Raw genomic sequence first — 95,886 nt, 5'->3', positions numbered from 1 at the left:
CGCTTCTTCAGCATTTGCCCCAGTTGCCTCGACTTCGTCGGTCGCTTCTTCAGCATTTGCCTCAGCCGCCTCGACTTCGTCGGCCGCTTCTTCAGCAGTTGCCTCGATTGCGTCAACTTTGCCGACTGTCGTCTTGTCGGCATCGGTTTCGTTGGTTTCCTCCGCCTCAGGCTCGCCGCGTATATCGGCAGAAGCTGCAAGACGTTCTTTCTTCAGCAGGCGAGCGTTGTAAAAGGTGACGCCCAAGGATGCTGCAAGTACGAAGATGAGGATGATTGCATAATGCGTTGCCGTCAAGAAGGATGAGATGTTGAGCGTCGCAAAATTCACGAGGAAGGCCATGACTGCGCAGAGAATCAAGGGTTTGTACTTGATGGGGCAGTCAAAGAAAATGGCGATTCGGTGAAGAAAGAGGATACTCGCCGCCATGATGGCGACAGCAAGCAGGAAAAACGTCAATACCTATCACCACGCTTCGTTTCGATAAGTTTTTCCGCAGACGCCTTTGCGTCCGCAGGGGCTGGGGGCTGCTTGCAGAACCCCTGACATTAGCTATTTCGACGCCTATCCTTGAATTCCTGCCGCAGTTTTTGAAAAACTGCTTCGTTAAAGTCTTTTGATAAAATTTTTCTCTGCAAAAAGGGAATGTCGGACGGACGGCGAATATTATACATTAAATAGGATTCACGGGACAGTGCATCTTGTTTGGAAGCTGCGCTGTTTTGGTGATGTGAGGTTTTGCTTTGTTCTTTTTTGGTAAGGAGAGATTCAGATGACAGAGGCAACATTGACGATTGAGAACAAGACGGGAATCCATGCGCGTCCGGCTTCCGTTTTTGTACAGACGGCTGCAAAATTCAAGTCCAAGGTGCAGGTCAAAGCGAAGGGCAAGACGGCGGATGCCAAGAGCATCCTCATGCTCATGAGCCTGGGACTTGCCAAGGGAACGGAAATCACGATTGAGGCGGACGGCCCCGATGAGGCAGATGCTGTGGCGGCTCTCAAAGAACTTATCGTAACGAAGTTCGGCGAGGAGTAATCAGGGAAGCTCCGGGGAGATGTTCGTTTATGCCCCGGAGCTTTTTTATAAGAATTCATCAAAATCGTTGTGCGACATCTGAACGATCCATGAATGGGGGAGAAGCATATGGCAGAAAGTTTGCGCGGCAAGGGCGTCATCGCCGGCATTGCGATCGGCACGATCATGATGGCAGGACAGAACATTGACGGCCACCTTAAAGGATATACGCCCGGCAACAAGGACATTGAGAACCAGAAAATCAAGGATGCCATTAAGGCTGTTGTCGCCGTATTGCAGGAGAATATCAAGACGCTGCAGGCGAAGGGGATGGCGGAGCAGGCGGCTATTCTTGAAGCGCACCGCATGCTCGCTCAGGATCCGATGATGGAAGAAACGATGCACACGAAGATCGAAACGCTCGCGAATGCTCCTCTGGCGGTGCTCGACACGGCGAAGGAACAAGCGGCAATTTTCGAGCAGATGGACGATCCGTATTTCCGCGAGCGCGCTACCGATATCCGCGACGTCGGCAAGCGCATCGCAAAGTACATTCTTGGCGTCAAGGAGCCGGAGATCGGCGACGATCCCGTGATCCTCTGCGGGCACGAGATCGAACCGTCCGTCATCGCCAACATCCCAACGGACAAGATCGCCGGCGTGATCTTGGGACAGGGAAGCACGACATGCCATGCCGTCATCATCGCCAAGGCGCGCGCGATTCCGACGGTCGTCGGCATTGGCGAGCGACTGGCGGAGATCCCTGATGGCGCATGCGTCGTCATCGACGGCGAGCGCGGCGACATCCTCGTGCGCCCCGACGAGGTGACACTGGCGGACTATCGCGAGAAGATCAAGCAGCAGGAGGAGCGCAAGGCGTACTATGCCGAGCTCGCGCCTCTGCCTGCTGTCACGACGGATGGTGTGCGCGTCGAACTGTGCGCCAATATCGGCAATCACATGGACGTTGACGCGGCGCTCACTTATGGTGCAGAGGGCGTTGGGCTGTTCCGCTCGGAATTCGTATTCATGGGCAGGCAGGACATCCCGACGGAAGACGATCAGTTCAAGGCGTATAAAGAAGCCGTCGAGAAGTGCGGCGGCAAGATCTGCGTGATCCGCACGATGGACATCGGCGGCGACAAGCCTCTGCCGTACCTCAATATTCCTCCCGAGGACAACCCGTTCCTCGGTTACCGTGCGCTTCGTATCAGCCTGCAGCGGAAGGATCTCTTCTTGCCGCAGCTCAAGGCGATTCTTAGAGCCGGCGTCTACGGCAAGGCGGCAATCATGGCGCCGATGGTCATCAACGTCGCGGAGTTCAAGAAGGTTCTGGAGTTCGTCGACGAGGCGAAGCTGGAGCTTTCGCACGAGGGAAAGGCATTCTCCGAAAACGTGCAGGTCGGCATCATGGTCGAGACGCCGGCGGCTGCCATCATGACGCCCGAGCTTGCCAAGTACGTCGACTTCTTCAGCATTGGCACGAACGATCTCGTGCAGTACACGCTCGCCGTTGACCGCGGCAATTCAAGCATCTCGTACCTTTATAACCACTTCAATCCTGCCGTCCTGCGCCTCGTCGAGCGCACGGCGCGCGCCGCGAAGGACAATGGGATATGGTGCGGCATGTGCGGCGAGATGGCGAGCGATCCCTACGCTGCCGTCCTCTTGATGGCGATGGGGCTGACCGAGCTCAGTATGAGTGCGCCGTCGATTCCGCGCGTCAAGGAAAAGCTGCGCGCCGTTTCCGCTGTGCAGGCCAAAGAGATCCTCGCCGACGTCATGAAGATGGAAGACGGGGATGAGATCAAGGCGTACCTGCAGAAGGTTCTCGCCTGATGCTGCGCTTTACAGCAAGCAGGAAAAAGATAATTCGAGGTCTGATCGCGGCGATGTTTCTCGCCGCGATTCTCGTTTTTGCCGACCTTTTCGTGTTGAGCCGCAGCGCCGCGCTGATCTTCAACCATGCGATGGCCGAGCAGACGATGCTGCGCGGCACGGTGACGGTAGAGAAGCTGCATGCGAACGTCTTCGGGGAGGTGCGCTTTGAAAATCTCGACTGGAAGGATCCGGAGGGCAATACGATCCTTTTTGTGCCGCGCGGCAGTTTTCGTGCGCGTCCCTACGATGTCCTCACGGGAAATTTGAAGTCGACGACGATTCAGGAGCTGACCTTGGACGGCGCCGTGCTCTCGATGGCCTTGGACGACGACATGCAGTTCGATTTCCTGCGCCATTCGCCGGAACTTGACGCGTTGGAGGAGGCAAGACTCAAGGAGAAGGAGCGCGAGGAAAAGGAACGCGCCGAAGAACGTAGAGCGAGGCGCGAAGACATGACGGAGGCGGAGCTCAAGGCGCTCGGCGAGGCAGCGCGAGCCAAGAGGAAGGAGGCGATGAAGGAGCGCCTGAAAAACTTCAACCGCGAGGGCAAGAAGCTGCGTCTGAAGCTCGATCTCACGAACTGCCGCGGTGAGCTTTTCTATCGTCGCCGCCATTACCTGCTGCAGGGCATGGAAGTACATGCCGACATCAACACGTCAGAGGAAGTCGCCGTCAAGGGATCGGTCGTGGGACTCGGCGGCACGATGAGGGGAATCGGAATGACGCTCAATGGCGCGGTCGATATGCGCGAGGCAGATCGCCCTGTCGCCGACCTTTCCGTGCTCGTCAGCGAGGTCGATCCGAGTTCGTTGGGATTCGGCATGGACATTCGCGACAAGATGACGCTCTCCGTGCGTTTCACCGGGCCTTTGGAAGCGATGGAGGGCAAAGGCTTCGTGCGCATGAAGAAGCTCCGTATCCCGGGCATTGAGTTCAGAAACGTTGAGGGAACGGTGCGCTGGCATGATGCGCGGCTCGACTTCACCGACGTCACGGCGGACGTCTTCGGCGGCAAGCTGTACGCCTACGGCGACTACGACCTCGACACGCGCTATTGGAATCTTTACGGGAAAGGCGAGGGATTGGAAGCGGCGGAAGGCTTCCCGAGCGCATGGCTCGACTGCAAAGTGGAGCTTGACCTCACGATTCACTCGTCGGGCAGTTCGCGGCGCACCCAGTACAGCGGGAGCTTTCGCTCAGGCGCGGGGACGTACCGTTGGGTTGTGCCGTTTGCGAGCCTTTCGGGTACTTTCGACAGTGCGTGGCACGACCTTCGGCTCGGCAACCTTGAGATCGATCTCGGCGATGGTTACCGCGCACGCGCCGAGATGTTCCGCAAGAAGGACGGCAAGACGACGCTCTCGCCGATCGAAATCTACGACGCCGACGGCAAACGCGCCTCTTTTGGCTGGAAGGAAAAGTGGTAGAGGACAGGCGGGGCTGCTGTATGGAGATCACCGTGCAGCAGCCCCGCTTTTTATGCGAGGACAGAATTATATTAGATTTATATCTCGATAAAAGGAAATTATTTTCCGAAGAAGGATTTTCGTCGCGCATAGCGAATACAATAGGCGCAAGGCGGAAAAGCCCTATTTTTTTGCGCCGTGGTCAAGAGGAAACGCGTGAAAAGCAGAATTTTTCCGAAAAAAACCAGAAAAATCTTATTGCCTATTGCGCGGGTTTATAGTATCATAAACGATGTAGGGCTTTTAGCGATGTTATCATAAACGGAGGGGTAATTGTGGAAATTCTCGTATGTATCAAACAAGTCCCGGGCTCGAACAAGGTTGAAGTCGATCCGGTGACGGGCGTCTTGAAGCGCGACGGCGCTGATTCCAAGATGAACCCGTACGACCTGTTTGCTCTCGAGTGCGGCTTGCTTCTCAAGGAGAAGTACGGCGGGCGCGTGAGTGTCATCACGATGGGACCGCCGCAGGCGAAGGCCGTCATTTACGAAGCGTTCGCCATGGGTGCGGATGAAGGCGTCATCATTTCCGACCGCTCGTTCGGCGGTGCGGATGTTCTGGCGACGAGCTACACGCTTTCGCAGGGCATCAAGAAGTTCGGCAAGTTCGACCTGATCATCTGCGGCCTGCAGACGACGGACGGCGATACGGCTCAGGTCGGGCCTGAGGTCTCCGAGGCGCTCGATCTGCCCTGTGTCTGCAATGTCAAGAAGATCAAGGGCGTCGAGGACGGCGGCATCTTGGTTGACATGGAGATGGCGCAGGACGTCGAGCACTTGAAGGTTCAGTTCCCGTGCCTCATCACGGTGCAGAAGGACATCGTGCAGCCGCGTCTGCCGTCGTACCTCAAGAAGAAGGCGACGGAGACGAAAGAGATTCCGATGTTCACGCTTCAGGACATGGCGGACAAAGACAAGAACCATTACGGTCTGAACGGCTCGCCGACGCAGGTGCAGCGCATCTTCCCGCCGACATCCGACAAGGAGCAGGTTTCGTGGACGGGCACAGCGGAAGAAGTCACGGACAAGATTATGGGCATGCTGAAAAAGAAGAAGTTCATCGCCTGATCGTTTGAACCAAGTCGAAGAAACTGCCCGCATGGCGCGAAAGACGCGCCTTGGAGGGAGTCGAACAAGAACTGGAGGAAATGCACATGGGGAAACTCATTGTTCATCAAGACAAAATCACCAGCGCGGAGATTATGGAGGCAGTCATCGCCGTCTGCCCGTTCAATGCACTGGAAAACAAAGACGGCAAACTGGACATCAACGCGGGCTGCAAGCTCTGTAAGCTGTGCGTGAAGAAAGGTCCTGCGGGCGTCATGGAGTTCGTCGAGGATGAAGTGAAGCCCTCGGTCAACAAGGACGATTGGAAGGGCATCGCCGTTTACGTCGAGCATGAGGAAGGCGTGATTCACCCCGTCACGTTCGAACTCATCGGCAAGGCGAAGGAACTCGCGGCAAAAATCAACCATCCTGTGTATGCAGTATTCATTGGCAGCGACATCAAGGGACGCGTCGATGAACTCAGGCACTATGGTGTGGACAAGGTGTTCTGTTGCGACAACCCCGAGCTTAAGTATTTCAAGATCGAGACGTACACGTCGGCATTTGAAGCGTTCATCAACAAGGTGAAGCCGACGGCGATCCTCGTCGGTGCGACCTCGGTCGGTCGTCAGCTTGCGCCACGCATCGCAGCCCGCTTCAAGACGGGACTTACGGCGGACTGCACGATTCTCGACATGAAGGAAAACACGGATCTCGTCCAGATTCGCCCGGCGTTCGGCGGCAACATCATGGCGGAGATTCATACGCCGAACCATCGTCCGCAGATGTGCACGGTGCGTTACAAGATTATGAACGCGCCCGAGAGGAGCGCAGAACTTTCCGGCGAGGTTGAGGAGTTCACGGTGGCGCCCGAGAAGCTCAAGAACCGCGTCGAAGTGCACGGCACGACGAAGAAGCCGAAGGAGCAGAGCATCGAGAACGCCGAGATTCTCGTCGTCGCAGGCCGCGGCGTCAAGAAGAAGGAAGACCTCGCGATGATCGAGGAGCTGGCAGAGCTCTTGGGCGCACAGGTTGCCTGCACGCGTCCGATGATGGAAAGCGGCTGGTTCGATGCGAAGCATCAGATCGGTCTTTCGGGTCGCACGGTTCGCCCGAAGCTCATCATCACCTGCGGCGTATCGGGCGCGATTCAGTTCGTCGCTGGCATGAACAACTCGGAAAACATCATCGCCATCAATTCGGATCCGAAGGCTACGATCTTCGATGTGGCAAACTACGCCATCGTCGGAGACATCTATGAGATCGTTCCGCAGCTGATCGAAAAGATCAAGAAAGGGGAGGCCGTTGTAGCATGAGTAACTACAAGACTTTCGACGAAAAAGACTTCGAGGCTCTTGCCCAGATCGTTGACCGCGAGCGCCTTCTTTGGAAGGATGAGATCAAGGAAGAGTACAGCCATGACGAGCTGAGTGCCGAGGCGCATTATCCGGACGTCGTCGTGCGCGTGCTCTCGACGGAAGAAGTTTCCAAGGTCATGAAGTACTGCTATGACAACAACCTGCCTGTGACGCCGCGCGGCGCCGGCACGGGTCTTGTCGGTGCAGCCGTCGCCGTGCACAAGGGCGTCATGATTGACACGACGCTCATGAACCACTTCCTTGAGCTTGATGAAAAGAACCTCACGCTGACGGTCGAGCCGGGCGTGCTCATCATGGAAATCTATGCTTACGTCGAGCCGCATGGTCTTTTCTACCCACCTGATCCGGGCGAGAAGTCCGCGACGATCGGCGGCAACATCTCGACGAACGCCGGTGGCATGCGCGCCGTCAAGTACGGCGTCACGCGCGACTATGTGCGCGCCTTGGAAGTCGTCATGGCGGACGGCACGGTCATGAACCTCGGCGGCAAGGTCGTCAAGAACTCGACGGGATACGACATCAAGGACATGATCATCGGCTCAGAGGGAACGCTTGGCATCGTCACGAAGGCGACGCTGAAGCTCATCCCGCTGCCGAAGAAGACGGTCACGCTGCTCGTGCCGTTCCCGACCTTGAAGCATGCGATCGATACGGTACCCATTATCATGAAGTCGAAGGTCATCCCGACGGCCGTCGAGTTCATGGAGCGCGAAGTCATCATGGACGCGGAAGAGTTCCTCGGCATGAAGTTCCCCGACAAGACGGCGGACGCTTATCTGCTGCTGAAGTTCGACGGCAACTCGACGGAGGAGATTTCGGGCACTTACGACGATATCGCGAAGATCTGCCTCGATCAGGGCGCGATCGATCTCTTTATCGCCGATACGGAAGAGCGCGAGACGCCGATCTGGAAGACGCGCGGTGCGTTCCTTGAGGCGATCAAGGGTTCGACGACGGAGATGGACGAGGTCGACTGCGTTGTGCCGCGTGACTGCGTCAACACGTTCGTCGAATACGTGCATCAGGTGCGCGAGGACATGGGCATCCGCATCAAGAGCTTCGGACATGCGGGCGACGGCAACCTCCACATCTACATCCTGCGTGACGACATGAACGACGAGCAGTGGAAGAAGAACCTCGGAGATGCTATGGACCGCATGTATAAGAAGGCACGTGAGCTCAAGGGTCTCGTTTCCGGTGAGCACGGTATCGGCTTCGCGAAGATGTCCTACATGGGCGAGAACTATACGCCTGAGAAGATCGAGCTCATGCGCGGTATCAAGAAGGCCTTCGACCCGAAGGGCATCCTGAACCCGACGAAGCTTTTCTAAGGAGCTGCAGTCAAGGTGCATTTACATCTTTGGCGACTAAATGATGAAGTTTTGTGGAAGCTGCAGCTGAAAGCAGCGCTTCCCGACAGACAATCCAGCTTATGAAAGCCCCTTTTCCCGCCTTGCTGCGAAAAGCGCCGTGCGGGCCGCCTCCTGCACGATCTTGAGCGGCAAGCCCGGGAGAAGGGGATTTCTTAAGAAATAATATATACTATTTATTTTTAAAACAATTTAATCAAGGAGGATGGACCATGCTGAAAATCTGTCAGGATTGGCCCAAGGAAGCATTCGATGACAAACTCATCGATGCGAAATATTGGGACGATTTTGAGAAAAACGCCACTCTGGCTGCTGCGGAAGTCTTTCGCGTGAAGGATCTGGCAGCGGCGAAGGCGAAGACGGCGGAACTCATCAAGGAGTTCGAGTGTAAGAAGGTCATCGCGACGTGCGGCGACAATAATGCGGGCATCAAGAAGATCTACGAGGAGCTTTCTACGCCCGAGGTGCCGATCTATACGGACAAGTTCGAGATTGCGGAGAATGCACCGACAGCCGACCTCGGCCTTTCTGTCGCGGAATTCGGCGTCGGCGAGACGGGCGGCGTCTGTGTCGATACTTACTCCTATGAGGCGCGCGTCACGGGCATGCTGCCGCCGGTACATGCCGTATACATCAATGCAAACTATATGACGGAAAACCTCACGACGGCTTTGAAGATCATCTCGCGCGTCTACAAGCGCGGCTACGTCGGATTCATCACGGGACCGTCGCGCACGGCGGACATCGAGCGCGTGCTGACGCTCGGCGTTCATGGCCCGAGCCGCTTCTTCGTCATTGCGATCGAAAATATGGAAGGGAGTGAGGGCTGATGGCACGCGATCTGCGCAAGGAAATCAACGAAAAGCTTGAGGACCCGATTCTTCGCGGCGCTCTCGGCAAATTCGCCGAGCAGTATCCGGGCGCTCGCTTGAAGTCGTACGAAGGGTATGACATCGAGGCTCTGCGCGAGGATCTGCGCGCGATGAAGCACGATGCCGTGCAGCACATCGACCAGCTCGCCGACCAGTTCGAGGCTGCCGTCCGTGAGCGCGGTGGCGAAGTCTTCCGCGCGAAGGACGGGCAGGCGGTCAAGGACTACCTCCTCAAGATCTGCAAGGAAAATAACGTCAAGCGCATCGTCAAGTCGAAGTCCATGGCGAGTGAGGAAATCCGCCTCAACGAAGACATCGAGGCGCACGGCATTCACATCCGTGAGACGGACTTGGGCGAATGGATGCTCTCTGTCGCGGGACAGCACCCGTCGCACATGGTCATGCCGGCGATTCATTTGAATCGCGAGCAGTGCGCGGGCTTCTTCTCCAAGGAACTGAAGAAGGACATCCCAAGCGACATCCCCTTCATGGTTCAGACGGCGCGCCAGGTGCTGCGCGAAGAGTTCCTGCAGGCGGATCTCGGCTTCACGGGCGCGAACTTCGGTGTCGCCGAGAACGGTGCGACCGGTCTCGTGACGAACGAAGGAAATGCGCGCATCACGACGACTTTGCCGCGCATCAACGTCGTCCTCATTGGCTATGAGAAGCTCATCCCGAAGGTTGAAGATATTTCCAAGATTCTGCGCCTTCTGCCGCGAAATGGCACGTGTCAGAAGGCGACGAGCTACGAGACGTTCATCTCGGGGCCGACGCCCGTCATCTACAAGAAGGACGGCAAGTGGGTAGAGGAAAACCGCAAGCTCTATGTCATTCTCTTGGACAACGGCCGTTTGGACGCTGCGCGTGACCCCAAGCTCAACGAGGTCTATCAGTGCGTGCGCTGCGCCTCGTGCCTCAACGTATGTCCGATCTGGACACTCGTCGGCGGCAACGTCTACGGGCATATCTACTCGGGCGGTATCGGGGCGATTCTCACGGGTCTTTTGGACAACGGTCTCAAGGATTTCTCGAAGTTCAGCGATCTCTGCATAGGCTGCCGCAAGTGCGTGCAGATTTGCCCGGGCAAGATCCCCATCCCGGACATCATCGATGAGCTGCGCTCGAGGAACGTGAAGGAAAACGGCATGCCGTTTGCAGAAAAGACGGTGTTCCAGAACATCCTCACGAACCGCAAGGTATTCCATACGCTTCTGAGGATCGGCGCGAAGGCGCAGAAGCCGATGACGAGCGGCAAGTTCATTCGCCATCTGCCTCTGTTCTTTGCGAAGATGACGGACAACCGCAGTCTGCCCGCCATCGCCGATACGCCGTTCCGCGACCGCGCCAAGGCGCTCGAAAAGGACAACCCGCAAAATCCGAAGATGCGCGTCGTCTTCTTCACGGGCTGCAATATGGACTTCGTCTTCCCTGATTCGGCAGTCAACGCCGTGCGCGTGCTGCAGGATGCCGGCGTCGCCGTGACCTTCCCGCAGGAGCAGAGCTGCTGCGGCAAGCCTGCGATGGGCATGGGCGACCGTGATACGGGAAGGAAGCTCGCGAAGAAGAACATCGAGGCGCTTCTCGCGTCGAACCCCGATGCCATCTTCTCGGCTTGCCCGACCTGCACGGAAACCTTGGAGAAGACGTACGTCGAGATCTTCGAGGACGATCCTTCCATGCTCTCCAAGGTCAAGACGTTCGCAAGCAAGGTTCGCGAGTTCACGAGCCTCGTTGCGGAGATCTACGAGAAGGAAGGCCGCCTGATGCCGACGTCTGCCGGTGGACAGAAGGTCACGTACCACGATTCGTGCCACATCCGCCGCGGTCTCGGCATCTACAAGGAGCCGCGCGCGCTTCTGGAGGCAACGCCGGGCATCGACTTCGTCGAGATGAAGGACGCCGACCACTGCTGCGGCATGGCGGGCGCCTTCGGCGTCAAGTACGTCGAGATCTCGATGCCGCTGCTTGAGAAGAAAGTCAACAACATCAAGAACACGGGTGCCGAGGTTTGCGCGGTCGCGTGCCCGGCCTGCATGATGCAGATCGGTGGCGGTCTCGACAAGCAGGCACCGAACATCAAGGTCAAGCACGTCGCCGATATCCTTGCGGAAAATATCGCGACGCGGGGAAGATGAGCTTGATGTAGACCGCAGTTTGGCAGCGTTCGATGCTTCCTGCAGGCAGTCTGCGGGTAGCATCGAAACGACTGCGATGCCTAGGGACGCAAGTCGTCCCGAATCTTTGAAAACTGGATAGGAGTTGAAATTCATGTTAGCTTTGCTCGCAGCAGTACCTATTCTGCTGACCATCGTGCTGACCGTTGTGTTCAACATGTCAGCGAAGAAGGTTCTGCCGATCGCTTGGGCAGTCATTGTCGTCATCGGTTATTTTGCCTGGGAAATGAAGGTTTTGGATATCGCCGCGTATTCTGTGGCGGGTTTCCTCGGCTCTATTGATACGCTCCTCATCATCTTCGGCGCGATCCTGCTGATGAACATGCTGGACAAGGCGGGTGCCATGCACCGCATCCAGGGCATGTTCAACGGCATCACGGAGGATGCGCGCATCCAGCTCGTCATCGTTGGCTTTGCGTTCAGCGCCTTCATCGAGGGTGCGGCGGGCTTCGGCACGCCGGCGGCGATTGCGGCCCCTCTGCTGATCGGCTTGGGCTTTCCTCCGATGGCAGCTGCGATTTCCTGCCTCATCCTGAACTCGACGCCGGTTCCCTTCGGTGCAGCTGGCACGCCGACGAATGCGGCAGCTGACATCGTCAAGGAGATGCTGCCCACGATCGGCATCACCGACTTCGAGGCGTGGAAGCTCGGACTTTCCTTCATCTCGGCGCTCGGCATGGCCGTCGGCGCGCTCCTCATCATCTTCGTTGTCGTCGGCATCATCACGCGCATGTTCGGCAAGAACAAGTCTTTCATGGATGCCATGCCTGTGCTGCCGTTCTGCCTCTTTGCCGCTGTCGTCTTCGACATCTTCTTCCTCCTCCTTGCCAAGTTCATCGGCTCGGAGATCACGTCGCTGACGGCTGCAGCCATCACGATCTTCGTGCTCATCGGCGCAGCGAAAGCCGGCTTCCTCATGCCGAAGACGGTCTGGCGCTTTGAGAGCGATGAGAAGAAGGATAAGAAGACGGAAGATATTCCGCACATGTCGCTCTTCAAGGCTTGGATTCCGTACCTCTTCGTTTCTCTGTGGCTGATCCTCACGCGCATCCCGCAGCTCGGTCTCAAGGGACCCATCAAGAGCGTCGTCATCTCTGTCAAGGGCATCCTCGGCGTTCCGGAAGCCGCATGGAACTTCGCGATCCTCAACAACCCGGGCGTCGCGCCGTTCATCCTCATCGTTCTTCTCTCGATTCCTCTCTATGGCCTTTCTGGCACGCAGGTCAAGGAAATCTTCTCGAAGTCCGCAAACCAGGTCTATGGTGCGACCATCGCCCTGATCTTCGGCTTCGGTCTCGTCTACATGTACCGCTATTCGAGCATCAACGGCCTCGGCCTTGACTCCATGCTGCTGACGATGGCGAAGGGCGTTGCAGAGCTTGCGGGCGGCAACTACTTCTACTTCGCAACCTTCATCGGTTCGGTCGGCGCGTTCATGTTCGGTTCGAACACGGTGTCGAACATCATGTTCTCTCCGCTGCAGTTCCAGACGGCGCAGCTCCTCAACATCCCGCCGACCGTCATCCTCGCCTTGCAGAATCAGGGCGGCGCGATCGGCAACATGATCTGCATCAACAACATCGTTGCTGCTGCCGCCACGACGGGCGTCATCACGATCAAGGGTATCGAGGGCAAGCTGATCCGAACGGACATCGTGCCATGGGCGATCTACTACGTCATCTGCATCATCACGATGCTTATCGCCATGCAGCTCGGTATTGCACCGACGGTTTGACGCATCATCAGTCGCACACCATACGAAATAGAAAAGAATCCTCAAGTCTCTGGCTTGGGGATTCTTTTTGCTTCAAGCATTCAAAGGGGGAGAGAACGTCAAACGGGAGAGAGACTTCAATTTTTGAGATGGAAGAAATTCTTGATGAGGTTCTTCTTTTCCGTGGAGGCGGCCTCGTGCGCCGCGCTGCTGTTTGCACTGTTGTAGAAAGCGTGCGACCCCATCTTGCTGCTCGTCAGCCATTCCTCGGAAAAGATGGGTTTGTTCATGACAAGCGTGGCAATCTGGTTGCGGATGGATTCAAGATCTGCATCAGGCAGTTTCTTTTCCAAGGCGGTACTGAGGAGAGCGCCGATATCGGCAATCTCTTTTTCCTTCAAGGAGCGTATGGTTGGCGTCAGACTCGAAAGGCGCAGAGCGGGAAGGAAGATGTCCTTCGCCATGGTCGGTACGCGGTCTGCCTTGACCTGGAAACCGGCCTTTCCCAGATACTCCGTTATATCGATTTCCTGCAGTTCGGCAGGGAGCAGCGGCAGGACGAGATGCGTGTCCGTGCCGTCACAGAGGAGGGGGATTTCGCTCCTTTCCAAAGCATGTTCGAGCTCCTTGCTGTTGGCGAGAACTTGTTTGCCGTATTGACGAAAGGTTTCTGTTCCAGCTTCCAAGAGGGCCGCGGCCAATGCCGCCATATGATTGATATGGAGCGAGGTATGCCCCGTATTGATGACGGTTTCATCGAGCTTTTGACTGATTTCCTTCGTGGAAAGCACGATGGCGCCGTCCGGACCGTGCAGCGAATCATTCGTGGGGAACGTGACGACATCGGCAAACGGCACGGGGGAAGGAAGGAGTCCGGCCGCGACGAGTCCGACGCTCTGCCCGATGTCCACCCACAGGTATGCGCCGACTTTTCGTGCAATCTCAGAGAGGCGGCGATAATTCGCGTTGCGCGGGTAGCTGACGGGAGAGAAGATGATCAGATGAGGTTTTGTCTCATCCGCCGTCTGCTCGACCTCATCCCAGTCGAGAACTTGTTTTTTTGCGTCTATACCGAAGTTTTTGAATGTGAAGCTGAGGCCGCTGCAATGTTCTGCTTTGCGCAGATTGAAAGAAAGTACGCGGCTGTTTGGCTGCAGCAATGCGAGGCAGACGACGCGCGAAGCGGCACCGATATTGCCGAGGCGGACGATGGCATGCTCGCTGCCGAAGAGTTTTTTCGCCCGCTTGATGGCAATCTCTTCGAGATTTGTGCTGTTTGCATTCGGATTTTGTGCATCGAAGGCGCTGTTGGCGAGCAGACTGCCTTCCAGATAGTGGGCGAAGGGCGACATGGCATTGTTGTTTGGCACGAGGGAGAGCATGTAGCGCTGACGCTGGATTTCATCCTGCAGCAGGGCGAAGATTTCGGGATCGAAGGCTTGCAGTTTGCTCAATAACAGCTCTTTTTTCATATAGAAAGCTCCTTTCAGCTAAAACGGCCATACCACGGGGATGATAACAGCGCATACGATGAGAGAAAGTACAGCGAGCGGCACGCCGATCTTCACATAATCCATGAAGCGGAATTTGCCGGGGCCCAGGACCAAGGTGTTGGGCGGCGTGGCGACGGGCGTCGTGAAGGCGCAGGAGGCGGCGATGCCGATCGCCATGAGCACGGGGTGCGGCGACACGCCGATCGATTGAGCGATGGAAATGCCAATGGGGGCGAGGAGCGCCGAAGACGCCGTATTGGACATGAACTGCGTGAGTCCGCAGGAGAGCAGGAACATGGAGACGACGATCAGCATGGGCGCAGGATGCGTGCCGATGAGGTCGAGGACGCTGTGCGCGATGAGCTTTCCCGCGCCGCTCGTATCCATGGCCTTTGCCAGGGGAAGCATGCCGGAGAAAAGGAAGATCGTCGTCCAGTCAATGCCCTGATATGCCTGCTTTTCCGACACGCATCCCGTGAGCACGCAGGCGAGGGCACCGACGATCGCCGAGGTCTGCATGGGGACGTGGATCTGCTTTTCGAGCACCATCGCGATGACCGTGGCGATGAGGATCGCCGCGCAGATGATCATCTTCCGCGCATCTTTGGGTGCTTCGGAAGATTTGTCGTCCATCTCGCTTTCTGACATAGTGTGCGGGCAGAGGCGACTGCCGATGAATACCATGTAGAGCACGCCGATGATGGATAAGGGGATGCCAATCCAAGCGAACTCGAAGAAGCCGAAGGGCGTCAGGCCGTTCGCGTCCAAGGTTGCGCTCATCAAGATGTTCGGCGGTGTGCCGATCATCGTGATCGTGCCGCCAACGTTCGCAGCGATGGCGAGTGCCATGAGCTGAGGGGCGACGGGAAGCCGCGCGGCGGCGCAGATCTGCATGACGACGGGAATCAGGCAGGCGACGGTCGCCGTGTTTGACGAAACCGAGGACAGGGCGATCGTTATGACCATCAAGGCGATCATCAGCTTCTTTTCGTCCGTACCCGATTTTTTTACAACCTCTACGCCGATTTTCTGTGCAAGCCCCGTCTGGAACATTGCCGCGCCGATGACGAACATGCCCGCGAACAATACGACGGTGGAATTCGACAGGCCGGAAAATACTTCGGCGGGAGTCAGCACGCCGAGAAAGCCCAGTGCGATTGCCGCTCCCATCGCCGTCACCGCCAGCGGGATGATTTCCGTGGCGAAGAAGAAGGCGGCAATGCCGAGTACCGCCAAGGTCAATGTTGCTGCATCCATTTTCTTATCATCTCCTCTTCTGAAAGGTACATCTTTATGGACGCTTTTCTGAGTAGTTATATCCTTCTGTTTTTTCTGAACATATCCTGCCTGATTTGGGAATCATATCCTATGAAATATCTTTATAAGATAATAACTAAAAAGAATTATTTTGTATAAGAACATCTTTCTTCCTATAAAATAGAAATAAGACTGCATTTCATCAACAAGGTGAGAGAATGCAGTCTTTGAGATTGTTTGCTCAGCCCTGCCAGCCCATGGCGTGGGAGACGGCGTTCTGCCAGCCGTCGTAGAGGTGTTCGCGCTCTTCTTTGCTGAAGTGGGGCAGGAAGCAGGCGTCCTCTCGCCAGAGGGAGGCGAGCTCGTCGGTGCTCTGCCATATCCCTGCCGCGAGGCCTGCCATGTAGGCGGCGCCGAGCGCCGTCGTCTCGCTTTCGACGGGGCGGCGCACGGGAAGGCCGAGGATGCCCGCCTGCATCTGCATGAGCAGATTGTTGCGGCTCGCGCCGCCCGATACGCGAAGCTCCTCGATGGGAAGAGCCGCATCCGAGCGGATCGCTTCGTAGACGTCGCGCACCTGGTATGCCATGGCGGCGAGCGCCGCGCGAACGAGATGAGCGCGGCGCGTGTCCTCAGAAAGCCCGATGAGCATGCCGCGCGTCTCGCTGTCCCAATAGGGTGCGGAAAGGCCGCGGAAGGCAGGTACGAAGTAGACGCCCGCCGTGTCCGTGACGCGCTTGGCGATCCATTCGGATTCTTCGAGCGAGTCGAGGATCTTGAGTCCGCGCCGCAGCCATTCGAGTGCGACGCCTGCCACGAAGATGCTGCCTTCGAGCGCGTAAGTGACATGATCGCCGAGCTTCCAGGCGACGGTGGCGTTGAGTCCGTTGTGCGACTGCACGTAGCGATCGCCCGTGTTGAGGAGGAAGAAAGAGCCTTCTCCGTAAGTGTTCTTCGCCGTGCTAGGAGTGAAGCAGCACTGTCCGAAGAGGTCGGCCTGCTGGTTGCCGAGGATGCCGCTGATGGGAATCTCCGTGCCGAATACAGCGGGCGAGGTCATGCCGTATTCGTGTGAGGATGGATGAATCTCCGGCATGAGGGCGTGCGGGATGCGCGTATGCTGCAGGAGCGTCTCGTCCCATGTGCCATGTGCGAGGTGGTAGAGCATTGTGCGCGAGGCATTCGAGTCGTCCGTCGCGTGCACCTTGCCGCCCGTGAGCTTCCACAGAAGCCAGCTGTCGATCGTGCCGAAGGCGAGGTCGCCTTTTTCCGCCAGCTCGCGTGCGCCGGGTACGTTGTCGAGAAGCCAGCAGATTTTGCTGACGGAGAAATACGGCGAGAGCACCATCGCCGTGTTCTGACGGAACTCTTCCAGGAGATCGGCGTTCTTGCGGAAGCGCTCGACAATCTCCTTCGACTGCATCGACTGCCAGCTGATGGCGTGGTGAATCGGCCGCCCCGTATGGCGATTCCAGATCACCGTCGTCTCGCGCTGATTCGTGATGCCGATCGCCGCGATTTCCGACTTTTTGATGCCCGCCTCGCGAATCGCCTGCTCCGCCGTCTGAATTTGCACCGCCCAGATCTCATCTGCATCCTGCTCGACCCAGCCGGGCTGCGGGTGATAGACGCTTAATTCCTTCTTCACGAGGGCGACGAGATTCGCCCGTTCATCAAAAATCGCCGTGCGGTTCTTCACCGTGCCCGAATCGAGTGCAAGGATGTATCTCCTGCGCATAGGAAAAGCCCCCTTCCGTATGATGCCGTCACAGACATTATATCATAGGAAGGGGGCTTTGTGGTTTTTATGTGCAACGAGACGATATTATATACGCATAGAGGATTTGACGTATATCGTATCCCATTGTATAATAAGTGTAGAAGAAGGTGCTACTGGTAAACGGTCAGCCCCTCGTGAAGATTGAGTAAGAAACCCCGCCTACAGTTGTGAGCCGAAGGCGGGGTTTCTTATTTTGCCTTTAACGCAACGATGGAAATCGTTACGAGGAAAACGAACGACAAAAAATCGTACAGTTCCATAAGCAGCGCCCCCTTTCAGGGGCTAAGAATCGACCGCCTACCGTTCTAGCAGCACCAACTATATTATAACATATAGTTGGTCTTAGGTCTGTTCTTTTTTCTGCAAGGGAGAAATTTGGCTATACCTCTTACAGCATGCCGATGCCGTGCGCTACGAAGTAGGCGGCGGCGGCGCCGGCGAGGGGGGCGACGACGGGAATCCAGCCGTAGGCGAAGTCGCTGCCGCCCTTGCCCGCGATGGGCAGGAGGAAGTGGGCGAGGCGAGGACCGAGGTCGCGCGCAGGATTCATCGCGTAGCCCGTGGGGCCGCCGAGGCTCAAACCGAGGCCGACGATGAGGATGCCGACGATGTACGGACCGTAGCCGGGTACGAACGGGCCGTTGACTTTGGCAAAGATTGCCCAGATCATGAAGAGCAGAAAGAAGGTTGCGATAAACTCGCAGAGGAAGTTCTTCCAAGCGCAGCGAATCGCGGGCGCCGTGCAGAAGAGGCCGAGCTTCGTCGCCTTGTCCTGCGTCTTTTCAAAATGGGGCAGATAGGCGAGCCAGACGATGGCGGCGCCTGCGATACCGCCGAGAATCTGGATGACGGAAGTCGCGAGGAACTGCTGGAAGTTGTAGACGCCGGCAAGCATTTTGCCGATGGTGACGGCAGGATTGAGGTCAGCCTGCGGCGCACCGAGCGAGATGGCGGTGAATACGCCGAAGGTCACGGCAAAGCCCCAGCCAAAGACGATGCAGATCCAGCCGCCTCCCTTGCCCTTGGAGCTTTCGAGGGAGCATGTGGCGCAAACGCCGCAGCCGAAGACGATAAGGACCAGCGTGCCGAAAAATTCGCCGAGAAGATTATCGTACATCGTACATCCTCCTATTCTTCATCCGCGAGCCAGTTCGCGGCGTGCTTGACAGCCTTCCTCCAGCCCTTGTAGAGCTTGTCCGCATCTTTCTTGTCAAGGGCGGGCGTAAACCGCGTGTCGAGCTGCCAGCTCTTCTTCAGCTCTTCCTTCGACGCCCAGACGCCTGTGGCAAGACCTGCGAGGTAGGCGGCGCCCAAGGCAGTCGTCTCCGTGATCTGCGGGCGGTCGACGGGAACGCCGAGGAGGTCGGCCTGGAACTGCATGAGGAGGTTGTTGGCTACAGCGCCGCCGTCTACCTTGAGCGTGGCGAGACGGTTGCCCGAGTCGGCTTCCATCGCGCCGAGCACGTCGCGTGTCTGATAGGCGAGGGAGTCGAGCGTGGCGCGAACGATGTGCGCCTTCGTCGTGCCGCGCGTGAGGCCGATGATCATGCCGCGTGCATTCATATCCCAATACGGTGCGCCGAGTCCGACGAAGGCAGGCACCATGTAGACGCCGCCGGCATCGGGAACTTTTTTCGCAACCCATTCGGAGTCGGGGGCGGAGTCAACGAGACGCAGACCGTCGCGCAGCCATTGGATGGCGGAACCGCCGACGAAGATCGAGCCTTCAAGTGCATATTCGACCTTGCCGTCAAGTCCCCAGGCAATGGTCGTCACGAGGCCGTTCTTCGACATGCAAAGATCTTCGCCCGTGTTCATGAGCAGGAAGCAGCCCGTGCCGTAGGTGTTCTTCGCCTCGCCGGGGGAGAAGCAGTTCTGACCGAAGAGTGCCGACTGCTGGTCGCCCGCCATGCCTGCGACGGGAACGGAAGCGCCGATGATAGAAGGAATGGTGTGCCCATAGACCTCGCTCGAAGGGCGAACCTCGGGCAGGAGGCTCTTCGGCACGGTCAGGTGCTTCAGGAGTGCCTCGTCCCATTCGAGCGTCTTGATGTTGAACATCAAGGTGCGCGAAGCGTTCGAGTAGTCCGTCTTGTGCTCCTTGCCGCCCGTGAGCTTCCAAAGAAGCCATGTGTCGATCGTGCCGAAGGCAAGCTCACCCTTTTCCGCGCGTGCGCGTGCGCCTTCCACATGGTCGAGGATCCACTTGACCTTCGTGCCCGAGAAGTAGGCGTCGATGACGAGTCCCGTCTTCTCCTTGAACTCATCGACGAGACCTTGACGCTTGAGATCTTCGCAGATGTCCGCCGTCTGGCGCGACTGCCAGACGATGGCATTGTAGATCGGCCGTCCCGTCGTCCTGTCCCAGATGACCGCCGTCTCGCGCTGGTTCGTGATGCCGATGGCGGCGATGTCACTCGCGACGAGTCCCGACTGCTCGAGAGCTTCTCGCATGACTTCGTGCATGGAGCTCCAGATCTCTTCCGCGTCGTGCTCGACCCAGCCGGGCTGCGGGAAATGCTGCGTGAACTCCTTCTGCGCGACGCCGACGATCTTGGAATCCACATCGAAGATGATGGCGCGGTTGCTCGTCGTGCCGGCGTCAAGCGCCATGACGTATTCCTGTCCCATATTGCCACTCCTTTTCGTTCGTTTCTCGACTCTGTTCCCCTTGCCCAGCGCCGTATTGCTGCATCGCCGGGCAGACCTCGTTGGATGAAACTGTGTGGTGATGCCTTCTTCGCGTTTCTTGATGACCGCCTCCCTTCCGGGTGAGATTTCTTCCCTGACGGCTCGTCATGTCGGGCTGCGGGGGACTTGAGGAAGCGAGGATTGCTTCCTTATTTATATCCATACGCTTGCGCGAGGATTTCGATGGGGTGGCACGTCGCCTTGCCCGAGCCGTGGCGGATCTGCAGGCGGCAGGTGCCGCAGTCGGAGACGACGGTGTCAGCGCCGACCTCGGCGATGCGCTCGAAGACCTTCTCGCCGACCTTCATGGAGATCTCGTACTTGTCGCCCTTGAAGCCGAAGCTTCCCGACATGCCGCAGCAGCCGGCAGCGAGGTTTTCGATGGAAAGGCCGGGGATGCGCTGCAGGAAGTTGAAGGACGGCAGCCCGATGCCCTGGGCGCGCAGATGGCACGGCGCATGATAGGAAAAACGCCGCTCGATGGGGGCGAAGTCCTCGCTGAGTTCGCCGCGCTCCTCCATGATGTCGAGGAACTCGAAGGCGTCGTAAATGCCCGAGGAAATCTCGCGCATTTCGGGGTCTTCGAAAAGCTCGTGGTACTCGCTCTTGAGCATCAAAGAGCAGCTCGTGCAGCAGGCGACGACGGGAATGCCCTTCGCCTTCCAAGCGAGGATGCGCTCGGCGTTCTTCTTCGCGTTCTCGTGCGCCTCGTCGAGGTAGCCCGAGGCGACCATGGGAGCGCCGCAGCAGATGAAGGATTTGTCCGTGATGACCTCATAGCCGTTCTTCTGCATGACGTTGATGAAGGCGCGGCCGATCTCCGGCTCGTAGTCGTTGATGTAGCAGCCCGGATAGAAGACGACCTTCTTCTCCGACGGCTTCTGCTCCATCTTGGCGAAGATGCTGTAGAAAGAATCAGGCGCGAAGGCGGGCATATCGCGCTCGCCTGCGATGCCGACGGCGGCGAAGACGCCGAGCGCCTTGCCGATCTTCATGCCGATGTTGGCGCATGTTGCGCCAAAGGGCAGGGAGCGCACGAGCTTTGCCATGCGCTCGCCGTGCGCGAGCATGTCGTCCCTCTGCGAGTGCTTGTGCGTGCGGTAGTATTCGCCGCGCTGCAGCATGTTGAGCGTTGCGACGCGCACGCCTGAGGGACAGGTGATCTCGCAGTTTTTGCAGTTCGAGCAGTACTCGAGACTGCGCTCAATATCGTCCTCGGCGAACTTCATGCGGCTGTGTGCGGGACCCGTGAGCTTCGGGCCGGCAAAGGCGCGCGTGGCCTCCGTCACGGGGCAGTTCGCGATGCAGCAGGTGCAGGCGATGCAGTGGTCGGCGGTGTCCGGCGTGTTTTCATGCAGTTCAAAAGTTTTTTCCATCAAATTCCGCTCCTTTCACGCCTGTGCCGCTTTGTAGGCCGACGCCAGCGCCACGCCGTTGCCTGAATGCTCGCGACAGAAGTCGCATCCCGCAAGCTCGCGCCCGATGACGTGGACATTTTCGAAGACGAGTGCGCCTCTTTCATCGACGGGGCGAAGCATCTCGTCCGTGCGGACGCCCGCCTTCATGAAGGGCTGCGCATCAAAGATGTCGGCAGCCGTCCACTTCTCGGGGTCTTTTTCGCACGCGACGGGCAGGTTGAAGATCGGCTCATAGGCTTCCCCGGGATTCTCGGAGATGAGTCCGGCGCTGTAAAAGCCGCCCGTCGCGAGGATGAACTTCTCGGCGCGGTAGTCCTTCTCGTGGACGCCTGTTACGCGGATGGAAAGGCAGCGCTTGCCGTCCGCCGAAAAGCCCGTGACGCGGGCGTTTTCGAAGAATTCGACGCCCATGCGGCGCGCCGCCTTCATGAGCACATCACGCAGGCGCATGCCGTTCGCCGAGGGCGGCATGGCGGTCGTCTCAAGGATCTTTCCTTTCATCGCCGCCTGTAGCTTCTTGCAGACCCTTTGTCCACGCACGCCGATGATCTGCGGGAAGATGAAGACGCGGTTTGCGCCGTCCTCGGCGGCGAGTTGGCGGCTGACCGTCGTTGCACCGTCGCCCTCAAGCCAGCGTGCGGCGTCGAGGATCGAGAGATCGCGCTCGGCGACGGCTTCAGGCATGACCTCGAACGTGCGGATGCTCGAAGCTTCCTTGAGCGCATCGGCGAGGTTCGCCGCGATCATCTCGGGGTAGCAGTCCTTGAGCCCCTTGACGCCGACGACGATGACGTCCTTGCCGGTGAAGTCCGGCGCCTGCATGGATGAAGGCACAAGACACGAGGGCTTCAAGGTGCCGACGGGCGTCACAGCGGATTGTTGCTCATGCAGGCTGCCGCAGTAGGGGAAGCCCTCCTCTTCCATGAGCTTGAGGAAGAAGCCGGCGGCCTCCTCGATGGAAGCGTTGCCGATTCTATGGTAAGGATGCTCGGCGGGCAGCTGCTCGATCGCCGTCAGGGGATCCTTCACCCATGTGCGTGCTTCGTCGTAGCCGAGGAGGTCGATGAGTCCGCTGTTCAAGGGGAAAGAACCCGAGCCGTAGAGGAATACGCTCGCTTTTTTGCCGTTCTTGGCGCAGACGATGGCGGCCATGAGACCGGCAAAGCCGCCGCCGATGATTGCTACGTCCCGTTGTTTCATGCTTTCTTGCCTCCATTGACATTAAAGGAAAGCTCGTAGAGAGCTCGCGTCATCTCCGTCTCGCGGATGTTGCGCCCCATGAGGACGGGACGCACGCCCTTCCAGCGACCCTGCAAAAAGCCCTTGAGCTGGCCGAGCGAATCTTTCGCGCCCGCTGTGCTGCCGACGCGTCCGAAGATGCCGGCGGCGCGAAGGCTGCAGAAATTGCCCTGGCACGTGCCCATGCCAAGGCGCGTGCGGCGTCGGATGTCGTTGATGATGTGGCTGTCCGCGCTCTTGGCGATCTCTTCGATCTCTGCGAGCGTGATGTTCTCGCATTCGCATACGAGCGCGCGCGACTCCGGCTCCTCTTCGAGGCGCTTGGCGACGCGCTCGAAGGCGTCGGGGCCGAGGCGCGTCGCCGCGAGGTTCGTGCCGAAGGACGGGAAGTACTTCGCCGCCTTCTTCTTCGCCTCCTCGCTGACCTCGGGCACGAGCGGCTCGTCGGCCGTGCGGCACGGCGTCTTGACGCCAAGCTTCTCGGCGATCTGGTCGCTGATGCGCTCCGCCATCAGACGGTACGTCGTGAACTTGCCGCCGACGATCGTCATCATGCCCTTGAGCCCGTCTTTTTCGTGGTCGAGAATCACGAAGCCGCGCGACGCGCCGCGCCCCGATGCGCCCGGCTGCTTGTAGAGCGGGCGCGAGCCAGCGAAAGCGCGCAGAATGCGGTAGTGGCGCAGATCCTCGAAGGTCTGTTCGCCGATCTTCATCAATGCCTCGATCTCCTCGTAGGACGAGCTCGTGTCCTCGGGATCGTCGATGCTCATCGACGTCGTGCCGAGGATCGTGATCGAGCCGTGCGGCACGAAGATGTCGCCGTCCGACGGCTTGTGCAGGCGATTGACGACGTGGTTCGCGAGGCGCTGGTTGAAAGCGATGAGCGTGCCCTTGTCGGGCTGCACGGGGACGTTGAGTCCCGCAAGCTCGGCGACCTTCTCGCACCAGCCGCCCGCCGCATTGACGAGGATGTCGCAGGCGATCGAGTATTCCTCGCCCGAGAAGCGATTGCGCACGCGCACGCCTTCGAGTTCGCCGTTCTTCTGCAAGATGCCGACGACTTCGGCGTACGTCTTGTAGCGCCCGCCGTAGCGTACGGCGGAAGCGACGTTCTGGCACGACATGCGGAAACCGTCGATTGCCGCGTCGGGCACGGCGTAGGCCGAGACGATATGACGCGACAGGCGCGGCTCCATGCGGAACGCTTCGTCGAGCGTCAAGGGGCGCGCCTCGATGCCGCTCGCCCGACAGCCCTCGACCCAGCTCGCCTCGAAGTCCGCATCGTCCGAGTCGAGACGCACGAACATGCCGCCGATCGGCTCGACGCACGACGTGCCGATCTTTCGGAGGATCGTGTTCTCCTCGATGCACTCCTTTGCAGCCTCCTGATCCTTGACGGCGTAGCGTCCGCCGCTGTGCAGAAGACCGTGGTAGCGCGAACTCGCGCCGTTGACGAGATCTTCCTTTTCGAGGAGCAGCACGTCGATGCCGCGCATGGCGAGATCGCGCAGGATGCCGACGCCCGTGGCTCCTCCTCCGATGACGACGACCGTTGCCTTCTCCATATCGTTCTCCTTTCTTCAAAAGCACGGATAAGATGAAGCCTCTCCGTGTCTGCCGATCTGCCCGAGCGCTGCCGCACATCGCTGTGCTCTGGATTTGCACCGCGCAGGAAATATTCTTGGATATGAAACGAAATTTTACCACGAATTGACAAACAATACGATTTTTCGTTTCCAAGAGACGCAAAAGTCTCTTTTTCTTGACAAGTTCATGGTATCATAAATTTTCAGATTTATCAATATAAAATCGAGGGATTTCCAACGAAAAAAGAAAATTATTGCAGTGACATTTTCTTTTTTCTTTTTTGCCTGTATAATGGCTATGGAATCAAAGGATGCAAAAAGGAGGCGAAAGCGTGACGCGTGAGGACTATGTCAAGTCGCTGATCAAATCGAACGGCTGCAATCTCAAGGAATTCGCGGCGAAGATCCACATGCCGTACACGACGCTTCTTTCCATATTGAATGGCTCCATCGGCGGCGCGGCGATGGACAACGTGCTGAAGATCTGCCGTGCGCTCGATCTGACCGTCGAAGAGCTCAACAATATCGTCGCGAAGTCCGCACCTGCGCGTGGGCAGGAAGCGGACGGCATCGACCCGCATTTATTGGAGTTGATCCGCCAGCTGCCGATGGAAAAGCAGCTGGCGCTGAAGCTGCTCTTGGCAGATATGTGAAGGTGCAGCAGGAAGGAAAATCCTTCGTGAAGAATCTGCGCTCTTGAAAGCTGCTGTGCTCCCTGAAAGAGCGGGCAGCTTCTTTTTGCGTCGTTTTCGGGCACAAAAAAACGCCGCAGATGCGGCGTGATTTGCATGGCTGGGGTAGCTGGACTCGAACCAACGCATGCGGGATTCAGAATCCCGTGCCTTACCAACTTGGCGATACCCCATTGACGAGCGTTGCTGTCAACGTTGACTATTATAGGAGAAAATACGTATACTGTCAATCCCTTTTTTATAAAAATTTATGATTCAAAGATTCTTTGGCTGACAGGAATATAAAAACAAGCTATAATATAACTGGAGGGAATGGCACAGAAAAGGGGAGGATTCTTCATGCAGACAATCGAGGATTTCTACCGTGAAGCGCTGAAAAAGGCCACAGGGCGAGAGGAGTTCGAGTACGATCCCGAGCAGCTCAACTGTCTTTTCCATCCGACAGTGCATGAGCCGGTCTGGGGCGAGGAAAAGCTTTCGGACGAAGGGCAGAAGAAAGCGCTCACGAAGGATGCGCATGCCGTCTTGGAAGATGTCCTCGCGGGCAAGCGGGTGGGGCGCAAGGCGTACATCCTGCTCGCGCCGGCGTTCCTCGGACAGTATCACGATGTCAAGACGGGACAGATCCGCAACGCCTTCCGCAAGATGGGGTTCGACGGCCTCGTTGAGGTCGCGCTCTTCGCCGACATCCTGACGCTCAAGGAAGCCTTGGAGTTCGACCGCAACATTCAGTCGGAGTCGGATTACATGCTCACGAGCTGCTGTTGTCCCATGTGGGTGGCGATGATCAAGAAGAGTTTTAGGCATCTCATGCCGCATGTGCCGCCGTCCGTCTCGCCGATGATCGCTGCAGGACGCACGGTGAAGAAGCTCTATCCTGACGCCTTGACCGTGTTTTTAGGGCCGTGCATGGCAAAGAAGACGGAGGCGAAGGATCCTGACCTCGTTGGCGCCATCGACCATGTGCTGACGTTCCAGGAGTGCAAGGACATCTTTGACCGCCTCGGCATTCATCCGCAGGATCAGTCGGACAAGAAGCGCGTTTACTCGTCGGAAGCGGGACGCATCTACGCCTACGCGGGCGGCGTATCCCAGGCGGTGCAGATGACGCTCGACCGGCTGAGTCCCGAGCGTGCGATCAAGGTGCGCTCGCGCCACGCGAACGGCGTCGCCGAGTGCAAGCAGATGCTCAACGATCTCATGGAAGGAGAGGTCAAAGCGAACTTCTTCGAGGGTATGGGCTGTGCGGGCGGCTGCGTCGGCGGCCCGAAGAAGCTCATTCCGCAGGAAGAGGCGAAGGAGCATGTCAAGGCGTACGGCAAGCGCTCGCCGTACCGCACGCCGCTCGACAATCCCTACGTCTTGGAGCTTCTGACGCGCCTCGGCTTCTACACGCTCGAAGGGCTGTTGTACGACGAGACCTTCTTTTCAAGGAAGCGCTTTGCCTGACGAAGGAAGCAGTCGAAAACTGAGGATGGGACGGTGTATATGCCGCATTCGGCATATACACCGTCTTTTTGTGCCGCGATATCCTCCGAATCTGTCTTGCCGCCGTTTGTAGCGGGCGGCAGCTGCAGGAAATATTTCAAGAGGAGCGCTGCATGAGAACACTTGCCAAACGTATGTTCTATATGCTATACTGATTTAGCGAACAGATGTTTGGATAAGATGGGAGGAAGAAGGAATGAAGCATTGGGATTTGCCTGAGGATTGGGAGATCGAGGCGGCGCTGCCCGAATATGTCGATGGGGAGGGCGACGCCACGCGCCTTTTCTTGGCGGACGGTACGGATCGTCTCGTGCGGGCGCGTCTGCGCACTGTGCTGGAGCGTTTGGCAAGGCGTCATTGCCGTTCTCTGCCGCTATTGCGTGCGTGGGCGAAGGAGCGCACGGCGCTTGCGCAGACGGCGCCCTTGGCGATTGCATCGGAACTCGTGCTCGTGCCCTTTCGCGCACGGCGGCCGCGCATTCGAGGCGATGCGGCGATGGGCGTCGTGAATGCCATGCACGCGCAGCTCGTTCGCGCTGAAGAGTCGGCTGAGATCGAGCTTTCCTGTGGTAGGCGCATCCGTGCGCTTTGGGGCGCGGCAACCCTCGCCGCCCATCTTCGCGCGGCGGAAATCCTGCGTCAAGACCTCGATGCAAAGACCGAAGCTGCCGTACTGCGCCGTCTCTTCTGGCAGAAGGCATGGAATCGTGCCGCTTTAGGGAAGCACTGATAAATTCAGCCACCCATCTTCACGCATCTGCACTGTCCTCTCGTCGTCGACAAATCCTCGACGTAGCACCGCTACGCCTGCGGTTTGTCTCCTCGATAGATACAGCGCATCTGCGCAAATCTGGGCGACTTCATTTTATCAGCGTTTCCCTAGGAAGGAAATAGAAGAAAATGAAAGAACGTGCGTAGAGCGCCGCAGCGAAATGGGCTGCGGCGCTCTTTGCTGTATGGCGTGAAGAATAGAAAAGCCCCCCAAGCTAGCACCTTGGGGGGCTTTTCGCGTACCGAATTTGATCACAACGTTTGCCACCCACAGTATAACATATTCCGTAATCGCATGCAAGGCACACGCGTCGTCTTCTCCTGTCGCCGTTCGTGTACGCGTCGTTCCTCCCAAACTTCCCAGCGAGTCAACCATCACTCGGCTTTTGCGCCCGCCGCATCCTCTTCGCTACAATAGCGGCAAGCGCTAATACATAGAGGAACCGGTTCCTCGCCCAAGGGTGAGGAAAATGACGATCAACGAAATGGTTTTGCAGTCGCAGAGGGGAAATGGCGAAGTTCTGGCAGAGCTTTGCGAGAAGTTTCAGAGGATGTTCTTTCGCGCGGCGCGACAGCGCCATCTGCGCACCGTATTTGAGGACGCTTTGCAGGCGGCACGCGAGAGCTTCCTGCGCGCCGTGCGCGATTTCGACGCGGCGCTCGGCGTGCCGTTCGAGGGCTTTGCCAAGCGCCGCGTCTACGGCGATCTGCATACGTTCTTCCGCCGCGAGCGCGCCTATTGGCAGCGCGAGGTGCATCCGGGAAATGACGAGGAGGGCAAGAGCTTCTGGGAGTCTGTCGTAGATGAAGCCGCAGGCGGCACAGCTGCAGACTTCGCGCTCAAGGATGCGCTCTTCGCTGCGATGAGGACGCTGTCGGAGCGCGAGAAGGAGCTTCTGTCGCTCGTCTATCTTGCGGATTGGAGTCTCAAGGAAGCCGCAGCGAAGCTCGGCCTCAGCGCCGCTTATGCCGCCGTGGTCAAGCGGCGTGCGCTGCAGAAGATGAAGAAGCTGCTCGTGTGATCGGAGAATATGGGAAAACGGCGAAAGGTCAGCGCCTTCGGCTTGACCTCTTGGGGCTTCATGGCAAAAAAAATCATCGCTTTGCTTAAGGAAAATGGAGGAAGCTACGATATAATTGCTGTAAAGTGATAGGGAGGTCGGCGGAGACCTCTGGGCATATCAGGGAAGACAGTCGCAGCGTAAGGAAGCGCGTTTCTTTGGCTGTGGCGTCAATGATCAGGGAGGTTTTTGCTGTGCCACTAGTAGTAAAGAACAATATGCAGGCAGCGAACACGCTGAACACGCTGAACAAGAACGAGAAAGACCGTGCGAAGAGCCTTGCGCAGGTTTCCTCAGGCATGAAGATCACGAGCGCCGGCGACGATCCCTCGGGCCTGTCGATCTCTGAGCGCATGCGCGTGCAGATTCGTGCGCTCGATCAGGACAACCAGAACACGCAGAACGGCAACAGCATGATGAAGGTCGCCGAGGGCGCTGTCGCCTCGACCGTCGAGATTTTGCGCACGCTCAAGGAAAAGTGCATCAATGCGGCGAACGACACGAACACGGACGATGACCGCGCGACGATTCAGAAGGAAATGGACGCGATGGTCGATCAGATCAACGACAACGCGAACATCCAGTACAACGGCAAGATTCTGATGAGCGGCACGTACAATAACCAGGTGCTCCCAGATGGTGGCGGCACGAAATCCTCTTGGGCGAATCAGTCGTTTGCCGAGGGGACGAATCCGTCGGGTACGGCATTGACCAATTACAAGGATCGTAATGGGAATAGTTTGGGGATTTTGCCAACGGACTGGATGACTGTTTCCTATGTCAAAGATGGCAAGACATACGAGAAGACGTTCCGCGTCGGAAGCTTTAACTTGACGGCTTGTTTTACTAATACTGCAAGTGGAACTGGAAAGTTTGTTCCAGATCCGGGCAATACGGATTTGGAGGCTTATCAAGGCCCGGCACCTAATGGATTGTCCAAGGTTGGTATTGATCAATATGGACATGATGTTGTTACAGCGGACGGCAAGGATGCTCTGACGATTCGCGCGAAGAATGGCGGCACGACGGGTCAGATTGGCGGCGTGACCTTCTGCCTGACCGATTCACAGGGCAATATCAAGAAAGCGCAGAACAATATGTTCGACAAATTCCAGATGACAGTGCGCGCCCAAGATCCGACGCCCGACAACGCCATGGTCTTCCAGATCGGCACGCGTTCGAACCAGGCGGTCAAGGTCGGCTTCACCGACATGCACGCGAAGGCACTCGGCATGATGGGGTCTGACTCGAAGGCGATCCAGGTCACGACGCGTGCACGCGCCAATGCGGCGGTCAACGTCATTGAGAATGCCATCGGCATGTGCCTCGACCAGCAGACAGTGCTTGGCGCAGCGCAGGCTCGCCTGCAGTTCACGTCGTCGAACATCATCACGGCGAGCGAGAACACGCAGAATGCCGAGTCGACGATCCGCGACGCTGATATGGCGAAGGCGATGACGGACTACACGAAGAGCAATATCCTCACGCAGACGGCGCAGGCAATGCTCGCACAGGCGAACCAGTCGTCGAGCGGCGTGCTGAGCTTGCTGCAGTAAGATACAGGTGGCTTTTGCCGCCTCAATGCCCTGCCGAGGCAGGAGTCGAGAAGGAAAGAAAGCCACCACATCTTGTGGTGGCTTCTCTTGCGATAGAAAGGAAGATAAGAAATGAGAGGAATGAGCAAGAAGGACGCCTTGGCGTGTCAGGTCAGCCTCGGTCTCTTTGCCGGCCTCCTCGGCATTGCCTCGACGGCGCACGGTGCGCCGATTGCTGACGGCGGCGGCCCAGCGAATAATGGCGTGCGTGCAGGCAGTGCCGCGATCAGTCAGTCAGGAACGACGACGAACATCACGAGCACCACGACGAACAATGTCATCGGCTGGAAGGATTTTTCCGTCAAGAGCGGTGAGACTGTGAAGTTTGATGGCGGCGCAAAGACGAACAATTACCTCAATATTGTCACGGGCAATGTGACGTCACATATCGACGGCGAGATGAAGGGCGGCAACAATGTCTATATCGCCAATACGCATGGCGTGATCTTCGGCAAGGATGCGAGCGTCGACGTCGGCAACCTCTATGTGACGACGCAGGATTTGACGGGGGTCGACTATTCGCAGGCGGCGAACAGCAGCAAGATCGGCAATGGTACTGTTATTGACACGCCGGCAAACGGGAAGGCGGCTTCGTCGGCAAAAGCCGATGTCGTCAGTCTCGTCGATAATGTCTCTGGGAAGAACTTGAAAGCAGCTAAGATTGTCCTCGAGGGCAGGAGCGTTCGCATCATGAACGATGCGAATATCGAGTCGAGCGAGGTATATACGCTTGCCAATATAGATCCACTGAAGGTGGAGGCTAATGGCACAAAGACGGTGCGCCCGTATACGGGCTATGTGCATGTCGGTCATACGAATATCGGCATACCGACAGACCCTCTGCCGACCGTAGGCGCGGCGGGAAAGTACAAAAACTTGACGGGGGACAATCTGTACAAGTTGATCGGTTCGGAATCTGATCTGGACCTCATGGAAAAGAACAAGAACTATATGCTGCGCAGCGATATCACCCTGACCGGCACGCATACGCCGTATGGCACGAGCACGGATCCGTTCAAGGGCAAATTCGATGGCATGTTCCATGAAATCTCGGGTTTGACGCTTGGCGCGGGCACGAGTGCGGAATATGTGGGACTGTTCGGCACGACAAAAGGCGCGACCATTATGAACGTCGGGCTGAAGAATGCAAATCTTTCCTCTGTTCAATATGGCGGCGGTCTTGTCGGTCATGCCAAAGAAAACACGGTTATTAGTGCCGTCTATAATGAATCGACGACAAGTATTGGTGCGGGAAGCTATGCAGGCGGCATCGTTGGAATGTTGGATGGTTCATCATTAGATCATGCCTATAATGCTGCGACTGTGACGCAAGGGGGAGGACTGGCTGGAGCTATAACTGGCAATGTTAAGATATATGCTGTTTATAATACTGGGACAACTACAGGTGGAGTTTCTGCTGGTGTTTATCAGGTTTTGGACAATTATGTTGCAGGCAGTTTTATTAAAGACGCATATACTACGACTGCCGATTTGACTGCACCAACGACCCAAAATTTTATTTTTAACTCCTATACCAAGAATTCTAATGGTAAAGCAACCCTTGTTGTACCTAGCGGTACACCAGTGGAAAAGGATGCCAAACAGGCAGCAACCTACGCTGGTTGGGACATCTCCGACGAGGGTGGTGCGAACAAGACATGGCGCATCTTCGCGGGGCAGTCGACGCCGCTTCTTACCGCCTTTATGAAAGGGACAGTGCAGGCGGAGTATTCGTATGCCGATTTTCAGCAGGCGAATCACGGGCATTCGGACAATATCGCTTCCGGCTATACGGTGCAAGCGGAGGACAAGACGAACGGCAGCTATGTCAAGCGCCCAGGTACGGAGAGCAATGGGGGCAAGGACATCACCAAGCGCACCTACAATGCCGACTATCTGAAGATCGCGCATAAGGACGGCGACAACTACACGCCCGTCACGAGCGTAGGTACGACGGATGATGACATCAAGCTCTACGGCGCGAAGGATCGCAGCCTTGTGGAACTGAACAAAGCGGACTCGCAGGGCAAAGGCGGCGGTGGCGGCCGGCGCAATGCGGGCAAGGAAGCCATGCTCGTCAGCGGGCAGCACGGCTACGACATCGCGGGTGCGAATCTTCATATCGAGAAGCGCAAGGTTATCGGCGATGTCGGACAGATGGGCAAAATCGAGCGTGAGTACGACGGCACAGCGAACGCCGGAGATGCGTTCAAAGCAGCGCTCACGGCGGGCAATGTTGTCGTGCGAACCGAAGGGCTCGTCGACGGTGATGGCGCAACGATGACCATAAATACCAACGGCGTGACGTTCCGCGAGAAAGGCAACTGGACGTCAGGCGCGGCTCTAAGTCCCAATGCTGGATACAACAAGTCGATCTATGTAGACAGCTCCAAGGTGCATTTCGGCAACGCCGACGGCAATTACGAATTTGATGCGACGAAGATCAACGACAAGAAGCTCACGGGCAATATCCTTCAGAAGACGATCAAGGCGAAGCTGACTACGGATACGGGGATCAACAAGACGTATGACGGCACATCGGCTGTCATTGGCGCTGCTTATCAGCCGAATCCCAATCTTGTTTTGGATTCGGCGACGCCGCTTGTGGCATCGGGTGATGTAAAGCTAAACCAGGCTGATGTCACGGCGAAGTACAAGACGAAAGCGACGAATGAGGAAGCAAAGAACGCAGGCGCGCACGATGTCGCATATGAAGGTGTCAAGCTTCAGAATACTTCCGACCCAGCGAAGACGAAGAACTACAAGCTCGTCGATCAGGAGGGCAATATCCTTTACCGTGAGGCCATTGACGATGATCCGAATGCAGCTGCCGCCGTGACTTCAGGCGGCACGCTCTGGGGGAAAGGCACGATTGAAAAGCGCAAGCTCGATGCAAGCCACTTCAGCATCACGGGCGCTTCGAAGGAATACGATGGCAAGGACTACCTCCTCGTTGACGGCACGGAGCATAAGGTGGAGGTTGCGGTCGATGCGAATGCCGGCACTGCTACGGACACGCAAAAAGGTCTTGTCGAAAAGGACAAGAACAACCTCCAATTCACGATCAGCGCCGCAGACGGCAAGGCATACTACAAGAACGCCAGCAATGCCAATACGAAGGATGTTTACTCAGCTACGAGCCCCAACGGCGCGCAGTTTCTTTCCTATACCCTTAAAGCGAGTGGCTCGGCGCTCGAAAACTATGCGTTCGAAGATGGCGCCACGACGAAAGACCTTACGACTACAGACACGTATGACATCAAGAATACAGCCACAATCAAACCGCGCACGATTACGCTCGATCTCCTGAAGAAGACGGGCATCGACAAGGTGTATGACGGCAATGCGGACGTCCTCGCTGCCGACAAAACCTTCGGCACGAACTTCGACTATGCCGCGGGCGCGACGGACAAGCACAAGCTCGTCGCGGGCGACGGCGCGAGCATCACGGCGACGTCTGCCGTCTACAAGAAGAAGGCGAGCGGATTGGAGGCCGGCGACAAGGACGTCTCGCGCACGGCGACGGGCGATGTTATTGAAGATGGCAAGGACGTCGAGTACAAGATCGGCCTCGCGGGCACCAACGCTGCGACGAACTATCGCCTGAAGTATGGAACGAGCACGACGAACGGCGGCGCAACCGATACCATCACGATGACGGGCACGGGCAAGATCACGCCGAAGAAGCTGACGCTTACATCTACTTCGACAGTCACGCGCGGCTACAACGGCGGCTCTGACGCTTCGGCGTCGCTGCTGAATGGCAAGCATACCCTCGACGGCAAGATCTCGGGCGATACGGTCACGCTCAATACGGGCACCGGCACTACGATCACGGGAACGTATTACAAGGATGCGGCGAAAACCGAAAAAGCCGTGAACCGCGGCACGGGCTATACCGTGGCATATACGGGCATCTCGACGGCTCTCACGGGAGCGGACAGCGGCAACTATGAGATTGACGATGCGTTCGACGTCCTCGGCGACATCACGAAGATGGCCCTGACGAAGGACAACCTCAAGATATTCTTGAAGAGCAAGGTCACGAAGACGTACGACGCGAACAAACGCGCCGAGGCGGACGGACTGCAGAAGCTCACGGTCGATGGGACGGAACTCAAGCCGGGCATCGGCTACGAGATTGAGCGGGCGAACTCCGTATACTACAAGACATCTGCCAATACAGGAAACTTTATGGCACCGAACGCAAACGCGCAGGAGGATGATGGCGCTACACTGCACGCAGGTGCCGCTGCCTATGGCGTCAAATATAAGATCAAGCTTCTCGGAGATGCCGCAGGGAATTACGAGCTTGGCAACTGGCACGATGGGAATGCGGCGACAACAGGAAAGTACACGGTGGACGTCAATGGCATCACCTTCGAGCAGGACGGCGTCGGCTACATCCAGTCGCGCAAGATGTATGTGAGCCTCAGCGGCAACGCCAAGAACCCGGAAATGACCACGAAGTCCTACGACGGAACGACGAAACTGATCCTCCAGGGCGCGACCAGCGGAGATCCGTTCCTCAGTCTTGGCAATGGCGGACAGAAGGACGCGGGATTTGCCAAGAATGAGAACGGCTTCGATGATGCGTCCAATATCTCGACGGGCGCTTATCAAAATCGCAATGCCGGCGATGCAGCCGACAAGGTTCTCTATACGCCGAAGGTTACTGGTGTGCAGACGAACTATGTTTTCTACCATGCGCCGGATGGTGGCTCGACGTATGCGGGACAGAAATGGGATGCTGTGAATGCGCCGCTTACGGGCAAAGGCACGATCACCCAGGCGGATCTTCTCGTCAAGGCTCCTACGGATGTCCAGCGGCAGTACAACGGTGATGTCGATGTAGCGACGGGGCAGGGAAAGCTGGAATTGGCGAGGCCGAAAAAGCACGAATCGGCGCCGGGAGCAGACGATGCAGACCGCTCCACGGGTGTACTTGACGACGTCCAGCTCAATGAGATCGACCCGTCGAAGGACGGCACGGGCGCAGGTCTTTCGGACAAGTACTATCGCCACTACAATGCTGCGGATGTCAATGTGGATGCTGCTGCGCAGGATCAGGCGAAGTATGTGACGTATCGTCGCATCAAACTTACGGGCACGGATGCAGGGAATTATCGTCTGGTCTATGCGGTAGGCGGAGGAGAAAAGCCTCTCGACAAGGATGCGGATTACGCCGGCTACTATACAATGACGGGCAAGGGCATTATAGAAAAGCGCCAGGTCAATAAAGATGATTTCCGCTTTGATTTTGCGGGCGTCAAGAAGGTCTATGACGGAGATACTCCCGTAAAGTACGACAACGATTCGACGAAAGCGGCGAATTACATCACGAAGGTTGCTGTTGATCTTGGCGGCACGATCGGTGAGAAGTCTCTTGGCTATACGCTGGTTGAGGCCAACTATCTGGACAAGAACGTAGCTGCAAATTCGGGTACGGGTAATGTCACCTATAAGCTCAAGCTCAACGATGACCTGCTGAAGAACTACGATTTCGCCGATCTCAACAATACGGCGGGACAGGCTGTGGGCTACAGCTACGACAGTGCGAACAACACCATTACGCGCAAGCTCGGCGTCGGCACGATCACGAAGCGTCCCGTCTATGCACATGTCGTCAACTCCAACGTGACGAAGACGTACAATGCGAAGAAGGACGTCATCGATGAGAGCGGCGCTAAGCTTTCGGGCGACCAGCTCGTGACGTTCGACAACGTCAAGAACGGTGTTGCTCAGGCGGAAGCTGGACTGATTAAGAAGGACAATCTCGGAAACGCGACGACGGCTTCCTACACGGAGAAGAAGGTCGGCGATCAGAACAGAACGATCGACTATACGCTTGCTCTCAGCGGCAATTCAGCGCTCTTCAATAACTATGAATTGCAAGATGAGAATGGCCATGCGACGTTGACGACGCATACGAACACGATCAACCGCCGTGCGCTGAGGCTCAAGGCCGATGCGGTCACGAAAGTATTCGACAACACGCCTAATGTCAAGGTCGGCGGCGTAGATTCCCCGAATGACGGACTGCATTTCTTTGACGGCAATGATAAGCAGTGGGATGACAGTCTCACGCCTGTACAAGATGATGTCAAGATCGACACCGTCGCCCCCAACGTCTATGCGCGTGAATACAAGTCGAAGAATGCGACGAGGACAGAAGAGGATAAGAAGAACAACGTCAACTATACGGGTATCAAGCTCACGGGCACGGATGCAGCGAACTACTATCTCGCCGACAGCGAGAAGAACGCGCTCCAGGGCAATGATACGGCAGGTTACACGATGACGGGCGACGGCGAGATCACGCCGTTCCAGGTCACGCGTGCGAATTTCAATCTGAAACTCAAAGACTTGGACAAGACGTATGACGGCAATGCCTTCGTCAAGGACGGCACGCCTGAAAATCCTGCGGGATGGAAAGCCAGTCATATCGACAAGAGCGAGATCACAGACGGCTCGAACAACCATCTCTACGATCTCAAGGTCGACAAGGTGGCGTCGGCGACGTACCGCAATGCTGCGGATACGGCGGACGACAAGAACGTGGACACGGGCAAGAAGGTGCTCTTCAAGCTCAAGTTCACGAAAGATACGCTGAACAACTTCGATTTCGACGCTCTCAAGACGGCGGATGCCAACGGCAGCCGCATGATTGACGGCGTTTATCATGCCTACGATACGGGCAAGATCACGCCGAAGGATCTGCGCGTCAAGCTCGATGGCTATGCACGCAAGGCGTATGACGGCACGGCGGACGTCAAGGACGTCGAGGATCGCCTGTCCTTGGTGAAGGAGGATATCGTTTCAGGCGACGAGGTTTCTCTCGGAAGCTCGAAGGGCTACTATCAGCAGGGGACTGCCGCCGGATCGCCGAAGGTGGCGAATGCGAACATCGCGCCGGCGGCGGCGAACGCGAACGGCTACGACGTCGCCTATACCGTGCAGAGCGATGGAGCGGACAGGAACAACTATCGCTTCATCAATGCGGCGGACGGCACGGTGGTCGACCACAACGGCGGCAGCATCTATGCCAAGGGCGACATCGAGAGGCGCAAGCTCTATGCGAGCACGAAGCCCGTCGAAAAGACGTACAATGCCGATACGGATGTGCGTATCAACAATGCGCCGGCGAATGCCAATGACCTCGTGGAATTCCACGACGCCGAGGGCAAGAAGGATGTGGTCTTTGCGTCCGGCTCTTACGGCACGAATGCGACGACGGCAGCCTATGTGGCAAATCCCGCCGTCCCGTCTGCCACTGCTTCGGATGCGTCCGATACGGCGAACAAGTGGGTCAAGTACACGCTCAAGATCGACGGTCAGGATGCCGGCGGCACGGACTATGCGAACAACTACGTCGTCTACGACGAGGAGCACCCGAACAGCGTCCTCTATGATGCGGCGGCGGGGACGAACGACGGCCTTACGACGACGGCGAACAAGATCAACCGCGCACCTTTGACGGTGACTGCAGGCTACGCGACGAAGCAATACGACGGCGGCAAAAAGGTCAAGAACCCGAGTCCCAACACGCTCCTGAACATCACGGGAGGCTGGAAAGGTACGGACGGCGGCGATCTGAACCGCACGGACTACACGGCGACGTATCTCGATGAGAATGTCAACAAGGAAGGCGTCAACTACGGCAATATCCAAATCGACCCCACGGGAACGACGAAGGTGTCGAATTATACCCTGTCGTACAACGGCAAGGAAGTCGCGCGAAATGGCGAAACCTACAGTCTGCACGGCGATGGCGAGATCACGAAGCGTATCCTGACGGGTGACGACCTCAAGGCTGGCTTTACGACGACGCCGATCAAGAAGTCGTACGACGGTACAGCGGACGTCAAGAACCCCGTGCAGTATGTCAACTATATGCGCACGCGCTACACGAAGGACGACGGCACGCCGCTCGACCTTAGGGCGGATGGCTATACGGTCGAGCGCGCCGACTATGTCGCGAGTGCGAATACCGCGGCGAAGGACGTCGGCAAGAGAAAGGATGTCAAGTTCCAGTTCGCCTTAAGCGACGGCAACTTTGACTATTCGCATCTGACGGATGCGAAGCGCGGTGCCGATGGCGTCTACCGCTTCAGCCAGAACTATGACCGCGATGCGTCGGGCTTTGGGCGCGGTGAGATCTTTGGTAGGCGCGTGGCGCTGACGCTCCACCTCGTGCAGAAGGTCTACGACGGCACGACGGAGGTCAAGGACGGCTACTATACGAAGGACGAGAAGACGGGCAAGTTCGTTGAACACAATCCGAACCTCGACTGGAAGAAGGTCATCACGCTCGACGGCGACGGCAAGATCGGTGGCGACGAGAACAGTGGCTTTGCACATGGTGAGAAGCTCGACTTCAACGCGACGGGCGAATATACGGATGCTAATGCGAACCGCGACCCGCATTACACGGGGCCGCTGCAGCCGGCGAACAAGGACGTCACCTACAAGATGCGCCTCAAGGATGATGCAGCGAACAAGAACTACACCTTCCAGATTCGCGTCGTCGATGCGGCGGGCAATACGTTGAAGACCGCTGCGTCGGAGACTACGACGTTCATCGATCCCGCGGACAGCACGGTGCATGACGGGCACAAGTTCGACGGTCTCGGCAACATCTGGCAGAAGCAGCTGACGCTCACGAAGACGAACGGCTGGGGCAAGAACTACGACGGTAACGCCAATGTCACGAATGCCGTGAAGAAGGGGCTGCAGTTCGACGGCGTTGCACAGCGTGACACGGGGTTCTTCAACTTCAGTGACCCCGCAAATGCGAGGGCCAACACCTTCGCTGGGAAGCTCTCGGGACGCTACGGCGACCGTGCTGTGGAAGGCTCCTTCCTTGACACGCCGGGCAATACGGCTGTCTATAAGCATGTCAAGCGCCCGCAGGGCAATCTCAACGGTACGCCCGAGGCGCGCGACGTCGAGCTTACGGGCATCAAGGATGCCCTTGCCAGCCTGCAGACGCCCGGTTCCGTCGCAAACAACTACTTCTACGACGGCGACAACACCGTCTACGGCACGGGTGTCATCAAGCCTTTGACGCTCGACCTCAAGAAGACGTGGCTGAAGAACGGCGCGGACTTCTCCAAGACGTACGACGGAGACCCGCTTGCCAAGATCGGCGGCAAGGCGCTGAGCCCTGATAACAAGCAGGCCTTCCACGACAAGCTCAAGCTCAGTGTCGATCTCGGCACGGGGGAAAGTCCCATCGAGCTTGACTATACGCTGTACGGCGATGAGAAGGGAGACTACGAGGGTTACCGTCCGCACTACGAGAACCTCTCGGGCGGACATGCGCACCACGGTCAGAGCGACGCCAATGTGAAAAACAGCGCCGATCCGATGGATACGCTGAACAAAGACATCGTCTACAAACTCAAGCGCATCAACGGCGACAAGGCGTGGGCAAACCAAGCTGAAGGCGCTCGCTACAAGGATTGGGAGCTTTCGGAGAACCCGAGCGGCGCCGATCTCCGTCTGAGCGACGCCGCGACCGATACCCGTACCGACAACAAGTCGGGACTCAGGGCGGTGATCACGCCGAAGAAGGTCGAGGTGCAGGCGGACTCCTACAGCAAGATCTACGACGGCACGTCGTCTCTGACCGCGCCTTCCTTGAGCGCCGGCGAACTGGCGAAAAAGCAGCAGGAGCTTCGCTCCAAGCTGCACGTCACGGACGAAGAGGCGGCGAAGATGCTCAAGAACGACGGCATTGACTTCACGGTCGATACAGCTGCTTCGCATTTCCTCAACAAGGACTCGCGCACGGCCGATGCCGATGTGGCAAGAGACCGCGCGGGCAACGTGCTCAAAGACACCAAGGGCAATGTCCTCAAAGACGGAAAACTCGTGGAGTATAGACTCCAGAAGACGGGCGACGCCGTCAAGCAGGGCAACTACGAGCTGCCGTCGGCGGCACTTCCCTCGGGCGTGCAAACCGACACCGTGCTCGGCACGGGCAGCATCACGCCGCGCATCGTGCGCGTAGCGTTCGATCCGGCGAGCACGGCTGCGCCGGACAAGATTTACGATGGCACGCAGTATGCCGTCAAGGACGGAAATATCCACAGCCGAACGTTCAAACTCGTGGATGCTGTAGGCGATGAAGGTGTCGTCGCGGCGGACGCAGGCGATGTCAAGCTCAATCAGACGCATAACGTCGGCAAGTTCGCCTCGCCGAACGTCAAGAAGGACAAGAACGGCGTGCAGGCGCAGGACGTCACCTACCATGACGGCATAGAACTGACCAATCGCAGGAACAAGGCGGGCAATTATAAGCTCGTCAGTGACAATCTCAAAGATACGGCGAAGATCATGCCGCGCCCGATCACGGCGACGCTCAAGAATGAGCCGATCGTCAAGGAGTACGACGGCACGAAGGAAGTTCAGGATCTTCGCAGGTACATAGGCAAGGACGCCAATGGCAAGGATGCGTTTGAAACGAAGACGGCTTTCCGCGAGGGCAACATCAATCTCGTGGACAAGAATGCGAAAGTCACGGGCATTTCCGCCCCCGCACAGCCGACTTGGGAGGCCAAGGACAAGGCGAGGGGCATGACGCTGACAAAAGCGGAGTACGACAATAAGAACGTCGGCAAGAACAGGCGTGTGACGTACGACATCGCCATGAACAGCGACAACTACATGTTGGTCGATGCGGCGGGCAGTTCGCTGATGTCGGGCGACCGCACGGCGCAGATCGTGTCGAACCGAGGCGAGATCGATCGCCGCAAGATCAAGATCGATGCTGCGAAGGACGCCAACAAGATTTACGACGGCACGGCGAACGTCCTCAATCCGCTCGACAATCTGAGCTTCAACTACAACGGAGCGAGTGCGGAGCAGAATGAGGCGAACGGTCTCGTTAAGGGCGAGGGCGATGCCGTGAAGACTGCTCTGGGCGTCCAAGGCGTCTACCGCAACGACAAGGACAGCGACGTTGATGCGAATGCAGCCGACAGCGACGCAAAGGACTACAAGAATCACCCGGTGCGCTACACCTTCAAGAAGGATGAGGAGCACAATCCCGTCCTCGCGAACTATGAAATCACGACGGCAAAGGGCGACAACACCATCTACGGCAAGGGCATTATCCGACGCCGCACGCTGGACGTCCTGCCCGATTGGCAGGCGACGTACGTCGGTAAGGGTGGCATGAACTTCACGGGTCACATCGCGGACGGTTCGGCGCAGGCGAACGAAGGAAGCCCGCTGACGGACAAGGTCAAGAAAGATTTGCAGAGCTTCAACAGCGGTGTGTTCTTCTATGGACCGAAGGGCAGCGTGGACTACAGATCCCCGGATCCGTATGAGATTTTGGGCTGGTACACGAAGAACGGCGAGAAAACGCTGGCGAACGGCAACTACGGCAGCAACTATACGCTGCGTTCCGTGCCGAGCAAGCTCTTCGTCGCGCCGCGCGTCGACAAGGTCGTGCCTGAGCGCACGATACGTCCTGACAGCAAGGTGTATGAGAGGGCAGCTTTCGATGAAAGCAACGCGTTCGGCAAGAGCAAGGATCTTAACGCCGCGCTCGCCTATACGGGCGAGGGCGTCAACATCGGCGGCACGAAGCCGCAGCAGGGTACGAGTACGAATGCCAGCGCTGCGGGAATCCGCCAGCAAGGCACAGGTACGAACATCGGCAGCAGTGCGAGCGTTAGCGGCACAGCAGGCATGAACGGCAAGGTGCAGGGCGCGACGGGCGCGGCGAATGAAGCCGCGCGTGTTGCGGGCGCACAGCCGGGCGCAAGTGTTAAGCCGCAGGGCGCACAGTCTGGTGCAAGCGTTAAGCCGCAGGGCACGACGGGCGGCAACGCCGCGCTTGCCGGCGGCACAGCAGGTCAGGGCGGCTACTACAGCCCGAGCGCACAGCCGGGCGCAAGTGTTAAGCCGCAGGGCGCACAGTCTGGTGCGGCAGTCAAGCCGCAGGGTACGACGGGCGGCAATGCCGCGCTTGCCGGCGGTACAGCAAGCTCGGGCGGCTACTACAGCCCGAGCGCACAGCCGGGTGCAAGTGTTAAGCCGCAGGGCGCACAGTCTGGCGCAGCTGTCAAGCCGCAGGGTGCAACGAGTGCTGTCGGTTCTGCGGGCAGAACTGGCGGTGCAGAAAGCGTCGTTGATCGCGGTCTTGCCGCAGCAGCGGGCGTGAGCGTCGGTTCTTCGAGCGACGCTCGCACGGGCGCGAGCGGCAGTCTGCGTAACTCGGGCTCTTCGAGCGGTGCAGGCTCCTATGCGGACGGCTCTTCAAAAGCTGCCGACCGAGGCCTCGCCAATGCCTTGGGCAAGGGTGTGGGCAGTGCCGGCTACTACAGCGGCAAGGGCTACAGCCATACCGACGATGACGAGGAGGAGGAAATCAAGAAGAAGACGAAGGCATCAGCATGATCGCCGCGCACGTCTGAGCATAAGGAAGGAGGCTCCCGCCGCAGCGGGAGCCTCCTTCTGCTATGTGCATGGCAGAACGTGCCGAAGTATGCTATACTTTATACGTTGCCTCTCCAGACCGGCAAGGGAAGGAGGTGCATTTGCTGTGGAGGATATCGTTACAACCTTCCTTCTCTCCGTCACGGCAGGGGTGGTCTGCCACTACCTTTGTCAATGGCTTGACGCGAGAGCGAAAGGCAACAAGCCTGAGCCTTAATCCCAGCTCGCAAGAAAGAGGATAGAAAATCCCCCCAAGGTACCATCTTGGGGGGATTTTCGTGCATGTACTATGGAATCGTTACAACATTCCTGCCATCTACAGTATAACATATCTGTTTGTTGTTATGCAAGTCATTCTATCGATGGCATAGAAGTGAAAATTTGATTCGGACGATAGGAAGAAGATATTACAAGTTTAGCGAAGCAGAGCCAGGGCAGAGTAGTGGGATGCCATCGTGTTCATCTGCGCTTTCTGCGCGAAGAGGAAGAGCTTCTGCTGCGTATCGTTGTTCTTGAACTCGCTCGCGGCCTTTGCCATGTCGGTGCCGTTGCTCGTTGTCGAGGCGGCCATGAGGTTTTCTTCCTGCGTGACGAAGTTTGCCGACTGGTAATTGAGGCGCTGCTGTGCCGCGCCGATGGTCGTCGCCTGGTCGAGCGTCTTGTTGAGCGCCGTCGTGACCTTGTCGAGGGCATCGGCGATGCCGGCGTCCGTGCCGAGGTTCAGCGTGGACTTGCCGTTCGCGTCCGTCAGGCCGAGCGCGGAAGAGCGCATGTCGCCGAGGTTCGTGATGCTCGTCGAGCCGTCGAGGGAGGCGACATTCGCGGACTTCGAGCCGTCGAGGAGGTTCATGCCGTTGTACTGGATGCCGGCGTTGTCATTGAGCGTGGCGATCGTCTGATCGACCATCTTGCCGAGATCGCGGCGGTCGGAGTCGCTGTTCGTGCCGTTGGCGGCGTTGAGGAGCGTCTGCTGCAGCTGGCCGAGTGCTTCGACGGACGAGCTTACGCCGCCTTCCGCCGTTTTGAGCATGGCGTTCGTGCGCTGCGAATTGGCATCCGACTGGCTGACGGCGGCGATGTTCGCATTCATGCGCATGTCGATGGCATAGGCGGAAGGTCCGAATACGGCGGACGGGTGCTTCGTGCCGCTCGAAATCTGACGCGCGAGGTTGTTCGATGTATGGTTGATGCGGTTCAAGGTCGAGTGCTGGATGAGGTTGTTTCCGAGTGTGATCGCCATGAGGCAGCACATCCTTTCGTTGGTGACGATATGTTCATTCGTATACGTTCATTATAAAAGAAATTGAAAAAGAAAGCAAGACCTTTTAACTAGAAAAAGCAAAAGTAGGCGCAGGCGGCAAAGTGTGGTATACTATAGGGCAAGGAAAAGAACGCATTTCCGAGGCGCGAGGAGGGGTGTGCCATGGGCAAGCCAATGACGAGTGCAAGAAATGAGGAAAAGATGGAGAGAAAGACGAGCCGGACGAGCCTCGAAGCGGCAAAGCTGATTCGGCAGGCTTCCATAGAGCTGATGAAGAAGAACGCGAAGCTCTACAAGGAGTTGGAGAACCGATGAGCAAGATTCAGTTGGTGGTGGATGATGTGCTCTACTTCCACGAGGAGATGGAACGCACGTCCCGCATGGAGAAGGGCGTGCGCGACATGGGGCTGCTGACCTCGGCGGTCAACGCACCCTTCCAGAGTTTCGGCGGCGTGGAGCTTTATCCGACATTGACGGAGAAGGCGGCGCGGCTGTGCTATGGCATTGCGAAGAACCACCCGTTTTTTGACGGCAACAAGCGCACGGCGCTTCATTCGATGCTGGTGTTCCTCGCGGTCAATGGCTGTGCCTTGGAGGAAGAGGACGCTGTGCTCGAAGAGGTCATCATCGACGTGGCAGCGGGCAATATGGCATCCGATGAGCTGGCAACATGGCTGAGCGAGAAGGTGCGGCGTCGGGAGATGGAAGGGATGTGGCATGGATGAAGGCATTGCGGCTGTACGGGGCGCGTGATCTGCGTCTGGAGGAAGTGGAGCGCCCCGAGCGCACGAAGGACGAGGTGCTGCTTGAGGTCAAGGCGTCGGGTATCAGCATGTCCGACGTCAAGAGCGTCTACGAGACGGGCGCGCCGGAGGGCAATGTGCCGCAGATCCTCGGGCATGAGTTCGCGGGGCGCATCGTCGAGGCGGAGGATGTCGCTCTCGTCGGCCGCGCGGCGGCGGCGTATCCGATGCTTTTTTGCGGGCGCTGCATGGCGTGTCTTGACGGGAGGCCGCGCGACTGCGGCGAGATGCAGCTCTACGGCGCGGGGCGTGCGGGCGGCATGGCCGAGTTCGTAGCGGTGAAGAAGCAGAACCTCGTATTTTTGCCGCCCGACGTGAGCTTTCGTGCGGCGGCGCTGACGGGAGCGGCGGCGGTGGCCCTGCATGCTTTCCGCAAGACGGGCGTAGGTCCTGGCTCGATGCTCGTGGTGTTCGGACTCGGCTCGATCGGTCTGGCGCTGGCGAGCTGGGCGCGCGAGGCCGACGTCCGAAACGTTGTGCTCGTGGCGCGAACGATGGAGAAGGCGGCGTTTGCTCGCTCGCTGGGCTTTTTGCAGTCGGTTGACATCGAGGGCTCGGACGTCTACAACTACGTCATGCGCCTGACGGGTGGGCGCGGCGCCGACGCGTGCATCGAGGGTCTCGGCGAGGGCGGTGCGCTGGAGACGGCGCTGCTGTCCGTGAAGCGCGGCGGGCGCGTCGTCGTCATGGGAAGGCCGGAGAAGAGCCTTGAGATGACGGGCCTCATGTACGATCTCTTGCTGCAGAAGGAGGTCGAGTTGCACGGCGCATGGAAGAGCAGCCTCAACACACGCCCTGCCGAATGGCTCGACGCGATGAATGCGATGCGCAGCCATGCGGTCGATGCTGAGGCGCTCGTGACGCATACCTTTCCGTTTGAAAAATACGAGGAGGCGTTCGCCTTGCTGCACGACAAGCAGGAGATGTACTGCAAGGTGCTCTTCGTGAACGGGGAGGAAGCGCATGGCTAAGCGCAGCAAGCGTCAGAAGAGGGTGCAGGGCGGCTCAGCGAAGAAGCCGCTCTCTGCGTTTGCAGGCGGCTCGCCTGCCGATTTGCTCGGCGAGGCGAGCCGCCTTTTTGCCGCCGCGCGGTATACGGATGTGCGTGCGCTGCTCACGCCTGCGTTTGCCTCTTGGACGAGGGCTTCTGCCAGCGAGGCGGCGGCTTTTCACGATCTCGTGGAACTTCGCTATGTGTTGGCGGCGTCTCTCGTGCAGCTCGGCGACTATGAGGCGGCGCGTGCAGAAATCGCCCGCATTCGCGAGAGCGCTCCCGCGCATCCGGGCGCGGCGCTGCAGGAGATTTACATCGAGAAGGCCGAGGGCAGGACGCGCACGGAGCTTAAGCATCTCGCGGCGCTCATCTCGTATTTGGAGGAGCGGCTTGCTGAGAAGCTGCCCGCCCCGCTCGCCGCCTACTATCGAAAGTTCCTTGCGGAAAGCTATAGCCTCAGGGGTTCTGCGCTGACGCTTGCGGGAAGTGCTGCAGAGGGCGTCCATGCCTTTCTCGCCGCGAGCCGAATGGAAGCGGATGAAGCGCAGGCCATTGCGGAGTACAGCAATGCGCTCTTCGCGCTCAACTATGTCGCTGTGGAGGAGCGTGCGCCTTTTGTGGGACTGGCCGAGGACTTCGACGGTTTCTTTTCCGATGTGGAGCGCATGACGCACACGCGGGCGCGGCATGCGCACGCGCGGCTTCGCATCGGCTATATCTCGCCCGACCTGCGCCATCACCCCGTCGCCTTCTTCGTGCTGCCGCTCCTTCGCGCTTTCGACCGCGAGCGCTTCGAGGTCTTCTGCTATGCGAACAACAGCGAGGACGCTGTGTCGCGCACGATGGCGCAGCAGCCGGGCGTTCACTGGACGAATATCCTCGGGCTTTTGCCCGAGGAGGCGGCGCGGCTCGTCGCGGCAGACGAGATCGACATCCTCTGCGACCTCTCGGGACACACGAAGGACAACTGCCTCGCCGTCCTCGCGCGAAAGCCTGCGCCCGTGCAGATTACAGGGCTAGGCTACATGGGGTCGACGGGGCTTTCGACGATCGACTATTTGCTTGGGGATCGGGTGCTGGATGCGGCGGGGGAAGCGGAAGACGCGGCAGCCGAAAGGTGCCGCCTCGCGGTGGAGGACGGCGCGTCGCAGGGCACGCGGGAAGAGCGGAGCGAGCGTCCGCTCTCCCTGCCGCACAGCCACTTCTGCTACCTGCCGTTCGTCGCGATGCCGGACGTCGCGCCGCCGCCGTGCCTTTCGCGCGGGTATGTCACTTTCGGCTGCTTCAACAACTACAGCAAGGTCACGGACGCGATGCTGCTTCTATGGTGGCAGCTCTTGGCAGATGTGCCGGACGCGCGGCTGCTCTTGAAAAGCCGGCTCTTTGGGAGCGAGGAGGGGTGCTCGATCGCCGTCGAACGCTTCGGCAGGCTCGGCCTCGATGCGTCGCGCATCGAGCTGCGCGGCTTTTCTTCGGATTACCTCGCCGAGTACGCCGACATGGACATCGCGCTCGACACCGCCCCCTATACGGGCGGCTTGACGACGTGCGAGGCGCTCTGCATGGGCGTGCCCGTCGTGACGCTCAAGGGAGGGACGCACGGCGCGAGGTTCGGCGCGAGCCTCTTGGAGAATGCAGGGCTTGCCGAGCTTATCGCCAAGAGTGAGCGAGAGTATACGGAGATTGCCAAGATCCTCGCCGGCTCGCCCGAAACGCTCCAAATGCTCCGAGAAAAACAGCGCGACATGCTCCTCGCCTCACCGCTGATGAACTTTCGCCAATATGTGCAGGAAGTCGAGGCGGCGTATGAAAAAGTATGGCGTCGGTGGGAAGATGGGGAGTGAAAGAAAAGAGCCGCCCTCGCCGCTGTCGCGGAAAGGGCGGCTCTTTTCATCTGCCGTGGAAATGCTGCCTGTCCGATGTTTGCACGCCGAGGTAATTCTTCAAGGATTCTTGCAGCAGATGGGAGTAATTGATCTTTTCCTTGCGTGCGAGGATGTCGAGCCAGCGAGGAATCGTGACGGTCTTGCTCGTGGACTTGTTGAGCATCTTTTCACGAAACGGCGGCATCCAGGCGTCAATCATGGCGAGGCTTTCCCCCTTGCGGCAGGAGAGCGAGGCGAGGCGGCTTGGTTCGGGAATTTCCTCCGCATCCTCCTCCATGCCGTAGAGATGCAGCTGCAAGGCTTCTTTCGCGTTGCGGAAGGCTTCTTCCATTGTCTGCGCACAGGGAAGGCAGCCGGGAAGGTCGGGAAAGTGAATCGAAATGCCGTCGGAAGCCTCGTGGAATATGGCGGGAAATGTATATGCGTCTTTCATAACAACCTCCTAAGGCTAATTCAGGGCAAGTCGATGCCGGCTTGCTCGGCGATGCTTTTCAATGTGTCGAGGGGGAAGTCTCTGCGCGGGTGCGTGACGGTGACGCGTCCTTTCTTCGTCGGATGTTTGAACTGATGATGATCGCCGACGCAGTGGACTTCGTACCAGCCGTCTTTTTTCAGCAATTTGATGATTTCGCGCGACGAGTAACTTTTCATGGAGGACTCCTTTCATATTTAGTTTAACACATAGAATAATACGTGTCTACATGGAATGACGCGCCCTTGGCGCAAATTTACAGTCGAAAAATATGTTTGAAGGTGGTATAATGAATCTAGAGATACGGGGTTATGGGATAGCGGTCTTTCCAAAAGAGAAGCTCACGCAGTATGCCTTGAATCCGGCGAAAGACAAGCATAAAGCGGAGGCGTTCTATTCCGCCCTCGGGTATCAGATACAAGATGCAGAGGAATTGATGCGGAATGTTTCTCTGCATATCAATGATTTCGCAGCGGTAGAGAAGCCGGACAACGGGTATGGCAAGCGGTTTCAGATTCGGATGGCGCTGACAGGCAAGAATGGAAAGACTGCAAATGTAATGACTGCATGGATTCAAGATAAGGATACAGAGGTCGTTCGATTGATTTCGATTTATGTGACGAGGTGATACTATGGAAATCAAATTGTATGACAGAGTACGTCTTAAGAGCGGTGAGACAGCCAGTATTGTGGAGATTTATGAAGCTGGCGTTGCCTATGAAGCCGATATAGACCGTTCGGATGGCAGAATCGAGACCGATACGATACAGCATGAGGATATTGCAGCTATGATTTCAGAAAGTGCAGCATAAAGGAAGCACAAAAATATGACATTCGACTCCTCGAATATTTAAGCCGCCGCAAGGCGGTTTTCCTTTTTCCTGCACCCTTCTCATTTGACACCTTTCCCTGTTCTATGCTAAACTGAATCACGATTGAGGCGGCTCGGCCGCTTGGGGAAAGCGAGGCGGTTTCGTGCCGATCAAAATACCGAACAGCCTGCCAGCGGCGCATGTGCTGGAGAGCGAGAATATCTTCGTCATGGATGCGGAGCGTGCCTACAGCCAGGACATCCGACCGCTTAGGCTTCTGATCCTGAACCTCATGCCGAACAAGTCGGTGACGGAGACGCAGCTCCTGCGCCTTTTGGGCAATACGCCGCTGCAGGTCGAGGTCGACTTCATCTATACGGAGTCGTATGTGCCGCAGCATACGTCGCAGGACTATCTTGCGGAGTTCTACGGCACGTTTGCCGAGGTGCGCCACAGGAAGTATGACGGCTTCATCATCACGGGCGCGCCCGTCGAGCAGATGGCCTTCGAGCAGGTCGCCTACTGGGACGAGGTCGCCGAGATCATGGAGTGGAGCAAGAAGCACTGCTATTCGTCGTTCCATATTTGCTGGGGCGCACAGGCGGGGCTCTACTACCACTACGGCATCGACAAGCAGGCTACGGGGCAGAAGGTCTTCGGCGTCTACAAGCATCACCTTTGCGTCGAGCACGAACGCCTTTTCCGTGGTTTCGACGATGAGTTCTATGTGCCGCATTCGCGCCATACGGAGATAAAGAAGGCGGACATCGAGCGCGTGCCCGAGCTGACGATCCTCGCGGAGTCAGAGAGCCGCGCGGGCGTCTATGCGATTGCCAATATCGAAAAGAGGCAGTTCTTCATCACGGGTCATGCCGAGTACGATCCGCTTTCCTTGAAGCAGGAGTACGACCGCGATGTGGCGGCGGGGCTTCCGATTGAGATCCCGCAGAATTACTACCCGGAGGACGATCCGACGCGGACGCCCGTCGTGCGCTGGCGCTCGGTAGCGAACCTCTTGTTCGCGAACTGGCTCAACTATTATGTGTACCAGGAGACGCCGTATGAGCTTGACGGGCTTTACCGTGCGTCGGATGATTGAGATTAGGAAGCGCTGATAGAATGAAGTCGCTCAGATGTATGAAGATGAATGACTGAGTTTATCTGTGATTCCATCAGAGAAGGAGTGACGGAAAGACAAGATGAAGATGAAACGATGGCTGGCGGCCGCCCTTCCCCTCGTTTTTCTCGCGGCGACGGCAGAAGCGGCGCCTCATGTGTCGCCGAATATCTACGAATGGGTGCAGTCCTCGGCGCGTGCCAATTACTTTTTCAACAAGCGCGTCATGCACTATGAACTTCTTGAGGGCGGTGTGCTGAACCCGCGCGTGCTTATCGTGCCGACGCTGCAGACATACGATGATGTGGCGATTGCCGATGTCGTTGCTAAGAGGCGCTGGCGCGGCGAATCGCTCGCGGGCTATGACAACCTCGTGGGAGAGGCGGAATACTTGCGCATCGACCTTGCTGCGGGAACTTCGACCCTGGAGCGTGCCGACGACCTCGACGGCACATGGTCGTCCATTACGACGACGTTTCCGAAGAATGTGACGGTCATAAAGGATCTGCCCGAGAAGAGTTTGGAGCGCAAGTTCCTTGAGGCGATCTTGGCTTACGAGCGTGGGCATCGCATGGAGATTGCTGCGCAGACGAAGAAGACGCTGACGTCGGACGATCTGAAACGGCTCGAAGAGCATGAGCGCGAGGATCTGACGACGGTATGGGTGGACGAATCTGCTGGCGCAGCAAAGGAGACGGATTCGAGAGACCATGGGACAGAGGCTGATTGAAAAGGCGGAGAATGAGCATAGCTTGTGCGAGGAGGAGCTTGCCGAGCTTTTGACGTCTTCTGCTGCAGAAGAGCCTCTTGCTGCCGCTGCCGACCGCGTGCGGCGAAAGTATGTGGGCGACGGCGTGCATCTTCGCGGACTCATCGAGTTTACGAATATCTGCCGACGCAGCTGCTTTTACTGCGGTCTGCGGCGCGAAAATGAAAGGGCGGAGCGCTATCGTCTGCGCCCGCGGGAGATCGTGCGTCTGGCACGAAATGCACGCGGCTATGGCTATCGGACGGTTGTGCTGCAGGGGGGCGAGGACGGCTATTGGCATGTCGAGCGGCTCGCCCCGATCCTGCGCGAAATACGGGCTTTGGGGCTTGTCATCACGCTTTCCATCGGCGAGCGCACAGAAGAGGAGTATCGTGCGCTCAAGGAAGCGGGGGCAAGCCGTTTTTTGCTTCGTATCGAGACGACGGATCGCGAGCTTTACGAAAGGTTCGATCCAGGCATGAGCTGGGAGGCGCGCCGCGCATGTCTCGCCTCTCTGCGTGCGCTCGGCTACGAGGTCGGCACGGGTTCGCTCGTGGGACTGCCTGGGCAGTCAGTCGAGTCTCTGGCTCGCGATATTCTCTTTTTCCAGGAGCTCGATGCGGACATGGTGGGCATCGGCCCCTTCATACCGAACGGCGATACGCCGCTCGGCGAGGCGGCGGCGGGCGACATTCACTTGACGCGGCGCATGGTTTCACTCTTGCGGCTGCTCCTGCCCGAGGCGAACATTCCGGCGACGACGGCTATGGAAACCTTGGAGCGCGGCGCACGTTCGCTCATCCTGCGCTCGGGTGCGAACGTCGTCATGCCGAATGTGACGGAGGGAGATTTTCGCCGCAAGTATGCGCTCTATCCGGGCAAGGCGTGCGTCAAGGATACGCCCGAGCATTGCCGCGCGTGCTTGGGCGCACAGCTTTCGGCCATCGGCCGCTTCGTCGCCGAGGATGCGGGTTTTCGGCGCAGGAGAAGTATAGATTTGTGAGGTGTTTGCTTTGAAGATGAATGGGGCGCAGGCGGTTTTGGAAAGCCTGCGCAAGGAGGGCGTGCGCGTTGTTTTCGGCTATCCGGGCGGCGCGGTGCTTGACCTCTACGATGCGATTTACACGGAGAAGTTTCCCCATATCCTCGTGCGTCACGAGCAGGGAGCGGCTCATGCGGCGGACGGCTATGCGCGTGCGACGGGCGAGGTCGGCGTGTGCCTGGCGACGTCCGGCCCCGGCGGTACGAACCTCGTGACGGGCATCGCGACGGCGTACATGGACTCTGTCCCGCTCGTCTGCATTACGGGGCAGGTCGGCAATCCCTACATCGGCAAGGATTCCTTTCAGGAGGCGGACATCTGCGGCATCACGACGCCGATTACGAAGCACAACTACCTCGTGAAAGCGGCGCAGGATTTGCCGCAGGTGCTGAAGGAAGCATTTTTCATCGCGCGCACGGGGCGTCCGGGGCCGGTCACGGTCGACATCGCCAAGGATGTCTTCACGCAGGAGATAGATTATGTCTATCCCGAGAAGGTGCAATTGAAGGGCTATACGGCAGACTTCACGGGCGAGACGGCGGAGGTCGAGGCGGCGGCGGCGGCAATCGCCGAGGCGAAGCGGCCGCTTCTCATCCTCGGCGGTGGCGTGACACTCTCGAACACGGCCGAGAATGTGCGCGAGATTCTAGATCTCACGGGAATTCCGTCGGTGACGACGCTCATGGGCATCGGCTGCGTGCCGGCCGCACGCGAAAACTTCCTCGGCATGGCGGGCATGCACGGCACATATGCGGCGAACATGGCAATTCAGGAGTGCGATCTGCTCATCGCCGTCGGCATGCGTTTCGATGACCGCGTGACGAGCCGTGTTGCAGGATTTGCACCGCGCGCAAAGATCGTGCACTTCGAGGTCGATCCTGTCGAGGTGAACAAGAATGTCGTCGCTGACTGCCGCGTGCTCGGCGACCTGCGCTGGTCGCTGCCGCTCCTCAAGGAGAAGCTGGCCGCGCTCGGCGATCTGCGCGCACGCTTTTCCGGGTGGAGTCGCTACACGGTCGAGATGAACAATGAGCAGCCGCTTTCCTACAAGAAGAAGGAAGGCTGCGTCATGCCGCAGCAGCTCATTGAGACGGTCAGCGAGCTTGCCGCTGACGATGCGATCATCGTGACCGACGTCGGACAGCATCAGATGTGGGCGGCACAGTACTACGATGCGAAGGAGCCGCGCCGCTTCCTGACGTCGGGCGGTCTCGGCACGATGGGCTACGGTCTGCCCGCCGCCATCGGCGCGAAGGTCGCGCGACCCGGACAACAGGTCATCCTCTTCACGGGCGACGGCAGCATCATGATGAACTGTCAGGAGATGGCGACGGCGGCGGCGAACGGCGTTGCCGTGAAGATCATCATCGTACACAACCGCGTGCTCGGCATGGTCACGCAGTGGCAGCGCATGTTCTATGACAAGCATTACTCCCAGACGCTCCTGCCGGGCAGCACGGACTTCGTAAAGCTCGCCGAGGCGATGGGTGTGGGGGCTTGCCGCCTCCAAGATCCGGCAAGTCTCAAGGCGGATCTGGCAGCGGCCTTGACAAGCGATGCGCCGATGCTCATCGACGTCATAGTACCGGGCAACGTCGACGTCCTGCCGATGGTGCCGGGCGGCAAGAGTCTCGATGAGATGGTTTTGGAGAGCGAGTAAGGGAGACACTGGGATGAATGAGGAGGAGCTGCGGCTGATCGGTCAGCTGCAGGAGGCGGCTGCTGCGGGAAAGGCAGAAGCATTTCGGATAGCGGTTCTGGCGCTCATGGAAGCGTACAACCGTGCGCCCGATGAGGCCCTTTTTTCTCTGCTGCATGATCTGCTCTATGTGCCGAATGCCGATGCTATGCGCGTGAACTATGAAAGAGCACGCACGGCACTTTTCGACAGGGCGGTGAGACTGTCGGAGGTGGTGTCATCTCCGCAGGAATTTCCCGCATATGAGGAACTGCCGTGTCGCTTGTTCCCCATCGATGCGGATGCTTCCGTGTTCTTCTTGAATGATGGGAATCGCTTCTTGCTGCATGAAAGTGGTGCGCGTCTTTTGGATGCTGTGCAGAAAATGCTGCTTGATGCGCCGGAGGCCGAGCTTCTTCCGCTCATGGCAGACGCTTTGCGCGAACAGCGCGTGATCGGCATACGGCACCAGCTTTTTCTCTGGTTTGAGCATCGCTCTTTTCCTCCGCAGGCGAAAGAGCTGGTGGCAGAGTTTGCCGCCTTGAGCCATGATGCGTCTGCGCCTTTGCATATCGAAGCGGCTCTTCGCTTTGCAGCGGACGATTTGACCGGAGCGCGTGAACTGGCCGAGCGCGCATACGCGCTTCGCGTTGCCAACATAGATCTGTGGCGACTGCTCGTTGACATCTATGATGCGGCGGGCGAGGAGGAGCGTGCCGCGCGCTTCAAGGGGCTTTGCCACAAGCATGCAGGCGATCTTCCTGGCTTGGCGCTTCGCCTCGAAGATCCGGCGGTGCGGCGGGCGTTCTGCATGGGCAGGCTCACGCCGGTTCACGCGCCCTTTTACGAGGAGGTCGCATGGTCCGCGGCGGGAGAGCTGCAGACGCAGCTGCGCTCTTCAGCCGGAGATTTCCTCCTGCAGTCCGGCGGACGGGACAGAGGTCTGTGGTGCGGACTCTACAACACGGACGTCTTTTTCCATGTATGGAGCACGCGCTTGGCATGCTTGGAGCGTACAGGCTGCAGAAATATCGACTTTTATTCCAACATCACTTTCGATCTTCGCAAGGCTGTCGTCGCGAGTTCCTTGACGATTCATGCATCGCATGAGACGCCTGTCGTCGCCGCTGCCGCGCCGCTGGAAGAGGTGCCGCCTGTTGCATTGAGCGACGCGGAGGGCGGCGGGGATTTCTATACGGGCAAGGCGGAGTTCGGCTTTTTGCGCATGGAGAGCGATACGCGCCTTGCTGCTTCTGCAGGGAAGTTTGCCGCAGCGGAACCGGTGCGGCTCGAACATGGCTCCAAGCGCAAGCGTCTCATACTGAACCTTTTGCTCGACGGTCTGTCCTGGCCAGCGATGCGCCGTCATGGATTTCGCGCCATGCCGAATCTCATGAGCTTTTTTTCCAAGGGCGTGATTTTTGACCAAGCGTTCTCGGTGGCTGAGTATACGTTTCCTTCGCTCGGCACGGTGGAGACAGGGCTGCACATGCACAGAAGCCAGATTTTCCATGATGAGGTGTGGATGGAGCTTCCGCCTGAGAAAAAAACGCTTTCCGAGCGCATGAGGGCGCTTGGCTACTGCTGCGTCCAGACCATGGGGGATTCTTCGGGCATATACAGCGGCTATAAGCGCGGCTATGGGCGCATTCTTGCAGCGCCGTACATCACGTTTCCGGCGTACGAGGGCGTCAAGCGGACGATCGATCATCTTGACGCTTTTGATGAATGCGACAATTATGTATTCCTGCATGTGTCGGACTCGCATCCGGTCGTTTCCTATGCCATTCCGCCCCAGCCGAAAACGCAGGCGAAGCTTCCTTGGCAGGAACGTGTCTACGAGGGCACGCCTAGGGAAAGGGCATTTGATCTCAATGGAAAACTGCGCAATGTGTATGACAACATGGCTGCCATCGAGCGCATGGACAGGGCGCTCGGTGAGCTTTTCCGCTATATCGAGGATCACTACGGGGAGGATGAGTACATCATCAACGCCTATTCCGACCATGGAGTTTCTATTCACAGCGAAGACCCGTTCTTCTTTAGCGACGAGCGCTGCGGCACGGCGTTCATGATGCGCGGTGCGGGCGTTCCTGCCCGCGGCATGACGGATGAGCTCGTGAGCCTACTCGATCTTCATGCCGTCGTTATGCACGAGGCTGGACTGCCCATGGATGAGACGCTCGATGCGAACCTGCCCGCCGCGTTTGGCGGCCGGGCGCGCGAATATGTGATCTCGAATTCCATCTTCCCGGGGCAGACGTACAAGCTTGCAATCCGCACGAAGGAACATGAGTTTCGTTTGGAAACGAAGGAGTTTACGCGCATGGACGGTACGATCGACATGAGCGCCTATGTATGGCATCTGTATGAGCGAGAGGGGCATCGGGAGATCTGGAGCGACGCCTTGCGTGATAAGTTCCTCGCGATTGCGTGGCAGCATGTGGCATCGTTCGCCCATGTGTGATATGATGAGAGTGTCGCCTGAGATTCCTCCAGGCGGCGGGAAGGGCGGTTGAATCAAACATGATGCAGAAATTTTTCCTTGCGGCGCTCCTCGACAACAAACCGGGCGTCCTCACGCATATATCGGGGCTGATCAGCCGCCGCGCGTTTAACATCGAGAGCATTTCGGCCGGCTATACGGAAGAGCCGGACGTGACGCGCATCAACATCGTCGTGTCGGTTGAGGACGAGCGCGAACTCGCGCAGGTCACGACGCAGCTCGCGAAGCTCATCGACGTGATCAAGATCGTCAACCTCAGCGAGGTTGACTCGATCAAGCGCGAACTCGTGCTCATCAAGGTGCGGGCGACGAAGGAGACGCGTGCCGACATCATCAACGTCGTCAACATCTTCCGCGCACGCATTGTCGATGTGAGCAAGGAGAATGTCGTCATTGAGCTGACGGGCGAAGGTGACAAGATCGACGCTTTGTCCGAGGTGCTTTCGGAGTATGGCATCATCGAGATCGCACGCACGGGCGCCATCGCACTGTCGCGCGGCCCCGTGCCGGTCAAGGAGATGTGAGGGGAGCGCCGGATTTATCGGCGTTTTCGTAAGGAGGCAGTTCTTTTGCTGGGATGTAAGGATTTCTTCTCTTTTCGTGGTTTCAAGCCGGGCGGCGTGCGCCTTTTTGGACGTCACGCTTTGCGCAGGACTGCGGCGGCGCTCGCGCTTTCGTATGCGCTGCTGGGGGGCGTGCCCGCGCTCGCTGCGCACGCGCCCGTCGCGGTCGGCGAACGTGCGCACGACGTCGGACAGACCGAGGTGCACACCGAGCGGCAGCATGCTGGCTCAGCGCGGCGCACGATTGCCTTCGGGAAGCCGTCGCGGGAGAATGCGCCGAACGCTGAGCCAGCGACAGTTGAAGCCGCTGTGCCCGGCACCGCCCCAGCCACTTCCCTTGCGCCGTCTGTGCCGCCCGCAGCACTCGCCGCGCCGCCCGCCTCTGTGCGCTCGATGACGGCGGATGCGGCGATTCTCATGAACGCGCGTACGGGCGAGGTGCTCTACGAGAAGAACGGCGACAAGCGCGAGTATCCTGCGAGCATGACGAAGATGATGACGTGCATCCTTTCGGTCGAGAGCGGCAGATCTGACCTCGCCGTGACAATCACGCCGTTTGCCGCCGACGTCGAGACGACGCGCGTGCGCCCCGGCGAGCAGGCGCGGCTTCGAGATCTCACGCGCCAGATGATGCTGATTTCCGACAACGGCGCGGCGCTCGCCATCGCCGAGACACTCGGCGGCTCGGAGGCGCAGTTCGCGGCGATGATGAATCGGAAGGCGCGGGAGATCGGCGCTTTCCATACACATTTCGTCAACCCGAACGGCATGCCCGATGCGAACCACTATTCGACGGCGCATGACATCGCCTTGATCGCTGCCTATGGCCTCCGAAATCCCGAGTTTCGAAAGATCGTCGGCACGAAGGCGAGCACGATCTACTACCTGCAGCCCGCAGGCTACAAGACGTACTGCGAGAACACGAACGCGCTGCTCTACTCCTATCCGGGCTGCACGGGACTCAAGACGGGCTGGACGCGTGCGGCAGGGGGCTGCCTCGCAGCATCCGCCATGCGCGGTGATACGGAGCTGATCGCCGTCGTCATGCACTCGAACGACGAGGATACGCGTGCATCAGAGGCCGCCGCACTCCTCGACTACGGCTTCAGCGCCTTGGAAGAGGGCGGGAAGCAGGAAAGATCTTGAGGATGCAAGGGGGCATAAGCATGACAAAGTACGATCCGAAGTCCGCGCGTGCCGAGGAGTTCATCAACCATGAAGAAATCCTCGCCTCGCTCGCGTGGGCGGAAGAGAACAAGGAAAATCGCGCACTCGTGGAGCAGCTTCTTTCGCGTGCCAAGGACTGCAGGGGACTCACGCACCGCGAGGCGGCGCTGCTGCTCGCCGTCGACGCGCCTGATCTCGTCGAGCGGATGCTCGCGCTCGCCAAGGAGATCAAGGAGGAGCTTTACGGCAAGCGCATCGTGCTCTTTGCACCGCTCTATCTGTCGAACTATTGCGTGAACGGCTGTGTTTACTGTCCCTACCATGCGAAGAACAAGCACATCCATCGCAAGAAGCTCACACAGGACGAGATTCGCCGTGAGGTTATTGCGTTGCAGGATATGGGACACAAGAGGCTTGCGCTGGAGACGGGAGAAGACCCGCTGCATAATCCTTTAGAATACGTTCTGGAAAGCATCAAGACGATTTACTCGATCAAGCATAAGAACGGCGCGATCCGCCGCGTGAATGTCAACATCGCGGCGACGACGGTCGAGGACTACCGAAAGCTCAAGGAAGCGGGTATCGGCACTTACATCCTTTTTCAGGAGACGTACCACAAGGAAAACTACGAAAAGCTCCATCCGACAGGCCCGAAGCACGACTACGCGTGGCACACGGAGGCGATGGATCGCGCGATGGAGGGCGGCATCGACGACGTGGGCTGCGGCGTGCTCTTCGGTCTCAATATGTACCGCTACGACTTTGTGGGTCTGCTGATGCACGCCGAGCACTTGGAAGCGCGTTTCGGCGTCGGCCCGCATACAATCAGCGTGCCGCGCATCCGGCCGGCGGACGACATCGATCCGGGCGCGTTCTCCAATGCCATCGACGACGATACCTTCGCAAAGATCGTCGCTGTCATCCGCATCGCCGTGCCCTATACGGGCATGATCGTCTCGACGAGAGAATCCGAGGAGAGCCGCAGGCGCGTCCTCGATCTCGGCATCTCGCAGATTTCGGGTGCATCCTCGACAAGCGTCGGCGGCTACGAGAAGAGGGAGAGTCCCGAGGAAAATTCGGCGCAGTTCGACGTCAACGACACGCGCACGCTGGATGAAGTCATCGAATGGCTCTTAGACCTCGGCTATGTGCCGAGCTTCTGCACCGCGTGCTACCGCGCGGGACGCACGGGCGACCGCTTCATGAGCCTGTGTAAGAGCGGGCAGATCAAGAACTGCTGTCTGCCGAACGCTCTGATGACCTTGAAGGAATACTTGGAGGACTACGCGAAGAAGACGACGCAGGAAAAGGGCGAGCGCGTCATACAGGAGCAGTGGCAGGATATTCCGAACCCTGCTGTCAAGAAGAAGGCGGCGCTCTACCTCAAGGAACTCGGCGACGGCATGAGAGACTTCCGCTTTTGAGGGGGTGCAGGAAAGAAAAAGGCGCTGCTGCATGGAACAAACACATTCCATGCAGCAGCGCCTTTTTCTTTATAGGAAACTCACCTTTCCACCGTCATGGCGGCGGCGAGGGCGGCGCCGAGGGCGGAGCCGGTGTTTTCAAGGACGATGTGGATCTTTTCTGCTTCGTCGCCGAGGAGGTCGGTGAGCGCCTTCTTGAGGTTTTCGGCGACGAGGGGCATCTTCTCGTAGACGGAGCCGTCGATGGCGATGTGCTGTTCCTTGATCTCCGCGCCATGTGCGCGATGGCGCACGATGCCGGTGAAGGTTGCGGCGACGAGGCGGGCGGAGCGCGCGATGATGACGCCCGCGAGATCTTGCAGCAGGTTCAGCTCAAGTGCGTTGAATTTTTCGCCCGTCTTTTCTTCGAGGATGGCAGCGGCTTCGTGACGGTCGAGGTAGGCATCGGCGACGATCGTGGACAGGTCGATGCTCGTGAAGGCGAAAGGAGCGGCCTTGCCGAGGATGTCAGCGAGTGCCTCGCCGTAGATTTCGCCGAGGTAGCGTCCCGAGACCATCTTTTCGAGGTGCTGTGCGCCGGGCTTTTCGGAGGTTTCGTCGATGTGCCTGTCATACTTCGTCGGGCGCAGTTTGCCGAAGCCGCCCGATTCCATGTTGATGACGGTGGACGTTTCGGAGCCGTCGGGAAATTCTTCGAAGTAGCAGGTGTTCTGCCCCGTGGCGTAGATTGAGCCGATGTAGGCATTCGGCTTCTTGTAGGCGGCGGCGAGGAGCGTGGCGACGGTGTCATTGATGACGGCGACGGGGATGACGTTTCGTGCGCCGCGCCGTGCGAGAGCTTCTTTCAGAAGGTCGTTGACGACTTTGCCCTCGACACCCTGCGTCGCGAACTCCTTCGTCCAAGTGATGAGCTTGGCGTTGTAGAGGTCGGTCTGCACCGACGGGAAGGAGAAGGTGTGACCGAGCAGGTACGTCGTCGATCGATTGCTCTCGATGGCCTCGTCGATGAGTTCGGCGAGAAAGTCGAACATCTCCTCGGCGGTCGCGCTTTCCGATACGTAGTCGTAGATGCCCGGCTCGGTCAGGGGCTTCGCCACCTTCTTGATGACTTGGTATCTGCCGCCTCCGTGCAGGAGGATGTGCAGGGCGCGTACGTTCGTGCCGCCAAAGTCGAGCGCGAGGAAATCGCCGATTTCCTTGCCTGTCGGCAGGGCGACGTAGGAGCGCAGCATGCGCAGCGTGGAATCTTTGCCCTCAAGTCCCGCCTGCATTTCCGCCTCGAAGTCGGCGGAAATCTTCTGAAGCTCGTCGTCACTGATGCTGAATTCGGCGAGCACCTCGTCGTATTTCTTCTTGTCCATGGTCATGGCTGCTCCTCCTTTAAAATGAGGGTTTCTCCGCTGAGCGGACCCCGGGTGGTCAACGTCAGCCAATCGCGCTTCGCCTTCGGCTCGCGTTCTTGGGACGTTTTCACATGCGACCTATTGCCTGTGCGGCTGCGCCCTTCGGGCTTGCCTTACAGATAGGTCAGCATCATTGCGCCGACGCTCGGGAAAACTTCCTTCGCCTGCTTCTGAATCGCTTCTCGCGCCGTCGTCAGCGTATAGCCGTCGAATGCCTTGAGCATCGGCAGGTCGTTCGTTTCGTCGCCGATGGCGAAAACTTCCGCGCCGTCCCAGCCCATGACGGAGAGCAGTGTGCGTATGCCCTGATCTTTGCCGACGCCGACGGGCGTGATGTCGAGGCTGCAGGCGTTCGGGTAGGCGTGGATCTTATCGCCTAGCCTCGCGTTGAGTGCGGCGGCGCAGGCGTCGGATTCGGCGGGAAGCGGGAAGCCCATGGAGAACTGCTGGATCTTCTTGAGCGTGCCGATCTCGGATTCTTCAATGTAGATGATGGGATAGTCCCATTCCTTTGCTTCGCGCTCGATCCAAGAGCCTTCCGATTGGTGGCAAAGGTACGTCACGTCGGCTGCTGAAAAGGCAAAGTGGAAGGATTTCGCCGCCAGAGGCTCTTCGGCAATGGCGGAGAGGGCGGCCGGTTCGATCTCGGCCTGGAAGCGCACCGTCTCTTTCGCGTCGCGGATGATGCCGCCGTTGTTGCAGACCGTGTAGTCAAATTCCAGCCCGAACGCGAAGAGCTGCGGCACGAGCATGCCGTAGTCGCGCCCCGAGATGACGCCGAACTTGTTGCCCGCCGCACGCCACTTCTTGATGGCCTGCAGCGTTTCCTCGTCGATCTTGCCGCCCCTGAGGAGCGTTCCGTCGTAATCGCTTGCAGCTACCTTCATTGTATCTCCTCCTCGTAAATCACGGCTTCCAATGGACGAAGCGAAGTCGTCGGCGCGTCCGCATAGCTTCCGGCAAGGCGCGTGCCGTGGAGGAAGTCTGCGGGAAGCGCCGCGTCCTTTGTGCTGAAGTTGACCGCCGTCTTGATGCGCGTCTTTCCCAGTGTGCGCGAGAACGCATAGATCTGCTCGTTTTCTTCTAGAAGCTCTTCATATACGCCGTCTAAAAGCGCGGGAATCGTCTCGCGCAGCTTGGCGAGATGACGGTAGAAGTGCAGTACGGAGTCAGCGTCCTTTTCCTCGGCGGCAGCGTTGAGTGTGCGATAGTTCTCGTTGACGGGCAGCCATGGCGTGCCGCTCGTGAAGCCCGCATGTCTTTCTGCCGTCCACTGCATCGGCGTGCGTGCGTTGTCTCGGCTGTTGAAGTGGACGAAGCCCAGTGCTTCCTCCTTGGAGAAGCCATCTTCCAAAGCGAGCGCGTACTGGCCGTGCGACGAAATGTCGTCGTAGGCGTCGATGGAATCCCAGGCCACGTTCGTCATGCCGAGTTCCTCGCCCTCGTAGATGAAGGGCGTGCCGCGCAGCGTGAAGAGGACGGCGGCGAGCGCCTTTGCCGCGAGCTTCTTGTCCGCGCCCTTCGGGAAGAAGTAGTTGACGGAGCGTGCGCGGTCGTGATTCTCGAAGTAGATGGGAAACCAGCCTTCCTTGGCGGTGGCGTGCTGGCTTGCCGTGAGCGCGCGCTTGAGCTTCGTGAGAGGCCACGGCTGCGCCTTGTGCCAGCATTCGCCGCCTTCGTAGGGCACGAGGACGTGGCTGAACTCAAAGAGCATGGAGAAGACGCCGTTTTCGCCGACCCACAGCGGCAGTTCCTCGGGCGTGACGCCGTTCGCCTCGCCGACGGTGAAGATGTCGTGCCCGTCGAAGACGCGTGCGCGGAACTCGTGCAGGAAGTCGAGGATGCCCGGCGTGTTCGCCGTCATATCGTGGACGCTCGTCATGCCGTCCGCCGCGTCCGGCTCGCCGTCCGCAAAGACGGCGGGCTTCTTGATGTAGGTGATGGCGTCGATGCGGAAGCCGCCGACGCCCTTTGCGAGCCAGAAGTTTGCGGCGGCGAAGAGCGCCTCCCTGACCTCGGGATTCTCCCAGTTGAGGTCGGGCTGCGCCTCGGCGAAGGTGTGCAGGTAGTATTGGCCGCGCTCTTCGCTGTACGTCCACGCAGAGCCGCCGAAGATGCCGCGCCAGTTCGTCGGAGCGCTGCCGTCCTCCTTCGCGTCGCGCCAGATATACCAGTCGCTCTTTGCGTTTGTGCGGCTCTTCTTCGACTCCAGGAACCACGGGTGCTGGTCGGAAGTGTGGTTGTAGACGAGATCCATGACGATGTGCATGTCGCGCTTCTTCGCTTCGGTGATCAGCTCCTCCATGTCGGCGAGTGTGCCGAAGTCGGGATGGATGCTGCAATAGTCGCTGATGTCGTAGCCGTTGTCGACCATGGGCGACGGGTAGACGGGCGTGAGCCATAGCGCGCCCGCGCCGAGCGACCTTAGATAGTCGAGCTTTTCCGTGATGCCGCGAATATCGCCCGTGCCCTTGCCGCGCGTGTCGTTGAAGCTCTTCGGATAAATCTGGTAGACGGCGGTGTTCTGCCACCAATGCGTTGCTTTCATGCGTTTTTCCTTTCCATTCAGCCCCCTGCCGTGCGGACAGGGGGCTGCGAGATTTGCCGTGCGTCAGAAGGTCAGGACGTCCGTCTTGCCGGCTTCTGCCGTCATGCCCGTATGCTTTTTCATCAGCGGGTATTCGCCCGAGTTCGTCACTGCCATGATGACCGTGTCCTGGTAGCCGGCTTCCTTGATGGTCGCGCGGTCGAACTTCACGAGCGGCGTACCCTGGCCGACCTTGTCGCCCGCACGGACGAGAAGCTCGAAGCCCTTGCCGCCGAGCTTCACCGTGTCGACGCCGATGTGGATGAGCATTTCCGCGCCGTTCGCGAGACGCAGTCCGACGGCGTGCAGCGAATCCTCCATGACCATCGTGACCTCGGCATCGGCGGGCGCGACGACGAGATTGCCCGTCGGCTCGATGGCGACGCCATCACCCATCATCTTCTGTGAGAACATCTCATCCTTGACCTCGCTCATGTCGATGACCTTTCCGTCGGCGACTGCCGTGAAGGAGAGGGATTTTTCCGTGCCGACGGCGAGCTCCGTCGCATCGGACGCAGGCGCTGCGAGAAGCGCCTCGAAGCGCTCGCGCACCTGCGGCACGGAGAGGCCGACGATGACCTGGAACGCATGTCCGTTCCGCACGAGGCCGTGTGCGCCCGCACGGGTGAAGACGGCGACCGGCTGCACGAGGTCGGGATCTTCTACCGTCACGCGCAGGCGCGTCGCGCAGTTCGTGACATCCTTGATGTTCGCAGGGCCGCCGAGCCCTTCGAGGAAGACCTTCGCCTTCACGTCGCGCTCGTCGAGCTTCATATCGGGGGCAGCACCTGCAGCGGCGCCCGCAGCGCCTGCCTGCTTCGCCTTGTAGTCGGCTTTCGTGAAGAGCTTGTCCTCGACATCGTCGTCCGTTCTGCCCGGCGTCTTGTAATCCTTGAAGCGGATGACAGCGCGGAAGACGAAGAAGTAGATGGCGGTGAAGCACAGGCCGATGCCGATCTGCGTGAGGTATGTCGCATAATGGTAGGAGAAAAGAGGAATCCAGTTCTGCACGAAGCAGTCGATGAGACCGCCGCCGAAGTTGCCCGAAAGCCCGATGGCGTAGAGCGTTGCCGAAAGCGTTGCCGAGAGGATCGCGTGCAGAAGATAGAGCAGAGGAGCGACGAAGAGGAAGGTGAATTCCAGAGGCTCCGTGATGCCGCAGAGCATCGCCGTGATCGTCGCAGGGATCAAGAGAGCCGCTGTCTTCTTGCGCTTTTCAGGCTTGGCGCACGCGTAGATGGCGAGCGCTGCGCCCGGCAGGCCGAAGACCTTGCCGCTGCCGTGCAGTGCGAAGCCGCCCTCGGGGAAGAGGTCACGCAAAGACTGCGCGCTCGTCATGAAGTCGTTGATATGGCCGAGCCAGTAGGCTTGGATGCCGCCGTCGACGACCGCAGGGCCGAACATGAACGGCAGGTAGATGAAGTGATGGAGGCCGGCGGGCAGCAGAATTTTCTCCGAGAACGTGTATGCCCAGACGCCGACGATGCCGCTCGTCTTGAGGAAGAACTGGAACTGCTCGATCGCGTGCTGTACCATCGGCCAGACGCAGCAGAAGATGAGGGCCATCGGGATCATGACGGCGAAGCCGACGGCGACGACGAAGGCAGGGCCTTTGAAAATGCCGAGCCAATCGGGGATGTTCGTGTCGTAGAAGTGGTTGTGCAGATACGCCGTGCAGCACGCGATGAAGATCGCGCCGAGCATGCCCATGTCGAGCGTCTTGACGTTCGCGATCATGGCAAGTCCCGTGCCGGGACCTGCCGCCTGGCTGTAGTCGACGCCGAATGCGCTGCCGTGCAGCGTGAGGATGGCCGAGATGAAGTAGTTGAAGAGCATGTAGATGACGAAGGATTCCATGGCGCAGCGTGCCGGCTCCTTCTTCGCGAAGCCGATGGGCACGGCGATGGCGAAGAGAATCGGCATCTGTGCGAACACCGTCCACGCGCCCTGCTCGACGATGTACCAGAAATCGTACCATAGCGTGCCTTCGGCGGCGATCGCGCCGAGCAGCCCCGTGTTCTTGCAGACGATGGACACCGCCACCGTCAGACCGAAGAACGCGAACAGGATGACAGGCGTATACATCGCGCCGCCAAACCGCTGCATGTTCTGCATGAAGACGTCCTTGCTGAGTGACATGAGCTTACCTCCTCTGAAACACTGAAAACCTTTGTCTATTACGATAAAGGAAAATCGTTGAAAAAGCAAGCATTTTGCGCCATTCGGGAGGCATGTACAGAGGTTGCAAGGAGGTACAGGCAGTGAAACTTGTTACAGAAGCCCCAAGAGGTCAAGCCGAAGGCGCAGGCCGATTGGCCAGGCTTCTGTAAGGGCGGCGCACAATGTCCACGAAGTGGACGTTTGTGCGTGTAGTTTACAAGAAGCTAAAGGCGCAGACCGATCGGCTAGGCTTCTGTAAGGCTATTTTCCTGCTCGCTGCGGTAGAGGCGGTAGTGGACGTAGAAGATCTCAAGCAGCAGGAAGTAGGCGAGCATGGACTTGAAAGGCAGCCGCTCCTCGCTCTTGGGCAGGTTGAAGGCAGCGGGCACGACGTAGAGGTTCTCCGTCGAGCGGCTCGCGAGCGTGTTGTGCTGCATCTGCGTGATGGCGAGAAGCGGCACGCCCTTGAGGTTCAGCTTCTCGGAGAACTCCTTGACGCGCTCGGATTCGCCCGAAAGCGAGATGAAGACGAAGAGATCGTCCGGCCCTGCCGTTTGATAGACGGAATAGAACTCCTCGCGCCCTGCGATTTCGCAGATGAAGACATTGTCGTAGAGGAAGAGGCGCTTGAGTTCCTGCATGACGTTCGTCTGCACATAGCCCGAAGCGTAGGCGAAGACGCGGTGCGCCTCGTGGACGAGGCGGCTCGCGCCGCGGTAGTCGCGTGCCATGAGTTCGCGCCACGACTGGTCGTAGAACTGGCTCAGAGATGTCAGGATGTCGCGGTCGGGCTTTCCGCGCTCTTCGAGTTCCATCTTGAGCACCGCCTTCATCTCGCCGAAGCCCTCGAAGCCGATCTTCTGTGCGAAGCGCACGACGGAAGCGCTCGAAACGGCGCAGAGCCGCGCGAGGTCATGGATGGAGGCGCGGCATGCCGTCTCCTTGTGGCTCTCGATGAAGCGCCAGATGCTCTTATCGGCATCGCTGAGTTCGTTCAAGTGGAGATTGATGCGCTCAGGAAGCTGCATATTGCTCCGCTCCTTTCGTCGGTTTTTTGCAAAAAAGCTTTGTACTTAATTAATCTTAACGTGTTTTCAGACGGCAGGCAAGTCACAATGCAAAATTTCAGAGCATATTTCCCAGTATTTGCGAAATGAATCGAAATTGTTTGAAATTCATGAAAAATTACTGGACAAAGAAGTTAGGAAAATGGTATGATTTGTGATATTGAAACTAAAAGTCATTACCTGTTAGGAGTTCGTCAGGTATGACAAAACGCAGGGGCGGCAAGGATTTGCCAGGACACTTGGGGGCAATCGTCCCTTTGAATGCACAAGGAGGAATCGTATTCAATGGTCGGTAAGGGGAAATCAAGAAGACGGCTCGCGCTTATGGTGGCGCTTGCCCTGTCCACTGGGGGGGTGCTTGACCTCAGTGGACGGCGGCATGATCTGGGGGATGTCGACGGCGTATGCGGCGGAGCATGAGTATACGGAGACGGCGACCAGCATCAATGGTCTTGAGGGTACGGAAAAGACTCATTCGATGAACGACAACAAGATCACGCTTGGCACAGAAGGCGGTCCGACGGATAAGCCGCAGAATACCTACGGTGCGATTTCCGCCGGCGGGAAGAAGGATACTGCGGCGGATGTCAAGGGCAATACGCTGACGATTCACGGACTTCGCTCTGCCAACGCTGGCGGTGCCAGTTTCATCTACGGCGGTGTCAGTGGCACTGGCGCGGTCACGGGCAATAAGGTGATTTTCAACAACGGTTACAGTGCGGATGCCGTCATCGGCGGCTACAGCGCTTCTCTTACGAAGAGTGTGAGCAATAATACAGTAGAGGTCAAAGCCGGGAAAATCGAGGAAGACATTATCGGCGGCTGGTCGGACAAAGCAGCGAGCACGGGCGCGGTGTCGGGCAATAAGGTCACGATTACCGGCGGCACGCTTGGAAGCTATGGGACAGGAATCATTTACGGTGCGCGTGTTACGGGCAACGGGTCAGTGACGGGTAACAGCGTCGAGTTCTCGAATGCGACCTCGAAGAAAGCCGTATATGGCGCGGCGGGTGACGATGCGGCAAGCACCGCGGCAATCAAAGAGAATCACGTGACGATCAACAGTGGTACGCTCAGCAGCGACGTGTTCGGCGGCTATACGACAGGCAAGGGCGCAGTCACGGGAAACTCCGTTACGATCAAGGGCGGCAGTCTCGGGAATGAGGCTGCGGGCGGCGTTATTGGCAACTCCGCGAGCAGCGCAAATGCCTCCGGCAATACGCTTACGATCTCGGGCGGTGCGTTCACAAAGAGCGGCGGAACGAATGTTTTTGGTGCTTATAATGCAGGCAGCGGCAAAACTATCAACAACATTGTTAACCTCGGCGACGGCGAAAACGCCATGGCGTCGGGGTTCAATCTCACGGGCATAAAGATCTACGGCGGCAACAAGACGAATGATGTCACGGGCAACACGCTCAATGTCAATGCCTCAGGCATCGTAGTCAGGACGGCGCAGAACTTCGAGAAATACAACTTCAATCTCACGAAGGGAGTTGCGGCAGGTTCGACCATGCTCAAGGTGACGGACAGCGGTGGCTTCGGCTCTACGCCCAATGTCCAGTGGAGCAAGATCACGATGAATGCCGAGGGCTGGAATGCCGATACGACGAAGTATGGCCGCCTCGGCACGATGGAACTGCTGCGCACGGGAAGCGGCGCCGATCTGAAGATATTCAACACCGAGGCGCTTGATCGCAAAGCGACGAGCGGCGACTTCGAGTATCATATGTATACGGATGTGACAACGCCTCCGATGTCGTTCTTCGGATATAATATGGTGAACTATGTGCGTGCCGACATTGATCGCTTCCAGAACGCCGATGCAACGGCAGATAACGTCACAGGCACGGCGGCCTATGGCGGCTATTCGAGTCTCGGCAATACGACGACGAACAACAAGATCAAGATCACGAATACGAACAACACGAATCTGACCGTCTACGGCGGCTATACGGCGGGCGCAGGTGATTCGACGAACAACCATGTCACGATCACGGCGACGGGCAAGGTAAAGGCGGCGTACGGCGGCTATGCGACAGCGGCGAACAGCAAGGCAGAGGGCAACAGCGTCACAGTTGAGAGTGGCGCCTCGCTCAATGACTCGATTTATGGCGGTTGGGCGAAAAAAACGGCAAACAACAATACCGTCAAGCTTGCGGGCGGTACGTTCCAGAAGAATATTTACGGCGGCTATGCAACAGCAGCGAACGGTACGACGGAGAACAATATCGTCAATCTCGGTGACGACACGCATACGGATCTCTCGGGTGCGACACTCACGGCGAGTGATATCTACGGCGGCAATAAGGCGACGACGGGCAATACGCTCAATATAAATGCGAAGAATATCGCGGCGAAGTCCGTCAACAAATTCGAGAACTATAAGTTCAAACTGAACAGTGAGACTGCATTCGGTGATACGATGCTGACCGTCGCGAATGCAGGTGCGTTCGACGGAACGGGCGTTGCCATGAATAAAATCACCGTCGACCGCACGGGGCTGTCGGCGGACTACCTCGCGACGCAGCACGGCATCAAGCGCATTACTCTCTTGAAGCGCGGCAATGCCGCCGATATGCTGACGTTCGCGAACTATGCGGCGAAGAAGGCTGCGGATGCGACCGATACGCACGAGTTTCGCCTGATCACGAATAATGATACGGCGACGGCGAACGCCCTCATGCTGGAGGCGAACCGCTTCAAGGGTAGTCGTGTCACTTATGACGGCACAATGGCATCGTATGGCGGCGAGATTTACGGCGGTATTTCCCGCGAGGGACATACGACGACGGACAATCAATTGACGGTCACGGGCATCCACGGCACGAACGATCCGAAGTTTGCTTTCGGTGGCATCAACGAGGGTGCGACAGGCGATGTCACGAACAACCACGCGACCATTAACCTGCCCAATGCAGCGGACGAGATCAAGGAGGTCTATGGCGGCTTCATCACGCACGAAGATAATGCGGGCGAGGTCTCCGGCAACAGCGTCACGATGCAGAAAGGCACTGTGGAGAAGGCTTTCGGTGGATATACCGCTGGAACGGGCACGGTAAAGAACAATACCGTCAATTTCAGCGGCAGTGAGTCGACCGATCATGTTGCGGGCGGCTATATCGAGAAGGCTGCCAGCACTGCCGAGGCAACGGAGAACAAGGTTGTCTTTACAGACGGTACAGCAGTCAATGTCAACGGTGTTGTGAGTGAGGGTACAGGCGCGCTGAAAAAGAATAATGTTACGCTTAGCGGCAATGGCAGCGAGGCGACGAATCTTCGCGGTGCATTCTCGAAAAATCAGGGACGCGTCGAGGAGAATAGTGTCACCGTATCCGGCGGCGCTGTCGGTAGTGTCTTTGGTGCGGTCACGAGCGGCACGGGTGTGGCGCAAAAGAACTCTGTGGTAATCTCCGGCGGCGAGGTAAACGGCGAAGTTGTCGGCGGTGTTGGGTACGAGGCAATCGAAAACACGGTCACGATTTCGGGCGGTCAGGTTAGCGGCGAAATTTACGGCGGCAAGTCGGCGGGTCCCGGCAGCAGTACGTCGGGGAACATCGTCAATCTCGGTGCAGAGGACGGTACGTATACGGCGAATCTTACGAATGCGGCGCTCTACGGCGACAATAATTCGGGCACGGAGGCGACGCTCAATGTTCGTGTGAAGAATATTACGGCAAAGTCGGCCGACAAATTCGAGAACTACAAGTTCCACTTGAATGATGACATCGCGAAGAACGGCGGCTCGATGCTGACGCTGACCAACGGCTTCAATGGCGGCAATCTGTTTGATTGGACGAAGCTCGATGTCGATACGTCGAAGCTCTCGGGCAGCACGGTCATCGGCAAGGCGACGCTTCTCACAGGTACGGCGAACGGGCTGAAGTTCTCGAACTACGCGGGGCGCAATAAGACGACCGCCGCGACGAACGGCGACTATGAGACGGCTTTGCGCACGGACACGAACGCGGCGACGGCGACAAAGGTCATCCTCGACTACAACCGCTTCCAAAATAATGCCAATGCGATGTACGATGGATCGATTCCGCCGACACAGCTCGCGGACGGTTCGACCGAAGTCTACGGCGGCATTTCTTACGCGGGAAATACGACCGCGAACAACCATCTGACCGTGACGGGCGTGCAGGGCAACTTGACTTCTGCCTACGGCGGCAAGACGGCGGGCGCGAAGGGCGACGCTGTGAAGAATCGCGTGACGGTCGAGCAGACGGGGACGGGCGCAATCTCCAATGTCTTTGGCGGCTACACTTCCTCCGCGGAGGCGACGGCAAAGGCGGAGGACAATACCGCGACGATCCAGGGCGGAACTTTCGGCGCAGTCTACGGCGGCTATGCTGAGAATGCGGCGAGTGCGACAGGCAACCACGTCTTCATCGAGGGCGGTACGGTGCAGACTGCAGTCGTCGGCGGCGGCGGCAAAAGCACGGCGACGGGCGCGATGTCGGGTAATGACGTCACAATTACGGGCGGCACGGTCACGGGCTACGTCATCGGCGGCGATACACGCCTTTTGGCGAGCACGTCGAACAAGAATATCATCAACCTCGGCGATGATGCAGGCAAGTATGCAGCGAATCTTTCGGGTGCAGAGGTCTGGGGCACGAGCTATGGCAGCAAAGTCCTCGCCAATGCGAACGCGAAGATCGCGGGCAATACGCTCAACGTCAAGGCGAAGGACGGCGTGACGCTCAAGAAGGTGTGCAACGTCGAGAAGTTCAACTTCCAGCTCGTGGACGATACGACGAAGACGGCGCCGCTGCTGAATCTGACGGAACTGGGCGGTTTCGACAAGGTCACTGCTGACAACTCGGACGTCAAGGTGAAATGGTCGAATGTCACGGCCAACATGTCGAAGGTTACGACGGAGAAGGATGCTGCAAAGATTCAGGGAAAGAACACCTATATCTTGATGCGGGCGGCCGATCCCACGCTGAAGTTCAGCGACTACGCTGCGCGCTACGATACATACGGCGGCGTCTACGAAACAGGGCTGCGCACGAATACGAACACCGATACGGCACAGGAAGTGCTCTACGATGTCAATCGCTTCAAGGATGGTCGCGTCACTTATACGACGACCTCGACGGGCGAGGCGCTTGGCGGCTATTCCGCCTTTGGTAGCACGACCGAGGGAAATGAGCTGACGCTTACGGGCGTGACGGGAACGCTCGCGGCTGCCTACGGTGGACAGACCGCAGGCGTGACGGGAGATTCGGCAAATAACAAGGTCACGCTCAAAGGCACGGGAACAGGCTCGATCGTAAACGTCTACGGTGGTGCAATCACGAAGGCGGCGAACAGCAGCAATGCGATGGGCAACACGGTCACGCTTACGGGCGGTACGGTCACGGGCGCGGTCTACGGTGGTTATACCGAAGGAAGCGGCAAGACCACAGGTAACACGGTGAATATCGGAGACGGTACGGCGGCAACGCTTGCAGCCGGAACGAACCTTGCGAATGCGATGCTTGCGGGCGGCAACAAGTCCGAGATGACAGGCAATACGCTCAATGTCATGGTCAAGGATGCGGCGGCAAAGAAGGCGCAGAACTTCGAGAACTATACGTTCCATCTGACCGACCATATCGCCGCCGACAAGCCGAAGAGCGGGGTCGTCGACGATGCCTTCACCAAGAGCCGCGGCACGATGCTGACGCTTGCAGAAGGTTTCGACGGACAGACGGCGGACTGGAGCAAGGTCACGGTCGACACGTCGAAACTCTCGGCCGACAAGACGCTCGGCGCGATCACGCTGATGAAGAGCGCGGCAGCAAACAAGCTGAAGTTCTCGAACTACGCGGCGAAGAATCATGCCGTGAGCGGCGACTACGAGGTCGTCCAGCGCACGGATACGAATACGGGTGTGGCGAACGCCGTCCTCATCGATGTCAATCGCTTCCGAAACGGCGACGTCACTTATCATAACGGCGACAACAATGCCAAGACCTACGCTGGTGTTTCCTACGGTGGGAATACGGCGGAAGGAAACGCGTTCACGCTCAAGGGAATCTCCGAGGGTAAGACGCTCCAGTACGTTTCGGGCGGACGCTCGGAGGGGACTGCGGGCGGTGCAGTCAAGAACACCGTGAACCTTTTGGGCACGGGTAAGGGAACGCTCGAAGAGGTCTACAGCGGTTACGTTGGCAATGCAGCGAATGCGGCGGATGTGACGGAGAATACCGTTAACATCGCGGGCGGCACGGCAAAGAACGTCTACGGCGGCTACACGCGCGGCACGGGAAAGACGGTGAAGAACACCGTCAACATCGGCTATACGGACGAGGCGGGCGTGTTCCATGATGTCGCTGACGGCGCGAAAGTCACGGGCACGATCTACGGCGGCAGCGGCAGCGACGCCACGGGTAATGTCCTGAATGTCAGTGGCAAGATCGCGGCTGGCAACATCAAGAACTTCGAGAGCGTCAAGTTCCATGTCAGAGACACGATGGCGAGCGGCACGACGCTCCTGACGCTCGACGGTGCGGCTGCGACTGAGGGGCTTGACTGGGCGAATGTCACGCTCGATGGCGAATTCAATCCCGCGGCCAAGAGTTACGAAGCGTACCGCCTGACGCTCATGGCGAATGAAAAGGGCATCGACTTCCGCAAGGGCGGTGTTGACACTTATGCGCCCATCGGCGCCAAGGGCGTGACCAAGGGCGATTACGAAGCCGCCCTCGATACGGACACGCATGCAGCGCAGGCGAAGGCTGTCAACGCAGAAATCTATCGCTTCCATGGCAACACGGCGACATACGGCGAAGCCGACGGCGCACACGATGCAGCATGGGGCGGGCGCTCCGTACTCGGCAACGATGCGACGGACAACGCTCTGACGATCTCGGGCGGCACGCTCAAGGACGCCTACGGTGGCTGGTCGACGGGTAAGAAGGCCGACGGCACGTCGGGCAAGACCACGGGCAACACCGTGAACTTCACAGCCGGTACGGTCACGGGTACGATCTATGGCGGCAACAACGGCGCGGCGGGAAATACGCTGAACGTCACGGGAACACAGAGCGCGGGAGACATCAAGAATTTCGAGAAACTCCACTTCGACACGAGCATGGCGAAGGCCGGCGATACGATCTTGACGCTCAACGGCGGCAAGAAGACGACGGGGCTTGATTGGCAGAAGGTTGAAGCCGCAGGCCTTGACGAAGCCTCCCTTGCGACGCGCACGGGTGTGGCGCGTGAAGAACTGTTCTCGCTCATGGCGAATGACAAGGGGATTGACTTTGGCACGAGCTATGACAAGGCGAAGGAAAAGACCGTCGGCGACTACGAGTATGCGATCTCCAAGGAAATGGATGCGGCGAAGGGCGCAGCGGCGGAAAAGGTCGTCGTGCGCGGCTTCCGCTTCCAGAACAATGCGGATGCCGTCTATGAGACGGGCGACAACAAGGCGGCTTGGGGCGGACGCTCCATCGTCGGCAACACCGTGCAGAAGAACAAGCTGACCGTCAAGGGCGGCACGCTGACGGAGGCGGCCTACGGCGGCCTGAGCGCCAAGGGCGTGGTCACGGGCAATACACTCGTACTCGCCGGCGGCACGCTCAAAAATGCCTACGGCGGCTTTGTCGAGGGTGCGGGCGACGCCACGAAGAACACCGTCGAGGTGCAAAAGGATACGCAGGCGCAAATCTATGGCGGTCATGCCGCGCAGGGCGAAGCTTCGGGCAATATCCTCAACCTCGGTGCCGTCAACATCGGCGCGAATGTCTACGGCGGCTCGGGTAAGAAGACCGACGGCAACGTGATCAACCTCTTCGGCACGAAGATCAAGGGTACGGTCACGGGCGGCACGGCGGCGGACGGCAAGGCAAACGTCCTCGCCATCCGCGCCGCCGGCACGGAGATCGGTGACTTCAAGGGCATTCAGAACCTCAAGTTCTACCTGCCCGAAGGGGCGAAATCCTCCATGGCGACGATGCTGAGGCTCGGCGTCAAGGACAAGGACATCAAGGGTCTGAACGTCGACCTCAACCTCTCGGGCGCGGCCAAGACGCTCAAGCGCGAGGATGTCTTCAGTCTCATGAAGGTTGCTGAAGGCGGCACGTTGACGACGGACGAGAAGATCAAGGGCGAGGTCACGGGTACGCAGGGCGTATCGCTCGACTACAAGTTCCGTGTGCAGAAGAAGGGCGCGGATGAATTGATCGCCGCTGTCGAGAGTGTAAAGATGAAGGACGCGACGAAGTCCCTCGCGGAGACGAGGACGACGGCGACGGACGTCTTGGGAGGCGGCATGACGATGCTCGCCGATGCGGGCGTCTCCGCCGCTGTCCAAGCAGCAGCCTCCGCCAATGCCAACACTCAGGTCGAGGCCGCTCCCATGGCGACAAACAAGGCGCCGAGTGCGAAGGCGGCATCTGCAGCAAATGTGCAGTCGGGCGCGTACACGGCATGGGCGGCGCAGGGAGGCTCCTCCATGCGCATCCATTCGGGCTCCTACGTCGACACGCACGGCTACACGCTGAATGTCGGCTTCGCAAGAAAGCAGGATGGCAAGGACAGCACGCTGACCTTTGGGCCATTCGTCGAATACGGCAGGGCGAGCTACGACTCCTATCTTGAGGATGCGGCGGGCACGCACGGCAGCGGCAAGGTCAGCTACATCGGCGCAGGTGTCCTCGCAAGGCAGGATCTGAAGAGCGGCCTCTACCTCGAAGGAAGCGTGCGCGGCGGACGCATCAAGAGCGACTACGAGGGCAACATTTCCGGCACGTCCACGAGCTACGACATCTCGAACCCCTATTATGCGATTCATCTGGGCGTGGGGAAGGAGACGAAGCTCAAGGCGGGCGATGCGCTCGAAACGTACCTCAAGTACTTCTTCTCGCATCAGAATGGCACGAGCGGCAAGCTCTCGACAGGCGAGGATTACGACTTCGATGCCGTCAACTCGCACCGCCTGCGACTCGGCGCTCGCTACACGCACGATATGGGCGAAGAAGGCAAATTCTACGCGGGTCTTGCATGGGAATACGAATTCAACGGCGAGGCGCGAGCCACCTATCAGGGCATGGCGACGCCAAGCCCGTCTCTCAAGGGAGGCAGCGCCATGCTCGAACTTGGCTATCGCTTCACACCGAAAAAGAGCCGCGTCAGCTACGACGTCAACTTCAGCGGTTGGCAGGGTAAGCGAGAAGGATTCTCTGGCAGTGTAGGAGTAAACTGGGCATTCTGATTTACAGGGTAAAGATGAATTAAGGAAGAAAAAAGGAACCGGATGCGAAGCCACAGGGCTTTGTATCCGGTTCCTTTGCATTCGCCGAGGTTATTTGTGCTCTTTCCCGCCGAATATTTCCTTTGTCGTGCCGCGAAGCCACTTCCAGTTCCAAGCGAGGTGAAAAATGACGCCGATGGTCAGGAGATATGAGACATAGATATGAATGTTCTTGTTGACGATCTTAGCGGGGCCGTTGGCAAAGACATGGAGATACATGAAAGTGCCCGTCACAAGGCAGATGAGCATGCCGACAGCCAAGCCAAGAATCAGATAATAATTTTTTTTCATTGTTATTGCCTCCCAATGCAGACTGCTCCTTCAAGAGAAGGAATATCAAAATCATTTTAGCACAAAATCTTTTTTGTGTCATAAAAATACGGCAGTTTCTTCCAAAGTTTCGTCCAATTTTCCGGAATATGATTTTCCTATGATTTACCGTGCATAGAGAGAGGGAATTTGCACCGATTTTTCGCTTGACAGCCTGCAGAAAAGTCGCTATAATGACAATGCTTCGTCTTGTACGGGGCGTCCATGGGTAGGTGCCCGAGTGGTTAAAGGGAACAGACTGTAAATCTGTCATCTTCGGATTACGATGGTTCGAATCCATCCCTGCCCACCACCGGCGGCATAGCTCAGTTGGCTAGAGCATGCGGTTCATACCCGCAGTGTCCGGAGTTCAAATCTCTGTGCCGCCACCATGAAATGTAAAGCCCCCGCGCCGAAAGGTGCGGGGGCTTTTGTGATTCTTAGAACTTCACTTCAGGGACGGCGTCTGCGCCCTCCTTCGCTTGGAACTGAGGCTTCTTCGTCATGCCCATGAAACCGGCGAAGAATACGCCGGGGAAGGTCGAGATGCGCACGTTGTATTCGCGCACTGCCTCGTTGTAGTCGCGCCGCGCGACGGCGATGCGGTTCTCCGAGCCGGCCAGCTCGCGCATGAGTTCGAGGTACTGCGTGTTTGCCTTGAGGTCAGGATATGCCTCGGCGATGGCGAAGAGGCGGCCGAGTGCGCCCGTGAGTTCGGCGTTCGCCGCATCGATCTGCTCGACGCCCTGCGCACCTGCTAGTTTGGCACGCGCATTGACGACTTCCTCAATGACAGCCTTCTCATGCACGTCATAGCCTTTGACCGTGTTGACGAGGTTTGGGATGAGGTCGCTGCGCCGCTGCATTTGATTCTCGACCTGTCCGTACGCTGCATCGACGCTGATCTCCGACTCTTTCAGCCCGTTATAGAGAGAGAAGACTCCGCCGAGGATGAAGATAATGACGACGATGACAGCGCCGAGCGCGATCAGTCCTTTGTTCATGTTGAAAACTCCTTTCTGTTTCTGCCGATGGAATGACTGAGCAAATATAGAATGGTTCACCATGAAGCCCCAAGAGGTCAAGCCGCAGGCGCAGACCGATTGGCTAGGCTTCTGTAAGGGCGGCGCACAATGTCCACAAAGTGGACGTTTGTGCGTGTAGCTTACCAGCCGTCTGATGCGCCGCCGCCGCCGGAAGAGCCGCCGCCGTAGCCGCCGCGCGAGGAACTGCCGCCGGAAGAGCCGCCGCTGTAGCCGCCGCCGTAATCGCCGCTCGAGGAGCCGCCGCCAGGGCCGAGCGCTTGGTTGAGGAGGCCGAGAAGCCAGTTCAGGATGACACCGAGCAGGATCATGCCGACGATGGCAAGGAAGAAGATGAAGACATTCATCAGGATGCTCGGTTCCTCTTCTTCATGCGTGGACGATTCTTCAAGCGTCTCGCTCACATCAGCGCCCGGTGCGACTCCTGCAGCACGGTAGGCGTAGGCGGCGAGCTTCTGATAGGCATTGAGCACGCCCTCGGAGTACTTCTCATCGCGAAAGTACGGCTTCATCTTGTCGAGGATCTCGCCCGCTCTGCCGTCCGTGATTTCACCTTCAAGCCCGTAGCCGACTTCGATGCGGAACTTGCGATCATCTTTGGCGATGAGCAGAAGGACTCCGTTGCTTTGCTTCGCATCGCCGATGCCCCAGCTGCGAAACAGCTCGTTTGCGTACGATTCGATGTCTGTGCCGTCCAAGGTGGCGACGGTCACGACGACGATTTCCGCCTTCGTCTTTTCGCGCAGCTCTTCGCCGATCTTCTCGATCTGTGTGCGATCCTCTGCTGAAACGATGCCTGCCGTGTCGACGATGTATTCGCGCTGCGAGGGCTTGGGAAGCACGGCAGCGTCGGCAGATGAGCCAGCAAGTGCGAGGAGGCTGACGATGATGAATAGGAGGGCGCACAACTGTTGGCGCGCGCGGGGTGTGTTCATTCGCCTCACATCCTTTCGTAATGCCTGTCTCCTGTGGGGAGCAGGAAGAGAGAAAACTGGTATGAATAGTATACGATAATTTTCGTTTATTATAGCATACGGGAAAAGGATCGTATATCGGACAGAGTTCTTAATGTATCCATGGCTTGAAGTGAATTCCTTGCCGGTATCCTGTTTTCGGACCAAATAAAATTCTATTATACTCGAAGAGGAGAATTTGATTGTACCGATATCCTTGTGTTGACAAAACAGCCCGCCAAGGCTTTGCGCCTTGGCGGGCTGTGTGCGAGTCATGAGGGTTAGCGTGTGATCATGCGTCCGAGACGCGTGCCGAAGAGGTAGTTGAAGAACCATTTGAACGTGACGGAGACGTTGGCATGGAAGCCCGCCTTCGTCAGGAGGTGAATCCAAAGCCATGCCGACCACGCGAGGAAGCCTCTGCCGACGAGAGGGCCTGCAGACATGACGGCCTCGCTGTTGCCGATGATCGCCATGACGCCCTTGCTCTTGTAGTCGAGATGCTCAAGCGGCTCGCCCTTGAGCTTGTGCAGGATGTTGGCGGCGGCGACGTCGCCTTCAGCGAGCGCGACGGGCGCGAGCGTCGGCAGTGGGCGTTCTTCGCCCGGTGGCGTGAAGCTTGAGCAGTCGCCGGCGGCGTAGACGTTCTCGAAGCCTATGGCGTGCATTGTGTCATCGACGATGATGCGGCGGCCGCGGTCTTTTTGCACGTCAAGTCCGTCGAGGCAGTCGACGGGGCGCACGCCCGCCGCCCAGACGACGGTGCGCGTCTTGATTTCCTGCAGCGGCGCGTCCTTGGGAGCGCTGAAGGGCTTGTAGCGAAGCGTTTCGCCGTCGTAGTCCGTGACCATCATCGAGCACTGCACGGCGACCTTTTTCTTTTCAAGCACGCGCACGGTCTCGTCGCGCAGCTTCTCAGGCATCATCATGAGGACACCGGGATCTGCGCCGATGAGATGGATTTCGACCTCGCTGAAGTCGATCGTATGGTACTCCTTTTGAAAGACGTCGTAGATGAGCTCTGAGAGGCCGCCCGATCCTTCGACGCCGATGGGGCCCGCGCCGACGAAAACGAAGGTCAGAAGAGCCTTGCGCTTTGCCGCATCCTTTTCACGCGAGGCTTCTTCGAAGACCTTGAGGACGTGGCTGCGAATCTCGATGGAGTCGACGAGCGTCTTCAAGGGCAGGGAGTTTTCCTCGATGCTTTTCGAGCCGAAGAAGTTTGGCGTCGAGCCGAGCGCGATGATGAGATGATCGTAGTCGATCTCGCCCTGGTCGGTGCGCACGGTCTGCGCCGCCGCGTCGATTCCCTCGATTTCGGCGAGCAAGAAGTTGACGTTCGAAGCGCTGCGGAAGAAGCCGCGGATCGGATAGATGACCTCGTCCGCCGAGAGCATCGAGGTCGCCACCTGATAGAGCAGCGGCTGAAAGACCTGATAGTTGTTGTGGTCGATGATGAGGACATCGACCGCCTCGTTCGCGAGCTTTCGCGCCGCGCGTATGCCTGCAATGCCGCCGCCCAAGATGACGATGCGTGGTTTCGCTGCCTTTTCCGTCATGATTCATACCGCCTTTCCAGAAAAGTTTGTGGGGAACATTGTGAATCTTATGTGCTTTTCATTATACATCGTTTTTATGAAAATGTAACATATCAATAATTTATATTAATATAAATGGCGACGGAAAAGGAATGAAGAAGCCCCCAAGATTGCGGCTTGGGGGCTGTCCTCAGGCGTTCGACTGTTCGATGAATTCCTGCAGTTTCTTCTCTGCCGCACCGCTCTCAATGAGCGCGCGGGCTTTTTCGACGCCTTCCTTGATGGAGTCGGCCTTGCCGCCGATGTAGATGGCGGCGCCGGCATTCAAAAGCACGATGTCGGTCTTCGCGCCTTGCACTCCCGTGAGGATAGCACGCGTCACAGCGGCGTTTTCTTTCGCCATGCCGCCGACGATCGCCGTCTTCTCGGCACGCTCAAGGTCGAAGTCCTCTGGAGCGATCGTATACGTCTTGTACCAGCCGTCCTTGAACTCGGAGACCCTCGTCGGGGCGCTGATGGAGATCTCGTCGAGGCAGTCCGTGCCGTAGATGACCATGCCGCGCTGAACGCCGAGGTCGATGAGCACGCGGGTCAGCGGCTCCAGCAGATATTCATCGTAGACGCCGAGGATCATGCGCTCGGGACGCGCGGGATTCGTCAAGGGGCCGAGAATGTTGAATACGGTGCGGATGCCCAGTTCCTTGCGGATGGCGCCGACGTATTTCATCGAAGTGTGATACTTCTGCGCGAACATGAAGCACAGGCCGATGCTCTTGAGAAGCTTTGTGCATGTTTCGGGCGCGAGGTCGATGTTGACGCCGAGGGCTTCGAGGCAGTCGGCGGCGCCGCTTTTCGATGACGCTGCGCGGTTGCCGTGCTTGGCGACGGCGATGCCGGCGGCGGCGATGATGAAGGAGGCCGTCGTCGATATGTTGATGCTGCCCGCATGATCGCCGCCCGTACCGACGATTTCAAGCACTTCGATACCAGGATGTTCGACGGCGAGCGCATGCTCGCGCATGGCGGCGGCAGAGCCGGCGATTTCTGCTGTCGTCTCAGCCTTGGCGCTCTTCGTCGAGAGTGCGGCGAGGTAGGCGGCGTTCTCAGTCGGACTCGTTTTGCCGCTCATGATTTCGTTCATTACGCAGTAAGCTTCTTCGTAGGTCAGATCGTGCTTGCTGACGATCTTTTGGATGGCTTCTTTTATCATGGCATAGCGCTCCTTTTCTGTTGGATATGTCCCTGCATTTTGGCACGGCAGGGTTGAATGTCATTTAGTATACTATGGCGGTAGGTTTTTTGCAACAAAGGGCGATGCGGAGGAAGGCGCTCTTTACAAAAAGATGTTTCCTTGCTACGATTACGATGAACAGAAAAGTGGCAGACAAGCGGATAGTAGGAAAATTTTAAAAATTCTAGGATAAATCCCCTATTGTGGAAGAAAGTGCTGCTTGTTACAATAAAGGAGAGTACAATGATGTTTACAGGGAAGACAAAAAATCTTGCCGTCATCGGCTCGCCGATCGAGCATTCGCTTTCGCCGGCGATGCAGAATGCGGCGATTCGGGCGGCGGGACTGGATTATGCCTATGTCGCCTTGCTCGTCCTGCCCGAGAGGCTGGAAGACGGCGTGCGCGGCCTTCGTGCGCTGGGGTTTCGCGGCTTCAATGTGACGATTCCGCACAAGTCGGCGATCTTGCCTCTGCTGGATGAGGTGGATGAAGCGGCGCGTGCCATTGGGGCGGTCAATACGGTCGTGTGCGAGGCGGGACGTCTCAAGGGCTTCAACACCGATGTGGAGGGATTCCTCGGTGCGCTTACGGCACGCGACTTTTCCGTCGAGGGAAAGCGCGTCGTGCTCTTGGGCGCGGGCGGCGCAGCACGCGCGGCGCTCTACGGTTTGCTGCGCTCGGGCGCGGCTGAGGTCACGCTCGGCGTGCGAAATGCCCCGAAGGCGCGTCCCTTGGCTGAGGAGTTTGCGCAGTACGGCGAGGTCTGTGCTCTCGACTGGAACGAGACGGCGTTCGAGGAAGCCGTCAGAAAGGCGGATCTCGTCGTCAATACGACGCCGCTCGGCATGGCGCCGCAGACGCAGGCGATGCCGCCCGTCCCTTGGCAGGCAGTGCATGAACGGATGTTTTTCTACGACATCATCTATACGCCTGCGAGGACGCAGTTCCTGCAGCGTGCGGAGTCGCTGGGCTGCCCGACGCTGAACGGCGAGGCGATGCTCGTGGGTCAGGGGGCGGCGGCGTTTCGCCTGTGGACGGGACGAGAGGCGGATTTTTCCGTGATGACGCACGCCCTGCGCGAGGCACTGGAAGGAAAAAGGAAGTAACGCAAAGAAACAAAACAAAGAAGCAAAATAAAGAAAGTCAGCACGAAAGCCGAAGCAAGATGTTCATGGATAAGGAAGCGCTGATCAATGAAGTCGCCCGAATGTGTGAAGACGGGTGACCGAATTTATCCGTGATTCCGCAGTCTTTTGGAGGCTCGAAGATGCAGAGGACAGAAGAGGATTCGTATCAGAGGCTGATCCATCGCCTCGTACAGAGCGTGCGCACAGGAAGTGCAAGCCGTGCTCTGCCGAGGCAGGGAGAGCCGGGACGCGTGCCCGTCGTGGAGTTTGTCGATCGCATGATCGCGGAGGCTCTGCGCCTGCGGGCGAGCGATATCCACATAGAGCCTTTCGAGGGCGCCGTCCGCATCCGTTACCGTGTTGATGGAAGTTTATTGGAAACGCATGCACCGATCCCCCGGGAGGTGCATGCGTTTTTGCTTGCGCGATTGAAGGTCATGGCACATCTTGAAAGCGTGGAGCGCCGCATGGCGCAGGACGGGCGCATATCGTACGTGCCGCCTGAGGGCGGTGAAGCCGTCGATCTTCGTCTGGCGACCTTGCCGCTCCTCGCGGGGGAGAAGGCGGTTCTTCGCATCTTGAACCGCTCGCACGCGCTTCTTTCCGTCGGGAATCTCGGATTTTCCGTGCAGAATGAGATGATTTTCCGCCGCTTGTGCCATCAGCCCGGCGGCATGGTTCTGATTACAGGGCCGGTCAATTCGGGCAAGACGACGACGCTCTATGCGGCTCTCTCGGAGATCAATACGCCCGAACGCAACATCATGACGATCGAGGATCCGCCCGAGTACCGCATCGAGGGCGTCAATCAGATCCAGGTGAACAAGAAGACGGGCATGACGTATGCTGCAGGGCTTCGCGCCATGCTGCGCTCGGACATCGACGAGATTGTGCTCGGCGAGATCCGCGATGCGGAGACGGCGGAGATGGCGGTGCGTGCTGCGCTGACGGGTCATCTGCTCTTTTCGACGCTGCATACGAAGGACGCGCTTGGCGCGGTCTTCCGTCTGCTCGACATGGGCGTGCCCGCGTATCTTCTCGCGGCGGCTCTGACGGGCGTCGTCGCGCAGCGTCTCGTGCGCCGCTTGTGTCCGCACTGCCGCGAGCCGTCCGAGGAGGCGCTTCCCGCATGGGCCGAGGGGGCGTCGTCGACAGGACGGCTGTGGCGAGCGGCAGGCTGCGCATCTTGCGGCGGCACGGGCTTTTCGGGGCGGCTCGCGCTGCAGGAACTGCTCGTTGTCGACGCGGCTCTGCAGCAGGCGATCGTGCATAGAGCGGGGCTTGAGGAGATGCGCGAGCTTGCCGGGCGGCAGGGCATGAGGACGCTGGCGGAGGACGGCATAGAAAAGGCGCTGCAAGGCCAGACGACCCTTTCGGAGGTGGTGCGCGTGCTCTACGGCGAGGCGGACGCAGCGGATTTTTCCGGAACTTTTTCGGGAGTGGCGAGAGGGGATTGCGGAGGGGTTGACGATGGCGGCGTCTAGGATGGCGGACATCTTCGCCGAAGGCTTTGCGCGAGGGGCGTCGGACGTGCATCTCGCGGCGGGGCAGCGCCCGTTTCTGCGGCTTGACGGCGAGATGACGCCGCTATCGGAGGATTCTTTGACGCAGACAGAGATGCAGGATTTTCTCGCGTCTATTCTGACCGAGGTGGAGCATGAGCGTCTGCGGCAGGAGAAGAGTCTGGATCTTTCCCTCGTGCTCGAAGAGAGGCACTGTCGTGCGCATGTGTACGGCATGGGCGGTTCTTGGGCGATTGCCGTGCGCCTCCTGCCGCGAGAGATTCCGGCGCTTTCGAGCCTCGGCGTGCCGCCCGTGCTTTTTTCGCTTCTTCGGGCGCGAGACGGGCTGATTCTCGTCGGCGGGCGCACGGGAGCGGGCAAGTCGACGACGCTTGCGGCATTTATCGAGGAGATGAACAAAAGCCGCGCCGCGCACATCATCACGCTGGAAGATCCCGTCGAGTACGCTTTCGTGCCGAAGTGCTGCTTCATCAGCCAGCGCACGCTCGGCAGGGATTTTCCGTCGTTCCCGACGGGGCTTCGGGATGCTTTGAGAGAAGATCCCGATGTGATCCTTATCGGAGAGATGCGCGAGCGCGAAACGGTGCGCATCGCGCTGCAGGCGGCGGAGTCGGGATGTCTCGTTCTGGCGACGCTTCATACGAGGGATGCGGCGGAGGCGGTCCTTCGCATCGAGGGGATGTTCGCGGGCGAGGAGCAGCAGATGCGCCATCAGCTCGCGCTCGTGCTTCGCGCCATTTTCTCACAACGGCTTCTGCCGCAGGCGGGCGGCGGGCGCGTGCTGGCGGCGGAAGCGCTCGTCGCCGTGCCCGCCGTGCGAAACCTCATTCGCACGGGCAGGGTCGCGCAGCTCCGAGGCGCCATCCTCTCGGGCGGGGCGCAGGGCATGCAGACGATGGCGCAGTCCGTCGAGGGACTGCTTCGCACGGGCAAGATTACGCGCGAAGCGGCAGAGGCGGCGCTTGCCGACGGCGACGCCTTTGGCGAGGGGCGCTAGTACAGGGGGCTTACGCGAAGGGAGGCGGCGATTTGGCGTCCTTTTCTTATACGGCGCGGACGGAAGCGGGAGACTTGCGGCGAGGCGAGGTGGAAGCCGCCACGCGCACGGAGGCGGCGCGGCTCATCCAGGCGCACGGACTCTTCGCCGTGGCTCTGCGGCGAAAGTCTGCGCTGCATCTTGCCCGCCGCCGCGCGGCAGATCGGAAGTACGCGATGGTGTTCTGCCGCGAGTTGGCGCTGATGCTTGCGGCGGGACTTGCCGCGAACGAGAGCCTGCAGCTCCTCGCGGCGGATGCGCCGCAAAAGAGGCGGGCGATGCTTTCGGATATGGCGCGGCGCATGGCGCATGGCTCGACGCTCGCCGAGGCGATGGCGCAGCACGGCGAGGTGTTCCCGCCGACGATTTCCTCCCTCGTCCGCGCGGGGGAGGCGGGCGGCAGTTTGGAGCCTCTGTTGAAGCGTCTCGCCGACAAGGAGGAAAAGAGCTGGCGCGTGCGGGAGAAATTGCAGACGGCGCTCGTGTATCCTGCGCTGCTCGCATTGGCGGCGGTGTTCGCCGTGACATTCATCTTCCTCTTCGTGCTGCCGAACTTCGTCCACATGCTCGACGGTCTTGCCGTGGAGCTGCCCTTGCCGACGCGCCTCGTGCTCGGAATCGGCAGTCTCTTCGAGCGGCACGGCGTCGCAGTCCTTGCGGCTCTTTTCGTTTTCCCCTTGGCGCTTCGGCTTCTCTATCGCGAGAGGCGGCTGCATTTTTTCGCTGACCGCCTTCTTTTGCGCCTGCCGCTTTTCGGCAGGCTGCGCCTCGACTTGGAGCTTATGATGCTCTTCGACACGCTCGCCGTCCTCATGGAAAGCGGCAGTGCGCTGCACGAGGCGCTGGCCGCTTCTGAAGGCGTCGTGCAGAACCGTTTCCTCGTCGCGCTTTTTTCGAGGGCGAGGCGCGAGGTCGAGCGCGGCGGCACGCTGGCCGCAGCCTTGGCGGGCAGCGTCGTGCCGCCGCTCGTCTGGGAGCTTGTGCGTGCGGGCGAGCATACGGGCGAGCTTGCGGCAATGCTCGAAAAGGCGGCGGATTTCTGCCGTTTTGCGGGCGAGATGCGCGCCGAGCGCATGGAGGCGATGTTGGAGCCTCTGCTCGTGCTCTTTCTGGGAGCGGTCGTCGGAACAGTTGTACTTGCAGTAGCTCTGCCATTGTTGGAGATGATTGGCTCTTACGGCTATTGAAAAGGATTGCATCGTATGACGGTTGAAGATTTTGAGATGGGAGGGATGTCGTATGTACGGATGTATGCTGCTCAAAAAGAAAATACGGCAGAAGGAGAGTGGGCGGCAAGGGGCGATGGCCGGCGCATTCGAGGCGCGGGACGAGAGCCGATGCAGGAGCGGACGAAAGAGGAGCCGCCCCTTAGGTGAGGAGGGCTTCACGCTCCTTGAAATGCTCCTCGTCATCTGCATCATCGGCGTGCTCGCCGCAGTCGCCGTGCCGAAGTTCTCGCAGTCGATGACGCTCGCGAATACGTCGAAGATTCAGGCCGACCTCAGCACGCTCAACACGGCGGTGGGGCTTTATCGTGCGGAAAAGGGCGTCAATCCGAAGACTTTGGATCAGCTGAAGGAGTATGTTGTCAATCTCGACGCACTGAAGCCGCCATCGGGAAAATATTTTCTGCGCGATGAAACGGAGGCACAGCAGGCGGGTGCGAGTTACGCGCTGAAGGAAGTGGATGGAGAACTGCAGGCGACGCTTGACGAGCACCCCCTTCAGGCGTTCGGCAGGGCGGAAAAGAAAGAAGCGTCGGGAACTTGACGATGCACGGTTTTCAGCGCGTGAAGCCGCTGTCGTTTTGCGGTGAGGCGGCATTCGTCGGTGGGACGCTCTGTGCGGCGTTGTTTCTCTGGCGCATGGACGGTTTCGGCATGGTGTTCTTCCAGCGCTGGTTTTTCTTCGCATTTCTCTGGCGCATCTCCCTGCTCGACTGGCGGCACGGCCTCGTTTTTGACCGCCTCGTTTTGCCGTTCGGCATCATCGGCATTGCGTTCTCGCTGTTTTCAGGCGCTCTGCCGCCGGAAAACTTCGTGTTCGCCGCTTTTCTCGCTGGCGGCTTCCTTTACCTCCTGCGCCTTGTTTCTCGCGGTGGCATGGGCGGCGGCGATGTGAAGCTCGGCTTCGCGCTGGGACTTTGGCTCGGCTTGGAGGGCGTCGCGCTCGCGCTCTTCCTCGCCTTTTTCAGCGGCGGACTCGCAGCCTTCTGCCTGCTGCTCTTCGGGCGTGAAAAGCGCGGGCGACGCATCGCCTTCGCGCCGTTTCTTGCCTTGGGCGCGGTTCTTTCCCTGCTTTTTGCCGACGATCTTCTTGCCTTTTATGGAGGGCTTCTGTGATGAAGGAGGAAGGCTTCACCCTGTTGGAATTGCTCGTCGTCTGCCTCATCCTCGCGCTCGTTGCGGCGCTTTCCGTGCCTGTCGTACGCGTGACGGAGCGCATGCGCTTGGAGCGCGAGGCGGCGCTTCTGGCAAGCGATTTTCGCTATCTGCAGGAGATTTCGCGCACGGAGCGCACGGCGGACGGCAAGGGCGAATGGAGGCTGCGCCCGAAACTCGTCGTGGAGGCGCATCGCTATTACTTCCTTCTGCCGTGGGCGGCGGGAGAGGTTCTGACGCATTCCTTTCCCGAAGACGTCTACGCCGTGCCGAGCGGTTCGGGTGCGCAACCTGCGGCGACGTATTCGTTTGACTCATCGGGCGATCCGAGCGGGACGAGCGCCTTGGGGCACACGATCGAGCTGCAGTCGCCGCACTATTCGCTCGACGTCATCATCGATGAGGCGGGGCGCGTGCGCACGGAAAGCAGGCGATTGCCATGAAGCGGCTGGACGAGGGCGGCTTCCTCGCCGCAGAGGTCGCCGTGCTCGCCTTCCTGCTGCTTTTTGCCGTGGCGTCTCTCGCGGCTTTGGAGCGCTCTGCCGCCCTCTTGGCTCACAGCGAGGCGGAAACGAGTGCGATGTTCTTGGCAGAAGGCGAGCTGGCAAGGATGGAGCATCAGGCGAGGGCGCAGGGAAGCGGCGCGTCGTTGGGCGAGCGGCAGCCGCATGAAGCCGAGGCGAATGGCAGGAATTTCACTTTGACGCCGAAACTTTCTGCTCCGGGGGCGAGTCCTTCCGTTTGTCAGGCGAGCGTGCGCGTGACATGGCTCGAAAAAGGGGAAGTGCAGGAACTTTCCCTTGAAAGGACGGTGCATCTCGGTGGCGGACGATAGGGGGCGAACCGTGAGGGAGAAATCGTGCGGGACGTGTCGGGAAAGCCGCGCTTCTGCCTTGAAGGATGAGGGCGGCTACGTGCTGCTGGAGTTTTTGACGAGCTTTCCCGTTTACATCGTGCTGCTCGTCAGCCTTTTCGCGGTATGGCTGTTCTTTCTCAAGAGCTATGTCGTGCTCCTGGGCGACTGGGAACTGCAGCAGGAGATGCGCCTGACGCTTGAGCGCATCGCGCAGGATGCGTCGATGGCGACGCACATCGAGTGCAGCGTGCCGTATGAACTCCACGTCGAGCGGTATGTCAACGGGAAGAAATCGACGACGGACTATGTGCTGCGCGAGGGCAGGAAGGGGCAGCCGCCGTACATCAGCAAGAAGGTATCGGGCGAAGACCATGGCTACTACGCGCCGCAGCCCATGACGGGCGGCAGCAACGTCTTCGGCAATCTGGCCGTCGTCGATTTTCAATGTGTGCCGGACAAAGGGCTTCTGCACCTGAGTCTCACGGGGGAGAATCGGCGCACGAAGAAGCGCGTGACGTTTTCGACCGACATTTGCCTGCCGCCGAAAGAGAAGGAAGAGAAGGAGGCGCAAGGTGGCAAGACTTGATGAATGCGGCATGGCATCCGCCTTCGCCCTCGCCGCCGTCCTGCTGCTGCTCGCGGGCACGGTGGCTCTGCTCGTGCTCTCCGGGCACAACCGTCTCGCCGCGCGGGAGGCCGTGCAGACGACGCGCCTTCTGGAAGCCGCGCGGAGCGGTGTGCGGCTGGGCGCGGTGCGCCTCGAAGCTGAGGCGGATTTGCGTCGTCCGTTGGAAACTGGGGCAGCAGAGGTTGAAGCGGCATCTGGATATTTTGAAAAAAATGACGCGTTCTATCGCGTGACGGCCAAGCGTTTGCCGACAGAAGATACGCCAGACGGCGCGGCATATTTGCTGACGGCGGCAAGCTGGCCGAGGGCGGGGAGCGAGCGGCAGGCGACAGTGGAGATTTCTGGCAAGCGTGCGTATGCGGCGGCGCTCTACCGCCTTGAGGGGACGCGGCTCTCATTCGTGCGCTGGGAGAGGTGAGGAGGCGATGCTTTGCGAAACGTGCTGAGAAAGATGCGTACGCTGCTGCGCGAGCCGCAGCGCGGGGCAGTGGGCGTCTCTTTGACGGATGGCGGAATCTGTCTTGCCTGTCTTGCAGGACATGAAAGCAACGCATTGACGGAAGAATTTCAACGCAGGGAAGAGACGCTGCATCTTCCCTTGCCGCCGACAGAGGCGAAGGAGTCGCTTTGGCAGGCGGCGGCGGGCGTCATCCAGGTCGCCCTTGCCAAGCGCGGCTGGGAGAAGAGCCGCATCGCCGTCTGTTTGGCGGAAGACGAGGTCTTTTCCTACAGCAGGGAGTTTCCTCCTTTGTCCGAGCGGGAGATGCGCGAGGCCGCGCGCTGGGACTTGCTCGCGAGTTTGCCGGATGCTCATGAGGAGGCGGCGTACTCGCTGGATTTTCGGCGCGTGGGCGAGAGGGAGGTCGTTCTGGCGGCCTTGCCGCGCGAAAAGGCGCGGGAAATTCATCGCGCTTTCTCGTATGCGGGACTCTGCCTTGCGTCCCTGTGCTTCTTGCCGACAGGAGCAGGGCGGCAAGTGCCGGGTACTTTTGCCGCAGATGGAATGAATTTGGCGGCGGACGATTTGCCGCAGGAAGAGGATGGGGCTGCTTTTCTGGCGGCGCAGGAACTTCTTTCGCGAGAGAAAAATCACTTGGAACTGCTGCCCGAGTCGATGCGTCCGGCGGATTGGGCGTTCGGCAGGCTGGCCGCCCTGCTTGCGGGCATTTTCTTCTTCTGCATGGCGTCGATTTATGGCTGGAACGCTTGGCGCATCCATGAGCTGCAGGGAGAGGTGCAGAAGAATGCGCACGAGATGGCGCTCCTTTCCGCTGAGAGGGCACGCATGGAGCAAGAGGCGCAGGAGGATGGACGTGCTGCGCAAAAGGAGCGTCAGCTCATTTCCTTGTCGAAAGGCGCTTTGCCGTGCCGCAGCCTCTTGGTGCACTTCGGCACGCGCACGGTCGAAGGCGCTTGGATTCGCGGACTGCGCGTCGTCGACGGTCACGCGGTCGAGCTTGAGGGCGCGGCGACGAGCTACGACGCTCTGGCGGATTTTGTGCGCGTGTTGGAGGAAGACAAGGGCTTCTTCCGGGCGGCTCCCGTGCTGAAGAAGTCGGAGCGCAAGCAGGAAGCGGCGGGAGGCTCGCTCATTTATTTTTCGCTGGAATTGAAGATATAGGGAATTTTCAAGAAAGGATGAAGAAATGCGGTCGAAGATGCTTCTCTCGGCAATCTTTGCGCTGGCACTGCTTCTCTGCGCGGCATTCTTCCAACTGTGCTTTTTGCCGCAGCGTGCGGAAATCGCGAGGCTGGAGGAGGAAGCGGCGAAAGAGAAGGAAGCGCTCATCGCCGTGCAGAACTTCATGAACGCGCACGGCGACGGGGCGGAACGCGCAAAAGCGCGTGCCGCACGCAGCTCTGCGTTGGAAAAGCGCCTGCCCGCTCGCATGGGACAGGGCGATTTCCTCGCGCTTTTGGAGCGCGAAGCGCAGCATGAGAAGCTGACACTCGCCGCCGTCGCACCCGGGCAGATCGAAGAGGAAGGCGACGTTTCGCGCCTGCCGCTCGATGTGGAGCTCGACGGCGATTATTTTCATCTGCTCGCCTTCCTGAAGGATTTGGAAAAGAGCGAGCGCTTCGTCCGCATGGAGAGCACGGAGATCAAGAGCGAGGACGGCAGGCTTCATGTGAAGATGCGGCTTTCGATTTTTGCCGAGAAGGAATGAACGTCCCCTCAGCAGATATTTTAGGGGTTGCACAGGGGACGCTTCCTATTGTGCGCCTCCCTTAACGAAAGTTATCCAATCAGTCTACGCCCTTTGGGCTTGACTTCTTGGACTTTCATAGTAAGCTACACGCACAAACGTCCACTTCGTGGACATTGTGCGCCGCCCTTAACGAAAGTTATCCAATCAGTCTGCGCCCTTCGGGCTTGACTTCTTGGACTTTCATAGTAGACTAAATAAAGTTGGAAGGTTGTATTTTTGAAAGTGGGAAATCATATTGAGCACATTGCGTTTTTTAACGGCGGGCGAATCGCACGGCCCGTCTTTGACAGCCATCTTGGAGGGCATTCCGGCGGGGCTTTCGCTGAAATTGGAAAACATCAACCGTGACCTGGCGCGTCGCCAGCAGGGCTACGGGCGCGGCGGACGCATGAAGATCGAAACGGATACGGTGCGAATTCTCTCGGGCGTGCGCTTTGGCGAGACGCTCGGCTCTCCTATTACGCTCTCGGTCGAGAACCGCGATTGGCAGAACTGGCAGGAGCGCATGGCGGCGTTCGGCGAGGCGCACGGCGAGAAGGTGACGGCGGCGCGTCCCGGCCACGCCGACCTCACGGGCGTTCGGAAGTACGCGCGTGAGGACATCCGCGACATCTTGGAGCGGGCGAGCGCGAGAGAGACGGCGATGCGCGTCGCTGTCGGCGCCGTGGTGAAGGAGCTGCTTTTCGCACTCGGCGTCACGGTCGAGTCCGCCGTGCTCGACATCGGCGGCGTCGCCGCCGATGCAGCCAAGCGCGAGACGGGCGCGGCGCATAAGGCGGCGTCGGAACTCAACTGCTTTGATGCTGAGGCTGAAGAGCGCATGAAGGAGAAGATTCGCGCGGCGAAAGAGGCGGGCGATACGCTCGGCGGCATCTTCGAGGTGCGCATTGCGGGCGCGCCGCTCGGACTCGGCAGCCACATCCAGTGGGACAGGCGTCTCGACGCGCGGTTTGCCGCCGCCATGATGTCGATCCAGGCCATCAAGGGCGTCGAGATCGGCGCAGGCTTCGGCTATGCAGCACTCCCCGGCAGCGAGGCGCACGACGAGATGTTCTTGGGCGAGAACGACTCCGTCGTGCGCAGGACGAACCGCGCGGGCGGCCTTGAGGGCGGCATGACGAACGGCGAAGATATCGTCATTCGCGCCGTCATGAAGCCGATTCCGACGCTGATGAAGCCGCTTCATTCCGTTGACATCGAAAAAAAAGCGCCCGTGCTTGCCTCGAAGGAGCGCAGCGACGTCTGCGCCGTGCCCGCCGCCTCTGTCGTCGGCGAGGCGATGGCGGCCTTTGTGCTCGCCGAAGCCTTCATCGAGAAGTTTGACAGCGACAATATGCGCGACATGAAAGCGGATGTCGAAGCGTACAAGAAGCGCACGGAGGAGGCGTGAGATGAAGAACGTCGTATTGATCGGCTTCATGGGCACGGGCAAGACGAGCACGGGACGTGCGCTTGCACAGCGTCTCGGCCGTGCCTTCGTCGATCTCGACCGCATGATCGAGGAAGAGGCTGGGCGCTCGATTCCCGAGATCTTCGCCTCTGAGGGTGAGGCGGCTTTCCGCGCTTTGGAAAGGGAGGCGGTCAGGCGCACAGCCAAGCGCCGCGCTCTTGTGATTTCGACGGGCGGCGGCACGGTCAAGGACGCGGCGAATGTGGCGCTGCTTAAGGAGAATGGCGCGATCATCTGCCTGACGGCCTCTGTCGATGCCGTGCTCGCACGCACGGCTCATGTGGGCGATCGTCCCGTGCTCGATGCGAAGGATGCAGGAGATCGCCGGCAGGCGGTGGCAGACCTCATGGCGGAGCGCAGGGAGCTTTATGACGTCGCGGATTACAGCGTTGACACGAGCGATCTTTCGCCGCTGCAGGTCGTCGACGACATCGCCGGCTATTTGAAGAGGGAAGGTGTTTTTCGTGCGTGAGATGCACAAGGTGCGCGTGGAACTTGGCGCTGCGAGTTACGACATCTTTATCGGCGAGAATCTTCTGCCGGAAATCTCCGATTTCGTAAAGGCGCAGAATTTCTCACACAAGGTGCTCGTCATCTCCGATGAAAATGTCGGGAAGATTTATGGCGAGAGGACATTGGCAGCTTTGCGCGAGGCAGGATTGGAGCCTGCGCTCCATCTCGTGCCCGCAGGCGAAGCCTCGAAGTCGCTTGTCGTTGCCGACGACATCTTCACGCACGCCATCGAGCTGGGACTTGACCGCCGCTCGCCCGTATTCGCCTTGGGCGGCGGCGTCGTCGGCGACCTTGCGGGCTTCATCGCTGCGGCGTACATGCGCGGCGTGCCCTTCGTGCAGCTGCCGACGAGCCTTCTAGCGCAGGTCGATTCAAGCGTCGGCGGCAAGGTCGCCGTCAACCATCGACTCGGCAAGAATCTCATCGGCGCTTTCTACCAGCCCGCCGCTGTTTTCGCCGATCTCGCGACATTCGCCACTTTGCCCGAACGCGAGATCCGCACGGGACTCGGCGAGATCATTAAGTATGGCATCATCTTTGACGCGGATTTCTTCGCCGCTCTCGAAGATCATGCGGCAGACGCACTGCGCCTTTCGCATGATGCAGCGCTCTTCATGGTCGAGCGTTCGTGCGAAATCAAGGCGGAGGTTGTCGCCAAGGACGAGAAGGAAGGCGGCCTGCGCCGCATTTTGAACTACGGGCACACCATCGCTCATGCCATCGAGAAGGAAACGGGCTATGCGCGCTACAATCACGGCGAGGCCGTCGCCATCGGTTCTTTGGGCGCGGCATACATCAGCGAGGCGCTCGGCATGATTGACTCGGCTGACGTCCTGCGCGTGCGCCGTCTGACAGAGCGGTTGGGACTGCCCCTATTCGCCGAAGGCTGCACGGTCGAAGGTCTCTATGCGGCGATCTTCCACGACAAGAAGACGGTCGATGGCAAGGTCAACTGGGTGCTCATGGAAGGCATCGGCAAGGTCTGCGTGCGAGACGATGTGCCAGAGAGCATCGTGCGCGCGGCGATGGCGCGTTGCTTGAGATTTTAGGGAGCGCTGATAAATTCAGCCGCCCATCTTCACACATCTGCGCTGTCCTCTCGTCGTCGACAAATCCTCGACGTAGCACCGCTACGCCTGCGGTTTGTCTCCTTGCTGAGCCGTCCAAGAGCCAAGTCCGAAGGACGCAGGCGATTGGGCAACGGCTCGTATGCGAAAACGTCCCAAGAATGCAAGCGCGAAGCGCGTCGCATGATTGGCTGACGTTGACCGCTATAGATACAGCGCATCTGTGCAAATCTGGACGACCTCATTTTATCAGCGCTCCCTTAGAAAAAATATGGCGTCCTCGTAATCATTTCCTCCTATTTGATTGACAGATTAGATGGTAGGGTCTATAATGAAATTGCGTGAGTATCAGGCGCGGTTCTGCAACACACCAAGAAACAGGAGGAATTACTATGGTTGGTAAGGTCAAATGGTTCAGCGCAGAAAAGGGCTATGGTTTCATCGAGAGGGAAGACGGCGATGATGTTTTTGTCCATTTCTCTGCAATCCAGGGCGATGGGTTCAAGACGTTGGCTGAGGGTCAGGGCGTAGAATTCGAGATCGTCGAAGGCGCACGCGGCCCGCAGGCTTCCAATGTCGTGAAGACGGCGTAAGCTGCGCGAAAGCATGTCGTGCTCCCTCAGAGAACGTTGATTGAACCACGCGTTTTCTGAAGTTTGGCAAAGACCGGCTCCGTTTGGAGTCGGTTCTTTTGTTTTCAAACGAGGGGAACGAGTCGCTGAAAGAGAAATCGAAGGCCGGCACATGGATCGGGGAGTCAGCCAGTGAAAACGCATTGGATGACCCTCGTGAAAATTTTCAGAAACATTCTTTTCCAAAAGAAGGGTTTTGCGAGCGGAGGGAGAATATATACAGCAGAAGATACAGGAAAGGGGACATGTCACTATGGCCACATTCACGGTACGAGGGAAAAACATTGAGATCACCCCGTCGCTCAAGGATTATGTCGAGAAGCGTGTCGGCAAAATCACGAAGTATTTCGACGAGGTGGGCGAAATCTCGGTGCTCCTCACGGTTTCCAAAGGACGCCATATTGTCGAAGTCACTGTGCCCATCCCGGGTGGTGTTCTGCTCCGGGGCGAGGAGGCCACGATGGATATGTACACCTCCATCGACCTCGTCGTCGAGAAGCTTGAGCGTCAGATCCGCAAGCAGAAGACGCGCCTTGCCAAGCGTTTCCGCGGCGGCGGTTTCAAAGAAGAGGCCGTGCAGCAGATGGGTGCGATTCCCGTACAGGAGGAGGAAGGCGAGTTCCCGCTCGTGAAGACGAAGCGCTTCGTCGTGAAGCCCATGGATGTGCAGGAGGCAATCATGCAGATGAACCTCTTGAACCACAATTTCTTCGTGTTCCGCAACGCTGAGTCGGAGGAGATCAACGTCGTTTATCGTCGCACGGATGGTAAGTACGCCTTGATCGAACCGGGAAATTAAGTTTTGTATTCTGTGCTTGACTGCCCGCCGGTGCTTCTGCCGGCGGGTTTTTCAATCAGTCTGCGCCCTACGGGCTTGACTTCTTGGGCTTTCATGATAAACTTGATGGACATATGTTCAGCCGTCGCGCAAAGAGGCGCGGTTTATTTTTTGTGCCCGTTTCCAGCGATGGCGGCATCAAAGCATCTCGCTGTACATATGTCCACCCGCCTTATATGAAAGCAGCCAATCAGTCTGCGCCCTACGGGCTTGACTTCTTGGGCTTTCATGATACAATGGTTCATGAAAAAGTGGAGTGGCTGTTGAAAAGAAACGGTGACGCTTTTGGATGCGTCCTGCGGGTATATAAAAGGGGTGCTGTTTTCCATGCCGAATCACGTTTTGGCGTTCCTCGTCGCCATGGTTGTCGCGGTTGCCGTGACGCCGGCGGTCATTTTTTTTGCGAAAAAAACGGGGGCGCTCGATGCGCCGGACGCGCGCAAGGTTCATAAGAAGCCGGTACCGCGCATTGGCGGAGTCGGCATCTACATCGCCTTTATGGCCGCGATGCTCAGCTTTATGGTCTACGGGGAGCTTTCGGATGAGGTTTTGACTGAACTGGCAGGACTCATGACGGGCGGCTCTCTCATCGTGCTTCTGGGACTCATCGATGACTACAAGAATCTGCCCGCGAAGGTCAAGCTCCTTGGGCAGATCGTCTGTGCCTGCGTGCTCGTCGCTTTCGATGTGCGCATTGACTTCATCACCGATCCGTTCGGCGATTATCTTTACCTCGAGTATCTTGCCATACCCGCGACGATCTTTTGGATCGTCGGTCTGACGAATACCGTGAATCTCATCGACGGCCTCGACGGCTTGGCGGCGGGCGTCGCCACCATCGCGTCTGTGACCATCTGTCTCGTTGCCCTGCAGCAGGGCTATGCGCTCGTTGCCGTGCTGACGGCGGCGCTTGCGGGAGCTGCCATTGGCTTCCTTTTCTACAACTTCAATCCGGCGAAGATCTTTATGGGTGACACGGGCAGCATGTTCCTCGGTTTCATGCTCGCGGGCATCTCCGTCATCGGCGCTGTCAAGAGCGCGGCGACGATCGCTCTCATCGTGCCGATTCTCGCGCTCGGGCTCCCCATCATGGACACGACATTTGCCATCGTGCGCCGCTATCGCGGCGGCGTGCCGATCTTCAAGCCGGACAAGGGACATCTGCA

General features: G+C 58.6%; 72 protein-coding genes and 3 tRNA genes (1 of these 75 cut by a window edge). 52 read left to right on the top strand and 23 right to left on the bottom strand.

What is annotated here, in order from left to right:
• The coding region (locus tag QZ177_RS06520; RefSeq protein WP_294176145.1) for a hypothetical protein at positions 1 to 459 on the bottom strand (459 nt) is incomplete at its 3' end.
• A gap of 313 nt (positions 460 to 772) precedes the next feature.
• Here QZ177_RS06520 and QZ177_RS06515 point away from each other — a divergent pair.
• The 10 genes from QZ177_RS06515 (at position 773) to QZ177_RS06470 (ending at position 12,941) form a co-directional block, all read left to right on the top strand.
• Positions 773 to 1,039 carry an HPr family phosphocarrier protein gene (locus QZ177_RS06515; protein WP_006190627.1) on the top strand — a complete coding sequence of 89 codons (267 nt, stop codon included), beginning with the start codon at positions 773 to 775 and terminating at the stop codon, positions 1,037 to 1,039.
• Between the two features lie 108 nt (positions 1,040 to 1,147).
• Positions 1,148 to 2,857, top strand: a complete 1,710-nt coding sequence (gene ptsP / locus QZ177_RS06510) for a phosphoenolpyruvate--protein phosphotransferase (protein ID WP_294176144.1) — start codon at positions 1,148 to 1,150, stop codon at positions 2,855 to 2,857.
• Positions 2,857 to 4,326, top strand: coding sequence for a hypothetical protein (locus tag QZ177_RS06505; protein WP_294176143.1), 1,470 nt, complete (start codon positions 2,857 to 2,859; stop codon positions 4,324 to 4,326). Before ptsP ends, QZ177_RS06505 begins: the two co-directional genes overlap by 1 nt.
• 20 nt (positions 4,327 to 4,346) lie before the next feature.
• Positions 4,347 to 4,586, top strand: coding sequence for a hypothetical protein (locus QZ177_RS06500; protein WP_009646746.1), 240 nt, complete (start codon positions 4,347 to 4,349; stop codon positions 4,584 to 4,586).
• 54 nt (positions 4,587 to 4,640) lie between these two features.
• A complete protein-coding gene (locus tag QZ177_RS06495) occupies positions 4,641 to 5,432 on the top strand; it encodes an electron transfer flavoprotein subunit beta/FixA family protein (RefSeq protein ID WP_294176142.1) in 792 nt (263 codons plus the stop codon).
• Positions 5,433 to 5,518: 86 nt separating this feature from the next.
• Complete coding sequence (locus QZ177_RS06490; RefSeq protein ID WP_009646743.1) at positions 5,519 to 6,727, top strand: electron transfer flavoprotein subunit alpha/FixB family protein; 1,209 nt, start codon at positions 5,519 to 5,521, stop codon at positions 6,725 to 6,727.
• Entirely contained in the window at positions 6,724 to 8,121 is a 1,398-nt protein-coding gene (locus tag QZ177_RS06485) for an FAD-binding oxidoreductase (protein WP_294176137.1), read from the top strand. Before QZ177_RS06490 ends, QZ177_RS06485 begins: the two co-directional genes overlap by 4 nt.
• 251 nt (positions 8,122 to 8,372) lie before the next feature.
• A complete protein-coding gene (locus tag QZ177_RS06480; protein WP_009646748.1) occupies positions 8,373 to 8,990 on the top strand; it encodes a lactate utilization protein in 618 nt (205 codons plus the stop codon).
• Positions 8,990 to 11,167 carry an L-lactate dehydrogenase (quinone) large subunit LdhH gene (gene ldhH / locus QZ177_RS06475; protein ID WP_294176133.1) on the top strand — a complete coding sequence of 726 codons (2,178 nt, stop codon included), beginning with the start codon at positions 8,990 to 8,992 and terminating at the stop codon, positions 11,165 to 11,167. The genes QZ177_RS06480 and ldhH overlap by 1 nt, the downstream gene beginning before the upstream one ends.
• A 133-nt stretch (positions 11,168 to 11,300) precedes the next feature.
• A complete protein-coding gene (locus QZ177_RS06470; RefSeq protein WP_265070305.1) occupies positions 11,301 to 12,941 on the top strand; it encodes an L-lactate permease in 1,641 nt (546 codons plus the stop codon).
• 116 nt (positions 12,942 to 13,057) lie between these two features.
• On the opposite strand, the gene QZ177_RS06465 is transcribed toward QZ177_RS06470, so the two are convergent.
• The 8 genes from QZ177_RS06465 to glpA all read right to left on the bottom strand — a co-directional run bounded on the left by QZ177_RS06465 (position 13,058) and on the right by glpA (position 24,363).
• Positions 13,058 to 14,392 carry a serine hydroxymethyltransferase gene (locus tag QZ177_RS06465; protein WP_294176132.1) on the bottom strand — a complete coding sequence of 445 codons (1,335 nt, stop codon included), beginning with the start codon at positions 14,390 to 14,392 and terminating at the stop codon, positions 13,058 to 13,060.
• A gap of 18 nt (positions 14,393 to 14,410) precedes the next feature.
• The gene (locus QZ177_RS06460; protein WP_294176131.1) at positions 14,411 to 15,670 is read right to left on the bottom strand and encodes an SLC13 family permease; all 1,260 of its coding nucleotides are present in this window, start codon (positions 15,668 to 15,670) and stop codon (positions 14,411 to 14,413) included.
• A gap of 241 nt (positions 15,671 to 15,911) precedes the next feature.
• Positions 15,912 to 17,408 (bottom strand): glycerol kinase GlpK, encoded by a 1,497-nt coding sequence (gene glpK, locus QZ177_RS06455; protein WP_294176130.1) that lies wholly within the window; start codon positions 17,406 to 17,408, stop codon positions 15,912 to 15,914.
• A gap of 430 nt (positions 17,409 to 17,838) precedes the next feature.
• Positions 17,839 to 18,567 (bottom strand): MIP/aquaporin family protein, encoded by a 729-nt coding sequence (locus QZ177_RS06450; RefSeq protein ID WP_294176129.1) that lies wholly within the window; start codon positions 18,565 to 18,567, stop codon positions 17,839 to 17,841.
• A gap of 11 nt (positions 18,568 to 18,578) precedes the next feature.
• Positions 18,579 to 20,081 carry a glycerol kinase GlpK gene (gene glpK, locus QZ177_RS06445; RefSeq protein WP_294176128.1) on the bottom strand — a complete coding sequence of 501 codons (1,503 nt, stop codon included), beginning with the start codon at positions 20,079 to 20,081 and terminating at the stop codon, positions 18,579 to 18,581.
• 209 nt (positions 20,082 to 20,290) lie between these two features.
• A complete protein-coding gene (locus QZ177_RS06440) occupies positions 20,291 to 21,517 on the bottom strand; it encodes an anaerobic glycerol-3-phosphate dehydrogenase subunit C (RefSeq protein WP_294176127.1) in 1,227 nt (408 codons plus the stop codon).
• 15 nt (positions 21,518 to 21,532) lie between these two features.
• The gene (gene glpB / locus QZ177_RS06435) at positions 21,533 to 22,759 is read right to left on the bottom strand and encodes an anaerobic glycerol-3-phosphate dehydrogenase subunit GlpB (RefSeq protein WP_294176126.1); all 1,227 of its coding nucleotides are present in this window, start codon (positions 22,757 to 22,759) and stop codon (positions 21,533 to 21,535) included.
• Complete coding sequence (gene glpA / locus QZ177_RS06430) at positions 22,756 to 24,363, bottom strand: anaerobic glycerol-3-phosphate dehydrogenase subunit GlpA (protein WP_294176125.1); 1,608 nt, start codon at positions 24,361 to 24,363, stop codon at positions 22,756 to 22,758. Before glpA ends, glpB begins: the two co-directional genes overlap by 4 nt.
• A gap of 353 nt (positions 24,364 to 24,716) precedes the next feature.
• Here glpA and QZ177_RS06425 point away from each other — a divergent pair, with 353 nt between their 5' ends.
• A complete protein-coding gene (locus tag QZ177_RS06425; RefSeq protein WP_294176124.1) occupies positions 24,717 to 25,037 on the top strand; it encodes a helix-turn-helix transcriptional regulator in 321 nt (106 codons plus the stop codon).
• Positions 25,038 to 25,173: 136 nt separating this feature from the next.
• Here the strand turns inward: QZ177_RS06425 and QZ177_RS06420 are convergent.
• Positions 25,174 to 25,249: transfer RNA gene (locus QZ177_RS06420), tRNA-Gln, on the bottom strand.
• Between the two features lie 166 nt (positions 25,250 to 25,415).
• On the opposite strand from QZ177_RS06420, the gene QZ177_RS06415 reads away from it, so the two are divergent.
• From QZ177_RS06415 to QZ177_RS06390, 6 genes are all read left to right on the top strand, one after another.
• Positions 25,416 to 26,525, top strand: a complete 1,110-nt coding sequence (locus tag QZ177_RS06415) for a [Fe-Fe] hydrogenase large subunit C-terminal domain-containing protein (RefSeq protein WP_294176123.1) — start codon at positions 25,416 to 25,418, stop codon at positions 26,523 to 26,525.
• Positions 26,526 to 26,760: 235 nt separating this feature from the next.
• On the top strand, positions 26,761 to 27,294 hold the full coding sequence (locus tag QZ177_RS06410) for a hypothetical protein (protein WP_294176122.1): 534 nt from the start codon (positions 26,761 to 26,763) through the stop codon (positions 27,292 to 27,294).
• Between the two features lie 511 nt (positions 27,295 to 27,805).
• Positions 27,806 to 28,357: a sigma-70 family RNA polymerase sigma factor gene (locus tag QZ177_RS06405; RefSeq protein ID WP_294176120.1), complete on the top strand. Its 552-nt coding sequence runs from the start codon at positions 27,806 to 27,808 to the stop codon at positions 28,355 to 28,357.
• A 233-nt stretch (positions 28,358 to 28,590) separates the two neighbouring features.
• On the top strand, positions 28,591 to 29,952 hold the full coding sequence (locus QZ177_RS06400; RefSeq protein ID WP_294176118.1) for a flagellin: 1,362 nt from the start codon (positions 28,591 to 28,593) through the stop codon (positions 29,950 to 29,952).
• A 111-nt stretch (positions 29,953 to 30,063) separates the two neighbouring features.
• Positions 30,064 to 42,405, top strand: a complete 12,342-nt coding sequence (locus QZ177_RS06395) for a filamentous hemagglutinin N-terminal domain-containing protein (RefSeq protein WP_294176116.1) — start codon at positions 30,064 to 30,066, stop codon at positions 42,403 to 42,405.
• Between the two features lie 145 nt (positions 42,406 to 42,550).
• A complete protein-coding gene (locus tag QZ177_RS06390; protein WP_198003347.1) occupies positions 42,551 to 42,661 on the top strand; it encodes a nitrate reductase in 111 nt (36 codons plus the stop codon).
• Between the two features lie 198 nt (positions 42,662 to 42,859).
• Here the strand turns inward: QZ177_RS06390 and QZ177_RS06385 are convergent, their stop codons facing one another.
• A complete protein-coding gene (locus QZ177_RS06385; RefSeq protein ID WP_009646727.1) occupies positions 42,860 to 43,684 on the bottom strand; it encodes a flagellin in 825 nt (274 codons plus the stop codon).
• Between the two features lie 183 nt (positions 43,685 to 43,867).
• On the opposite strand from QZ177_RS06385, the gene QZ177_RS06380 reads away from it, so the two are divergent.
• The 4 genes from QZ177_RS06380 to QZ177_RS06365 are packed head-to-tail and all read left to right on the top strand — an operon-like array spanning position 43,868 to position 47,346.
• The gene (locus QZ177_RS06380) at positions 43,868 to 44,020 is read left to right on the top strand and encodes a hypothetical protein (protein ID WP_009646744.1); all 153 of its coding nucleotides are present in this window, start codon (positions 43,868 to 43,870) and stop codon (positions 44,018 to 44,020) included.
• Entirely contained in the window at positions 44,017 to 44,430 is a 414-nt protein-coding gene (locus QZ177_RS06375) for a type II toxin-antitoxin system death-on-curing family toxin (protein WP_265070286.1), read from the top strand. The genes QZ177_RS06380 and QZ177_RS06375 overlap by 4 nt, the downstream gene beginning before the upstream one ends.
• Positions 44,376 to 45,479: an alcohol dehydrogenase catalytic domain-containing protein gene (locus QZ177_RS06370; RefSeq protein ID WP_294176108.1), complete on the top strand. Its 1,104-nt coding sequence runs from the start codon at positions 44,376 to 44,378 to the stop codon at positions 45,477 to 45,479. The genes QZ177_RS06375 and QZ177_RS06370 overlap by 55 nt, the downstream gene beginning before the upstream one ends.
• Positions 45,472 to 47,346 carry a hypothetical protein gene (locus QZ177_RS06365; RefSeq protein WP_294176106.1) on the top strand — a complete coding sequence of 625 codons (1,875 nt, stop codon included), beginning with the start codon at positions 45,472 to 45,474 and terminating at the stop codon, positions 47,344 to 47,346. The genes QZ177_RS06370 and QZ177_RS06365 overlap by 8 nt, the downstream gene beginning before the upstream one ends.
• Positions 47,347 to 47,392: 46 nt before the next feature.
• On the opposite strand, the gene QZ177_RS06360 is transcribed toward QZ177_RS06365, so the two are convergent.
• Both QZ177_RS06360 and QZ177_RS06355 read right to left on the bottom strand, forming a co-directional pair.
• On the bottom strand, positions 47,393 to 47,821 hold the full coding sequence (locus QZ177_RS06360) for a type II toxin-antitoxin system HicB family antitoxin (protein ID WP_265070284.1): 429 nt from the start codon (positions 47,819 to 47,821) through the stop codon (positions 47,393 to 47,395).
• A gap of 20 nt (positions 47,822 to 47,841) precedes the next feature.
• Positions 47,842 to 48,039 carry a type II toxin-antitoxin system HicA family toxin gene (locus QZ177_RS06355; protein WP_265070283.1) on the bottom strand — a complete coding sequence of 66 codons (198 nt, stop codon included), beginning with the start codon at positions 48,037 to 48,039 and terminating at the stop codon, positions 47,842 to 47,844.
• Positions 48,040 to 48,149: 110 nt separating this feature from the next.
• On the opposite strand from QZ177_RS06355, the gene QZ177_RS06350 reads away from it, so the two are divergent.
• The 10 genes from QZ177_RS06350 (at position 48,150) to hydG (ending at position 58,917) form a co-directional block, all read left to right on the top strand.
• Positions 48,150 to 48,488 carry a DUF6883 domain-containing protein gene (locus tag QZ177_RS06350; protein WP_294176102.1) on the top strand — a complete coding sequence of 113 codons (339 nt, stop codon included), beginning with the start codon at positions 48,150 to 48,152 and terminating at the stop codon, positions 48,486 to 48,488.
• Between the two features lie 4 nt (positions 48,489 to 48,492).
• Complete coding sequence (locus QZ177_RS06345; protein WP_006193596.1) at positions 48,493 to 48,672, top strand: hypothetical protein; 180 nt, start codon at positions 48,493 to 48,495, stop codon at positions 48,670 to 48,672.
• A 163-nt stretch (positions 48,673 to 48,835) separates the two neighbouring features.
• Entirely contained in the window at positions 48,836 to 49,771 is a 936-nt protein-coding gene (gene metA / locus QZ177_RS06340; protein ID WP_009645985.1) for a homoserine O-succinyltransferase, read from the top strand.
• A gap of 100 nt (positions 49,772 to 49,871) precedes the next feature.
• Positions 49,872 to 50,519, top strand: a complete 648-nt coding sequence (locus QZ177_RS06335) for a hypothetical protein (RefSeq protein WP_009645978.1) — start codon at positions 49,872 to 49,874, stop codon at positions 50,517 to 50,519.
• Positions 50,500 to 51,540 (top strand): [FeFe] hydrogenase H-cluster radical SAM maturase HydE, encoded by a 1,041-nt coding sequence (gene hydE / locus QZ177_RS06330; RefSeq protein ID WP_009646005.1) that lies wholly within the window; start codon positions 50,500 to 50,502, stop codon positions 51,538 to 51,540. The genes QZ177_RS06335 and hydE overlap by 20 nt, the downstream gene beginning before the upstream one ends.
• Positions 51,541 to 51,556: 16 nt before the next feature.
• On the top strand, positions 51,557 to 53,239 hold the full coding sequence (gene ilvB, locus QZ177_RS06325) for a biosynthetic-type acetolactate synthase large subunit (RefSeq protein ID WP_294176160.1): 1,683 nt from the start codon (positions 51,557 to 51,559) through the stop codon (positions 53,237 to 53,239).
• Between the two features lie 13 nt (positions 53,240 to 53,252).
• On the top strand, positions 53,253 to 55,724 hold the full coding sequence (locus tag QZ177_RS06320; protein ID WP_294176095.1) for a sulfatase-like hydrolase/transferase: 2,472 nt from the start codon (positions 53,253 to 53,255) through the stop codon (positions 55,722 to 55,724).
• A 62-nt stretch (positions 55,725 to 55,786) separates the two neighbouring features.
• A complete protein-coding gene (ilvN, locus tag QZ177_RS06315) occupies positions 55,787 to 56,287 on the top strand; it encodes an acetolactate synthase small subunit (RefSeq protein ID WP_037367896.1) in 501 nt (166 codons plus the stop codon).
• A gap of 45 nt (positions 56,288 to 56,332) precedes the next feature.
• Entirely contained in the window at positions 56,333 to 57,472 is a 1,140-nt protein-coding gene (locus QZ177_RS06310; protein ID WP_294176093.1) for a D-alanyl-D-alanine carboxypeptidase family protein, read from the top strand.
• 20 nt (positions 57,473 to 57,492) lie between these two features.
• Positions 57,493 to 58,917: a [FeFe] hydrogenase H-cluster radical SAM maturase HydG gene (gene hydG, locus QZ177_RS06305; RefSeq protein ID WP_294176092.1), complete on the top strand. Its 1,425-nt coding sequence runs from the start codon at positions 57,493 to 57,495 to the stop codon at positions 58,915 to 58,917.
• An 80-nt stretch (positions 58,918 to 58,997) separates the two neighbouring features.
• Here the strand turns inward: hydG and QZ177_RS06300 are convergent, their stop codons facing one another.
• From QZ177_RS06300 to QZ177_RS06280, 5 genes are all read right to left on the bottom strand, one after another.
• Positions 58,998 to 60,284 (bottom strand): hexokinase, encoded by a 1,287-nt coding sequence (locus QZ177_RS06300; protein ID WP_294176090.1) that lies wholly within the window; start codon positions 60,282 to 60,284, stop codon positions 58,998 to 59,000.
• 149 nt (positions 60,285 to 60,433) lie between these two features.
• A complete protein-coding gene (locus QZ177_RS06295) occupies positions 60,434 to 61,207 on the bottom strand; it encodes an HAD family hydrolase (RefSeq protein ID WP_294176088.1) in 774 nt (257 codons plus the stop codon).
• Positions 61,204 to 62,868, bottom strand: a complete 1,665-nt coding sequence (locus QZ177_RS06290; protein WP_294176087.1) for an alpha-glucosidase — start codon at positions 62,866 to 62,868, stop codon at positions 61,204 to 61,206. Before QZ177_RS06290 ends, QZ177_RS06295 begins: the two co-directional genes overlap by 4 nt.
• A 63-nt stretch (positions 62,869 to 62,931) precedes the next feature.
• Positions 62,932 to 65,046 (bottom strand): alpha-glucoside-specific PTS transporter subunit IIBC, encoded by a 2,115-nt coding sequence (locus QZ177_RS06285; RefSeq protein WP_294176084.1) that lies wholly within the window; start codon positions 65,044 to 65,046, stop codon positions 62,932 to 62,934.
• Positions 65,047 to 65,312: 266 nt separating this feature from the next.
• A complete protein-coding gene (locus QZ177_RS06280; protein WP_009646006.1) occupies positions 65,313 to 66,095 on the bottom strand; it encodes a MurR/RpiR family transcriptional regulator in 783 nt (260 codons plus the stop codon).
• Positions 66,096 to 66,492: 397 nt separating this feature from the next.
• On the opposite strand from QZ177_RS06280, the gene QZ177_RS06275 reads away from it, so the two are divergent.
• Positions 66,493 to 75,345: an autotransporter outer membrane beta-barrel domain-containing protein gene (locus tag QZ177_RS06275; protein ID WP_294176083.1), complete on the top strand. Its 8,853-nt coding sequence runs from the start codon at positions 66,493 to 66,495 to the stop codon at positions 75,343 to 75,345.
• A gap of 90 nt (positions 75,346 to 75,435) precedes the next feature.
• On the opposite strand, the gene QZ177_RS06270 is transcribed toward QZ177_RS06275, so the two are convergent.
• Positions 75,436 to 75,675: a DUF4405 domain-containing protein gene (locus QZ177_RS06270; protein ID WP_009645983.1), complete on the bottom strand. Its 240-nt coding sequence runs from the start codon at positions 75,673 to 75,675 to the stop codon at positions 75,436 to 75,438.
• 245 nt (positions 75,676 to 75,920) lie between these two features.
• Here QZ177_RS06270 and QZ177_RS06265 point away from each other — a divergent pair.
• Both QZ177_RS06265 and QZ177_RS06260 read left to right on the top strand, forming a co-directional pair.
• A tRNA-Tyr gene (locus tag QZ177_RS06265) sits at positions 75,921 to 76,006 on the top strand.
• A gap of 2 nt (positions 76,007 to 76,008) precedes the next feature.
• A tRNA-Met gene (locus QZ177_RS06260) sits at positions 76,009 to 76,085 on the top strand.
• A gap of 48 nt (positions 76,086 to 76,133) precedes the next feature.
• Here the strand turns inward: QZ177_RS06260 and QZ177_RS06255 are convergent.
• The 4 genes from QZ177_RS06255 to trpD form a co-directional block, all read right to left on the bottom strand.
• The gene (locus QZ177_RS06255) at positions 76,134 to 76,697 is read right to left on the bottom strand and encodes a LemA family protein (protein WP_009646007.1); all 564 of its coding nucleotides are present in this window, start codon (positions 76,695 to 76,697) and stop codon (positions 76,134 to 76,136) included.
• Between the two features lie 161 nt (positions 76,698 to 76,858).
• The gene (locus QZ177_RS06250; RefSeq protein WP_037370016.1) at positions 76,859 to 77,671 is read right to left on the bottom strand and encodes a YgcG family protein; all 813 of its coding nucleotides are present in this window, start codon (positions 77,669 to 77,671) and stop codon (positions 76,859 to 76,861) included.
• 299 nt (positions 77,672 to 77,970) lie between these two features.
• The gene (locus tag QZ177_RS06245) at positions 77,971 to 79,248 is read right to left on the bottom strand and encodes an NAD(P)/FAD-dependent oxidoreductase (protein ID WP_009645979.1); all 1,278 of its coding nucleotides are present in this window, start codon (positions 79,246 to 79,248) and stop codon (positions 77,971 to 77,973) included.
• A 169-nt stretch (positions 79,249 to 79,417) separates the two neighbouring features.
• Positions 79,418 to 80,437, bottom strand: a complete 1,020-nt coding sequence (gene trpD / locus QZ177_RS06240) for an anthranilate phosphoribosyltransferase (RefSeq protein WP_009646008.1) — start codon at positions 80,435 to 80,437, stop codon at positions 79,418 to 79,420.
• A 267-nt stretch (positions 80,438 to 80,704) separates the two neighbouring features.
• On the opposite strand from trpD, the gene QZ177_RS06235 reads away from it, so the two are divergent.
• The 18 genes from QZ177_RS06235 to QZ177_RS06150 form a co-directional block, all read left to right on the top strand.
• On the top strand, positions 80,705 to 81,565 hold the full coding sequence (locus tag QZ177_RS06235; RefSeq protein WP_294176158.1) for a shikimate dehydrogenase: 861 nt from the start codon (positions 80,705 to 80,707) through the stop codon (positions 81,563 to 81,565).
• A gap of 161 nt (positions 81,566 to 81,726) precedes the next feature.
• Positions 81,727 to 83,070, top strand: a complete 1,344-nt coding sequence (locus QZ177_RS06230) for a GspE/PulE family protein (protein ID WP_294176079.1) — start codon at positions 81,727 to 81,729, stop codon at positions 83,068 to 83,070.
• The gene (locus QZ177_RS06225; protein ID WP_294176078.1) at positions 83,057 to 84,106 is read left to right on the top strand and encodes a PilT/PilU family type 4a pilus ATPase; all 1,050 of its coding nucleotides are present in this window, start codon (positions 83,057 to 83,059) and stop codon (positions 84,104 to 84,106) included. The genes QZ177_RS06230 and QZ177_RS06225 overlap by 14 nt, the downstream gene beginning before the upstream one ends.
• A 32-nt stretch (positions 84,107 to 84,138) precedes the next feature.
• On the top strand, positions 84,139 to 85,332 hold the full coding sequence (locus tag QZ177_RS06220; protein ID WP_294176075.1) for a type II secretion system F family protein: 1,194 nt from the start codon (positions 84,139 to 84,141) through the stop codon (positions 85,330 to 85,332).
• A gap of 52 nt (positions 85,333 to 85,384) precedes the next feature.
• On the top strand, positions 85,385 to 85,915 hold the full coding sequence (locus tag QZ177_RS06215; RefSeq protein ID WP_294176074.1) for a competence type IV pilus major pilin ComGC: 531 nt from the start codon (positions 85,385 to 85,387) through the stop codon (positions 85,913 to 85,915).
• A gap of 2 nt (positions 85,916 to 85,917) precedes the next feature.
• Positions 85,918 to 86,487 carry an A24 family peptidase gene (locus QZ177_RS06210; RefSeq protein WP_294176073.1) on the top strand — a complete coding sequence of 190 codons (570 nt, stop codon included), beginning with the start codon at positions 85,918 to 85,920 and terminating at the stop codon, positions 86,485 to 86,487.
• Positions 86,487 to 86,969, top strand: coding sequence for a prepilin-type N-terminal cleavage/methylation domain-containing protein (locus QZ177_RS06205; protein WP_294176156.1), 483 nt, complete (start codon positions 86,487 to 86,489; stop codon positions 86,967 to 86,969). Before QZ177_RS06210 ends, QZ177_RS06205 begins: the two co-directional genes overlap by 1 nt.
• Positions 86,966 to 87,361, top strand: coding sequence for a TolQ protein (locus tag QZ177_RS06200; RefSeq protein WP_294176069.1), 396 nt, complete (start codon positions 86,966 to 86,968; stop codon positions 87,359 to 87,361). The genes QZ177_RS06205 and QZ177_RS06200 overlap by 4 nt, the downstream gene beginning before the upstream one ends.
• Before the next feature lie 10 nt (positions 87,362 to 87,371).
• Complete coding sequence (locus tag QZ177_RS06195; RefSeq protein ID WP_294176067.1) at positions 87,372 to 87,968, top strand: hypothetical protein; 597 nt, start codon at positions 87,372 to 87,374, stop codon at positions 87,966 to 87,968.
• On the top strand, positions 87,955 to 88,428 hold the full coding sequence (locus QZ177_RS06190) for a transcriptional regulator (RefSeq protein WP_294176065.1): 474 nt from the start codon (positions 87,955 to 87,957) through the stop codon (positions 88,426 to 88,428). The genes QZ177_RS06195 and QZ177_RS06190 overlap by 14 nt, the downstream gene beginning before the upstream one ends.
• A gap of 21 nt (positions 88,429 to 88,449) precedes the next feature.
• Positions 88,450 to 89,631, top strand: a complete 1,182-nt coding sequence (locus QZ177_RS06185; RefSeq protein ID WP_294176155.1) for a PilN domain-containing protein — start codon at positions 88,450 to 88,452, stop codon at positions 89,629 to 89,631.
• A 25-nt stretch (positions 89,632 to 89,656) separates the two neighbouring features.
• The gene (gene pilO, locus QZ177_RS06180) at positions 89,657 to 90,178 is read left to right on the top strand and encodes a type 4a pilus biogenesis protein PilO (RefSeq protein ID WP_294176063.1); all 522 of its coding nucleotides are present in this window, start codon (positions 89,657 to 89,659) and stop codon (positions 90,176 to 90,178) included.
• 277 nt (positions 90,179 to 90,455) lie between these two features.
• Entirely contained in the window at positions 90,456 to 91,610 is a 1,155-nt protein-coding gene (gene aroC / locus QZ177_RS06175) for a chorismate synthase (protein WP_294176061.1), read from the top strand.
• A 1-nt stretch (position 91,611) separates the two neighbouring features.
• Complete coding sequence (locus QZ177_RS06170; RefSeq protein WP_265070253.1) at positions 91,612 to 92,142, top strand: shikimate kinase; 531 nt, start codon at positions 91,612 to 91,614, stop codon at positions 92,140 to 92,142.
• A gap of 1 nt (position 92,143) precedes the next feature.
• Positions 92,144 to 93,232, top strand: coding sequence for a 3-dehydroquinate synthase (aroB, locus tag QZ177_RS06165; protein ID WP_294176151.1), 1,089 nt, complete (start codon positions 92,144 to 92,146; stop codon positions 93,230 to 93,232).
• Between the two features lie 410 nt (positions 93,233 to 93,642).
• Positions 93,643 to 93,843: a cold shock domain-containing protein gene (locus QZ177_RS06160; protein WP_006190995.1), complete on the top strand. Its 201-nt coding sequence runs from the start codon at positions 93,643 to 93,645 to the stop codon at positions 93,841 to 93,843.
• A 292-nt stretch (positions 93,844 to 94,135) separates the two neighbouring features.
• Positions 94,136 to 94,681, top strand: coding sequence for a ribosome-associated translation inhibitor RaiA (raiA, locus tag QZ177_RS06155; protein ID WP_006190997.1), 546 nt, complete (start codon positions 94,136 to 94,138; stop codon positions 94,679 to 94,681).
• A 366-nt stretch (positions 94,682 to 95,047) separates the two neighbouring features.
• A protein-coding gene (locus QZ177_RS06150; protein WP_009647185.1) for an MraY family glycosyltransferase crosses the window boundary here: on the top strand, positions 95,048 to 95,886 show its 5' portion. The gene runs 211 nt beyond the window's last position; 839 of the gene's 1,050 nt are visible here — the first part of the coding sequence; it begins with the start codon at positions 95,048 to 95,050; its stop codon lies off the right edge, out of view.

Origin of the sequence: uncultured Selenomonas sp. (assembly GCA_905372355.1) — a bacterium.
Lineage (GTDB): Bacteria > Bacillota > Negativicutes > Selenomonadales > Selenomonadaceae > Selenomonas.
This window is presented reverse-complemented; position numbering and strand designations above follow the sequence as displayed.

Coding starts and splice junctions, on each gene's coding strand:
- QZ177_RS06245 (WP_009645979.1), bottom strand. CDS start 79,248: ATGACGGAAAAGGCAGCGAAACCACGCATCGTCATCTTGGGCGGCGGC.
- QZ177_RS06395 (WP_294176116.1), top strand. CDS start 30,064: ATGAGAGGAATGAGCAAGAAGGACGCCTTGGCGTGTCAGGTCAGCCTC.
- trpD (WP_009646008.1), bottom strand. CDS start 80,437: ATGATAAAAGAAGCCATCCAAAAGATCGTCAGCAAGCACGATCTGACC.
- QZ177_RS06500 (WP_009646746.1), top strand. CDS start 4,347: ATGGAGATCACCGTGCAGCAGCCCCGCTTTTTATGCGAGGACAGAATT.
- raiA (WP_006190997.1), top strand. CDS start 94,136: ATGGCCACATTCACGGTACGAGGGAAAAACATTGAGATCACCCCGTCG.
- QZ177_RS06280 (WP_009646006.1), bottom strand. CDS start 66,095: ATGCAGCTTCCTGAGCGCATCAATCTCCACTTGAACGAACTCAGCGAT.
- QZ177_RS06160 (WP_006190995.1), top strand. CDS start 93,643: ATGGTTGGTAAGGTCAAATGGTTCAGCGCAGAAAAGGGCTATGGTTTC.
- QZ177_RS06365 (WP_294176106.1), top strand. CDS start 45,472: ATGGCTAAGCGCAGCAAGCGTCAGAAGAGGGTGCAGGGCGGCTCAGCG.
- QZ177_RS06255 (WP_009646007.1), bottom strand. CDS start 76,697: ATGAACAAAGGACTGATCGCGCTCGGCGCTGTCATCGTCGTCATTATC.
- glpB (WP_294176126.1), bottom strand. CDS start 22,759: ATGAAACAACGGGACGTAGCAATCATCGGCGGCGGCTTTGCCGGTCTC.
- QZ177_RS06450 (WP_294176129.1), bottom strand. CDS start 18,567: ATGTACGATAATCTTCTCGGCGAATTTTTCGGCACGCTGGTCCTTATC.
- QZ177_RS06250 (WP_037370016.1), bottom strand. CDS start 77,671: ATGAACACACCCCGCGCGCGCCAACAGTTGTGCGCCCTCCTATTCATC.
- QZ177_RS06335 (WP_009645978.1), top strand. CDS start 49,872: ATGAAGATGAAACGATGGCTGGCGGCCGCCCTTCCCCTCGTTTTTCTC.
- QZ177_RS06295 (WP_294176088.1), bottom strand. CDS start 61,207: ATGAAGGTAGCTGCAAGCGATTACGACGGAACGCTCCTCAGGGGCGGC.
- QZ177_RS06415 (WP_294176123.1), top strand. CDS start 25,416: ATGCAGACAATCGAGGATTTCTACCGTGAAGCGCTGAAAAAGGCCACA.
- QZ177_RS06300 (WP_294176090.1), bottom strand. CDS start 60,284: ATGACCATGGACAAGAAGAAATACGACGAGGTGCTCGCCGAATTCAGC.
- QZ177_RS06290 (WP_294176087.1), bottom strand. CDS start 62,868: ATGAAAGCAACGCATTGGTGGCAGAACACCGCCGTCTACCAGATTTAT.
- QZ177_RS06200 (WP_294176069.1), top strand. CDS start 86,966: ATGAAGCGGCTGGACGAGGGCGGCTTCCTCGCCGCAGAGGTCGCCGTG.
- ilvB (WP_294176160.1), top strand. CDS start 51,557: ATGAATGGGGCGCAGGCGGTTTTGGAAAGCCTGCGCAAGGAGGGCGTG.
- QZ177_RS06355 (WP_265070283.1), bottom strand. CDS start 48,039: ATGAAAAGTTACTCGTCGCGCGAAATCATCAAATTGCTGAAAAAAGAC.
- hydE (WP_009646005.1), top strand. CDS start 50,500: ATGGGACAGAGGCTGATTGAAAAGGCGGAGAATGAGCATAGCTTGTGC.
- QZ177_RS06350 (WP_294176102.1), top strand. CDS start 48,150: ATGAATCTAGAGATACGGGGTTATGGGATAGCGGTCTTTCCAAAAGAG.
- QZ177_RS06270 (WP_009645983.1), bottom strand. CDS start 75,675: ATGAAAAAAAATTATTATCTGATTCTTGGCTTGGCTGTCGGCATGCTC.
- QZ177_RS06285 (WP_294176084.1), bottom strand. CDS start 65,046: ATGTCACTCAGCAAGGACGTCTTCATGCAGAACATGCAGCGGTTTGGC.
- glpA (WP_294176125.1), bottom strand. CDS start 24,363: ATGGAGAAGGCAACGGTCGTCGTCATCGGAGGAGGAGCCACGGGCGTC.
- QZ177_RS06385 (WP_009646727.1), bottom strand. CDS start 43,684: ATGGCGATCACACTCGGAAACAACCTCATCCAGCACTCGACCTTGAAC.
- ptsP (WP_294176144.1), top strand. CDS start 1,148: ATGGCAGAAAGTTTGCGCGGCAAGGGCGTCATCGCCGGCATTGCGATC.
- QZ177_RS06470 (WP_265070305.1), top strand. CDS start 11,301: ATGTTAGCTTTGCTCGCAGCAGTACCTATTCTGCTGACCATCGTGCTG.
- QZ177_RS06215 (WP_294176074.1), top strand. CDS start 85,385: ATGTACGGATGTATGCTGCTCAAAAAGAAAATACGGCAGAAGGAGAGT.
- QZ177_RS06345 (WP_006193596.1), top strand. CDS start 48,493: ATGGAAATCAAATTGTATGACAGAGTACGTCTTAAGAGCGGTGAGACA.
- QZ177_RS06505 (WP_294176143.1), top strand. CDS start 2,857: ATGCTGCGCTTTACAGCAAGCAGGAAAAAGATAATTCGAGGTCTGATC.
- pilO (WP_294176063.1), top strand. CDS start 89,657: ATGCGGTCGAAGATGCTTCTCTCGGCAATCTTTGCGCTGGCACTGCTT.
- QZ177_RS06230 (WP_294176079.1), top strand. CDS start 81,727: ATGCAGAGGACAGAAGAGGATTCGTATCAGAGGCTGATCCATCGCCTC.
- QZ177_RS06225 (WP_294176078.1), top strand. CDS start 83,057: ATGGCGGCGTCTAGGATGGCGGACATCTTCGCCGAAGGCTTTGCGCGA.
- hydG (WP_294176092.1), top strand. CDS start 57,493: ATGACAAAGTACGATCCGAAGTCCGCGCGTGCCGAGGAGTTCATCAAC.
- QZ177_RS06210 (WP_294176073.1), top strand. CDS start 85,918: ATGCACGGTTTTCAGCGCGTGAAGCCGCTGTCGTTTTGCGGTGAGGCG.
- QZ177_RS06320 (WP_294176095.1), top strand. CDS start 53,253: ATGAATGAGGAGGAGCTGCGGCTGATCGGTCAGCTGCAGGAGGCGGCT.
- glpK (WP_294176130.1), bottom strand. CDS start 17,408: ATGCGCAGGAGATACATCCTTGCACTCGATTCGGGCACGGTGAAGAAC.
- QZ177_RS06515 (WP_006190627.1), top strand. CDS start 773: ATGACAGAGGCAACATTGACGATTGAGAACAAGACGGGAATCCATGCG.
- QZ177_RS06410 (WP_294176122.1), top strand. CDS start 26,761: ATGAAGCATTGGGATTTGCCTGAGGATTGGGAGATCGAGGCGGCGCTG.
- ldhH (WP_294176133.1), top strand. CDS start 8,990: ATGGCACGCGATCTGCGCAAGGAAATCAACGAAAAGCTTGAGGACCCG.
- QZ177_RS06370 (WP_294176108.1), top strand. CDS start 44,376: ATGGCTGAGCGAGAAGGTGCGGCGTCGGGAGATGGAAGGGATGTGGCA.
- QZ177_RS06440 (WP_294176127.1), bottom strand. CDS start 21,517: ATGGAAAAAACTTTTGAACTGCATGAAAACACGCCGGACACCGCCGAC.
- ilvN (WP_037367896.1), top strand. CDS start 55,787: ATGCAGAAATTTTTCCTTGCGGCGCTCCTCGACAACAAACCGGGCGTC.
- QZ177_RS06375 (WP_265070286.1), top strand. CDS start 44,017: ATGAGCAAGATTCAGTTGGTGGTGGATGATGTGCTCTACTTCCACGAG.
- QZ177_RS06485 (WP_294176137.1), top strand. CDS start 6,724: ATGAGTAACTACAAGACTTTCGACGAAAAAGACTTCGAGGCTCTTGCC.
- QZ177_RS06380 (WP_009646744.1), top strand. CDS start 43,868: ATGGGCAAGCCAATGACGAGTGCAAGAAATGAGGAAAAGATGGAGAGA.
- QZ177_RS06490 (WP_009646743.1), top strand. CDS start 5,519: ATGGGGAAACTCATTGTTCATCAAGACAAAATCACCAGCGCGGAGATT.
- QZ177_RS06480 (WP_009646748.1), top strand. CDS start 8,373: ATGCTGAAAATCTGTCAGGATTGGCCCAAGGAAGCATTCGATGACAAA.
- glpK (WP_294176128.1), bottom strand. CDS start 20,081: ATGGGACAGGAATACGTCATGGCGCTTGACGCCGGCACGACGAGCAAC.
- QZ177_RS06465 (WP_294176132.1), bottom strand. CDS start 14,392: ATGAAAAAAGAGCTGTTATTGAGCAAACTGCAAGCCTTCGATCCCGAA.
- QZ177_RS06235 (WP_294176158.1), top strand. CDS start 80,705: ATGTTTACAGGGAAGACAAAAAATCTTGCCGTCATCGGCTCGCCGATC.
- QZ177_RS06205 (WP_294176156.1), top strand. CDS start 86,487: ATGAAGGAGGAAGGCTTCACCCTGTTGGAATTGCTCGTCGTCTGCCTC.
- QZ177_RS06170 (WP_265070253.1), top strand. CDS start 91,612: ATGAAGAACGTCGTATTGATCGGCTTCATGGGCACGGGCAAGACGAGC.
- QZ177_RS06405 (WP_294176120.1), top strand. CDS start 27,806: ATGACGATCAACGAAATGGTTTTGCAGTCGCAGAGGGGAAATGGCGAA.
- QZ177_RS06460 (WP_294176131.1), bottom strand. CDS start 15,670: ATGGATGCAGCAACATTGACCTTGGCGGTACTCGGCATTGCCGCCTTC.
- QZ177_RS06360 (WP_265070284.1), bottom strand. CDS start 47,821: ATGAAAGACGCATATACATTTCCCGCCATATTCCACGAGGCTTCCGAC.
- aroB (WP_294176151.1), top strand. CDS start 92,144: ATGCACAAGGTGCGCGTGGAACTTGGCGCTGCGAGTTACGACATCTTT.